General features: G+C 65.7%; 101 protein-coding genes, 2 pseudogenes and 1 riboswitch (2 of these 104 only partly in view). Of the genes and pseudogenes, 49 read left to right on the top strand and 54 right to left on the bottom strand.

The genetic code is table 11. The features are described 5' to 3' along the window. The 8 genes from AC1RKI_RS14650 to AC1RKI_RS14615 form a co-directional block, all read left to right on the top strand. Positions 1 to 989, top strand: the 3' portion of a protein-coding gene (locus AC1RKI_RS14650; protein ID WP_061959209.1) for an ABC transporter substrate-binding protein. 46 nt of this gene lie to the left of the window's left edge; the window shows 989 of its 1,035 coding nt (coding positions 47-1,035); its start codon lies off the left edge, out of view; its stop codon occupies positions 987 to 989. A 130-nt stretch (positions 990 to 1,119) separates the two neighbouring features. After that, positions 1,120 to 1,938: an ABC transporter permease gene (locus AC1RKI_RS14645; RefSeq protein WP_492795874.1), complete on the top strand. Its 819-nt coding sequence runs from the start codon at positions 1,120 to 1,122 to the stop codon at positions 1,936 to 1,938. Positions 1,939 to 1,948: 10 nt separating this feature from the next. After that, positions 1,949 to 2,845, top strand: coding sequence for an ABC transporter permease (locus AC1RKI_RS14640; RefSeq protein ID WP_492795872.1), 897 nt, complete (start codon positions 1,949 to 1,951; stop codon positions 2,843 to 2,845). Then, complete coding sequence (locus tag AC1RKI_RS14635; RefSeq protein ID WP_492795870.1) at positions 2,838 to 3,896, top strand: ABC transporter ATP-binding protein; 1,059 nt, start codon at positions 2,838 to 2,840, stop codon at positions 3,894 to 3,896. Before AC1RKI_RS14640 ends, AC1RKI_RS14635 begins: the two co-directional genes overlap by 8 nt. Then, complete coding sequence (locus tag AC1RKI_RS14630; protein ID WP_061959205.1) at positions 3,893 to 4,753, top strand: phosphodiesterase; 861 nt, start codon at positions 3,893 to 3,895, stop codon at positions 4,751 to 4,753. Before AC1RKI_RS14635 ends, AC1RKI_RS14630 begins: the two co-directional genes overlap by 4 nt. Positions 4,754 to 4,905: 152 nt before the next feature. Continuing rightward, a complete protein-coding gene (locus tag AC1RKI_RS14625; protein WP_061959204.1) occupies positions 4,906 to 5,793 on the top strand; it encodes a 2OG-Fe(II) oxygenase in 888 nt (295 codons plus the stop codon). 171 nt (positions 5,794 to 5,964) lie between these two features. After that, positions 5,965 to 6,519, top strand: coding sequence for a C40 family peptidase (locus AC1RKI_RS14620; protein WP_061959203.1), 555 nt, complete (start codon positions 5,965 to 5,967; stop codon positions 6,517 to 6,519). 75 nt (positions 6,520 to 6,594) lie between these two features. Then, complete coding sequence (locus AC1RKI_RS14615; protein WP_492795867.1) at positions 6,595 to 7,527, top strand: lytic transglycosylase domain-containing protein; 933 nt, start codon at positions 6,595 to 6,597, stop codon at positions 7,525 to 7,527. Positions 7,528 to 7,576: 49 nt separating this feature from the next. Here AC1RKI_RS14615 and AC1RKI_RS14610 read toward each other — a convergent pair whose 3' ends face one another. After that, positions 7,577 to 8,758 carry a chitinase gene (locus tag AC1RKI_RS14610; protein WP_341248936.1) on the bottom strand — a complete coding sequence of 394 codons (1,182 nt, stop codon included), beginning with the start codon at positions 8,756 to 8,758 and terminating at the stop codon, positions 7,577 to 7,579. A 116-nt stretch (positions 8,759 to 8,874) separates the two neighbouring features. Here AC1RKI_RS14610 and AC1RKI_RS14605 point away from each other — a divergent pair, with 116 nt between their 5' ends. Then, entirely contained in the window at positions 8,875 to 9,198 is a 324-nt protein-coding gene (locus AC1RKI_RS14605) for a hypothetical protein (RefSeq protein WP_492795913.1), read from the top strand. 334 nt (positions 9,199 to 9,532) lie between these two features. Here the strand turns inward: AC1RKI_RS14605 and AC1RKI_RS14600 are convergent. The 14 genes and pseudogenes from AC1RKI_RS14600 to AC1RKI_RS14535 all read right to left on the bottom strand — a co-directional run. Then, positions 9,533 to 9,742: pseudogene (locus AC1RKI_RS14600) on the bottom strand (carbohydrate-binding protein); the annotation flags it as partial. Between the two features lie 176 nt (positions 9,743 to 9,918). Next, a complete protein-coding gene (locus AC1RKI_RS14595) occupies positions 9,919 to 12,033 on the bottom strand; it encodes a glycosyl hydrolase family 18 protein (RefSeq protein ID WP_492857586.1) in 2,115 nt (704 codons plus the stop codon). A 92-nt stretch (positions 12,034 to 12,125) separates the two neighbouring features. After that, positions 12,126 to 12,596 (bottom strand): type II secretion system protein, encoded by a 471-nt coding sequence (locus AC1RKI_RS14590; RefSeq protein WP_244788055.1) that lies wholly within the window; start codon positions 12,594 to 12,596, stop codon positions 12,126 to 12,128. A gap of 19 nt (positions 12,597 to 12,615) precedes the next feature. Then, positions 12,616 to 12,993, bottom strand: coding sequence for a type II secretion system protein (locus tag AC1RKI_RS14585; protein ID WP_061959224.1), 378 nt, complete (start codon positions 12,991 to 12,993; stop codon positions 12,616 to 12,618). A 5-nt stretch (positions 12,994 to 12,998) separates the two neighbouring features. Continuing rightward, on the bottom strand, positions 12,999 to 13,469 hold the full coding sequence (locus AC1RKI_RS14580; RefSeq protein WP_061959201.1) for a type II secretion system protein: 471 nt from the start codon (positions 13,467 to 13,469) through the stop codon (positions 12,999 to 13,001). Beyond that, positions 13,466 to 15,346, bottom strand: coding sequence for a secretin GspD/PilQ domain-containing protein (locus tag AC1RKI_RS14575; protein ID WP_061959200.1), 1,881 nt, complete (start codon positions 15,344 to 15,346; stop codon positions 13,466 to 13,468). The genes AC1RKI_RS14580 and AC1RKI_RS14575 overlap by 4 nt, the downstream gene beginning before the upstream one ends. Next, positions 15,343 to 16,011, bottom strand: coding sequence for a hypothetical protein (locus AC1RKI_RS14570; RefSeq protein WP_492795863.1), 669 nt, complete (start codon positions 16,009 to 16,011; stop codon positions 15,343 to 15,345). The genes AC1RKI_RS14575 and AC1RKI_RS14570 overlap by 4 nt, the downstream gene beginning before the upstream one ends. A 26-nt stretch (positions 16,012 to 16,037) precedes the next feature. After that, on the bottom strand, positions 16,038 to 16,559 hold the full coding sequence (locus AC1RKI_RS14565; protein WP_061959198.1) for a hypothetical protein: 522 nt from the start codon (positions 16,557 to 16,559) through the stop codon (positions 16,038 to 16,040). Then, positions 16,556 to 17,128 carry a hypothetical protein gene (locus AC1RKI_RS14560; protein WP_061959197.1) on the bottom strand — a complete coding sequence of 191 codons (573 nt, stop codon included), beginning with the start codon at positions 17,126 to 17,128 and terminating at the stop codon, positions 16,556 to 16,558. Before AC1RKI_RS14560 ends, AC1RKI_RS14565 begins: the two co-directional genes overlap by 4 nt. Continuing rightward, positions 17,125 to 17,988: a hypothetical protein gene (locus AC1RKI_RS14555; RefSeq protein ID WP_492795861.1), complete on the bottom strand. Its 864-nt coding sequence runs from the start codon at positions 17,986 to 17,988 to the stop codon at positions 17,125 to 17,127. Before AC1RKI_RS14555 ends, AC1RKI_RS14560 begins: the two co-directional genes overlap by 4 nt. Positions 17,989 to 17,990: 2 nt before the next feature. Next, complete coding sequence (locus tag AC1RKI_RS14550; protein ID WP_222156749.1) at positions 17,991 to 19,592, bottom strand: GspE/PulE family protein; 1,602 nt, start codon at positions 19,590 to 19,592, stop codon at positions 17,991 to 17,993. A gap of 62 nt (positions 19,593 to 19,654) precedes the next feature. Continuing rightward, positions 19,655 to 20,857, bottom strand: coding sequence for a type II secretion system F family protein (locus AC1RKI_RS14545; protein ID WP_223506182.1), 1,203 nt, complete (start codon positions 20,855 to 20,857; stop codon positions 19,655 to 19,657). Further along, positions 20,854 to 21,273 (bottom strand): type II secretion system major pseudopilin GspG, encoded by a 420-nt coding sequence (gene gspG, locus AC1RKI_RS14540; RefSeq protein ID WP_157779685.1) that lies wholly within the window; start codon positions 21,271 to 21,273, stop codon positions 20,854 to 20,856. Before gspG ends, AC1RKI_RS14545 begins: the two co-directional genes overlap by 4 nt. 83 nt (positions 21,274 to 21,356) lie before the next feature. Then, the gene (locus AC1RKI_RS14535) at positions 21,357 to 23,669 is read right to left on the bottom strand and encodes a glycosyl hydrolase family 18 protein (RefSeq protein ID WP_492795859.1); all 2,313 of its coding nucleotides are present in this window, start codon (positions 23,667 to 23,669) and stop codon (positions 21,357 to 21,359) included. Between the two features lie 438 nt (positions 23,670 to 24,107). Between AC1RKI_RS14535 and AC1RKI_RS14530 the strand changes: the two genes are divergently transcribed. From AC1RKI_RS14530 to AC1RKI_RS14515, 4 genes are all read left to right on the top strand, one after another. Beyond that, a complete protein-coding gene (locus AC1RKI_RS14530) occupies positions 24,108 to 25,877 on the top strand; it encodes a glycoside hydrolase family 19 protein (RefSeq protein ID WP_492795858.1) in 1,770 nt (589 codons plus the stop codon). Positions 25,878 to 26,205: 328 nt separating this feature from the next. Further along, a complete protein-coding gene (locus AC1RKI_RS14525) occupies positions 26,206 to 26,838 on the top strand; it encodes a response regulator (protein ID WP_492795856.1) in 633 nt (210 codons plus the stop codon). A 12-nt stretch (positions 26,839 to 26,850) separates the two neighbouring features. Then, positions 26,851 to 28,665 (top strand): ATP-binding response regulator, encoded by a 1,815-nt coding sequence (locus tag AC1RKI_RS14520; protein WP_490714186.1) that lies wholly within the window; start codon positions 26,851 to 26,853, stop codon positions 28,663 to 28,665. 150 nt (positions 28,666 to 28,815) lie between these two features. After that, positions 28,816 to 30,267 carry an aldehyde dehydrogenase family protein gene (locus AC1RKI_RS14515; protein ID WP_061957035.1) on the top strand — a complete coding sequence of 484 codons (1,452 nt, stop codon included), beginning with the start codon at positions 28,816 to 28,818 and terminating at the stop codon, positions 30,265 to 30,267. Positions 30,268 to 30,757: 490 nt separating this feature from the next. Here AC1RKI_RS14515 and AC1RKI_RS14510 read toward each other — a convergent pair whose 3' ends face one another. From AC1RKI_RS14510 to AC1RKI_RS14470, 9 genes are all read right to left on the bottom strand, one after another. Further along, positions 30,758 to 31,873 carry an NADH:flavin oxidoreductase/NADH oxidase gene (locus AC1RKI_RS14510; protein ID WP_244788069.1) on the bottom strand — a complete coding sequence of 372 codons (1,116 nt, stop codon included), beginning with the start codon at positions 31,871 to 31,873 and terminating at the stop codon, positions 30,758 to 30,760. A gap of 175 nt (positions 31,874 to 32,048) precedes the next feature. Beyond that, on the bottom strand, positions 32,049 to 32,687 hold the full coding sequence (locus tag AC1RKI_RS14505; RefSeq protein WP_061957037.1) for a CDP-alcohol phosphatidyltransferase family protein: 639 nt from the start codon (positions 32,685 to 32,687) through the stop codon (positions 32,049 to 32,051). Positions 32,688 to 32,736: 49 nt separating this feature from the next. Continuing rightward, positions 32,737 to 33,027: an antibiotic biosynthesis monooxygenase family protein gene (locus tag AC1RKI_RS14500; protein ID WP_061957038.1), complete on the bottom strand. Its 291-nt coding sequence runs from the start codon at positions 33,025 to 33,027 to the stop codon at positions 32,737 to 32,739. 113 nt (positions 33,028 to 33,140) lie between these two features. Then, entirely contained in the window at positions 33,141 to 33,602 is a 462-nt protein-coding gene (locus tag AC1RKI_RS14495; protein ID WP_244788071.1) for a DUF2127 domain-containing protein, read from the bottom strand. Positions 33,603 to 33,652: 50 nt separating this feature from the next. Beyond that, positions 33,653 to 34,060, bottom strand: coding sequence for a hypothetical protein (locus AC1RKI_RS14490; protein WP_227460885.1), 408 nt, complete (start codon positions 34,058 to 34,060; stop codon positions 33,653 to 33,655). Between the two features lie 123 nt (positions 34,061 to 34,183). After that, positions 34,184 to 35,668, bottom strand: a complete 1,485-nt coding sequence (locus AC1RKI_RS14485) for an efflux transporter outer membrane subunit (protein WP_251164590.1) — start codon at positions 35,666 to 35,668, stop codon at positions 34,184 to 34,186. 11 nt (positions 35,669 to 35,679) lie between these two features. After that, entirely contained in the window at positions 35,680 to 38,871 is a 3,192-nt protein-coding gene (locus AC1RKI_RS14480) for an efflux RND transporter permease subunit (RefSeq protein WP_061957041.1), read from the bottom strand. Between the two features lie 102 nt (positions 38,872 to 38,973). Further along, positions 38,974 to 40,212: an efflux RND transporter periplasmic adaptor subunit gene (locus AC1RKI_RS14475; protein ID WP_061957042.1), complete on the bottom strand. Its 1,239-nt coding sequence runs from the start codon at positions 40,210 to 40,212 to the stop codon at positions 38,974 to 38,976. Between the two features lie 226 nt (positions 40,213 to 40,438). After that, positions 40,439 to 41,314 (bottom strand): alpha/beta hydrolase, encoded by an 876-nt coding sequence (locus AC1RKI_RS14470; protein ID WP_061957043.1) that lies wholly within the window; start codon positions 41,312 to 41,314, stop codon positions 40,439 to 40,441. Between the two features lie 370 nt (positions 41,315 to 41,684). Here AC1RKI_RS14470 and AC1RKI_RS14465 point away from each other — a divergent pair, with 370 nt between their 5' ends. Then, on the top strand, positions 41,685 to 42,611 hold the full coding sequence (locus AC1RKI_RS14465; RefSeq protein WP_061957044.1) for a LysR family transcriptional regulator: 927 nt from the start codon (positions 41,685 to 41,687) through the stop codon (positions 42,609 to 42,611). A gap of 114 nt (positions 42,612 to 42,725) precedes the next feature. On the opposite strand, the gene AC1RKI_RS14460 is transcribed toward AC1RKI_RS14465, so the two are convergent. Beyond that, positions 42,726 to 43,994 (bottom strand): M20/M25/M40 family metallo-hydrolase, encoded by a 1,269-nt coding sequence (locus AC1RKI_RS14460; protein ID WP_227460884.1) that lies wholly within the window; start codon positions 43,992 to 43,994, stop codon positions 42,726 to 42,728. A 95-nt stretch (positions 43,995 to 44,089) separates the two neighbouring features. On the opposite strand from AC1RKI_RS14460, the gene AC1RKI_RS14455 reads away from it, so the two are divergent. After that, complete coding sequence (locus tag AC1RKI_RS14455; protein ID WP_061957062.1) at positions 44,090 to 45,175, top strand: GlxA family transcriptional regulator; 1,086 nt, start codon at positions 44,090 to 44,092, stop codon at positions 45,173 to 45,175. 32 nt (positions 45,176 to 45,207) lie between these two features. Here AC1RKI_RS14455 and AC1RKI_RS14450 read toward each other — a convergent pair whose 3' ends face one another. The 3 genes from AC1RKI_RS14450 to AC1RKI_RS14440 form a co-directional block, all read right to left on the bottom strand. Then, positions 45,208 to 45,939, bottom strand: a complete 732-nt coding sequence (locus tag AC1RKI_RS14450; protein ID WP_061957046.1) for a BON domain-containing protein — start codon at positions 45,937 to 45,939, stop codon at positions 45,208 to 45,210. 553 nt (positions 45,940 to 46,492) lie between these two features. Further along, positions 46,493 to 47,479 carry a tripartite tricarboxylate transporter substrate binding protein gene (locus AC1RKI_RS14445; protein ID WP_244788082.1) on the bottom strand — a complete coding sequence of 329 codons (987 nt, stop codon included), beginning with the start codon at positions 47,477 to 47,479 and terminating at the stop codon, positions 46,493 to 46,495. A 41-nt stretch (positions 47,480 to 47,520) separates the two neighbouring features. Further along, positions 47,521 to 48,642: a muconate/chloromuconate family cycloisomerase gene (locus AC1RKI_RS14440; protein ID WP_150981442.1), complete on the bottom strand. Its 1,122-nt coding sequence runs from the start codon at positions 48,640 to 48,642 to the stop codon at positions 47,521 to 47,523. Positions 48,643 to 48,785: 143 nt separating this feature from the next. On the opposite strand from AC1RKI_RS14440, the gene AC1RKI_RS14435 reads away from it, so the two are divergent. Further along, complete coding sequence (locus AC1RKI_RS14435) at positions 48,786 to 49,670, top strand: LysR family transcriptional regulator (RefSeq protein ID WP_061957049.1); 885 nt, start codon at positions 48,786 to 48,788, stop codon at positions 49,668 to 49,670. A 24-nt stretch (positions 49,671 to 49,694) separates the two neighbouring features. Here the strand turns inward: AC1RKI_RS14435 and AC1RKI_RS14430 are convergent, their stop codons facing one another. The 4 genes from AC1RKI_RS14430 to AC1RKI_RS14415 all read right to left on the bottom strand — a co-directional run bounded on the left by AC1RKI_RS14430 (position 49,695) and on the right by AC1RKI_RS14415 (position 54,094). Next, positions 49,695 to 50,855: an OpgC domain-containing protein gene (locus AC1RKI_RS14430; protein ID WP_150981440.1), complete on the bottom strand. Its 1,161-nt coding sequence runs from the start codon at positions 50,853 to 50,855 to the stop codon at positions 49,695 to 49,697. Between the two features lie 145 nt (positions 50,856 to 51,000). Then, a complete protein-coding gene (locus tag AC1RKI_RS14425) occupies positions 51,001 to 51,573 on the bottom strand; it encodes a TetR/AcrR family transcriptional regulator (protein ID WP_490714193.1) in 573 nt (190 codons plus the stop codon). 190 nt (positions 51,574 to 51,763) lie between these two features. Beyond that, a complete protein-coding gene (locus AC1RKI_RS14420; RefSeq protein ID WP_061957052.1) occupies positions 51,764 to 53,170 on the bottom strand; it encodes a dihydrolipoyl dehydrogenase in 1,407 nt (468 codons plus the stop codon). Positions 53,171 to 53,362: 192 nt separating this feature from the next. Continuing rightward, the gene (locus AC1RKI_RS14415) at positions 53,363 to 54,094 is read right to left on the bottom strand and encodes a glutathione peroxidase (protein WP_150981438.1); all 732 of its coding nucleotides are present in this window, start codon (positions 54,092 to 54,094) and stop codon (positions 53,363 to 53,365) included. A gap of 237 nt (positions 54,095 to 54,331) precedes the next feature. Here AC1RKI_RS14415 and AC1RKI_RS14410 point away from each other — a divergent pair, with 237 nt between their 5' ends. Continuing rightward, on the top strand, positions 54,332 to 56,095 hold the full coding sequence (locus AC1RKI_RS14410; protein ID WP_492795847.1) for a dipeptidase: 1,764 nt from the start codon (positions 54,332 to 54,334) through the stop codon (positions 56,093 to 56,095). A 111-nt stretch (positions 56,096 to 56,206) separates the two neighbouring features. On the opposite strand, the gene AC1RKI_RS14405 is transcribed toward AC1RKI_RS14410, so the two are convergent. The 3 genes from AC1RKI_RS14405 to AC1RKI_RS14395 form a co-directional block, all read right to left on the bottom strand. Next, complete coding sequence (locus AC1RKI_RS14405) at positions 56,207 to 56,686, bottom strand: nuclear transport factor 2 family protein (RefSeq protein WP_150981436.1); 480 nt, start codon at positions 56,684 to 56,686, stop codon at positions 56,207 to 56,209. 203 nt (positions 56,687 to 56,889) lie between these two features. Then, positions 56,890 to 57,966: an alpha/beta fold hydrolase gene (locus tag AC1RKI_RS14400; RefSeq protein ID WP_227460875.1), complete on the bottom strand. Its 1,077-nt coding sequence runs from the start codon at positions 57,964 to 57,966 to the stop codon at positions 56,890 to 56,892. A gap of 298 nt (positions 57,967 to 58,264) precedes the next feature. After that, on the bottom strand, positions 58,265 to 58,519 hold the full coding sequence (locus AC1RKI_RS14395) for a hypothetical protein (RefSeq protein ID WP_061957057.1): 255 nt from the start codon (positions 58,517 to 58,519) through the stop codon (positions 58,265 to 58,267). Between the two features lie 459 nt (positions 58,520 to 58,978). Here AC1RKI_RS14395 and AC1RKI_RS14390 point away from each other — a divergent pair, with 459 nt between their 5' ends. Continuing rightward, positions 58,979 to 59,956 (top strand): hypothetical protein, encoded by a 978-nt coding sequence (locus AC1RKI_RS14390; protein WP_061957058.1) that lies wholly within the window; start codon positions 58,979 to 58,981, stop codon positions 59,954 to 59,956. 148 nt (positions 59,957 to 60,104) lie between these two features. On the opposite strand, the gene AC1RKI_RS14385 is transcribed toward AC1RKI_RS14390, so the two are convergent. Both AC1RKI_RS14385 and AC1RKI_RS14380 read right to left on the bottom strand, forming a co-directional pair. After that, positions 60,105 to 61,112: a tripartite tricarboxylate transporter substrate binding protein gene (locus tag AC1RKI_RS14385; protein ID WP_150981433.1), complete on the bottom strand. Its 1,008-nt coding sequence runs from the start codon at positions 61,110 to 61,112 to the stop codon at positions 60,105 to 60,107. A gap of 240 nt (positions 61,113 to 61,352) precedes the next feature. Continuing rightward, a complete protein-coding gene (locus tag AC1RKI_RS14380; protein WP_061957063.1) occupies positions 61,353 to 63,098 on the bottom strand; it encodes an FAD-dependent oxidoreductase in 1,746 nt (581 codons plus the stop codon). Positions 63,099 to 63,576: 478 nt separating this feature from the next. On the opposite strand from AC1RKI_RS14380, the gene scpC reads away from it, so the two are divergent. The 3 genes from scpC (at position 63,577) to AC1RKI_RS14365 (ending at position 66,674) form a co-directional block, all read left to right on the top strand. After that, complete coding sequence (gene scpC, locus AC1RKI_RS14375) at positions 63,577 to 65,103, top strand: succinyl-CoA:acetate CoA-transferase ScpC (RefSeq protein ID WP_061957060.1); 1,527 nt, start codon at positions 63,577 to 63,579, stop codon at positions 65,101 to 65,103. Between the two features lie 363 nt (positions 65,104 to 65,466). Then, positions 65,467 to 66,516, top strand: coding sequence for an alpha/beta fold hydrolase (locus tag AC1RKI_RS14370; RefSeq protein WP_492795843.1), 1,050 nt, complete (start codon positions 65,467 to 65,469; stop codon positions 66,514 to 66,516). Next, positions 66,513 to 66,674, top strand: a complete 162-nt coding sequence (locus AC1RKI_RS14365; RefSeq protein ID WP_251164585.1) for a hypothetical protein — start codon at positions 66,513 to 66,515, stop codon at positions 66,672 to 66,674. The genes AC1RKI_RS14370 and AC1RKI_RS14365 overlap by 4 nt, the downstream gene beginning before the upstream one ends. 13 nt (positions 66,675 to 66,687) lie before the next feature. Here AC1RKI_RS14365 and AC1RKI_RS14360 read toward each other — a convergent pair whose 3' ends face one another. Continuing rightward, positions 66,688 to 66,813, bottom strand: a complete 126-nt coding sequence (locus AC1RKI_RS14360; RefSeq protein ID WP_285846774.1) for a hypothetical protein — start codon at positions 66,811 to 66,813, stop codon at positions 66,688 to 66,690. A 41-nt stretch (positions 66,814 to 66,854) separates the two neighbouring features. Beyond that, positions 66,855 to 67,622: a sulfite exporter TauE/SafE family protein gene (locus tag AC1RKI_RS14355; RefSeq protein ID WP_150981430.1), complete on the bottom strand. Its 768-nt coding sequence runs from the start codon at positions 67,620 to 67,622 to the stop codon at positions 66,855 to 66,857. Positions 67,623 to 67,711: 89 nt separating this feature from the next. Here AC1RKI_RS14355 and AC1RKI_RS14350 point away from each other — a divergent pair, with 89 nt between their 5' ends. From AC1RKI_RS14350 to AC1RKI_RS14325, 6 genes are all read left to right on the top strand, one after another. Next, positions 67,712 to 68,602, top strand: coding sequence for a LysR substrate-binding domain-containing protein (locus AC1RKI_RS14350; RefSeq protein ID WP_492795840.1), 891 nt, complete (start codon positions 67,712 to 67,714; stop codon positions 68,600 to 68,602). A 158-nt stretch (positions 68,603 to 68,760) separates the two neighbouring features. After that, positions 68,761 to 68,976 (top strand): hypothetical protein, encoded by a 216-nt coding sequence (locus AC1RKI_RS14345; RefSeq protein WP_492795838.1) that lies wholly within the window; start codon positions 68,761 to 68,763, stop codon positions 68,974 to 68,976. A gap of 61 nt (positions 68,977 to 69,037) precedes the next feature. After that, on the top strand, positions 69,038 to 69,277 hold the full coding sequence (locus AC1RKI_RS14340) for a DUF2789 domain-containing protein (protein WP_061957068.1): 240 nt from the start codon (positions 69,038 to 69,040) through the stop codon (positions 69,275 to 69,277). A gap of 130 nt (positions 69,278 to 69,407) precedes the next feature. Next, positions 69,408 to 70,361 (top strand): patatin-like phospholipase family protein, encoded by a 954-nt coding sequence (locus AC1RKI_RS14335; RefSeq protein WP_061957069.1) that lies wholly within the window; start codon positions 69,408 to 69,410, stop codon positions 70,359 to 70,361. 266 nt (positions 70,362 to 70,627) lie between these two features. Further along, positions 70,628 to 70,999 carry a hypothetical protein gene (locus AC1RKI_RS14330; protein ID WP_227460871.1) on the top strand — a complete coding sequence of 124 codons (372 nt, stop codon included), beginning with the start codon at positions 70,628 to 70,630 and terminating at the stop codon, positions 70,997 to 70,999. A 290-nt stretch (positions 71,000 to 71,289) separates the two neighbouring features. Further along, complete coding sequence (locus AC1RKI_RS14325; protein ID WP_492795835.1) at positions 71,290 to 72,420, top strand: BON domain-containing protein; 1,131 nt, start codon at positions 71,290 to 71,292, stop codon at positions 72,418 to 72,420. A gap of 139 nt (positions 72,421 to 72,559) precedes the next feature. Here AC1RKI_RS14325 and AC1RKI_RS14320 read toward each other — a convergent pair whose 3' ends face one another. Beyond that, positions 72,560 to 74,470, bottom strand: coding sequence for a methyl-accepting chemotaxis protein (locus AC1RKI_RS14320; RefSeq protein ID WP_492795833.1), 1,911 nt, complete (start codon positions 74,468 to 74,470; stop codon positions 72,560 to 72,562). A gap of 225 nt (positions 74,471 to 74,695) precedes the next feature. Beyond that, a complete protein-coding gene (locus AC1RKI_RS14315; protein WP_227460869.1) occupies positions 74,696 to 75,460 on the bottom strand; it encodes an SDR family NAD(P)-dependent oxidoreductase in 765 nt (254 codons plus the stop codon). 165 nt (positions 75,461 to 75,625) lie between these two features. On the opposite strand from AC1RKI_RS14315, the gene AC1RKI_RS14310 reads away from it, so the two are divergent. Both AC1RKI_RS14310 and AC1RKI_RS14305 read left to right on the top strand, forming a co-directional pair. Further along, complete coding sequence (locus tag AC1RKI_RS14310; protein ID WP_227460868.1) at positions 75,626 to 76,285, top strand: TetR/AcrR family transcriptional regulator; 660 nt, start codon at positions 75,626 to 75,628, stop codon at positions 76,283 to 76,285. Positions 76,286 to 76,338: 53 nt separating this feature from the next. Next, entirely contained in the window at positions 76,339 to 77,658 is a 1,320-nt protein-coding gene (locus AC1RKI_RS14305; protein ID WP_492795831.1) for an MFS transporter, read from the top strand. Here the strand turns inward: AC1RKI_RS14305 and AC1RKI_RS14300 are convergent. Beyond that, positions 77,609 to 78,526 carry a LysR family transcriptional regulator gene (locus tag AC1RKI_RS14300; RefSeq protein ID WP_492795829.1) on the bottom strand — a complete coding sequence of 306 codons (918 nt, stop codon included), beginning with the start codon at positions 78,524 to 78,526 and terminating at the stop codon, positions 77,609 to 77,611. The two genes, AC1RKI_RS14305 and AC1RKI_RS14300, sit on opposite strands and share 50 nt — an antisense overlap. A 191-nt stretch (positions 78,527 to 78,717) precedes the next feature. Between AC1RKI_RS14300 and AC1RKI_RS14295 the strand changes: the two genes are divergently transcribed. From AC1RKI_RS14295 to AC1RKI_RS14280, 4 genes are all read left to right on the top strand, one after another. Next, on the top strand, positions 78,718 to 79,140 hold the full coding sequence (locus tag AC1RKI_RS14295) for a VOC family protein (RefSeq protein ID WP_061957076.1): 423 nt from the start codon (positions 78,718 to 78,720) through the stop codon (positions 79,138 to 79,140). A gap of 48 nt (positions 79,141 to 79,188) precedes the next feature. Then, complete coding sequence (locus AC1RKI_RS14290; RefSeq protein WP_251164577.1) at positions 79,189 to 79,884, top strand: fumarylacetoacetate hydrolase family protein; 696 nt, start codon at positions 79,189 to 79,191, stop codon at positions 79,882 to 79,884. Positions 79,885 to 80,304: 420 nt separating this feature from the next. Beyond that, entirely contained in the window at positions 80,305 to 80,766 is a 462-nt protein-coding gene (locus AC1RKI_RS14285; RefSeq protein ID WP_492795826.1) for a copper resistance protein CopQ, read from the top strand. 219 nt (positions 80,767 to 80,985) lie between these two features. Continuing rightward, a complete protein-coding gene (locus AC1RKI_RS14280) occupies positions 80,986 to 81,591 on the top strand; it encodes a TetR/AcrR family transcriptional regulator (RefSeq protein ID WP_061957079.1) in 606 nt (201 codons plus the stop codon). A 278-nt stretch (positions 81,592 to 81,869) separates the two neighbouring features. Here the strand turns inward: AC1RKI_RS14280 and xth are convergent. Beyond that, positions 81,870 to 82,649: pseudogene (xth, locus tag AC1RKI_RS14275) on the bottom strand (exodeoxyribonuclease III); the annotation flags it as partial. Positions 82,650 to 82,764: 115 nt separating this feature from the next. Between xth and AC1RKI_RS14270 the strand changes: the two are divergent. Both AC1RKI_RS14270 and AC1RKI_RS14265 read left to right on the top strand, forming a co-directional pair. Then, positions 82,765 to 85,104 carry an ATP-dependent DNA helicase gene (locus AC1RKI_RS14270; RefSeq protein ID WP_492795824.1) on the top strand — a complete coding sequence of 780 codons (2,340 nt, stop codon included), beginning with the start codon at positions 82,765 to 82,767 and terminating at the stop codon, positions 85,102 to 85,104. Positions 85,105 to 85,184: 80 nt separating this feature from the next. Further along, positions 85,185 to 85,511 carry a thioredoxin family protein gene (locus tag AC1RKI_RS14265; RefSeq protein ID WP_061957082.1) on the top strand — a complete coding sequence of 109 codons (327 nt, stop codon included), beginning with the start codon at positions 85,185 to 85,187 and terminating at the stop codon, positions 85,509 to 85,511. A gap of 98 nt (positions 85,512 to 85,609) precedes the next feature. On the opposite strand, the gene AC1RKI_RS14260 is transcribed toward AC1RKI_RS14265, so the two are convergent. Next, positions 85,610 to 86,083 carry an Lrp/AsnC family transcriptional regulator gene (locus tag AC1RKI_RS14260; RefSeq protein ID WP_061957083.1) on the bottom strand — a complete coding sequence of 158 codons (474 nt, stop codon included), beginning with the start codon at positions 86,081 to 86,083 and terminating at the stop codon, positions 85,610 to 85,612. 203 nt (positions 86,084 to 86,286) lie between these two features. On the opposite strand from AC1RKI_RS14260, the gene hppD reads away from it, so the two are divergent. From hppD to AC1RKI_RS14245, 3 genes are all read left to right on the top strand, one after another. Next, positions 86,287 to 87,360, top strand: a complete 1,074-nt coding sequence (gene hppD, locus AC1RKI_RS14255; RefSeq protein WP_061957105.1) for a 4-hydroxyphenylpyruvate dioxygenase — start codon at positions 86,287 to 86,289, stop codon at positions 87,358 to 87,360. A gap of 199 nt (positions 87,361 to 87,559) precedes the next feature. Beyond that, positions 87,560 to 88,948: an amino acid permease gene (locus AC1RKI_RS14250; RefSeq protein WP_244788110.1), complete on the top strand. Its 1,389-nt coding sequence runs from the start codon at positions 87,560 to 87,562 to the stop codon at positions 88,946 to 88,948. 98 nt (positions 88,949 to 89,046) lie between these two features. Further along, a complete protein-coding gene (locus tag AC1RKI_RS14245; RefSeq protein WP_061957085.1) occupies positions 89,047 to 90,243 on the top strand; it encodes an amino acid aminotransferase in 1,197 nt (398 codons plus the stop codon). Positions 90,244 to 90,435: 192 nt separating this feature from the next. Here the strand turns inward: AC1RKI_RS14245 and AC1RKI_RS14240 are convergent, their stop codons facing one another. Next, positions 90,436 to 91,221, bottom strand: coding sequence for an IclR family transcriptional regulator (locus AC1RKI_RS14240; protein WP_061957086.1), 786 nt, complete (start codon positions 91,219 to 91,221; stop codon positions 90,436 to 90,438). A 181-nt stretch (positions 91,222 to 91,402) separates the two neighbouring features. Here AC1RKI_RS14240 and AC1RKI_RS14235 point away from each other — a divergent pair, with 181 nt between their 5' ends. Both AC1RKI_RS14235 and AC1RKI_RS14230 read left to right on the top strand, forming a co-directional pair. Then, positions 91,403 to 92,692, top strand: a complete 1,290-nt coding sequence (locus AC1RKI_RS14235; RefSeq protein ID WP_150981448.1) for an MFS transporter — start codon at positions 91,403 to 91,405, stop codon at positions 92,690 to 92,692. A gap of 35 nt (positions 92,693 to 92,727) precedes the next feature. Further along, positions 92,728 to 93,192 (top strand): type II 3-dehydroquinate dehydratase, encoded by a 465-nt coding sequence (locus AC1RKI_RS14230; RefSeq protein ID WP_150981419.1) that lies wholly within the window; start codon positions 92,728 to 92,730, stop codon positions 93,190 to 93,192. Positions 93,193 to 93,311: 119 nt separating this feature from the next. On the opposite strand, the gene AC1RKI_RS14225 is transcribed toward AC1RKI_RS14230, so the two are convergent. From AC1RKI_RS14225 to AC1RKI_RS14215, 3 genes are all read right to left on the bottom strand, one after another. After that, a complete protein-coding gene (locus AC1RKI_RS14225; RefSeq protein ID WP_492795820.1) occupies positions 93,312 to 94,310 on the bottom strand; it encodes a Bug family tripartite tricarboxylate transporter substrate binding protein in 999 nt (332 codons plus the stop codon). A 191-nt stretch (positions 94,311 to 94,501) separates the two neighbouring features. Beyond that, positions 94,502 to 95,476 carry a tripartite tricarboxylate transporter substrate binding protein gene (locus AC1RKI_RS14220; RefSeq protein ID WP_492795818.1) on the bottom strand — a complete coding sequence of 325 codons (975 nt, stop codon included), beginning with the start codon at positions 95,474 to 95,476 and terminating at the stop codon, positions 94,502 to 94,504. A 45-nt stretch (positions 95,477 to 95,521) separates the two neighbouring features. After that, the gene (locus AC1RKI_RS14215) at positions 95,522 to 96,283 is read right to left on the bottom strand and encodes a GntR family transcriptional regulator (protein ID WP_492795816.1); all 762 of its coding nucleotides are present in this window, start codon (positions 96,281 to 96,283) and stop codon (positions 95,522 to 95,524) included. Positions 96,284 to 96,384: 101 nt separating this feature from the next. Here AC1RKI_RS14215 and AC1RKI_RS14210 point away from each other — a divergent pair, with 101 nt between their 5' ends. From AC1RKI_RS14210 to cobW, 3 genes are all read left to right on the top strand, one after another. Next, positions 96,385 to 97,221 carry an amidohydrolase family protein gene (locus AC1RKI_RS14210; protein ID WP_492795814.1) on the top strand — a complete coding sequence of 279 codons (837 nt, stop codon included), beginning with the start codon at positions 96,385 to 96,387 and terminating at the stop codon, positions 97,219 to 97,221. An 82-nt stretch (positions 97,222 to 97,303) separates the two neighbouring features. Continuing rightward, positions 97,304 to 97,543: riboswitch (cobalamin riboswitch) on the top strand. Between the two features lie 120 nt (positions 97,544 to 97,663). Further along, positions 97,664 to 99,790, top strand: coding sequence for a TonB-dependent receptor (locus AC1RKI_RS14205; RefSeq protein WP_492795812.1), 2,127 nt, complete (start codon positions 97,664 to 97,666; stop codon positions 99,788 to 99,790). Positions 99,791 to 99,854: 64 nt separating this feature from the next. Beyond that, positions 99,855 to 100,919 carry a cobalamin biosynthesis protein CobW gene (gene cobW, locus AC1RKI_RS14200; protein WP_061957092.1) on the top strand — a complete coding sequence of 355 codons (1,065 nt, stop codon included), beginning with the start codon at positions 99,855 to 99,857 and terminating at the stop codon, positions 100,917 to 100,919. A 19-nt stretch (positions 100,920 to 100,938) separates the two neighbouring features. Here the strand turns inward: cobW and AC1RKI_RS14195 are convergent, their stop codons facing one another. Beyond that, entirely contained in the window at positions 100,939 to 101,115 is a 177-nt protein-coding gene (locus tag AC1RKI_RS14195) for a hypothetical protein (protein ID WP_167585461.1), read from the bottom strand. Between the two features lie 276 nt (positions 101,116 to 101,391). On the opposite strand from AC1RKI_RS14195, the gene AC1RKI_RS14190 reads away from it, so the two are divergent. Continuing rightward, the gene (locus AC1RKI_RS14190; RefSeq protein WP_061957093.1) at positions 101,392 to 101,871 is read left to right on the top strand and encodes a VOC family protein; all 480 of its coding nucleotides are present in this window, start codon (positions 101,392 to 101,394) and stop codon (positions 101,869 to 101,871) included. Positions 101,872 to 101,948: 77 nt separating this feature from the next. Here the strand turns inward: AC1RKI_RS14190 and AC1RKI_RS14185 are convergent, their stop codons facing one another. Then, complete coding sequence (locus tag AC1RKI_RS14185) at positions 101,949 to 102,833, bottom strand: isocitrate lyase/PEP mutase family protein (protein ID WP_061957094.1); 885 nt, start codon at positions 102,831 to 102,833, stop codon at positions 101,949 to 101,951. A 175-nt stretch (positions 102,834 to 103,008) separates the two neighbouring features. On the opposite strand from AC1RKI_RS14185, the gene AC1RKI_RS14180 reads away from it, so the two are divergent. After that, positions 103,009 to 103,716 (top strand): glutathione S-transferase N-terminal domain-containing protein, encoded by a 708-nt coding sequence (locus AC1RKI_RS14180; RefSeq protein ID WP_227460854.1) that lies wholly within the window; start codon positions 103,009 to 103,011, stop codon positions 103,714 to 103,716. 38 nt (positions 103,717 to 103,754) lie between these two features. On the opposite strand, the gene AC1RKI_RS14175 is transcribed toward AC1RKI_RS14180, so the two are convergent. After that, positions 103,755 to 104,576: an IclR family transcriptional regulator gene (locus AC1RKI_RS14175; protein ID WP_150981412.1), complete on the bottom strand. Its 822-nt coding sequence runs from the start codon at positions 104,574 to 104,576 to the stop codon at positions 103,755 to 103,757. A gap of 101 nt (positions 104,577 to 104,677) precedes the next feature. On the opposite strand from AC1RKI_RS14175, the gene AC1RKI_RS14170 reads away from it, so the two are divergent. Both AC1RKI_RS14170 and AC1RKI_RS14165 read left to right on the top strand, forming a co-directional pair. Further along, complete coding sequence (locus tag AC1RKI_RS14170) at positions 104,678 to 105,658, top strand: Bug family tripartite tricarboxylate transporter substrate binding protein (protein WP_061957108.1); 981 nt, start codon at positions 104,678 to 104,680, stop codon at positions 105,656 to 105,658. Between the two features lie 68 nt (positions 105,659 to 105,726). Continuing rightward, a complete protein-coding gene (locus AC1RKI_RS14165; RefSeq protein WP_492795808.1) occupies positions 105,727 to 108,069 on the top strand; it encodes a cytochrome P450/oxidoreductase in 2,343 nt (780 codons plus the stop codon). Between the two features lie 55 nt (positions 108,070 to 108,124). Here AC1RKI_RS14165 and AC1RKI_RS14160 read toward each other — a convergent pair whose 3' ends face one another. Next, positions 108,125 to 109,084, bottom strand: coding sequence for a LysR family transcriptional regulator (locus AC1RKI_RS14160; protein ID WP_492795806.1), 960 nt, complete (start codon positions 109,082 to 109,084; stop codon positions 108,125 to 108,127). A gap of 111 nt (positions 109,085 to 109,195) precedes the next feature. Here AC1RKI_RS14160 and AC1RKI_RS14155 point away from each other — a divergent pair, with 111 nt between their 5' ends. Further along, positions 109,196 to 110,617, top strand: a complete 1,422-nt coding sequence (locus AC1RKI_RS14155) for an aldehyde dehydrogenase family protein (protein WP_492795804.1) — start codon at positions 109,196 to 109,198, stop codon at positions 110,615 to 110,617. 43 nt (positions 110,618 to 110,660) lie between these two features. Here the strand turns inward: AC1RKI_RS14155 and AC1RKI_RS14150 are convergent, their stop codons facing one another. Together AC1RKI_RS14150 and AC1RKI_RS14145 are read right to left on the bottom strand one after the other, a co-directional pair. After that, positions 110,661 to 111,887, bottom strand: coding sequence for a GGDEF domain-containing protein (locus tag AC1RKI_RS14150; protein WP_061957100.1), 1,227 nt, complete (start codon positions 111,885 to 111,887; stop codon positions 110,661 to 110,663). Between the two features lie 255 nt (positions 111,888 to 112,142). Continuing rightward, on the bottom strand, positions 112,143 to 112,949 hold the full coding sequence (locus AC1RKI_RS14145) for an IclR family transcriptional regulator (protein WP_492795802.1): 807 nt from the start codon (positions 112,947 to 112,949) through the stop codon (positions 112,143 to 112,145). 208 nt (positions 112,950 to 113,157) lie between these two features. Between AC1RKI_RS14145 and AC1RKI_RS14140 the strand changes: the two genes are divergently transcribed. Beyond that, positions 113,158 to 113,853, top strand: the 5' portion of a protein-coding gene (locus AC1RKI_RS14140) for an MFS transporter (protein ID WP_061957102.1). 531 nt of this gene lie beyond the right edge of the window; 696 of the gene's 1,227 nt are visible here — the first part of the coding sequence; the start codon lies at positions 113,158 to 113,160; its stop codon lies off the right edge, out of view.

Below are 113,853 nucleotides of genomic sequence, written 5' to 3'. Positions count from 1 at the left end.
TCGCCGCTGCCGCGGGCGCGTTTTCGGCCGCTTTCAGCCAGGGCGTGGCCGCGCAAACCGCCATCTGCTACAACTGCCCGCCCGAATGGGCCGACTGGGCCGCGCAAATCCGCGCCATCAAGGAAAAGACCGGCGTCACCGTGCCGCTGGACAACAAGAATTCCGGCCAATCGCTGGCGCAGTTGGTGGCCGAGAAAGCCGCTCCGGTGGCCGACGTCACCTACCTTGGCGTGACCTTCGGCATCCAGGCAAAAGCCGACGGCGTGACGCAGCCCTACAAGCCGGCCAACTGGAACGACATCCCGGACGGTCTCAAGGACCCGCAGGGCAACTGGTTTGCAATCCATTCCGGCACGCTGGGCTTCATGGTCAATGTCGATGCGCTGCGCGGCAAGCCCGTGCCGCAGTCGTGGGCCGATCTGCTCAAGCCCGAATACAAGGGCCTGATCGGCTATCTCGATCCGGCCAGCGCGTTCGTCGGCTATGTCGGCGCGGTGGCGGTGAACCAGGCCATGGGCGGCACGCTCGACAACTTTGCACCGGCCTTCAAGTACTTCCGCGAGCTGCAGAAGAACCAGCCGATCGTGCCCAAGCAGACCGCCTATGCGCGCGTGCTGTCCGGTGAAATTCCGATCCTGCTCGACTACGACTTCAACGCCTATCGCGCCAAATACAAGGACCACGCGAACGTGGCCTTCGTGATTCCGAAGGAAGGCACGCTGGTGGTGCCCTACGTGATGAGCCTCGTCAACAATGCACCCCACGCCAACGAGGGCCGCAAGGTGCTCGATTTCGTGCTGTCCGATCAGGGCCAAGCGTTGTGGGCCAACGCCTATCTGCGCCCGGTGCGTAACGTGCCGATGCCCAAGGAAGTGCAGTCGCGCTTTCTGCCGGCCACGGAATACACGCGCGCCAAACCGGTCGATTTCGGCAAGATGGCGCAGGTGCAGAAGAGCTTCAGCGATCAGTATCTGAAAGAAGTCCGCTAGCCGCGGTGCAGATCCGTCGCGCGCGCAAACAAGCACGGCGCGGCGGATTGCCGGCAACGATGGCCACGCACGCCTTCATCGCCGGCTGTCATTTATCCCATTTTTATCGACCCACGCATCCGTCACTGCCATGGCCAAGCGAGCCCCACCGCTGTTCCTGTTTGCCCTGCCCGCGCTGCTTGTGTTCCTGGCGTTCTTTTGCCTGCCGATGGCGCGGCTGATCGAAGTGAGCCTGACCGGCAAGGACGGCGCGGGCGTGTACTGGACGGTGCTGACCAGCGCGCGCTATCTGCACAGCCTGGCGGTGACCGTGCTGCTGTCGGCCGCAGTCACGCTCGCCACGCTGGTGATTGCCGGGATCGCGGGCACCTTCCTGCAGCGCCATGCGGTGCCCGGCAAGCCGGTGCTGGTGGCGATGCTGACCTTTCCGCTGGCATTTCCGGGGGTGGTGATCGGCTTCATGGTGATCATGCTGGGCGGACGCAACGGGCTGCTGGCAAACATCGGCGACGCGCTGGCGGGCGAGCGGTGGACCTTTGCCTATGGCCTGACCGGATTGTTCGTCGGCTATCTCTATTTCTCGATTCCGCGCGTGATCCTGACCGTGATGGCCGCGGTGGAAAAACTCGACGCCTCGCTGGAAGAAGCGGCGCGCTCGCTCGGCGCAAGCCCCTGGCGCGTGGTGCGCGACGTGATGTTGCCCGCGCTGATGCCGGCCATGCTGTCGAGCGGGGCGATCTGCTTTGCCACCAGCATGGGCGCGTTTGGCACCGCGTTCACGCTGGCCACGCAGCTCGATGTACTGCCGCTGACCATCTACAACGAATTCACCAACTACGCCAACTTCGGCATGGCCGCCGCGTTGTCGATCCTGCTTGGCGTGGTGACATGGGTATTGCTGGCGCTGGCGCGCTGGTATTCCGGCGACGCCGTCGCCGCCACGGCCTGAGGACTTTCGCATGAACGGATCCCAACCTCGCGCAGCGCTGCCCCGACGGACTGGCGGGTACTGGCTGCAACTGACGTTGACCCTGGCGGTATGCGTCTTCATGACCGTGCCTGTAGTGCTCTCCGTGCTGGCGGGACTGACCAACAACATCTTCGTCGGACTTTCGAGCGGCCTGACCACGCGCTGGCTTGTCGAAGTCTGGTCGCTCTATCGCAACACCATCTTCCTGTCGCTGGGCATTGCGCTGGCGTGCCTGGCCTGCACGCTGGTGCTGGGCGTGCCCGCCGCGTACTACATGGCCGTGCGTCGCAACCGGCTGACGCGGGTCATCGAGGAATTGCTGATGCTGCCCGTGGCGTTGCCGGGCCTGGCCACGGCGCTCGGTCTGATCCTGCTGTACGGCGGCTGGCAAGGCCTGCGCACGAGCTGGGTGTTCATCCTGATCGGGCACGTGCTGTTCACGCTGCCATTCATGGTGCGCGCGGTGCTGGCGATCCTGTCCGCCATCGACATCCACACGCTGGAAGACGCGGCGGCCAGCCTGGGCGCCACGCGCATGCAGCGCTTTTTCACCGTGGTGCTGCCCAACTGCCGCCAGGGCATCCTGGCCGGTGCGCTGATGGTGGTCACGCTGTCGGTGGGCGAATTCAACCTGACGTGGATGCTGCATACGCCCACCACGCAGACCTTGCCGGTAGGCCTGGCCGACAGTTATGCCTCGATGCGGCTCGAGATCGGCTCGGCCTACACCATCGTGTTCTTCGTGATGATCATCCCGCTGCTGGTATTCATGCAGGTGCTCAGCGCCCTCGGTGCGCGCACCCGGCGCCACGCGCCGCGCGCGCAAGCCGCGCATGACGACGCAACCGCAGCCCTGCCCCACTCCGCCGAAACCCGCCATGCATGAACCGACCCCGATCCGCCTGCGCCAGTGCGGCAAGACCTTTGCCGACGGCACCACAGCGCTGCAACCGCTCGACCTCGATATCGGCGCCGCCGAAACGGTAGTGCTGCTGGGCCCATCGGGCTGCGGCAAGACCACCACGCTGCGCATCATCGCCGGCCTGGAGCAACCGGACGACGGCGGCGAAGTATGGTTTGGCGACACGCGCGTGACCGCGCAGCCGATCGAGCAGCGCGGCGTTGGCATGGTGTTTCAGAACTACGCGCTGTTCCCCAATATGAGCGTGGCCGAAAACATCGCCTACGGGCTGCGCGTGCGCCGCATCGATAGCGCCACGCGCAAGCGGCGCGTCGACGAGATGCTGGAGATGATGCATCTGCAGCCATTCGCCGACCGCCGTATCGATCAGCTCTCCGGCGGCCAGCGGCAACGCGTGGCCCTGGCGCGCGCCATCGCGGTGCAGCCGCGCGTGCTTCTGCTGGATGAACCGCTGACCGCGCTCGATGCAAAGCTGCGCGACGCACTGCGCGCCGACATCAACCAGTTGCTGCGCAGCCTGCATATCACCGCGGTGTACGTCACGCACGACCAGGCCGAAGCGATGGCGCTGGGCGACCGCATCATCGTGATGGACAAGGGCCGCATTGCGCAGGCCGGCACGCCGCAGGACATCTATCGCGCGCCCGCCAACGCCTTCGTGGCGGACTTCATCGGCACCATGAATCATCTGCCGGGCACCGCCGAAGCGGGACGCTGGCGCGTGCCGGGCGGCACAGTGCCGATGGGGCCGCCCGCCGACGCGCCGGTCTCGCCGTCGGTGAGCCTGATGTTCCGGCCGGAGGACGTGGCGCTGGTGCACGCCGATCACGCCCACGTGGAAGGCACGATCGTCACCGCGCTGTTCCTGGGCAACCACACGCGCCTGCTGGTGGAAGTTGGCGCGGCGAGGCCGCTGATCGTCGACACCGCGCGACGCGATGCATGGCAGCCCGGCGAGCGCGTGGGCCTGCGCATCGATACCGATAACCTGATCACTCTGGTGGAAGCCGCATGAACGCCGCAACCTCCGCGCCCTATCTGGTGGCGCAACTGACCGACCTGCATATCAAGGCGGGCGGCAAGATGTCGTATCGCATGGTCGATACCGCAGGCGCATTGCACACCGTCATCGACACGCTGCTGGCCGCGCCGCAGTTGCCGGACATCGTGGTCGTGACCGGCGATCTGGTCGACTTTGGCGACGAGCACGAGTATCGCTTCTTGCGCGATATCCTCCAGCGCCTGCCGATGCCGATCCGGCTGCTGCCCGGCAACCACGACCATCGCGCGTCACTGCGCCGCGTGTTTGCCGATCATGACTATCTGTTCGCCTATGGCGACGGCGATGAGGACGCGCCCACCCACTACGCGATGGACGCGGGCCCGCTGCGGCTGGTGGGATTCGACTGCACGATGCCGGGCCGGCCTGGCGGACGCGCGGAGCCCGACGGGCTGGCATGGCTCGACGCCGCGCTTGCCGCCGCACCGGCACAGCCGACGCTGGTGATGCTGCATCATCCGCCGTTCCACACCGGCATTGGCCATATGGATGCGCAAGGGCTGGAAAACGCCGCCGCGCTGGAAGCCGTCATTGCGCGGCACCCACAAGTAGAACGCGTGATCTGCGGACACCTGCACCGCCATATCACGCGACGCTTTGGCGGCACCATCGCCATGACCGCTCCGGGCCCCGCGCACCAGGTGGCGCTGGACCTGAGCCCGCAGGCCGAGTCGCGCTTTCGCCTGGAACCGCCTGGCTACCTGCTGCACTGGTGGCATCCCGTGCACGGGCTGGTCACGCATCTGGCGGCCAGCGGCGACTACGGTGCCCTGCATCCGTTCTTCGATGCCCACGGCAAGCTGATCGACTGAATCGTCCCGCGCATCTTCGGCATTCGCATTGTCTGCCGTGTCATGCCAAAAGAAACTTTGAAATCCCGCGGCGAATATCCGCGGGATTTTTTTTATCTGCTTTCTCGATGCGAATCTATGCTTCATGGAATCCCATTACATGCCCGCCATCCATGAACGCCATCACCCTGCAAGGCCATCACACCTCGTCTCCCGAACTGGAACAATGGCTCGCCAGCCATATCGCCCTTGGCTTCCAGCCCGAATCGCTGGTGCAGACAATGCTGAAATCGGGGTACAACGAGATGTTCGCGCGCGGCATCGTCGCGGCGGCATTCCAGCACGCGGCAAGCGGCAACCATCCACCCGCAGTGCAGCGCGCCGTGGAAACCCACGCCGATTCGTCGGAGGCCGTGCAACTGTCCGACAACAACGTGTTCACGCATGAGGGACACGACATCTCGGTGCTGTTTTCACTTAAGGCGCCGCGCGTGGTGCTGCTGAAGAATCTGCTTGCGCCGCGCGAGTGCGATGCGCTGATCGCGCTGTCGCGCGACCGCCTGCGTCGCTCGCCCGTAGTGGACCCTGCCTCCGGATCGGAAAGCCTGGTGGACGCGCGCACCAGCATGGGCGCCATGTTCCAGTTGGGCGAACATGCGCTGCTCCAGCGCATCGAGGCGCGCATCGCCGCACTCACAGGCGTGCCGGCCGACCATGGCGAAGGGCTGCAGATTCTGCACTATCAGCCTGGCGGCGAGTACAAGCCGCACTTCGATTTTTTCTCCGCCACACAGGCAGGCGAAGCGCTGCAGTTGCGCACCGGCGGACAGCGCATCGCCACGCTGGTGATCTACCTGAACAATCCCGTGGCCGGCGGCGGCACCGGCTTTCCGCGCATCGGCCTGGAAATCGCACCGGTCAAGGGCAATGCGGTGCTGTTCAGTTACCTGCTGCCCGACGGCACGCTGGACGAGCGTACGCTGCATGCCGGGCTACCGGTGATCGAGGGAGAAAAGTGGATCGCCACCAAGTGGCTGCGCGAGCGCCCCTATTGCCCGTAACGGGGCGGGACGGGGAGCGCTTCACAACGCGCCGACGGCGCATTCTTTTAACTCGGGGATTTGCGATAACAACACCGCATGGCGGTTTCTACTCTGTGATGCAGACAAATAAGCTTGCCACGACGTGCCAGCCCTGTGGGGCGCCACCCGTCGTCGTCACCGAGTATGAAAATGAAGCCCCGTACCCTGTTCGGGACCCTGCGATTTGGCCTGCTGCTGGGCGCAATCGCAGTGGCCCTGCCCGCCGCCAGCCATACCAGACCGCTTACGCGGCAGCTCAGTGATTTCCGCGTGGAGAAACCGTCATGGTTTGGGACGGTGAATCGTCCGCGCGTCGCCCTGCCAACCAATGAGGTCGTATCGAACGCCATGGTGCTGATCGGCATTCCCTATCGCTGGGGCGGCAACACCCCCGAAAGCGGACTCGACTGCAGCGGCTTTGTGCGCTACGTCTACAACAGTACCCACGGCATCGAACTGCCGCGACGCGCCATCGACATGGTGCGCGCCGGCGAACTGGTCGCCGTAAATGATCTGCAGCCTGGCGATTTGGTGTTCTTCAAGACCAAGCCGCGCACCATTTCCCATGTCGGCATCTATATCGGCAACGACAGATTCGTGCACGCGCCTTCCACCGGACAATCCATCCGCGTGGACAGCATTCACGACACGTACTGGGGCCGCAAGTATGCGGGCGCCCGGCGCATCGACACCGCAACGGCCTGACGCGCGGACGGCCGCACCATGTTTCGCAACGCTGCGCGCACACCTCGGGCCGATGCGCCGCGACGGCCTCGGCCGATGAGCGCGCGCATCGCACTCGGGGTCGCTTGCGCAAGCCTGTTGGCCGCATCGCCGGCCGCCTGGGCAATGTTCAAATGTCACTGGCCGGACCAGACCAGCAACTACGCCACACAGCGGCAGCCAGGCGCGCGCTGCGAGCGCGCGGGCCTGGTCGATGCGCCGGCCCCTGTCGCAGCGCCCACGCCGGCCAAGGCTGCCGCGCCGCAAACGTCGGCGGCACCCGCTGGCCTCTCTACCACCGCAGTCGATGCATCGTCCCCACTCGCTGGCGCCCAGCCGTCGATCGACACCGGGTCCGCCCCGGCCACCGCAACGCAGGCGCCGCCGCGTAGCTATACGCGCACGCGCGAAGTGCGCGTGTACGCCTATGTCGTCGATGGCGTGCGGCACTTCAGCAATCGCAAGCCGGTGGGCGTGTCGGAGCGCATGCAGACGCTGAAGCTCACATACGTCGAGACCTGCTTTCTGTGCGGTCCGCGCGCCGTGCCCGGCGGCGGCATCGGCGCGCTGCGGCTCGATACGCAGGCATATCGTGCGGAGATCGATCTGGCATCGCGCGATTTCGGCGTGGAAGCGGCGCTGGTCCGCGCAGTCGTGCATGCCGAATCGGGCTATCGGTCAAACGTGATCTCGCGCGCCGGGGCACAGGGATTGATGCAGCTGATGCCCGCGACAGCCGAGCGCTTCAGCGTGAAGGATCCATTCGATGCGGCGCAGAACATTCGCGGCGGCGTGGCGTATCTGGCGTGGCTGCTCAAACGCTTCGACGGGAATGTGGATCTGGCGCTGGCGGGCTTCAATGCGGGCGAAGGCGCCGTGGCCCGGTACAGCGGCATTCCGCCTTACGCGGAAACGCAAACCTATGTGGCGCGCGTCAAGGCATTGGCGCAGCGGTACCGGGGCGTCCCCAGTACCGCTGCGCAGGAATAAAAAAGGCCGGCAAGCCCGGAGGAGACAGGCACGCCGGCCAAGCCGCCCCCTACTTGGTGTTATCGATTACCGTTTGACCGTTGAGCTCGACCTTGCCCCGGAAGAAGTAGTCGGTGCAACGCTTGAAATCGCCCGGCGTGACGAGCGAGAACGGCATCTGGTAATCGACGAGTTTGCACGCCACGGCCGGCTTGCCGTTGCGCCATCCCCAGTCCTTGTCGAGATACGCCTTGATGGCGCCCGCCGAACCCGGGGCAAAGCCGCGCATCGCTGCGCAGCCAAGCGGCTCGTCGTCCGGAATCGGCACGTTGAGCTCGCGCGCCATTTCGCGATACGCTGCGATGCGGTTCACCACCTGCTGCCTTTCGGATCCCCCGCCGCCGCACTCGATGCCACCGTTGATGATGTACACGGTGGCGCCAAAGCCGGGCTTCATGTTGTTGGCGATGTCGACCGAGTTGGGCTTGAATGTCCCGTCGACCACCCAGGTCATCGGCGGCTTCGGCGTTTGCGGCGTGACGGCGAACCACACCGCCGAGGCAAAGTTCAGCCAGGTGTCGGCAACGCGGCCGGGGTTATCCAGCAGTACGTTCACATCGCCATAGAGCGCCTCGGAGAACGGGCCGAAGTTGTAGTTCCATGAGAGCTGCTTGGAACCACGCCCGAAATAGTCGAGATAGCGTCCCGAAGAATTCTTGCCGCATGGATAGAAGATCCAGTTGGTGGCGTGCGATCCGGGCTGACATTGCTGATACGCACCGACCGCCGAACCTTCCTGATAGCCCGACTCACGCAGATACCACAGCGCCTGCTTGTAAGACGGAATCGCGGTGTTCTGCGACATCGACGCCAGTACCGGGTTGTTGTGCTCCGGATAGGCCTTCGCTTGTGCCGGCGTGAGCGACGGCCAGTTTGCGCCGGTCTCCTGCACGAAATGCGCGAACGAGGTGGCCAGCAGCTTGCGGCAGATTGCCTCCGCATTGCGGCCGTCGTTGTAGTCGCCGCAATAGGCTGGGAACTTGGCAATGCCGCGCAGCAGGTTGGTATAGGAATAGCTGGTGTGGCGGATCGGGAATAGCGCGTCGAACTTTGCTTCCGGCAGGATTGCCTCGACACGCCGCACGTTCGACGGATTGGCGGCGCGGCCAGGCACCACAGCTTCCACCTCCTGATCCGGCAGCACACGCAACGCCTCCCGGATCAACTCGATCTGACCGCGCGACTGCGCCACCAGCGAGGCCTCTTCCTGGCTAAGCGCCGCCGCACTCGGATAATCGGCGGGCTCCGGAATGTAGATCAGCTTCGGCTTGTACGCCGCAGGGGCGGGAGCGGGCGCGGGCGCAGGCGATGGCGCAGGCGCGGGTGCGGGCGCAGGCGCAGGCGCAGGCGCAGGCGCAGGCGCAGGTGCAGGTGCCGGTGCCGGTGCCGGTGCTGGTGCCGGTGCTGGTGCCGGTGCTGGTGCTGGTGCTGGTGCTGGCGCTGGTGCTGGTGCCGGTGCTGGCGCTGGTGCTGGCGCAGGAGACGGCGCGGGCGCTGGTGCTGGTGCCGGCGCTGGCGCTGGCGCAGGCGCTGGCGCTGGCGCTGGCGCGGGCGCAGGAGACGGCGCCGGTGTGGCGCCACTGCCATCGCATGGACCGATGTCTTCCCAGACGCCCCATTGGCCTGTGGTAGTGGGATCTTCGCCGCGCGTCCACCATTTGTTCCGATACATGCGATCGCCACGGGTTACCTGCATGCCGGCCTTGTCATAGGCCTGACTGGACGACCACGCCGGCGCGCACGCAGCTGCCGAGGGCGAAGGCGCCGGCACTGGTGCTGGTGCTGGCGTCGGTACTGGCACTGGTACAGGGGCCGGTGCTGGCGTGGGTGCTGGTGCTGGCGTGGGTGCTGGTGCCGGAGCGGGAGCGGGTGCAGGTGCAGGTGCCGGCTTTGGTGCCGGTGCCGGTGCCGGCGCCGGTGCGGGCGCGCCGCCATCGCACGCACCCTTGTCATCCCACGGGCCCCACTGTTCGGCGCCCGGCGTATTGTTCCGGGTCCACCATTTGTTCTGGTAGGTCCGGCCGTTGTAGCTGACCGCCTGTCCCGGCTGCGGATAGGTGGCGCCACTGTCCCATGCGGGCGGGCATGGCGCCGCAAGCGCGGCTTGCGACGCGAGCGATGCGGCGCATGCGGCGGCGGCCACCGCAATGCTATTCAATGAAAACAACGGACGCATATTCACACTCCAATTGATCGATCGGCAGGCGTTGCGCACAACGCCACCACACAAGGCTTCGCGGCGACGCTCGAAAAAGCGTTCGCGCGACGGCCTCCGTCATTGCTTGATCGGACAGAGATGGAGCGCCGACATGCGCGCCGGCAAATCGGCGCTCCATCCAGGGGCGCGACGGACTACTGCCGCATTTCACCCATCACCTTGAGCAGTTCCGCGTCGGGGCTGTCGCCGTCCAGTGCCCACGAGAACACGCCGCGCAGATTGTTTTGCTTGGCGTAGTTCACTTTCACGCGCACCACAGCGGGCGTGTCGTAGGACCAGAAAGTGCTGCCGTCATATTTCCAGGACTGCCTGGTGATCGGATGCTCGCGCACGGTGCCCGGCCGGCTCTTGAGCACCTTGTAGTCCTCGATGCCCAGCTCGTAGGTGCCCGGCGCCGGCTTGGTCGCGGTCTGATAGAGCCCGTCGCCTTTCGGTCCCGCTTGCACGCCGGTCCAGCCGCGTCCGTAGAACGGAATGCCCACCACGATCTTCGAAGCCGGCACACCCTTGGCCAGCAGCGTCTTCACCGCGGTGTCGACGTTGTAGCTCCGGCCGACGTCCGTCTTCGCATTGGGGCTGTCCGGGTCCGGGTACAGGTGGGACTGGAAGTCCGTCGGGCCGGTCGGCTCCCAGCCGCCGTGGAAGTCGTAGGTCATGACGTTGATCCAGTCGAGCGACTTGCTGTACTCGGCCGGATCCGTGTTGGCGATCTTGTCGCCGCCCGATCCGATGGCCGCTGTCAGCGCGTAGCGCTTGCCGGTTTGCGCGCCGTAGGCATCGAGCTGCCTGCGGAATTCCTGCAGCAGCAGCGTGTAGTTGGCCTTGTCATTGGCATCCACGTTGTTGTACGGCTGGCCGCCGCCACCGGGGAATTCCCAGTCGATGTCGATGCCATCGAACACGCCCGCGCCCGAGCCTTCGCCACCCGCGTTGCCGGCGGAATCAAACGGCAGATTGCCCTTGATGTAGAGGTTGATACAGGACGCCACCAGTTGCTTGCGCAGTGCATCTGTCGCCGCGGCTTTGCTGAACCACTTGGACCACGTCCAGCCGCCCAGCGAGATATACGCCTTCAGGTTCGGATGCTTGGCCTTGAGCTTCTTGAGCTGATTGAAGTTGCCCTTGAGCGGCCCAACCTTGCCGTTGCGCGGATCGTTCCAGGCCATCGATCCGGACCAGGTGTCGCCCACGCCATCGACCGAATCGGAGCTCTCGAAGCCCTTGGCGAAGTCAGCCCAGGCATCGCCGCCGTCTCCGGCGCCCGGGGCGTTTGGATCCGTCGCGCCGACTTCGAGCTGGTTGATGATGTCGCATTCATAGCCGCCGTTCCGCTGGTAGATGTTGCCGAAGGCGTAGTTGATGAACGTGAGCCGCTGCGCGCTGCCCGACCTGTCGACATCCTTGACCTTGTAGTTGCGCCCGTAGATGCCCCACGCCGCGAAATATGCGCCGACTTCCTTGCCGCCCGCCGACGGGCTCGGCGCCGGTGAAGGCGCGGGAGCGGGAGCCGGCGTCGGTGTCGGTGCCGGTGCCGGTGCCGGTGTCGGTGCTGGTGCCGGTGTCGGTGCCGGTGTCGGTGCTGGTGCCGGTGTCGGTGTAGGTGCTGGTGTCGGAGCCGGTGTCGGTGCCGGTGCAGGTGCGGGTGCAGGCGCAGGAGCAGGTGCAGGTGCAGGTGCCGGAGCGGGAGCGGGAGCGGGAGCCGGAGCGGGAGCGGGCGTGGGCGCGGCACTGCTATCGCACGCGCCGATATCCTCCCACACGCCCCATTGGCCGGAGGCTGTGGGATCGTCGCCGGAGGTCCACCACTTGTTGCGGTAGATGTGCCCGTTGCGCGCCACCTGCGTGCCGGTCTTGGCATAGACCGTGCCGGACGACCATTCGGCCGGGCATGCGCCCGCCGCCGGGCTTGGCGCCGGAGATGGCGATGGCGATGGCGATGGCGTCGGAACTGGTGACGGTGACGGTGACGGCGATGGTGATGGCGCGGGCGAAGGCGTCCCTCCGCTCTCGCAAGCGCCCTTGTCCTCCCACGGTCCCCATTGCTCCGCGCCTGGCGTATTGTTCCGGGTCCACCATTTGTTCTGGTACACCCGTCCGTTGTAGCTGACGGAGCTACCAGTTTGTGCATATACAGCGTTGCTGTCCCATGGCACGGGACACGGCGCGGCCATCGCGGATTGCGTCGCCATCGAAGCGACGCAGGCTGCGGCGGCCACCGCAAGGGTGTTCAAGGAAACTAACGGACGCATACGACACTCCCTTCTTGATCAGATCAAAGGCGCCAAGCAAAACGCCTTCGCACGAAAAATGCGCCAATGCCCTTTCCGGGCGTTACGCGCCTCTATCTCCTCGTCATGCCGCTTTCTGGGAAGAACACGAATTTCCACTCTTCATAGGTGGTTGCCAACGCAAAACTGCTGTACCGATCCGGGAATTCATCCTTCTTCAAGGGCGTGCCCGGTGCATTGCTGTAGACGCCAAACAGCTCCCGCGCCGGCCCGTTGATGACCTGCCATGGACCACCCGTCATCGGGTCGGAATACGCATCTCGCAGATGCCGCCGCACAAACGACGCGCGTGGATCGCGCACCAGATCGCGTATTTCCATGGGATACGCGCCGCTCGTGTCGGCCCGCACATAGCTCTCGATGCCGCGCCGGATCGCATTGCCCTTGCGCAGCAGATCGATCTCCTTGTTCCGCTGCGTAATCGTCGTCCACATCTGTCCCACACTTGCCAGATAGATCCCGAGCAGCGCCACGCACACCAGCACGCCGATGATGCCGACGCCGTGCGCCCGCCTGCCACGCATTGCGTGGCGCCGTTGCGCGCTACCACGATGCATAGTCGCTCCCGTCCGCGCCCTTGCCTGGCGCACCGCTTCTGACGTCGTACACGCCCGGCTTGCCGTCCGGCGAGGGCGAGGTCTTCCACGTCGAGCGGCTTCGCGTCACGGGGTCCAGCGGCACCTCGCGCAGGTATTTCTTTTCCACCAGTTCCTCCAGCGTCTGCGGATACTTGCCCTGGTCCGCGCGAAAACGGTCGATCGAATCGCGCATCGAGCTCAGGTTTTCCCGCAACACGGTCTCCCTGGCCTTGTCCGTCTGACCGAAGAACTGCGGCACTACCAGCGTCAGGAGCGTGGCGATGATGGCCAGCACCACGAGCAGTTCGATCAGCGTGAATCCACGTAGCATCCGTTTCGGCATGGCCTTCACCACCTGCGATAGGGAATGCCGTTCAGCCCTTCTTCCTCGGACAGCGAATACACGTCGTACACGTCGTCTCCTTCGCTGGGCGATTCGGCAGAGCTTGCATAGCTGCGTTTTCCCCACGTCTGCCCGTCGCTCTTGCTCGGGCAATTGCACATCGGGTCCCGCGGAATGCGCCGCAGAAAATAAAGGTTGGCCTTGCTCGGGCTGGTTTTGTCCAGCACGCCTTCGACCAGCACATCGAGGTTGGGCGGATAGCCGCTGTCGCCCACGGCGCGATCGATCTTTCCGTCCTCGGCCGCCTTCTTGTAGGCATCGAGCGCATCGCGGATCTGCCACAGCGCGCGCGTCAGCTGCTCTTCGCGATCGCGTTGCACCACCATGTGCTGCAACGGCAGCGCCACGCTGGCCAACGCCGCCAGGATGGCCAGCGTCACCAGCATCTCGATGAGGGTGAAGCCGCGCGTCTTCATTTCGAACGCGCCTTGTCGGTCTTCGTCGCGCCGGGCAGTTGCAGCGGCGGCGGCGGAATCTGCACACCCTTGGGCGGCACGACCACGTCCTCGTTGGTGGGGAACAGATCGCGCTCGGTGGTGACGCGCGCTTCCGTACCGGAATCGAAGGACACCACGTTGCCCGCCGGCATAGCCTGGTTGCGCACCACGCGCGGCGTCAGCATCAGAATCAGCTCGGTCTGCCGGCCGTCGTTGGTCTTGGTGCCGAAAATGCGATCGAACCCCGGGATGCGGCTCAGGCCCGGCAGCCCGGATCCGGCATCGCGCTGGTTACGCTGCAGCAGCCCCGCCAGCACCTGCGTCTCGTTGTTGCGCACGCTCATCACCGTTTCCGCCGTGCGTGTGCCGATCTGGTAGGCCACCAGCCCGGTGCTGGTCTCGATCGTGTCGGTGACGTTGGAAACTTCCATGCGCAGCTTTACCTGCACCTCGTTGTCGCCGACGATCACGGGCGCCACCTCGAGCGTCAGGCCCACGTCCTGATAGTTCACGCTCTCCGAGCTGAAGTTGCTGGACAGCGTGGTGGTCACCACCGGCAGGCGGTCGCCGATCAGCACCTTGGCCTTTTCGCGGTTGCGCACGCGAATGCGCGGCGTGGCCAGTGTCTTGGTCTTGCCCTGGCTCTGCAGGAAGTCGACGCCAAGCGGCCCGATCTGCACCAGCACGTTGCCGCCGTTGATGCGGCGCAGCTCGTCCATCGTGATGTAGCCGGGCACGCGCTGCTGACCGTCGTCACCGGAGGACTGCAGCGAGAACTGCGCACTGGTTGGATACTTGATGCCGAGCTGCAGCAGATCAGACGTCGACACCTCGAGCACCTGCGCCTCGATCACCACCTCGGCCGGCGCAACGTCGAGCGCCGCGATCAAACGCTCGGCCACGCGGATGGTCTCCGGCGCGTCGCGCATGATGATTGCGTTGGTGCGCTCGTCGAGCACCACGTCGCGCGTCTTGACCATCTGCTTGAGCATGGCCAGCACCTGCTGCGCCTGCGCGTTCTGCAGATAGAACGTGCGCACGGTCAGGTCGCGGTATTCGGCTTCCTTGTCCTGGCGCTTCGGATAGATCAGCACCGAATTGCCGCTGACGATCTTGCTGGCCAGTTGGTTGGCCTGCAGCACCATCGACAGCACCTGCCGCACGGGCGTGTTGTTGGCGAAGATGGTGGTCGGCGCGCTGGCCGGCACATCTTTGTCGAATGTGAAGTTGAGCCCGGTGATGTTGGAAACCAGCTCGAAGATGCTGATCAGCGGTTGATCGCGAAACTGCACCGAGATCGGCTTGTTGAGATCGCGGCCGAGCGTGGCGGTCAACTCCGGCGTGCGCGCCGCCAGGATCTCGTCGCGCAGCTTGCTGGCGCGGGTATTGCCCGGCTGCTTCTCCAGCACATCGTGCAACGCGGTCAGCGCTTCGTCGGCGCGCGTAATGCGGATCGACGCCGCATAGTTGATCGCGGCATCGATCGGTCCTTGCCGCTCGATCCACTCGATCATGGCGCGCGGACCGTCGTCGCCAGGCGCCGCCTGTTGCGCCTTGCGCGCCCATTCCAGCGCCTGCTCGGAGTCGCCGCCTTCGTAGGCCACCGACGCCTTGCCGATATACGCGTCGACGATCTGCCGGCGCATTTGCAGATACCGGCTGCGCAGATCGAGATCGTCGGGCTGGTCCTGGGACTTCTGTGCGAGCAATTCCAGCGCGGCGTCCGGCGAGAGCGTGTTCAGTTGCTCGTCGAGCTCGCGCTGACGCAGCTCGCTGGCGCATCCGCCCAGAAGCGGTACCAGCAACCAGACGGCCAGAACGCGGCGTTTGCCCTGCTTGCCCCTGAGTCGGCTCATTTGGCTCCTCCCAATGACAACTTCTGTTGGCGCTTCAACGGCAGAAACTGCAGGCGAAGTTCGCGGCGATTGATTTCTTCGATCCGGTACGTTTCCATCAGGACATCGCCCTTGCGCAGGAAACCGCGCCGCTTGCATCCCACGCATACCGGAAATTCGCGACCCGATGCGTTGAGCACCACGTAGAACGTGCCATCCGCGTCGAGCCACAGCGAGCGCACCGTGAAAGGCAAAGCCGGCGGCTGCGGCGGCGCCGCGGGCGCAGCGATCGCGGCGGGATCGGGTGGCGGCGGTGGCGGCGGGTCCCATCGCTGGCTCGGGAAGATGTCCACCGGCGCGCTTGGCGTCGCCGCAAGCGTGGCAGTGGGCTGCTGCGAAGCCTGCGGCTCAGCGCCGTGCGCCGCAGTGGAACCTGCTGCTGCGGCAGAATCGGAAGCGGCAACGGCGCCGGGCGCGATGGAGGCGGGATCGTGTGGTGCGCCATCGCCCTTGCCGGGCGCCGCTGTCGGGGCAGCCGCGGTTTTCGCGGCGGCCGCATTGTTTGCGCCGGTCGACTTGGGGGGCGCCGGTTGTGCATCCGGGGCGGGCTTATCCGCATCATGCAGATAAGCCAGTACAACCAGCCCGATCGCCAACAGCAGCGCGGCCAGTAACGGGCGCGACACGTTGGGCCTGCGAGGCGCGTGCCGGGTCACGATTGCACCTCCACGACGTACTGGCATTGCAGTTTCACTTCGAGCTGCGTTGCCGCGATGGCTTGTCTTGAAATGGTCACGCGTTCGCAGCGCACGCCGGGTACGCGCCGCAATTCCCCCAGGAAGCTGCGCATCTGCAAGTACGTGCATACGAAAGTGGTTTCCAGTAAATAGCGTTTGATGGTCTTGACGTCCTTCGTCTCAACCGCCTGGTACGAGATCTGCGGGATCGACAGCGCAGCGTTTTCCGCCGCCGAATGGAATCCGTGCAGGAATTCGAAGAAGCGGCGGTCGGCGCTGACCTCCGTCGGCGCCTCGTCGGCCGATGGCGCGGGAGGGTCCTGCAGCTTCGCGATGCGTGCGTCGAGCGCTGTGCGGCGCGCGGCAATGTCACGGCTCAACGGCCAGATCTCCAGCAGCGTCAGCAGCAGCACGGCCAGCACCAGCACCGCGGCCAGCGTGCCGAACATGCCCAGGCGCCACCGCGCGCGCTGCAGTTCCCACATCCACCGTGTCATTTTTTGCCTCCGGATGCGTTGTCGGAATGCAGCGGCCGATTGGCGGCAACGCCGCCGAACGGGCGCCACGTAATCTGCAACGTGGTTTCGACCGCTTTCACCGCGCCGTCGGGCTTTTCCAACTGCCGTCTCACCGCGACGCTTTCCGTGCCGGGCTCACGTTCCAGCCAGTCCGCAAAGGACAGCGCCTCTTGCGCGGTTCGCGTTTCCATCACCAGGTCGATCTGGCGCGACGCGGTGATGATGTCGAGCGACAGAAACGCCATGCCGGGATTCCAGCCGCGCTCGACCAGATCACGCGCGGGCTCCGCCGCAAAGCGCTGCATCGCCATCAGCGCCGACGCCGTATCGCTGGCGCCCTTGCGATGCGCGTTGCTGATCGCCGCGAATCTGGCTTCGTTGCGCGCGACGTCGGATTCGCGCGCGTCGAGCTCCGCGCCCTGCTCCTTCATGTCGCCCATGCTCTGCACGGCAACGATCAGCAGTGCCACGGCGAGCAGCACCGCGAGCAGTCCTGCCGAGCGCTTCGGCTGGTTGGGGCGATTGGCGTCCAGTCGCTCGATTTTCATGCCGCGATATCCCAGGGCGCCTGCAACCATTCGGTGCCGTGCGTGCCCGACACCATGTTCCACCCGGCCTGCGACGCGATCACGTACACGCGCTCGGGATGCGATGTCGCGCACAGCACGCTGGCGTCGCGCATCACGTCGGCGAACGGTCCCAGCACCGGCAGCGCGGTAAAGCCGGTCCAGCTGCCCTCCTGACGAAAGCCGATATGCGCGACCGCCACGTCGGCGGCCACCGGCTCGAGTTCCACCACGGCGATCGCGCCATCGCGCACACGGCTGGCCTGCGTGGAAAGGCCGAGCATGAATGCCGGTTCGATCGCGGTCAGTTGCATGCCGCGCGATTTGCACAGGCGCGCCACGCCGCCGCACAAGGCTTCCGGCACGGCTGCAGCGAGGCGGCTTTGCCCCCACGAGCCGTCCGGCACCACGAAGCGCCACGCTTCCACACCGCTCAGGCCCGCCTGCATGAACTGACGCCGCGCCAGCGTGACCCAGTCGCCGGGACGCGGCAGCGCCTGCCAGGGCAATACCAGGTAGCGTGCGAACGGTGCGCCAAGCACTACGCACAAGCCATGCATTCCACGCACGCGGGGCCGGGCGACCACGGCTTCCATCGCCGTGAGCGCGGCCGGCACGTCGGCCACGTTCGGCAGTTCGAGGCGATGCAGCACCTTGCCAGACGGCCCCAACAGCGCGGCGTGATGGCCGTCGACCCAGAGCGTCGACTGGCTCCAGAACGGCACGCCCGAGCGCGGCGCGCTGGCAACGGTGCGATGCGCCGCGCCCGCGCGCGGCACACGCGACGGCCCTGCCAGACGCTGCCGTACCTGATCCCACCACTTCACCAATGCATGCGCCATGATTACTCCACGATGGTGACGCGGTTGACTTCGGCAAGCGTGGTGCGGCCGTCGGCAACGGCCCGCAGCGCGACATGCCGCAGCGGAATGAAGCCGCTCTCGCGGGCCACCTGCTTGAGTTCGACGATCGGGCGACGCTCGAGGAAACACTGCTTGATGCGGTCGTTCAGACGCAGCACCTCGGCAATCGGCTGGCGTCCCAGATAGCCGGTGTGGCGGCACGCGTCGCACCCGGCGCCGCGGCGGAAGTGCCAGCCGGCAACCGCATCGCGTGTCAGCGCCGAGATCCGCAGCATGGAATCGTCGGGCGCCACGTCGTCACAGATGCAATGCGGACAGTTCTTGCGCATCAGTCGCTGCGCGACCGCGCCAAGCAGTGCGTCGACAAAGCTGTGCATGTCGACGCCCATGTGCAGGAACCGGTCCAGCACCGAGAAGACGTTGTTGGCATGCACCGAGGTGAGCACGAGGTGGCCGGTCAGCGCGGCTTGCACTGCAATGCCGGCGGTTTCGCCGTCGCGGATCTCGCCGACCAGGATCTTGTCCGGGTCGTGCCGCAGGATCGAACGCAACCCGCGCGCGAAGGTAAGGCCTTTCTTGTCGTTGATCGGAATCTGCAGCACGCCGTTCAGCTCGTACTCCACCGGGTCTTCGATGGTGATGATCTTTTCCTCGCCGGTATTGATTTCGGTAAGCGTGGCGTACAGCGTGGTGGATTTGCCCGAGCCGGTCGGGCCGGTCACCAGGATCAGGCCATAGGGTTCATGCGCGACGGCGCGGATCGCCTCGACGATGTCGGGCTCGTGACCGATCGAATCGAGCCGCAATTCTCCGGCACCCTGTTCGCCGCGCTGCTTGTCAAGGACGCGCAGCACGGCGTCCTCTCCATGGATCGACGGCATGATCGACACGCGAAAATCGATCTCGCGCCGATTGATGAACGCCTTGAAACGGCCGTCCTGCGGCACGCGCCTTTCGCCGATATCGAGCTCGGCCATCACCTTCATGCGCGACAGCACCTGCTCGGCCATATCCAGCCCGGACGCCGTGGCGGTGGTCTGCAGCACCCCGTCGATGCGGTACTTGATGATCAGGCCAGTGGCAGTGCTTTCGATATGGATGTCCGAGGCGCGCGCCTTGAGCGCGTCATAGAGCGACGAATTGACCAGCCGGATCACCGGATTGACGTCGCTCGCCAGCGTCGCCAGCGTGATCTCGATGCCGGTGTCGGCCACCGCGGCCTGCCCCTCGCCGACATTGACGGGATTGAGCGCCTGCTGGCTGCCTTCATGGACGGCCATGTACGCGGAAAGATCTGACGGCACGCAGCATGCGAAGGCGAACACACGCTTGATGCGCTGCATCGCCCAGACGCGCACGTTGCCGTCGAACGGATCGGCCAGCACCAGCAGCAGGCGCGCGTTTTCGTCGCGCATCAGCACGCAGTGGCGTGACACCGCCTCCGCATACGGCAACAGGTCGAACTGGGGCGCAAGCTGCGCCAGTGTGTGCGCATCGATGCCGCGCAGGCCGATCATCGCGGTCACGCGCCGCAGATACTCGCGGGCGTCCTCGCCCGCTTCGTCCCATATCCTGGCCTGCATCGGCCGGTTGTCGACCGGCTCGGCGGCTTCGGCCTGCACTGCGTCTTCCGTATTCACGATGGTCACCCCACACTGCCAGCCAGTTGAAAGATCGGCATGTAGAGCAGGAAAATCACCGTGCCGACAATGCCGCCAACCACCAACATCAACACCGGTTCCACTACGCGCATCAACGTATCGATCGCGCGATCCAGTTCTTCGTCGCAAAATTCGGCGGAGCGCGTGATCATGGCCGCCACCTCGCCGCTCTGCTCGCCCACGCGAATCAGTCGTTCGGCGACCGGCGTGGTCAGATCGGCGGCCCGTAGCGAATTCGACAGCGCCTTGCCGCCGCGGATGTCCGTCAATGCGCGCAACAGCGCGTCCTGCATGGCGCGCGGCAGCAATTGCGCCGATATCTCGATGGACGCCACCACCGACATGCCGCCGGCCAGCAGCAGGCCGAGCGTGCGATAAAAGCGCGTCAGCGCAAACAGACGCTGGTAAGTGGCCAGCGCGGGAAAGCGCATCAGCCCGCCGATCAACCATGCACGCACCCGCGCGTTCTTCAATGCCATGACGATCGCCGCAATGCTTGCCACCATGCCGGCCAGCAGCATCGTGCCGTGCCGTTCCACGAGTTCTCCCCACCAGAGCATCACCTGGGCGGAGAACGGAATGTTCTTCATCGATGCAAACACCTGGCTGAACTTCGGGATCACGTAGAACGCCAGGAACAGAATGATCAATGCCCCCGTGGCAATGACGATCGACGGGTACACCATCGACGACACCACCTTCTTTCTCACCGTCGCCATGCGGGCGTCGTAGTGGTGGTAGCGCTTGAGCGCTTCGGCAAGATGTCCGGTCTTCTCGGCCGACGCAACGGTCGCCACGTAAAGCGGCGGAAATTCGTCGGGCAGCCGCTCCAGCGCCTTCGACAGCGGCTGTCCTTCATATAGCGCGCTCACGATGCGCTGGAACACCGTGCGGTTGATGCCCTCCTTGCTTTTGTCGCGCAGCGTCTCGATCGTTTCCACCAGGCTTAGCCCGGCTTCCAGCAGCGCGATCAGTTCCTGCGTGAACAGCGAGCGTTCGAATACCTGCTTGCGCAGGCGGATGCGCAGCGCATGCTTGACCGGCGTGGCCTCGACGATCTGCAGGCCCATCTCGGCGACGATGGTGCGCAAGTGGTCCTCGTCGTCCGCGACAACTTCCACCTGCTGCTCTCCCCCTTCGCCATCGACCCTCACGCGATATCGCACCACCATGGCTCCCGAGGTCATTGCGCAACGACATCCTGGTCTTCGCCCGTGCCGCCGGGCTTGCCGTCGGCGCCCAGGGTCCGCAGGTCATAGTCCTTGCCGTTTTCGCCCGGCACGCGGTACACGTACGGCCTGCCCCACGGGTCCGGCGGGATTTCGTTGGTCATGTAGGGACCATCCCATCCCGGCGCGTTCCCTTCGTTGACCATCAACGCCTTGAGACCGGCCTCGGCGCTCGGGTACTTGCCCGTGTCGAGCCGATACCGGTCCAGTGCGCTCGAAATGCTCTTCATCTGCGAGGCCGCCGTCTTGGTACGGGCCTTGCCCACTTCACCGAACAGCTTGGGGCCCACATAGCCCGCCAGCAGCGCGATGATCAACAGCACCACCAGCAGCTCCAGCAACGTGAAGCCGCCCCGATGCAGCGGGTAAGACATGAACCTGCCTGACATGCCGTGACGCCCTGGCGCCCTGGTGTTGCGTGCTGACATAGCGGCCTCGCATGAAGAGTCGTGACGGACTACTTGCGCATTTCACCCATGACGTTGATCAGCTCACCATCGGCGGTGTCGCCGTCCAGTTCCCAGCCGAATACGCCCCGCAGGTTGTTCTGCCGTGCGTAGTCCACCTTGGCGCGCACCGTGGTGGGCGTGTCGTAGGACCAGAAATTGGTGCCGTCATATTTCCAGGACTGCTTGGTGACCGGATGCTCGCGTACCGTGCCCGGCCGGCTCTTGAGCACCTTGTAGTCCTCGATGCCCGCCTCGTACGTGCCCAGCGCCGGTTTCGCCGCGCTCTGGTAGAGCCCGTCGCCGTTCGGTCCCGGTGGCACGCCGGTCCAGCCGCGTCCGTAGAACGGAATGCCCACCACGATCTTCGAAGGCGGCACGCCCCTGGCCAGCAGCGTCTTCACGGCAGCGTCCACGTTGTAGGTGCGGCTGTTTTCCGTCTTCGCGTTGGGGCTGTCCGGGTTCAGGTACAGGTTGGACTGGAAGTCCGTCGGACCGGACGGCTCCCAGCCGCCGTGGAAGTCGTAGGACATGATGTTGATCCAGTCGAGCGGCTTGCTGTACTCAGCCGGATCCGTGTTGGCGATCTTGTCGCCGCCCGATCCGATGGCCACCGTCAGTCCGTAGTGCTTGCCGGTCTGCGCACCGTAGGCATCGAGCTGCCTGCGGAATTCCTGCAGCAGCAGCGTGTAGTTGGCCTTGTCGTTCGGCTCTACGACGTTGTACGGCTGGCCACCGCCACCGGGGAATTCCCAGTCGATGTCGATACCGTCGAACACACCGGCCGCCGTGCCTTCACCGCCTGCATTGGCACTCGAGTCGAACGGCAGATTGCCCTTGATGTAGAGGTCGATGCAGGACGCTACCAGCTGCCTGCGCAGTGCGTCGGTCGAGGCGGCCTTGCCGAACCACTTGGACCACGTCCAGCCGCCCAGCGAGATGTACGCCTTCAGGTGCGGATGCTTGGCCTTGAGCTTCTTGAGCTGGTTGAAGTTGCCCTTGAGCGGCCCGACCTTGCCGGTGCGCGGATCATCCCAGGACATGGAGCCCGACCAGCTGTCGCCAACACCGTCCACCGATTCTGCGGCCGTGAAGCCCTTGCCGTAATCCGCGAAGGAGTCCCCGCCCTCGCCTGCATCAGGCGCGTTGGGATCCGCAGCACCGGGTTCCAGCTTGTTGACCATGCCGCATTCATAGCCGCCGTTCTTCTGGTAGATGTTGCCGAACGCATAGTTGATGAACGTGAGCTGCTGCGCGCTGCCCGACCTGTCGACATCCTTGAGCTTGTAGTTGCGCCCATAGATGCCCCACTGCGCGAAATACGCGCCGACTTCCTTGCCGCCCGCCGACGGGCTCGGCGCCGGTGAAGGTGCGGGAGCGGGAGCTGGTGCCGGAGCTGGTGCCGGAGCTGGTGCCGGTGCAGGAGCCGGTGCCGGAGCCGGAGCCGGAGCCGGAGCTGGTGCTGGTGCCGGTGCTGGTGCTGGTGCTGGTGCCGGTGCTGGTGCAGGGGCCGGTGCAGGAGCCGGTGCGGGGGCCGGAGCGGGCGCTGGTGCAGCACCACCGTCGCACGCGCCAATATCCTCCCACACGCCCCATTGGCCGGTGGACGAGGGATCGTCACCCGAGGTCCACCACTTGTTACGGTAGACGCGCCCACTGCGCGCCACCTGCGTGCCGCTCGTGGCATAGACGGTGGCGGACGACCATTCGGGAGGGCATGTGCCAGCCGATGGGCCTGGCGCCGGAGATGGCGATGGCGTGGGACTTGGTGCCGGTGCCGGTGCTGGTGCAGGTGCAGGTGCAGGTGCAGGTGCCGGAGCCGGTGCCGGTGCCGGGGCCGGGGCCGGTGCGGGCGAAGGCGACGCTCCGCCTTCGCAAGCCCCCTTGTCCTCCCACGGTCCCCATTGTTCAGCGCCCGGTGTATTGCCCTTGGTCCACCAATTGTTGCGGTAGTTGTGGCCGTTGTAGCTGACCACGGCGCCCGGCGCTTGATAGGCCATCTCGCTAGACCATTCGACGGCGCAATCGGGCGCAGGGGCGGCAGCCCGCGTGGCGACGTCTCCAGGCAGCCTGACGGTGGAAACCATCGCAGCGGCCGGGCCGGTATCGCGCCACAGTGTTGGCGACGCTGCCGGATTCCATCCGGCTCCCGCTGCCGCCGTATGGCTCTGGATCGCCTGGTAGTTGCGCCCCTGGTAGGTCACCGTCGTGCCTGCCGTGTAGGACGCGCCGTCCTGCCAGTCAGCAGCCGATGCGCAGACTGCGTATGCCGCCAGTACGATGGCTGTCGCCGCGAAAAGTCGGCCTCTTCGATAATATCGCATGAATTCACCTCGTGTTTTCTATTACGCGAAAGCCTGATTCCTTGATAATTACAGGAACAAACTTTTCAATTTGGCGCCAACACATTTGAGCCGGCGCTATACAAGTAGGCCAGATAACAAAGTGAGGCAAGCTAATTATTTCCGCCGCACGGGGCATTTGAAGCTGTCAGAAACGGATGCCTCAATCCGCCGGAAACCAAGCATCATGGCCGTTTTCCAACGAAATTAAATATTTAACCGCGCAGTCACGCACGGCCCACACGGTGATTTATTTATTAAAAATCTGACTGCGATATTGACGGCGCTTTTCAAATAGTTGAAGGCGCATCGTAAAAACATGCATGATCGCCAGATCGAATATCCGGGCCAATCCATATTAAATTCATACCCGTAATGACCGCGTCGATCAGCGAACAAATACTGCAAGGAGGAAACAGCGTGCGACCACCGATTTCCCTGAATGCCATTGCCGGCGTCACTGCCGGCTGCGTGCTGTCGGTGCTGGCCTCGCCTGCAGCGGCCGCACCATGCCCGACAGCGTGGAGCGCGTCGGCCACCTACCCCACGCCAGGGAACCTGGTGGGCTACAACGGGCGCGTCTATCAGAACAAGTGGTGGACGAAGAACAACGTGCCGGGCACCGAACAATGGGGTCCGTGGGAGGACAAGGGCGAGTGCGCCAGCGTCCCAACGCCGGCGCCTACGCCTACGCCTACGCCATCGCCATCGCCATCGCCATCGCCATCGCCATCGCCATCGCCAGCACCGACGCCAGCGCCTTCGCCTTCGCCCACGCCAGCACCGGCGCCTACACCGGCCCCCGCACCCGCACCCGCACCAGCGCCAGCGCCTTCACCGGCCGCCGGCAAGCCGGGCTGCTATCCGTCCTGGAACCGGACCACGATCTACACGGAGAACAACGTCGCCTCGTACCAGGCGAAGAACTACCGCGCCAAGTGGTGGACGCAAGGCAGTTCGAACAACACGACGCCGCTCGATGGCGGCCCGTGGGAGGCTAGCGGCGACTGCGATCCGCAGAAGGCGCCCGAGCCGATGCCGACGCCCGCACCGACACCCACGCCTACCCCGCCGCCGCCGACCGTGCCGGCGCCCACGCGCGCCGAGGCGGAAGCGGTGGAAAAGACGCTGACCAATACGCCGCAGCTCGAAGCCATCAAGGAATCGATCCGCACCGCCAGCAACGCCGTGGTGGAAGCCACGAGCGCAGGCGCGTCGTCGAATCCGCCCAACGTCAAGCGCGTGGAAAAGATCGTCACCGAGGAGAAATGGAATTTCCTGTTCCCGCGGCGCGATCCGGCCTACACCTATCGCGCTTTCCTGCAGGCCATCGCCAAGTTCCCGGCGGTGTGCGCCGACTACACTGACGGCCGCAACGCCGATGCGATCTGCCGCAAGACGCTGGCCACGATGTTCGCCCACTTCGCGCAGGAAACTGGCGAGCACGACATCCATTCCGACATCCCGGAATTCCGGCAGGCGTTGCACTGGGTGCGCGAGATGGGCTGCAGCGAGACGGGTGCCGGATGCGGCTATAACGCCGAATGCAAACCCGACATCTGGCAGGGCCAGCTTTACGCCTGCGGCAAGAACGCCGACGGATCGTTCAAGAAGTATTACGGGCGCGGCGCCAAGCAGCTTTCGTACAACTACAACTACGGCAGCTTCTCGCAGGTGATGTACGGCGACACCTCAGTGCTGCTCAACGATCCGGACCGCGTGGCCACCAGTTGGCTGAACCTGGCCTCGGCCGTGTTCTTCTTCATGTATCCGCAGCCGCCCAAGCCGTCGATGCAGAGCGTGCTCGATGGCAGCTGGCAACCGAATTCGGTCGACAAGCAAAGCAAGCTGGTGCCCGGGTTCGGCGTGACAACCATGATCATCAACGGCGGCGTGGAATGCGGCGGCTCATCGGAAATCGCGCAATCGCAAAATCGGATCAAGTACTACAAGGCGTTCGCCCAGGAGCTTGGCGTGACGGTGCCGCCGGACGAAGTACTGGGGTGCGCGGGCATGAAGCAGTTCTCCGATCGCGGCAGCGCGGCGGTGGACACCACCTGGGTGAAGGACTGGCACGAGGGCAAGGAATATCGCTGCATGCTGGTCAACTATCAGGAGAAGTTCAGCGCGCTGATCCCCGGCGATTACGTCAAGTGCGTGGAGACCGAATGGAACGTGAAACTGAAATAGCGCCGCAAGGCGGACTGGTTTGATGGGGTGGGTAGCATGGCGCCGGCCCGGGGTGGAATCACTGGACATGGCCTGCCCCGGGCCACCAGCGCCACCGGCTTGCCGCCGGTGTCAAAAAAATACCCGCAGCCGGGAGGGAGCGGGTAGATAAAGTGGTATGGACAAGTCGCGGAAATTGCCCACGGATCGATGCTGGCATCCGGGTGCTACGCCGCCAATAATCTTTCCGGACTACTCGCGAAACCGTAGGGCGGGCAGGCATGGACAAGCGGGCGGGAATCCAGTCCAATCCTGACCTATGCCGCCCCCCGCACATTGCCCGCCTCCCATGTCTGCCCGCGCCAGATTGCTGCTGATCGACGACCACACCCTGTTCCGCACCGGACTCAAGCTGCTGCTGGCCGACAGCCCCAGCGTCGGATCGATCCTCGAGGCCGGGTCGGTGATGCAGGCCACGCACGAGCACGGCCAGCAAACGGTCGATATCGTGCTGCTCGATATCCAGATGCCCGGGCTCAATGGCATCGAAGGCATCAAGGTATTGCGCCGCCACTTTCCCACCGCGCGCATCGTGATCGTGTCGGGCACTTCGGGCATCGACGGCATTGCGCCCGACGCGCGGCGCGAGATCGCCGGTTTTCTTTCCAAATCCGCCGATGCGCGCGAGATCGAGCAGGCGATAGCCAGTTGTCTGGCCGGCGGCACGCACTTTGCCGCGGAGCCGGCCGCCCCATTGCGCGCCGACGCCTATCAGCCCAGCCACCTCACGCCGCGCCAGCTCGAAGTGCTAGGCCAGCTCAACCTGGGACGCTCCAACAAGGTGATCGCTTATCACCTTGGCCTGTCCGAGAACACCGTGCGCGTGCATGTGGCGGCGATTCTCGACCATCTTGGCGTGGTCAGCCGCGTCGAGGCCATTCTCGAAGCGCAGCGCCGCGGGTTGGTGCAGGCGCAGCGCTGAGTGCAGCCGATCATGGCGCTGCCACCGCTCGCTGGCCGCTTCCTGCACGGACTGGCTGCGCTGCTGCCGCGCTACGACGAACCGCGCCTGCTGTCCGCGCAGATGGAGCTGATCGACCAAAGTTTCGGCATGGCGATGCTCGGCTGTTCGCTCGCGGCGATCATCCTCGGCGCGGGGCTGGCGTTGACCGGCGGTCATCCTGGCGCGCTGCCGTGGGCCGCGGCGATGGCCGTGCTGTGCGCGCTGGCGCATATCGGCAGACTCGCGGTGTTCGATCGCCTGACCGAGGCGCGCTGCGGCGCCTATGCGCGCACCATGACTGCCGTGCTGGTGCTGATCGGCAGCCTGTGGGGGTTGGCGGGCTGGCTGTATCTGGACATCCGTTCGCCTGCGGAGGTGATCTGCGTGCTGTCGCTGATCGCCGGGATGAGCGCCGCCGCGCTGGCGGTGTTCTCGGCCTGCCTGCCTGTCGCGGTGGGCTTCTTCCTTCCGGCCATCCTGCCGGTGTGGGCCGTGTTCCTGCTCACGCGCGACGTCGCCTATCTGCCGATGTTCCTGGGCACCCCGCTTTATCTGTTCGTGCTGATCGTGTTTGCGCGCAACTATGCGCGCGTGGCGCGGCATTCGATCGCGTTGCGATTCGAAAACGTCGAGCTGATCTCGCAGTTGCGCGATCAAACCGCGCGCGCGGGCCGCGCCCAGCGCGAGGCCGAGGAAGCCAACCGTGCGAAATCGGTCTTCCTGGCGTCGGCCAGCCATGACCTGCGCCAGCCGCTGCACGCGCTGGGGCTGTTTCTGGTGTCGCTGGGCCGCACGCCGCTGGATGCGCACCAGCGCCAGTTGCTGGACCACATCGAGGCGTCGTCCGATGCGGCGCGTGAAATGCTTAACACGCTGCTCGATTTTTCCAAGCTCGAAGCCGGCGTGGTGACATCGCGCCCGCGGCCGTTCCGGCTGCAGCCGTTGCTGCACAAGCTGGAAAACGAATTCGCGCCGCAGGCCAACGCGCGTGGACTGGTCTATCGCACGCGCGACACCACGGCCACGCTGTATGCCGATCCGACGCTGGTCGAGCTGATTCTGCGCAACCTGATTGCCAACGCGATCCGCTACACCACCTCGGGCGGCGTGCTGGTGGCATGCCGGCGCTGGCGGATGCAGGCGCGCGTGGAAGTCTGGGATACCGGCATCGGCATCCCCGCCGCACAGCACCAGGCGATCTTTCGCGAATTCCACCAGCTCGGCAATCCCGAACGCGACCAGCGCAAGGGCCTGGGCCTGGGGCTGGCCATCGTCGATGGGCTGGCGCGCACGATGCAGACGCAGGTGACGCTGGCTTCCGTGCCCGAGCGCGGCTCGGTGTTCCGGCTGCGCCTGCCGCTGGCGTGGCAGCAGCCCGAAGAGATCGCGCAGGCTGGCACGCCGATCCGCATGGACGGCTGGCGCGTCTTGGTGATCGACGACGATGCGGCGATCCGCGAAGCGATGGCCGAGCTTTTGGCGGTGTGGAATTGCGTATGCCGCGTGGCCGAGTCCGAGGATGATGCGCTGGCGATGCTGGACCACGGCTTCACGCCAGACCTGATCCTGGCCGACTATCGGCTGCGCGGGCACCGCACCGGCCATGCGGCGATCGAGGCGATCCGCCGGCGCCTGGGGCAGCCGGTGCCCGCCATCGTCATCACCGGCGACACCGCCGCAGACCGCCTGCGTCATGCCCATGCCGCTGGCACCGCGCTGCTGCACAAGCCGGTCGTCCCGGCCGACCTGCGCGCCGCGATCAGCCATCTGATGCGCAACAGCGAATGGCACGCCGCCGAACAATAAGGCCAACCGCTATTCATGCAGAAATTGTATGAATGGATCATTCCTATTAATTGGACTTAGGTAGACACCGCCACCACACTGCAAGACAAAGCGAGCCAATCCTGCACGGCCAACACGCACGTCTTTCAGACCCAGGCGAGGAGCCTTCCCATGTCCGCATCCCCATCAGACTTGCCGAAGCACGATCTGCTGATCGACGGCCAGCGCGTGCCGCCCGGCACCGGCGCCTATACCACCGACATCAATCCGGCGACCGAAGCGCCGCTCGCGCTGGTAGCGCAGGGCAGCGAGGCCGACGTGGATACCGCGGTGCGCGCGGCGCGCGCCGCGCTCAAGGGCTGGGCCGGAATGCGCGCGGCCGATCGCGCGCGCATCCTGAACCGCTTTGCGGATCTGCTGGAGGATCACGCGGAAGAGCTGGTGACGCTGGAAAGCCAGGATGCCGGCAAGCCGCTGGCCGCCGTGCGCCGGCAGGACTTGCCAGCCGTGATCGACACGGTGCGCTACTACGCCGGCTGGTGCGACAAGATCCACGGCAGCGTGATTCCCGCCCGTCCCGATGCGCTGACCTATACGGTGCGCGAGCCGGTGGGCGTGGTCGGCGCCATCGTGCCGTGGAATTTCCCGTTGATGATCGGCATGTGGAAGATCGCGCCGGCGCTGGCCTGCGGCTGCACGCTGATCGTCAAGCCCGCCGAGATCACGCCGCTGTCGGCGCTGCGCGTGGCCGAGCTGGCATTGCAGGCTGGCGTGCCGCCCGGCGTATTCAATGTGGTGACCGGCAAGGGGAGCGTGGTGGGCAACGCCATCGTCGCGCATCCGGGCATCGACAAGGTCACCTTCACCGGATCGCCCGGCGTGGGGCGCGGCATCATGCAAGGCGCCGCGGCCAATTTCAAACGGGTGACGCTGGAGCTGGGCGGCAAATCGGCCAACGTGATCTTTGCCGATGCAAATATCGACGCCGCCACGCGCGCGGCGGCGTCAGGCATCTTCTTCAATGCGGGACAGGTGTGCTCGGCCGGATCGCGCATCCTTGCGCAACGGCAGGTGTACGACGAAGTCGTGGAGCGCCTGGCGGCGCGCGCCCGCGCGATTCGCGTGGGCGACCCGGCGGCCCCGGACACCACCATGGGTCCGCTCGTATCGGCCGCGCAAATGAAGACCGTGCTCGACTATGTCGATATCGGCAACAAGGAAGGCGCCAGCGCCGTGACGGGCGGCAAGCGCATCGGCGAGCGCGGCTTCTTCGTGGAGCCCACGGTGTTCGCCAACGTCGAACACGAGATGCGGATTTCGCAGGAAGAGATCTTCGGACCGGTGGCCAGCGTGATTCCGTTCGACGACGAGGCCGATGCGGTGCGCATTGCCAACGGCACCGCATTCAGCCTGGCGGCCGGTGTGTGGAGCGCGGACATCGCGCGCGTGCACAAGGTGGCCGGTGAATTGCGCGCCGGCACCGTGTGGATCAACACCTATGGCTATACCGATGTGCGCCTGCCGTGGGGCGGCGCGGGAGATTCGGGCCTGGGCCGCGAGCACGGCGACGCCGCGATCGAGAACTTCACAGAGCCGAAGGCGATCTGGCTGTCGCTGCGCTGACGCGGCGCGCGACAGCGCACGCAACCGCTCGCGTATCGCGCGCGAGCGGATTTTTTGCGCGCCGCGCGGATGGCGCGCGGCTCAGCCGATCATGCGCATCGGCAGCAGCGCATAGATCAGCGCCAGCGCGCCGACCACGGCGGGCGACACGTATTTCAGCGCAAGGCTTTGCGACTGCACGCCCAGGTATGCGTACATGCACACCAATATCATTGCGCAACCGAAAACGAGGCCGTCATAGACTTGCATGGATGTCTCCCAGAGTGCGTTCTTCGACTACTTCTGTGATGACGGGCGGACTGGTTTGGGGCGCCCGAGGTACTGCCCACTGCAATCTATTGCGGCGATGGTCGCGCCATCAACGGGACGCGACAATCATGGTAATCCCTTCGTTTTCAGCGGCTGCTTCAATGCTGCGTTGCGATATCGCCGTCGCGGCGGCACCGCCGCGCGCGAACGGTCGTGTCAAGGAGAGTTTTGCCCGATGCGATCAGCGCTGCCCGAAATGCGCATCGCGAAACAGGTGTTCGAGCCCGCGCGGCTGCGAGCGCCAGTACTGCTTCGGCGCATCGACCTGTGCGCCGAGCTTGGCGGCGGCGTGCCAGGGCCAGCGCGGGTCGTACAGCATCGCACGCGCAATCGAAATCACGTCGGCCTCGTTGTTGCTGATGATGGCCTCGGCCTGCTCGGCTTCGGTGATCAGCCCGACCGCCAGCGTCGGCAGCCCCACTTCGGCCTTGACGCGCTGCGCGTAAGGCACCTGGTAACCGGGACCGATCTTGATGGCCTGCTGCGGCGAGACGCCACCCGTGCTGACATGCACGGCGGCGCAACCGCGCGCCTTCAATGCATGCGACAACGCGAGCGTGCCGTCGATGTCCCAGCCGTTGGGCACCCAGTCAGTGGCCGACACGCGCATCCACACCGGCCGCTCCGCGGGAAACGCCTCGCGCACCGCATCGAACACTTCGAGCGGAAAACGCATGCGGTTTTCCAGGCTGCCGCCGTATTCGTCGGTGCGATGATTGGCAATCGGCGAAAGAAATTGATGAAGCAGATAGCCGTGCGCGCCATGCACTTCGATGCCTTCGATACCGAGACGCGCCGCACGCCTGGCCGCCGCGGCAAAGTCATCGCGAATCTTCTTCATACCCGCCTTGTCCAGCGCGATGGGCGGGGCTTCGCCAGGTGCATGTGGCACGTCGGACGGCGCCACGGTTTGCCAACCGGACGGCTGGTCGGGACGAATCTGCGCGCCGCCTTCCCACGGCGCCTGGCTCGATGCCTTGCGTCCCGCATGCCCGAGCTGCATCGCCACGGCGATCGGCGAATACCTGCGCACCGCATCGAGCACGCGCCCCAGCGCGGCTTCGTTGGCGTCGTTGTACAGCCCGAGGTCGGCGGCCGTGATGCGCCCTTCCGGCGATACGGCCGTCGCTTCGATGATCAGCAGGCCAGCGCCGGACAGCGCCATATGGCCCAGATGGATCATGTGCCAATCGGTAGCCGAGCCCTCTTGCGCCGAGTACTGGCACATCGGCGCGATGGCGATGCGATTGGCTAGCTCGAGGTTGCCGATCCGGTATGGATCGAAGAGATGAGGCATGGGGATATTCCTTCTGTCGCTTGTGGGGTTTCAATGACCCGCACCGCCCGCTGGGCGCCGCGGCGGCCGGCCGAATATGGGTCAGTCGATTGTAGTCGCGGCTGGCAAACCGCGCTGACCCTGCCCCTGGTGTGGAATATCCCGCCGATGGCGCGCGGCGATGCGCGCCAGGCGCTCAGAATTTCGGAATCCGCAGCGTCTTTGAAATCATCAGCGAGCCGCTCAGCACGAACAGCAGCGCCAGCGGATGCAATATCGCGGGGCCAATCTCGAGTACACCGCCGGGCAGTGCATCGCCAATGCGCCCATGCGACGCGCACCATGCCAGCACGCCGGTCAGCACGACACTGGTGGGAATCGGCGTGCCCTCGAAATACTTGACCTTGCCGGACGCGGAATCGCCAGCCAGGCTTTCTGCCGTGACGTTGAAGCGCGCCAGGCGGCTCACGCCGCAGCAGACGAAATAGATCAGCGCGGCCAGATCCCAGCCGCCGCGCATGCCGGCCGCGAAGGCCAGCGTGGCCGGTCCGACGCCGAACGAGATGATGTCGGACAGCGAATCGAGTTCGCGTCCCAGTGCGGAATGCTGGTGACGCCAGCGCGCGATACGCCCGTCCAGCACATCGAAGATGAATGCGGCGGGCGCCAGTGCCGCGGCAATGTAGAAAAGCTTGAGCGAAGGGTCCGCCACGAAGTACATCGCGTAGAACACCGAACCCATGCCGCACGCCGCATTGGCCAGCGTGAAGAAATCCGCCAGTTGCAGATCGCGCAGCATCGAGAAATGGCGGGGGCGCGGGTGGGGCGTGGACATGCCTCAGGCTCCTTGTGCCTGGGCGCCCGCAGCGGGGCGCCCGCGTTAATCAAAGCACCGTGTTGACGTGATGCACGGCCGGCGCGGCAGCAAAGCAGTCGCTGACCAGCTTGCGCCATTCCTGGAATTCATCCGATTCACGGAAGTGAACCATATGGTCTTCCACGGTTTCCCAGGCCACCACCAGCGTGTACTGCGACGGCTGTTCGATCGAGCGCTGCAGGTTCACCCCGTGACAGCCGCGCGAACGCAGGAACAGCGGCTTGGCCTGGGTCACGCCAGCCTCGAACTGCGCCTCCATGCCGGGCTTGATCGTGATCTGTGCAATTTCGTGAATCATGATGGGTCTCTATGGCGGTTGATATCGGTGCCTGTCTGACAAAGCGGCGCACCACCGTGCGCGCCGCGACGCGTTCTACCTTAGCAGATTTGACCAGCTCGGAAATGCGGGGACTAGTTCACCTTGTGCCGCGCCAGGCTTTGCACGAGGTACAGCACCACCAGCGCGTTGGCGATCGCCAACCCGATATGGATGGCGGTGGGATGCCGCACGGCTTCGTACAGTTCCACCGGAATATAGATGCCACCCGACCACACGCCGAGCCAGTTGCCCCACGCGCGGCCCCGCCATAGGCCATACGCTTCGGCAAAGCGCATCAGCGCATAGACCGCGGCCGACCCGCCGATCGCCCACAGGCGGCCGTCGGAAGGATGCGCGAACAGCGCCAGGAATACCTTCGGATAGTGGCTAGCCGGATTCAGGTGAAAGCGCCCGACGATGGCTTCGGCAAACGCCTGCGCATCGCTGTGCAGCAGTGCCATCAAACCGAGCCCGGCAAGAATCACGAGCACGCCCTTGGCGGCTTCGAACAGGGCAATACTCTTGAGGCCCAGTGGCGAACTGGCATGAGCCATGGCGGAATCGAAGAACTCGAGGTAGTCGACGAAGCCGCCATTGTGCTACATCAGCGTGCCTGGCGCTCCACCATCGGGCCGCTTGCGTCGATGCCGCCGGCCGCTTCGAGCGGGCCGTTGACAGTCAATGGCCCCTCGACATGCAGATCGCCGTGCACCACCATCGATCCTTGCACGGTCAGCGGGCCGTGAAACACCTTGAGCAGCGAGCGTTCGGGCGGCGGCGGATAACCGCGCCCCGGCGTGCCAAACCATGCCGCGGTAATCGGGCCATTGGCATAGACGTGGCCACCGACGCTCAGCGCACCATTCACGGTCAACGGTCCGTTCACGCGTGTGGAGCCGCCCACGGCGATCGAGCCGACGGTACTTGGCTGCGCCACCGAAGTTGGGGGCAACACGGCGCCGAGGACGGCGAGCAAGGTCGCCGCAACGCCCATCGCGGATCTCGTGCGCATGTCAGCCCCCCAAAATGAAACTGGCGCGATGCATCCAGTGTAGGTCTCTGGAAGCAACGCGCCAGGGGAGTTTGGCGGCTCGCCGTGCAGGCGCGTGAGCGACGCGCCTGCGTGAGGGGGACGTCAGTTCTTTGCCACGTTCTCCGGCAGCGGACCCCAGCCGCCGCCCAGGCTGCGCACCAGCGAGACGGTAGCCGCCGCACGCAGCCCGGCCACCGCATTGGCGTCGCGCTGCGATTGCAGCACCGTGCGGTCGGCGTCGATCACGGTCAGGTAATCGACCGCGCCGGCGTCGTAGCGGCTGCGCGAGATGCGCTGGGCGCGTCGGGCGCCGGCCAGCGCACTGTCGAGCGCCGCGCCCTGCTGGCTGAGCCAGCGCACATCGGCCAGGCTGTCCTCGACTTCGCGGAACGCCACCAGCACGGTCTGCTGGTAGCGCGCCACGGTTTCCTCGTGCGCGGCGCGCGCGCCTGCCAGGTTCGAGCTGTTGCGCCCACCGTCGAACACGGTCTGCGCAATCGTGGTGCCAACCAGCGGCCCCAGCATCCACGTGCGCGAAGACCACTTGAACAGGTTCGACAGGTCCGCCGATTCAAAGCCGAACAGCGCCGTCAGCGAAATGCGCGGGAAGAACGCCGCCTTGGCCACGCCAATGCGCGCATTGGCAGCGGCCATCTGGCGCTCGGCCGCGGCGATATCGGGGCGACGCTCCAGCAGTTCGGACGGCAGCCCGGCCGGCACCGCCACCGGCGCGGTGTCGAACGGCCTGGCCGCCAGCGTGAACTGCGACGGCGCCACGCCGGTGAGTACCGCCAGCGCATGTTCCTGATTGGCGCGACGCCGCTCGATGCCCGCCAGATCGGCGCGCGCGGTGCCGAGCTCCGCTTCGGCACGGGCCGGATCGAGATCGGTGGTCTCGCCCGCGTCGTAGCGCTTGCGCAGCAGCGACAGCGCGTCCTCGCGCAGCTTGATCGTGGCGTTGAGCAGTTCGCGGTCGCTATCGAGCGTGCGCAGCGCGAAATACGCCTGTGCGGTGTCCGCCTGCAGCGCAAGCTGCACCGAGCGATACAGGTCCTCGGCGCCCTTCTCTTCGGCGCGCGCCGCGTTGACGTTGCTGGCCACGCGCCCGAACAGGTCGAGCTCGTAGCTGGCAAACGCGCGCGCCTTCAGCACGGTCTGCGCCGGCACGCGCGAGCCGTCGGGCAGGCCCTGCGATGCGGCCGAAGGCTGGGTGCGCGTCGGGTCCAGGCCCACGCTCAGTTGCGGATAGAGGTCGGCCTCGGTGGCGCCGGTGAACGCGCGCGCCTGCTTCAGCCGCGCCGCGGCGGCGGCGAGGTCCTGGTTATGCGCGTTGGCCGCTTCGATCAGGCGGTCCAGATCGGCATCGCCGAACACCTTCCACCAGTCGCCGCGATGCTGGCCCTCGGCCGGCGTGGCGGTCTTCCATTGCGCGCCCTCGGCAGCGGCGGCGTCGGCTTCCTTGAAGGTCGATGCGGTGGGCGTGTCGGGCACCTTGTAGGTCGGCGCCAGCGAGCAGCCCGCCAGCACCAGCGCGGCAGCCAACGTTGCAAGCCTGGGCAGATATTGCTTCATCACGTTGTTATTCATGTCTTTCACCATCATTCTGCGGACGGCACGGCGTGCGTGGTCGATGCGTCGCCGGACAACACCTCGCGGCGCTGCTTGCGCGTGGCCAGCAGGCGCAGCGCGACGTAGAACACCGGCGTCAGGAACAGGCCGAAGAACGTCACGCCCAGCATCCCGGCAAACACCGCCACGCCCATCGCATGACGCATCTCGGCGCCGGCGCCCGTGGACACCACCAGCGGCACCACACCCATGATGAACGCGAACGACGTCATCAGGATCGGGCGCAGACGCAGGCGGCTGGCTTCGATCGCGGCCTGCACCACGGTGCGCCCGTGATGTTCCAGCTCGCGCGCAAATTCCACGATCAGGATCGCGTTCTTCGCGGACAACCCGACCAGCACGATGAAGCCGATCTGCGTGAAGATGTTGTTGTCGCCGCGCGTCAGCCACACGCCGGTCATCGCGGCCAGCAGGCTCAGCGGCACGATCAGGATCACGGCCAGCGGCAGCGTCAGGCTCTCGTACTGGGCGGCCAGCACCAGGAACACCAGCAGCACGCACAGCGGGAAGATCCACACACCCGCATTACCGGCCAGGATGTCCTGATAGGTCAGCTCGGTCCATTCGAAGCCGATGCCCTTGGGCAGCGTCTCGGCAGCGATCCGTTCGGCAGCGGCCTGCGCCTGTCCCGACGAGAAGCCGGGCGCCGGGCCGCCGTTCATGTCCGCGGCGGTAAAGCCGTTGTAGCGGATCACGCTGTCCGGACCGAAGCTTTGCTTGACCCGCACCAGCGACGACAGCGGCACCATTTCGCCACTGGCGCTGCGCGCCTTCAGCTGCAGGATGTCTTCCGCGTGCTGACGGAACTGCGCATCGGCCTGCACCTTCACCTGATACGTACGGCCGAACTTGTTGAAGTCGTTCACATAGGCCGAGCCGAGGTACGTCTGCAGCGTCTCGAACACGTCGGTCACCGGCACGCCAAGCTGCTTGGCCTTGGTGCGATCGAGCTGCACGTCGAGCTGCGGCACGTTGACCTGGTAGTTGCTGAAGATGCCAGCCAGTTCGGGCGTGGCGCGCGCCTTGGTCATGAATGCGTTGGTCGCATCGAACAGCGCGTCGTAGCCCAGTGCGGCACGGTCCTCGATCATCATCTTGAACCCGCCGATGGTGCCCAGGCCCTGGACAGGCGGCGGCGGGAACACGGCGATGAACGCGTCCTGGATCGACGCATACTGCTTGTTCAGGTCCGCGGCGATCGCATTGCCCGACAGCTCCTTGCTCTTGCGCTCGTCGAACGGCTTGAGCGTGGCGAACACGATGCCGGCGCTCGGGCTGTTGGTGAAACCGTTGATCGACAGGCCCGGGAACGCCACGGCCGATTCCACGCCCGGATGCTTGAGGGCGATCTCGGACATGCGGCGGATCACGTCCTCGGTGCGGTCCAGCGTGGCACCGTCAGGCAGCTTGGCAAAGCTCACCAGGTACTGCTTGTCCTGCGCCGGCACAAAGCCCTTGGGCACCATCTGGAACACGCCCCAGGTGGCCACCAGCATCACAGCGTAGACGCCGAACACCGAGCCCTTGCGACGGATCACGCCCGTCACGCCACGGCCATAGCTTTCGGAGCTGCGGCCGAAGAAACGGTTGAAACGCGCGAAAAACTTGCCGAACACGCGATCCATGCCGCGCGTGAGCCAGTCCTTCGGTGCATCGTGGCCCTTGAGCAGCAGCGCGGACAGTGCCGGCGACAGCGTCAGCGAGTTGAACGCCGAGATGATCGTCGAGATCGAGATGGTCAGCGCAAACTGCTTGTAGAACTGGCCGGTCAGGCCCGTCATGAACGCCAGCGGCACGAACACGGCGATCAGCGTCAGCGCGATAGCGATGATCGGACCGCTCACTTCGCGCATCGCCTTGTAGGTGGCTTCCTTCGGCGAGAGCCCTTCCTCGATGTTGCGCTCGACGTTTTCGACCACCACGATCGCGTCGTCCACCACGATACCGATTGCCAGCACCAGCCCGAACAGGCTCAGCGCATTGATCGAGAAGCCGAACGCATGCATCAGGCCGAACGTGCCGACGATCGACACCGGCACGGCCAGCAGCGGGATGATCGACGCGCGCCAGGTCTGCAGGAACAGGATCACCACCAGCACCACCAGCGCGATGGCCTCGAACAGCGTATGCGTCACCGCCTCGATGCTGTGGCGCACGAACTGCGTCGGGTCATAGACGATGCTGTAGTCCACGCCTTCGGGCATGTTCTGCTTGAGCTCGGCCATGGTCTTGCGCACGTCGTCCGAGATCTGGATCGCGTTTGAACCCGGCGCCTGGAAAATCGGCAGCGCCACGGCGGACTTGTTGTCCAGCAGCGAACGCAGTGCGTATTCCGATGCGCCCAGCTCGATGCGCGCGATGTCCTTCAGGTACGTCACCACGCCATCGGGCGAAGTCTTGACGATGATGTCGCCAAACTCCTCGACGCTCTGCAGGCGGCCCTGCGCATTGACCGACAGTTGCAGGTCGGTGCCCGGCAGCGACGGCGACTGGCCGATCACGCCGGCCGCCACCTGAACGTTCTGCTCGCGGATTGCCCGCACCACGTCGGAGGCCGCCAGCTGGCGTTCGGCGATCTTGTCCGGATTGAGCCACACGCGCATCGAGTAATCGCCCGAGCCGAACATCTGCACCTGGCCCACGCCCTGGATACGCGCGAGGCGATCCTTCACGTTGATCAGCGCATAGTTGCGCAGATACGTCATGTCATAGCGATTGTTCGGCGAGACCAGGTGGACCACCATGGTCAGGTCCGGCGAGCTCTTGACCGTGGTGATGCCCAGGCGGCGCACGTCTTCGGGCAGGCGCGGCTCGGCCTGCGAGACGCGGTTCTGCACCAGCTGCTGCGCCTTGTCAGGGTCCGTGCCCAGCTTGAAGGTCACCGTCAGCGTCAGCGTGCCGTCGCTGTTGGCCTGCGAGTTCATGTACAGCATGTCCTCGACGCCGTTGATCTGCTCCTCCAGCGGCGTGGCCACGGTCTCGGCGATCACCTTCGGGTTGGCGCCCGGAAACTGCGCGCGCACCACCACCGACGGCGGTACCACTTCCGGGTACTCCGAGATCGGTAACTTGAACATCGAGATGGCGCCGATCAGGAAGATCAGCACCGACAGCACGCCCGCGAAAATGGGGCGATCGATAAAGAATTTCGAGAGATTCATCTTGGTCTCGGCGAAAGCGCTCCCCCTGGCGGTCCGCCGAAGCGGACGCCATAGGCAAATGCAGGGGGAAGGATGGCTGTTCTGTCTGTGAGGGCGCGGCGCTTAGCTGACCTTGGCCTTGTCGGCTTTCACGTCGTCCGCGGCCTGCTTGCGGTCCGGCGTGTTGCCGCGTGGCTCAAGTTCGCTGCGATATGCCATCGACACGGGCTTCGGTGCAACGGTATCGCCGGGGCGTACGCGCATCAGGCCATTCACGACGATGTTCTCGCCCGGCTGCAGACCCTTGCGGATCACGCGCAGGCCATCGTACGTCGGCCCGAGTTCGACTTCGCGATAGCCGAGCTTGTTGGCCTTGTCCACCACCAGCACGTACTTCTTGCCCTGGTCGGTGCCGATGGCGCGATCGTTGATCAGCACCGCCGGGTGCGGCGATCCGCCGCCGAGCTTGACCTTGGCGTACAGCCCTGGCAGCAGGCGCCCGTCCTCGTTGTCGAACACCGCGCGCACGCGGATCGTGCCGCTGCGCGTATCGAGCCGGTTGTCGATCGAATGGATCTTGCCCTTGTGCGGATTGCCGTCCTCGTTGGCCAGTCCCAGGAACACCGGCAAGTCGTTCTTGCCGCCGCCCGCGCCCGGCGCCGTGTAGCGCAGATAGCTTTGTTCGTCGACGTCGAAGCTGGCGTACACCGGCGAGACCGATACCACGGTGGTCAGCGGCGGCGACGCCGCGCCCGCTGCCACCAGGTTGCCCACGGTGATTTCGGCGCGCGACACCTTGCCCGAGACCGGCGCGACGATGCGCGTGTAGCCCAGGTTCAGCTTGGCCACTTCCAGCGCGGCCTGCGCGCCGCGCACGTCGGCCACGGTCTCGCTGGCGGTGTTGATCCGCTCGTCGAATTCGCGACGCGAAATCGCGTTGTCGTCGAGCAGCCGCTGCGCCCGCGCCTTTTCGGACTGGGCGTGCGATGCGCGCACCTGCGCGGCCGCCAGCGCCGCCTCGGCGCGCGCCACTTCGGCCGCGTACGGACGCGGATCGATGGTGAACAGCGGATCGCCCTTCTTCACGATCGATCCTTCGCGGAAATGCACGGTTTCGATCGTGCCGGAAACGCGCGGCCGGATTTCCACGCGATCCACCGCTTCGATGCGGCCCGAGAATTCATCCCATTCGGTGATGGTCTGGCCCACTGCCGATGCCACTTCCACGGCCGCGGCCGGCGGCGGCGTGGTGGCCTGCGCTTCCCCGCCGTGCCAGGGGCGCAATACCGAGGTTGCCACGCCCGCCCCAAGGATTGCCACGATGGCAAAGGCGATCAGCGTGCGTCGAGACTTGTCGTTCATCTTTCTTCACTCCGTGTTTTCGTCGGGTTTCTTCAACTGGAAAAGCAAAATTCCGGGCCGAACGCTTCCCGCCGGCGCAAAAGGCCGGAAAACGGGGAAATGCAAGGGTTCGTCCCGTCCGGGATGGACGGGGCTATGCCACTACAGCGGCCAGCCTCAAAGGGCGCTGGCTGGAGAATCCGTTACCGTCAATGCATGCCCGGTAGCGGCCGGCGTTCGGACCGGATTACGAGGCGTCGTCGGTGTTCGCGAAACTTTCGCGCAGGAACCGCGCGCCCTCTTTGACCCATGCCTGACACATCTCATGGGACTGTTCCACCCCGTCGCCGCAGGCGCCGGGCATGATCAGGGTCTTCGACGGGATGCCCGCCTTGACCAGTTTTGCAGCAAAGGCTTCGCCCTCGGCGCGCAGCGCGTCGCGTTCGGCCACCTGCACCAGCGTGGGCGGCAGGCCCGCCAGCCGCGAGGCCAAAGCCGGCGCCGCATACGGATGCACGCTCGCTGCCGGCGTCGGCAGATAGTCGCGATAGTTGCACGCCAGGCGTTGCAACATTTCCATCGGCACCTGGCCCGTGGTGGACGCATGCTGCAGGCACGGATCGGTCACCGGCCGAATCAGCCACTGCCCCGCGGGCTGCGGCAAACCGCGGTCGCGCAACATCTGCGCGGTGGCGATCGCCAGATTGCCGCCGGCTTCTTCGCCGACCAGCGCAAAGCGCAGTTTCTCGATCTTCAGCTTCTTGGCCTGCTTCAACGCCCACACCACGGTATTGACCGCATCTTCGGGCGCCGCCGGGAACGGGTTTTCCGGGGCCAGCGAGTAGCCCGGGGTCACCACCACGGCCGGGACCGACTCCGCCAGATCCCGCGCCAGCTCCTTGGCCGCTTCCACGCCGCCATCGACAAAACCGCCCGCATGCAGATAGACCAGCCACGGCAACAATGGCGTACCAGCGGCAACCGGCCAATAACCTGCGGGGTAACACACGCACACCTTGATTTCGCGCTCGCCGCTTTGCACCACGTGCTGCACCACGTACGCTTCGCCCTGTTCTGCGGCCGACGGTGCGGCGGAACTACGGGGATTCGTGGTCTTTGTCATGGTCTCGGGGCGACCGTCAAGGCCGTCTATGATGTATTGCGATGCAGCGAATTATGGTGATTGACAACGGTGGGATAAAGCGAGCTATTGCCAACGCACTGTTTCTGGGTTGGAATAATCGGCGAAGTGAAACCACACCGCTTGAAATGGATAGCGGAAATGTGATTCACTCCGGTCCTTCGGCATCTGCGCACTTGGGGAAACAGCGCAAACGCCGGCGCCCCCACACTCCACCCGTCCCCGCTCCGGCCGCCACTGGCGGACCGCCGGCAGCAAAGCCAGGCCGCGCACTTGACATGCAGCGGACCCAGTCCCGCCAGACAATCCTTCGGAACGTAGCCCCGGTCTTACTCCTTTCGAAAGCAACATCATGGATCGTCTTGTCTCAATGCAGGCATTCACTCGGGTGGTGGATGTCGGCAGTTTTGCGCGCGCCGCGGAGTCCCTGGACCTGCCCAAGGCCACGCTCACCCGTTTGATCCAGAATCTGGAAACGCACCTGGGCGTCAAGCTGCTGCACCGGACCACGCGGCGCATCAGCGTGACCACGGACGGCGCCGCCTATTACGAGCGCTGCGTGCGCATTCTTGCGGACGTGGAGGAGGCGGAGCAATCGCTCACGCGCCACAACAACTCGCCGCGCGGCACGCTGGCGGTCGACACCACGAGCGGGCTGGCGCAGCTCGTGTTGTTGCCGCAGCTGCATGACTTCGTCAACGCCTATCCCGAACTGAAACTCGAGCTGACCATCAACGGCAAGCCGATCGATCTGCTCAAGGAAGGTGTCGATGTGGTGCTGCGCGTGGGCGCGCTCGATGAATCGATGGTGGCGCGGCGCATCGGCCAGGTGCGCCTGGCGTTCTATGCATCGCCGATCTACCTGCGGCGCTTCGGCACGCCCAACGACCTGACGGAGCTGGCCCAGCACAAGGCCATCAACTTCCTGTCCAACCGTACCGGACGCGAAACGCCGTGGCCGCTGATCCGCGGCGGCGAGCGCACGGAAGTGCTGCTGCCATCGGTGATTTCCACCAACGACGCCGATGTCTATCTAGGTTGCGCACTGGAAGGCCATGGCATCGCCCGCATCTCGCGCGCAATGGCCGAGCCCTACATCCATAGCGGCCGGCTGGTGGAAGTCATGACCGACTGGCAAACCGAAGAACTGCCGATCTCGGCGATGTATCCGCAGAATCGGCATTTGTCGGCCAAGGTGCGCGTGTTCGTGAACTGGGCCGCGGAGATCTTTTCGCGGCATCCGCATTTCGGCACCGCGCCGCAGCAACTGGCGGCCTGACTGTCAGCACGCGCAAGGACAGCGGAACCAGAGCCGAAAGCGCTGCGCAAAAAATTGCGGAAAACGCCGGACCGGAGGCCGCCTGCCGTTGCAGCAGACGGCCTCCGCGCCCGCTCACTGCTTGCCGATGTCCTGCAGCAGGCGCGTCATCAAGTACAGGCGCGGCACGATCGAATCGAGTTCGACATATTCGTCGCGCGCGTGATAGCCGAAGCCGGACAGGCCGAAGCTTTCCAGCACCACCGCCTTGCCCGATTGCCCCGCATAGCCCGCATCGGTGCCGCCGCCGGTGCCCGGAATCAGGATCAGCGAACGATTGTCGAGTTCCGCGTAGATCTGCTGCGCACGCGCCGCCAGTTGCTTGGAGCGCGCGTCGGCCACATAGGCCGGACGCCCTTCTTCCATCGCCACCGAGGTCTGCGTATCGGGAATCAGATGGCCTGAGGCGACCTTTTCCTGCAGCGCGGCCTGCAGCTTCTGCGCGGCGCCCGGCGCCGTCACGCGGACATCGCCGACGGCGCTCGCGCTTTCCGGGATCTGATTCAACGGACCGGTGGTCTTGGCCTGCGTCCAGTTCATTTGCGCGCCCGGCACGGTGCTGGCCACGTCGCGCGTCTGCTGCATCTGGTAGGCCAGTTCCAGCAACGCATTGCGGCCGAGTTCCGGCGCGGCGCCCGCGTGCGACGCGCGGCCCTTCACCTGCATGGTCGCCGTGGCCGTGCCGGCCGCGGCCAGCAGCAGCGATTCCGACTTCGCCACCGACTTGGCCACGTTGGGCTCGCATGACAGCACCACATCGTGCTGCGCGGCCAGCGCGGCGATGGTATCGCCCGACCCACCCGAGCCGATTTCCTCATCGGGGTTCAACAGCACCGTGATCTGCGCATAGTCCTTCCAGCCCTGCGCCTTGAGGATCTCCAGCGAGTGGAGGATCACCGCGAGCCCGCCCTTGTCGTCCGCGATGCCCGGGCCGTACAGCCGGTTGCCGTCCTCGCGCAGCGGCTGCGTAGCGAGAATGCCTGCCGGATAGACCGTGTCCATATGGCCGATCAGCATGATCTTGCGCTTGCCGGTGCCGGTCAGCGTCGCCTTGACCATCGGCGCCGCGCTGGTCTTCATCGGCAGGCGCTCCACTTTCGCGCCCAGCGCCTGCAGGCGGCGCGACGTGTAGTCGGCCATGCGCGTCAGCCCTTCGATGTTGGCGCTGCCCGATTCGATCGACACCATGTCCTTGAGCGATTGCACGACCGCCGGCTGGGCGGCGCGCGCGGCGTCCAGCAGCGCGGCATCGGGCGCGCCGGGGGCGGCAGCCAGGGCGGCATGGCCAGCCAGCGTGAGCGCGGCGGCGGCGGCGAGGGCAAGGCGGCGAAGGGGGTGCGGCATGTTGTCTCCTGATCTTGTAAGGCCCTCCAATGTATCGCTTGCGGTATATCGCGTGGAGGTTCAATATCGCCAATCCAAATGCCAATCCCGCCACCATGTCCGCCATGTCCGCACCGGCGTCGCCGCTTCACGTCAGATTGCTGTGGCTGCCCAACGCCATGCCCGGCCCGCTATTTGGCGCCGTCGATGTGCTGCGCACCGCGGCGGGCGTGGCCCGGTTGCAGCGGCCCGATGCACCGGCCCGCCTGACCTGGGAGATCGTCGGCGCCAACGGGCGCAGGCTGCCCACGCCGCTGCCGGGACTGATGCCGGCCGGACCGCGGCGTGCGGTTGCGCGCGATGCGCAGGTGCTGATGGTGGTGCCCGCGCTGATGGCGACGAGCGCGCCGCACCTGGGCGAGATTGCCGCCGCCGAGACAGCGGCGCAGCGGCTGATGATGCGCCACGCGGAATCCGGCGGCTGGATTGCATCGACCTATACGGGCATGGTGTTTCCGCTGATGCTGGGACTTCTCGACGGTGCGCGCTGCGGCGCGCCGTGGATGTTGCAGAGCTGGTTCGCCCAGCGCTTTCCCGCATGCGATCTTTCCTCGGACGAACCGATCGGCGTGCACGGGCGCGTGTTTCACTGCGTGGCGCCGGCATTGCAGACCGAATTCATGCTGCGCGTGCTGGGCCATCTGCACGATCCCGATCTGGCGCAAACCGTGGCGCGACTGCTGCTGCATCAGCACGAACGGCAGCAATGGATGCCGGAACTGGTGTCGCAACGCTGGCTGGGCAAAACCGCGGACAGCCCGGTGTATCGCGCCATCGGCTGGCTGCAGGCTCATGTGGGTGAGCCCTATCGCCTGCGCGCGGTGGCCGAGGCGGCGGCCGTCAGCGAACGCACGCTGCTGCGTCATTTCCGCCAGGTGACGGGCCGCACACCGCTCGACTACCTGCACATGCTGCGCGTGGAACGCGCGCGCATGCTGCTGGAAGTCACGCTGCATGGCACGCAGTCGATTGCCGAAGCGTGCGGCTACAGCGATGCCGCCGCTTTCCGTCGGCTGTTCGCGCGGGCCATGCAGATGTCGATGTCGGAATACCGTCAGCGGTTCGCGTTGCGCACGCGCCGCCGCTACTGGCGCATGGAAGACCACGCCGCGCGCGCAGCGGACGCCCGGGACGGCGTCTAGCCGCCGCGCACGGCGGTGGTGTTTGCGCGCCGCTAGCTGCTCAACGCGATGTGGTTGATGACGTTTTCCACGCCGAGCACGTACCACACGTCGCGTTCGACCTGTCGGCGCGCGCCGTCGCTCGATGCGTAGCCATCGAGCGTGACCACGCGCCCTTCGGTACGCACGCGGATGCGCGCGTGATCGACGAACGGATCGGTTTCCAGCACCAGCCGGATCGCCTCGTTCAATTCGTCGTCGCTGTCGGCCTCGGCGGGCGCCACCACGATGTCGTTCACCACGCAGCGACAGCCGCGCGACCACCATGCCAGCACACCGGCCAGCCGCATATGCGACAGGCTGATCACCTGCCCGCTGAGCATCACGGTGCCGTCATGAACGGCCACCTCGATCCATCCGCTGCGTTCGCCCACCGCCTCGCGCACCGCCTCGAGCTGCCCTTTCACCTTTGCACAGAGTTTGCAGTTGCGGAAATCGATCGCATTGAGCAGACGCTCGCACACCGCCGCGCGCAGATCGCCGTCGCCCACGGCGGGGCCGCCATTGGAAATTCGCAGATGATCGATCACGGTGCTCACGCCTTCCACGCGGCGCAGTTGGGCCACCGCGCGCGTCTTGTCGACAATATCGGCGACATCGCCTTCCAGAATCAGTGCGCCGTCGGATAGCCTCAGGTGAATCGTGGGATGCAGTGCGTGGCCCTGATATGGCACACGTGCCAACGCGGCACGCGCCTGCGTCAGGACCGCTTCGTTACTCAGCATGATGTGGTCTCCCCATTTGACGTGGAGATGAGTGGAAGCGCGCCTCTGCCCGCAGGCACGCATGGCGCGGCGTGGCGCTGCCATACCGCCTAGGCATTATAGGAATGCGCGTGCCGATAGCCACCGGCAGGGCCGGAATGGCGTCGGGCCGTGTTGCCGAACGCGCGTTTGGCGCCGTCGCATCCGTGCCTCATTGATTTGCGCACCCCCCGAACGGGTGATGCGTAGGCCCTACCGATAGAGGGTGTCAGCCGCATCCGTTGCCAACGATACTGACCGGCCAGCGGCCAACAGAGCCGGAACAACCGAGGTCAGCACAATGATTACAGTTTCCTTAGTCGGGTATTTCCTCGTATTTCTTGCTGTCGTCATCATGGCCGCACGTTGGACCTACCTGAACCATCCCGCGCTGCGAGACGCCGATCACGCCTCGTGCGTGCGCGACGGGGCTTGCCCGCCCGGCAGCCCCGTGCCGCGCGACTGACCGCGCGCCAGCGCGGCATCGCGCGAGGGGGCGACGTGCAGCGCCGCCCCGCACAGCGATTCACGCGGATCAGTCGGCGTGGATGCCGCGCTCGCGGATCAGTGCGCCCCACTTGGCGGTTTCGCGCGCCAGGTGCTCTTTCAGTTGCGCGGGTGTGCTGCCGATCGGTTCGGCGCCGATGCCCGCCAGCCGCTGCTGCACTGCGGGCTTTTTCAGCGCCTCGACCATCGCCTTGTTGAGCGTGTCGACCACGGGTTGCGGCGTCCTGGCCGGCACGAAGGCCGCAAACCACGGCGACAACTCGTAACCGGGCACACCGGCTTCGGCCATGGTCGGCACATTGGGCAGCGCCGAGGACCGCTTGCTGGTCGTCACCGCGATCGGCGTCAGCTTGCCGCTGTCGATATGCGGCTTAGCCGACGTGATGCTGTCGAACATGTAATCGACCTGTCCGCCCAGCAGGTCGGTCATGGCCGGGCCCGACCCCTTGTACGGGATATGCAGCAGATCCACATGGGCCATCGACGTGAACAGTTCGCCGGCCAGATGGATCGATGTGCCGTTGCCCGCCGACGCATACGTGTACTTGCCCGGCTTGGCCTTGGCCGCGGCGATCACGTCGGCCACGGTCCGCGCCGGGTTCTTGGCCTTGTTGGCCACCAGCACGTTGGGAACTACGGCCAACAGCGAGACCGGCGCGAAATCCTTGACCGGGTCGTAGCTGAGCTTGCCGTACAGCGCCGGATTCACGGCCATGCCGTTGGCCACGATGATCAGCGTGTAACCGTCGGCCGGCGCGCGCGCGACCATTTCTGCGCCGATGTTGCCGCCCGCGCCGGGACGGTTTTCCACCACGATGGCCTGTCCCAGCGTCCGTGACATCTCTTCGCCGAGCGTGCGCGCGATATTGTCCATCGCACCGCCCGCGGGGAACGGCACCACCCAGCGGATCGGATGATCGGGATACGCGGCGTGGGCCGGCGCAGCGGCGAACAGCAGCGATGCGGACAACGCGAGGGCAGCCGGCACACGCGCCGACCATTGCAGCAAGGACATCTTTGTCTCCATTCCTGTTTTTTACGAATTCGGTGCGAGTGTCAGGCGGCGCGGCGGTAGTGCGCGAGCTTGTCTTCGTCGATGGCCAGCCCCAGCCCGGGGCCTTGCGGCAGATGCAACGCGAAATCCTTGTACGTGGGCCGCGCGACGACGATGTCGTCCTTCACCAGCAGCGGGCCGAACAGTTCGGTGCCCCAGGCCAGTTGCGGCAGCGTGCAGAAGCCGTGCGCGGCGGCAATCGTGCCCACCGCGCCCTCGAGCATCGTGCCGCCATACAGCGCGATTCCGGCGGCATCGCCGACGGCCGCAGTGCGCAGCATGCCGAAAATGCCGCCCGACTTGGCGATCTTCAGCGCAAACACGTCGGCCGCGCCCAGGCGCGCCAGTTCCATCGCGTCTTCCGGGCCGGTCACCGCTTCGTCGGCCATGATCGGCACCACGAACCGCGCGGCCAGGCGCGCCAGCGCGGCGCGGTGCTCGCGCGGCGTGGGCTGCTCGATCAGGTCGATGCCGGCGGCTTCGAGCATAGCGATACCCGTGGCGGCCTCGGCCTCGTTCCATGCCTGATTGACATCGACGGTCACGCGCGCGCGATCGCCGAGCGCGCGCTTGATGGCCGACACGTGCGCCACGTCGTCGCGCACGGCGCGGCGGCCGATCTTGAGCTTGAACGTGTTGTGGCGGCGTTCCGCAAGAAAGCGCTCCGCCTCTTCGATATCGCGCCCGGTGTCGCCACTGGCAAGCGTCCACAACACGGGCAGCGTGTCGCGCACGGCGCCGCCCAGCAGTGTCGCCAGCGGTACGTTGAGCCGCTTGCCCTGCGCATCGAGCATGGCCGATTCCAGCGCGGACTTGGCGAAGCGATTGCCGCGCGCCACCTTGTTCAGGCGCGCCATCGCCCCGTGCACGTTGGTCGCGTCCTGCCCCACCAGCGCCGGCGCCAGATAGGTGTCGATGGTCAGCTTGATGCCTTCGGGGCTTTCGTCGCCGTACGACAACCCGCCGATCGTCGTGGCCTCGCCGATGCCCTCCACGCCGTCGCTGCAGCGCAGCCGCACGATCACCAGCGTCTGCTGCTGCATCGTGGCCATGGCCAGCTGGTGGGCCCGGATCGTCGGCAGATCGACCAGGATGGCCTCGATGGCCGAAATCGTTGCTGTCATACCTTTTCCATGCAAAGACATATCGTGGAACGAGTATGTACCTTGACTAGACGTGCGTCCAAGACCGAAGATGTCTGAATTCATACCCGTTGGGTATGCCTGGATCGTCGCCACGCTTTTTCGCACACTGCTGAAAACCCGCCATGGAACTCCGCCACCTTCGCTACTTCCAGACCGTCGCCCAGGAACTCAATGTGACGCGCGCGGCAGAAAAGCTGCATATGGCACAGCCGCCGCTGTCGCGCCAGATCCGCCAGTTCGAAGACGAAGTGGGCGTGGCGCTGTTCGATCGCGTCGGACGCGGGCTGAAGCTGACGGAGGCAGGCCGGTTCCTGCTGGAACAGTCGTTGCAGCTGACCCAGCGGCTCGAAGAAACGCTTGAGGGCACCCGTCGCATCGGGCGGAACGAAAAGCGCTGGTTCGGCATCGGATTCGTGCCGTCGGTGCTGTATGGCGTGTTGCCGGAGCTGATTCGCGAATTGCGCGGCGACGACAGCCAGGTGGAAGTGGGCCTTACGGAAATGATCACCGTGCAGCAACTGGAGGCGCTGAAATCGGGCCGCATCGACCTCGCGTTTGGCCGACTCGCGTTCCACGATCCGGCGATCGTGCAGCAGGTGGTGATGGCCGAGACGCTGGTGGCCGCAATACCGGCCGCGACGCCCGTGCCCGGCGCGCCGCTCGACGCCGCTGCGTTGGCGCGCCAGCCGCTGATCCTGTACCCGGCGCGGCCGCGTCCCAGCTACGCCGATCATGTGCTGTCGCTGTTCCGCGCGCAGGGCCTGCAGCCGCGTGTGGTGCAGGAGGCCAATGAATTGCAGACCGCCTTGGGGCTTGTGGCAGCGGGGCTCGGCATCACGCTGGTGCCGGCATCGGTGCAGCGGCTGCACCGCGACGATGTGCGCTACGTGCCGATCGACGCCCCTGGCTTCGGATCGCCGGTGATCATGAGCTATCGCGCCGGGGACACGTCCGCGCACTTGAAGCGCGCCATCGCCTGGGTCAGGGCGCGCGGCGCGCAGGGCTGACGCATCGGCCGCCCTAATGCCGCCCTACGCCGCCTGCGCCGACGCCGGCCTCGATTTGGCAGCGATCCGGCGCGCTTCCTTGCGGCGGCCGTACCAGCCGCCCACCACCAGCAGCAGCGCCACCGCGACAATGTCGCCGCCAAGCGCCACGGGCCGCGCGGGCCGTCCGCCGGCGAAGCCGTAGGTCAACCCTTCGATGCCAACCGACACCACGGCGCCGAGCACAAAGCAGAACAGGCTGTGGCGTCCGATCTGGACCACCGGCCCCATGAAGCGCGCCAGCCATTCGACCCACCCCGCGCGGATCGCCAGATAGACCAGCCACGCCAGCCCCAGGAAGCTGACCACGCGCAGCGCGGCCAAACTCTGCTTGGGCAGCGGAAACACCATCGACGGCAGCCATGCCGGCAGCCACGCCTCGTACAGATGCGGGCGCATCCACAGATAGGCCGCCGCCATGCACAGCAACGCCACCACCAGCGCTCCGATGGTGAACGCGCGGCGCACGATGGCCTGCTGGGGCAGCACGAAATCGGGCCGCAGGCGCGCCAGCAGACCCATGCCGAACATCAACTGCCAGGCGAACGGATTGAAGCTCCAGCCGCGCGGTTCGCTGCTGGGCAGCAACGGCAGCAGCGTGGGCGACATGATCCACAACGCCACGCTCGCGCACGCGAAGGCCAATGGCTGTGCGCGCGCCCAGCGGATCGACAGCGGGGCCAGGCCGATAAACACCGCGTACATCGGCAACACGTCGGAGACGAACGGCTGACGCACCAGGCCGATCACCTGCAGCAGCGTGGCCAGCGGCTGCGCCATGAAGTCGGGCGCTTCGGTGGCGCGCACGGCCGGCGCGGGCACCTTGCATAACGCCAGCACCAGACCGAACAGCAGCATCAGCACGCCAGTCAGCACGAAGGCCTGGTAGATCTCCCAGCTGCGGCGGCGCAGACGTTTGCGCGCGGCGCTGGCGCCGTCGCGCGCTTCCATCGCCAGATAGGCCGCGCCGGCCGAATAGCCGGCCAGAAACACGAACACCTCGGCGGCGTCGAACAGTTGGAAATTGCGGATCGTGTAGTCGGCCAACACACTGCCGTTGACGTGATCGACCACGATGAAAAGCAGCGCGATGCCGCGAATCAGATCGACCTCGGTGCGCCGCTGGTTATTGTTCACTGCGTTCACTGGCGTACATCCCAAACGGTGCCCGCGGCGAGACAGCCGCGCGGCAACTCAATGGGGACGAATTTTACCGTGCTATCAGGGTTTACCTTGTATGGCTATGTGTCAGTGCGTTACAGGCGCGTGAAGCGACCTAGCGGTTGCGGTATCAAGTGCTGTACGCCTCATGCACCAGCGACAGCATGCGGCGTCCGGCCGCCACCACCGACTTGTCGTGCGTGGTCTGCGAGCGCACGATCATGCCCTCGACGCAGATCAGCGCCTGAGCGGCCACGGCCTGCGGATCGGCCAGGCCCAGCTCGCGGGCGATCGCCGCGATGAAATCATGCAGCGACGCCTTGTGCGCCACCGCCTGCTCCAGCAGACGCGGATCCTCGCCCGCGCCCCCGCCGGTTTCGGCCACCATGTTGATAAATGAGCAGCCCCGAAAATCGTCGCTGCCGAACCACTCGCCAAGCGTATCCGCCAGCACATCGAGGTTGCGCCGCCGCGTCAGCCGGGCGCGCACGCCGGCCTCGAACCAGTTCATCCAGAATTCGTGGCGGCGCTGCAGATACTCGAAGATCAGGTCGTTCTTGGACGCGAAATGCCGGTACAGCGACATTTTGGCCACGCCGGACTCCGCAATGATCCGGTCGATCCCCGTGGCGCGATAGCCGTCGCGATAGAACAAGCGGGCGGCGGTATCGAGAATGCGGTCGCGAGCGGAAAGCGTGGGCATGGCGGGACAAGCGGGTTGGCACATTGACCCGGCCATTATAGTAGACAGATCTGTCTTACCCGCAGAATCCCCGCCGTGTGCCGATGCGCGCAGTCGAGTGCGTCGGCCCGAAAAAAGGCCGGGAGCGATGGGTTCGCGCCCGGCCTTTTTCGATAGAAGCGGCTTGGGCCTTGCTGGCGCAAGGCTCGCGTCAGGCCGCAGCCTGCAACTGCGTCAACTGCGCCTCGGCGTCGCGCAAGGCGGTGCGCAAGCCCTCCTCGACCACCGGGTGGTAGAACGGCATAGCCAACATCTGCGCGATGGTCAGGCCCTGCTGATACGACCACGCCAGCAGATGCGCGATATTTTCGGCGCGTGGGCCCATCCATTCGGCGCCGAGGAAGCGCCCCGTGGCGGCATCGGCATAGACGTGCATCAGCCCGCGATTCTTCAGCATCACGCGGCTGCGGCCCTGGTCTTCGAAGCTAACCTCGCCGGTGACGAAACTGCCCGGCGACAGATCCGCGAAGCGCTTGCCGACCATCGCGATCTGCGGATCCGAAAACACCACGCCAAGCGGCGCGCGGCGGGCCAGCGGGCGCACATCGGGCCAGTTCGCAGCGTTCTCGCCAGCGATGCGGCCTTCGTCGGCGGCTTCGTGCAGCAGCGGCAGCACATCGTTGGCATCGCCGGCGATAAAGACAGGCGCGTCGCCACACTGCAACGTCGCGGCATCGAACACCGGCACACCGCTGGCATCGCGTTGCAGCGCGGTATTCTCAAGCCCCAGCCGATCGACGTTCGGGCGGCGCCCCGTCGCGGCCAGCACGTATTCGAAGCGCTCGGTCACGGGCTGCCCCGCGGCATCCTTGAACGTGATCACGGCTTCGTCACCGTCGCGCTGCATGCCGGTGACTTCCGCATCGGGCATCAACGCGAATTCGCGATTGAACGCCGCGGCGGCATAGGCGCGAATCGCCGGATCGCTGAGCGGCCCCACGCCGCCGCGTACGCCGAATACGCGCACCCGCACGCCCAGCCGCGACAGCGCCTGCCCCAGTTCCAGACCGATCACGCCAGGCCCGAACACCGCCACGCTCTTCGGCAGGTCATCCCACGCAAACACGTCGTCGTTGACGATCAGGCGGTCGCCAAACACTTCGAACGCGGCCGGAATCGCGGGACGCGACCCGGTGGCGATCACCACGCGCGCCGCGCGCACCACGGTGTCATCGCCCACCTGCAGCACGGTGTTGTCGATGAATTGGGCAAACCCGCGCAGACGGTCCGCATCGGGAATGTTTTCCACGCCACGCACCACGAAGCCGACGAAGCGGTCGCGCTCGCTGCGCACGCGCTGCATCACCTCGCGGCCATCGATGCGGATATTGCCGTCGACATGCACACCGAATGCCGATGTGTGGCGCGCCTCGTGGGCAGCTTCCGCGGCGGCGATCAACAGCTTCGACGGCATGCAGCCGACGCGCGCGCAGGTGGTGCCATACGCGCCGCCTTCGATGATCACGGCGCGCTTGCCGGCTGCAATCGCCGCGCGGTACGCAGCCAGCCCGGCGGTACCGGCGCCAATCACTGCCACATCGGTCTGAATCGTCTTCATGTGCGTTTCCTGTTCAACTTCTGGATCAATTCAATCAACGGACGGGATGGCACCGCGCTGCAAACCATCGCGCAGGACGGTGCCATCGGATCCGGCGACTGCCGGGTGCTTCGCCGCGCCGCGGCGCGGGGAGATGCGGGGGAATCGGGTGCCCAGGACACCGGCCGGGGGAGCCGGGCCCGGGCGGGGGAATCAGCGCGCCAGGTATTGTTCGAGCGCTTCGGCGCCGCCAATCAGCTTGCCGTTGATGAACACCTGCGGGGCGGTCATGTTGCCCGACACCGCGCCCAGCACCTTGCCGCGGATCTTGTGTTCCAGCGGCACGTCGATGTATTCGAAGCCGTTGTCCGACAGCAGTTGCTTGGCCTTGGCGCAGAACGAACAGCCAACCTTCGAGAACACCACCACCTGGTCGGGCTTCCTGGCGTTCGGCGCGATGTAGTTGAGCATCGTGTCAGCGTCCGACACCTTGAACGGGTCGCCCGGCTCTTCCGGCTCGATGAACATCTTGTCGACCACGCCGTCCTTCACCAGCATCGAATAGCGCCAGCTGCGCTTGCCGAAGCCGAGGTCGGTCTTGTCGACCAGCATGCCCATGCCGTCGGTGAATTCGCCGTTGCCGTCCGGAATCATGACGATGTTCTCGGATTCCTGATCCTTGGCCCATTCGTTCATCACGAACGTGTCGTTGACCGACACGCAGACGATCGCGTCGACACCATGCTTGGCAAACACGGGCGCCAGTTCGTTGTAGCGCGGCAGGTGGGTCGACGAGCAGGTGGGCGTGAAGGCGCCCGGCAGCGAGAACAGCGCGACGGTCTTGCCATCGAACAGTTCCGCCGTCGTCACATTCTTCCACTCATTGTTTTCACGCACACGGAACGTGACGTTGGGGACGCGCTGACCTTCACGGGATTGCAACATGGGTAAGACTCCTTGGGGTGAGTGAGGCGCCACGTGTTGTGGCGATGGAGTGCATTCTCCCGGTCTCAATGTGATTCGTAAAATTCATTGTTTCAACCGACGCGATTGAGAATTACTATTATCAGGTGGCGTGTTTCGATTGATAAATCCTATCAAGTCGACAATGCGTCGCTTCCACCGCAAGGGCGTCAATCGCTATCATGCGGGCACACAAAAACCATCGAGGGACAACACCCCATGACCCGCCTGCCCGTACGATTTTCAGCACGACTCCCAGTGGCGACCCTGCTGGCCACCGCGCTGTTTGCCGTCCAATTTATCGCCCCGCTCGCCTCGGCGTCTCACGCTGCGACCATCGCCAAGCCCGAGCTCGACCAGCTCGTGGCCAGCGCCACGGCCCACCCGCCTGCCAGCTTCCAGTCGTTCCTTGACGCCGCCGTAAAGGCCGATCCGCGCCTGGCCGCATCCGTGCGCGCATACCGCGCCAAAAAACCGCTGCAAGGCGACGACCTCACCAACATCGGCCGGCTGCTGGGCATCTACAACCGCGTGCACAACCATCAGGCGGTGCTCGACAGCATCGGCGAAATGGTGGCGCTGCGCACGGTGCGCGACGACAAGGTGCCGCAGCACGAAAACCCGGCCATCGTCGACTTCGGCAAGCTCGTGGAACGCATGGCGCGCGATTTCGGCCTGCAGTTCCGCAACGTGGACAACCGGGTGTTCGAAGTAACGCTGCCCGGCCAGGGCAAGGAAACCTTCGGCATCCTGACGCACGCCGATGTGGTGCCCGTGGTGGCCGACGAATGGGTGCTCGACGACGGCACGAAACTCGATCCGTTCAAGGTCACGCGCGTGGGCGACTACCTGTATGGCCGTGGCACCATCGACGACAAGGGATCGATCGCGGCGGCGCTCTATGCGATGAAGACCGTGCGTGAAAGCGGCGTGCCGCTGGCGCGCACGATCCGCCTGATGATCGAGACCACCGAGGAAACCGGCGGCGACGGCATGAAGTACTACCGCGAAAAAACCGCGCTGCCCGAATACAACATCGTGCTCGACAGCAAGTATCCGGCCGTCGTGGCCGAGAAGGGATCGGGCGCGCTGACGGTGCGCTTCGCGAACCAGGCGGTCGACGGCAAGCAGCCGGCCATCGTGGCGATGAGCGGTGCCGCATCGGCCAACGCGATCCCCCAGACCGCCACCGCGCGCATTGCCGGCGGCGATCCCGATGCGGTCGCGGCCGCGCTGGACAAGGCACGCGCCGGCTTTATCGCCCAGCACGCCGCGCAGGGCCGCTTCACCATCGCCATTGCGCGCAATGGCGATGCGGTCGACGTCAAGGTCAATGGATCGTCGGCACATGGCTCGCGTCCCGAGGAAGGCGTGAATCCGCTGCCGCGGCTGGCCATGTTCCTGCAGGCGTCGGGCGTGACGTTTGCCGACAACCAGTACGCCCGCGCCACGCGCTACCTGACCGACCTGTACGGCACCGGCTACCTCGGTGAACGACTCGAGGTCGGCTATCGCGATGACTTCATGGGCCCGTTGACGATCTCGCCGACGCTGATCCGCGAGCGGGACGGCAAGCTTGAAGTCACGGCCAACGTGCGCATGCCGCGCGGATCCACGCCGGACGCCCTGCGAGCAAGCATCGCCAAGCGCATCCAGGCGTGGGCCGCATCGACCCACACCGCGCTGGAAATCGACCATGTTCAGGGCGACTGGATGGCACGCGATCCCAAGGGTGCGTGGCTGGCAACACTGCTCAGCGTGTACGGCGACACCACGGGCCTGGAGGCCAAGCCGGTGCCGACCGCCGGCAGCACCACAGCCAAGCTGATGCCCAACGCGATCAACTTCGGGCCAGCGATGCCGGGCAAAAAGTACACCGCGCACAACGCCCGCGAATACAAGGAAGTTGCCGACCTGAACCTGGACATGCAGATGTTCACCGAGATGCTGGTGCGCGTGGGCAATCTGAAATCCATGCAGTAACGGCGCCCGGCGCGTCCCTGCGCCGTCGCCTTCCGGAACCTTCCGCAGCCCCGACATGCCGCACGCATGCGGGCCTGCCTGGCCTGCGCAGCAAGCTGAGGACGCGCCGCGTCACAGGCCCAGATCGCTCAGGCCAGGGTGATCGTCGGGGCGGCGTCCCAGTGGCCAGTGATATTTGCGATCGGCCTCTCGGATCGGCGCGTCATTGATGCAGGCAAAGCGGCGACGCATCAGCCCGTTCTCATCGAATTCCCAATTCTCGTTGCCGTACGACCGGAACCAGTTACCCGAGTCGTCGTGCCATTCATAGGCGAAGCGCACCGCGATGCGGTTGCCGTCATGCGCCCATAGTTCCTTGATCAAGCGGTAATCGAGTTCCTTCTGCCATTTGCGCGTCAGGAAGGCGACGATCTCGTCGCGGCCGTTGACGAACTCGGCGCGATTACGCCACGCGCTGTCCGGCGTATAGGCCAGCGAAACGCGCTGCGGGTCACGCGTATTCCAGCCATCCTCGGCCGCGCGCACTTTGGCGGCGGCGGTCTCGCGCGTGAACGGGGGCAACGGCGGACGAACTTCGGCTTGGGTCGACATCGGGACGGCTCCTTGCGGGATGAAAAGACGAGTCAATGTTGGGATCCGATCCGGCCGCATCGCCCAATCACACCAGAGAAAGACATCATGGGCCGCGCAGGTAGACAGATCTGTCTCATAGTGTTGGGTAGACAGATCTGTATGTCAAGAAAAACGTGTCGTGGCGCGCCGAGCGCCGCGGGCAACGCGGCCCATCGAATCCCTCAAAGGCGCTGGCGATCGAAGCCCGATTCGCGCGCCAGCACGATCGCCTGGGAGCGGTTCTCGACTTCGAGCTTCGAGAAAATACTGGTGATGTGATTGCGCACGGTCTTTTCGCAGAGGCCCAGGTGCGCCGCGATCTGCGCGTTGTCGCGGCCCTGTGCGATCAGCACGACGATGTCGCGCTCGCGTCGCGTCAGCGTGCCGAACGCGGGGTCGCTCTGCGGCTCGGGCGCGGGCAGAAACGCGCGCACTTCGTCGATCCAGCGCTGCCACGCCGGTTCGGTTTCCAGCAGCAAATGATTGCCGCTGTCGAGCGGCACAAAGCGCGCATTGGGAATCATGCTGGCGATCAGACGCCCTTCGTCGAACGGCACGCGCGCATCGCGTTCGGCATGCAGCACCAGCGTCGGGCAGGTGACCTGCGGCAACAGCTCCACCACGTCGATATCGTTGAAGATGCGCATGAAGCGCGCCGCGTTCGCTGGCGACGTGGACACGCGCTCGAGTTCGTTGAACCAGCGATGTTGCTCGGCCGTGCCGCCGGGGATGAACTGCGTGGTGAAGAACTGCCGGAACGCAGGGTTTTCCTGGCCCCAGCCGATTTCGGCCAGCCGGATCATCAGTTCGGCCTCTTCGCGCTTGTCGGGCCCCGGATCGCGCTTCAGGCGCCCGCGCGCATAGCCGCCGTGCAGGATCAGATGACTGACGCGCTGCGGATGCGCCACCGCATACGCCACGGCAATCGAGGCGCCCTGCGAGATGCCGAGCAGCGCGAAGCTGTCGACGCCCATCGCGTCGACGATGGTTTCGAGATCGCGCAGCCAGGCGTCGAACGACAGGTCGTCGACGTGGCGGTCCGACAGGCCGCAGCCGCGTTCGTCGTAGCGGATCAGCGTATGCCCGTCCGACAGCGCGCACAGCATGTGGCTCCAGACCGGGCTGCCAACGTCGAACTCCAGATGACTCATCCAGTTCGCGGCCTTGACCAGAGGCGGTCCGCTGCCCGTGATCGCATACGCCAGGCGCACGCGGTCCAGGCTGGTGCATAGACGGATCTGCTGCTTGAGCATCGGCATGGGTGGGTCGTGCACGGGGCAGGATACGAGTGCCGCAGTGTGCCGCTGGTCTGCGTCAGGCAGAGGCTCACCGCGTGCAGTCGTGCCGGGCGACTCACCTATCTTAGACAACGTTCCCCACCGGGCGGACATCGACGCTGCGAGTCCGTGCCGCAAAGTGCGGAACGCCAGACGCGGCGCATGAGGGACGCGCCGGATGCGGTACACCACGATGGCGCCTCGCAAGAATGCATGGCGGCCGTTGCGCCGCACGTCGTGCAAAACGCAACGGCCGCTTCGTCACTGCGATGGATCGATATCAGGCTGCGCGCAATGCGCATTCGCCTGCGCTGCCAACGTTACGCGCGCCGTCGGCGTAGGGATCGCGCGGGCCGATCCGGCCACCGCCGTCGCTATACGGATCGCGCGGTCCCATTCGCGCGCCGTCGGTGTACGGATCGAAGGCGCCCTGCCTGCACGCTGACTTGCTCGCGTGCTGCGCCGATCCGTTGGATGGAATGAACACTTCGCTCCATGCCCCGGCTTGCGCAGCCTGCGTGAGGCCAAAGGTCATTGTGGAAGCAATAAAAAGGGTCCTGGCAAGATTCGTACACATCTCGAAAACTCCAACATGAACTCCAATCGAAAACAAAAACGGACGGCAGTGCCGATCCGTGGAGTCATTGTCGGCAGCAATGCGCGATGTGGCCTGAGGCGGACGTCCCGGTTCGCCAGGTATGCGGGCAAGAAAGTCCCATGCACATAGGACGACGGTCCCGTGCAGCGAAAAACGACCGGCGCGCGCGGCGTGTCCGCGTGGCGCATTGCAGGCGGGGAACGGTTGCCGATCGCCATGTCAGCGTAGCGCCGCGCGTAAACCCTCGCCAAGGACGCATGTCCCGCCTGTCGGGCATCGCCGGCAAAGAAAACGATTGCATTCGGGACACTGGTCTCACGCATCGATGGCGTGATCGGCCCAGTATCGGGCCCACGTCCTCCCTGGGACGTCTTTCACGTATCGAGGAGTTTCGCAATGCAAGCTGTATCCCTTTCTGCCGACACACAACGCTATGCCCGTTGCATCGCCGCATCCCGCCGCATCCGCTGGGACATCGACCAGGATGTGATCCGTGGCCGCACGCTCGACCTGGCGCACAAATTCCTGCCCGACGGTCTTTCGCTGGTGGACGAACTACCGTTCCTGAGCGCATCCGAACAGCGCTTCCTGAGCCAGGTGCAGGGCCGCACCTACGCCAACATGTTCGGTCTGGTGGAACGCTTCGTCAGCGCCAAGGTGCTGGACCTGACGCGCCAGCATGCGCTGGGCGATCAGGTTGCGCTGGAGGCATTGATCCGCTTTTCCGATGAGGAACTGAAGCATCAGGAACTGTTCCGCCGCATCGAACGGCTGGCTGCGCAGGACATGCCCGCGGGCTACCGCTTCGAGGCGCAGCCCAACGATGTGGCCGGCTTTGTGCTGGGCAAACGCACATGGGCCGTGCTGGCCGTGATCTGCCAGCTGGAACTGTTTTCGCAGGCGCACTATCGCGCCAGCATTGGCATCGCACCCGATTTGTCGGCACTGTTCAAGGACGTGTTCCTGTATCACTGGCGCGAGGAATCGCAGCACGCAATTCTCGACGAACTCGAATGGATCAGCGAAAACGCGCGCGTCAGCCACGCCGAGCGCGACGCCGCGGTCGACGACATGATTGCCATCGTGGGTGGATTCGATGCGGTGGTGCAGGCGCAGGCGCGCGCCGACACCGAGTACTTCATGCGCGTGATCCGCGGGACGCAGGACGCGCCGCGTGCGGTCGAGGTGGAGGCTGTGGTGCTGAAGGCGTATCGCTGGACGTACATCGTGTCCGGCATGTTCGAGCCGCGCTTCTGCCAGCTGCTGGATGCGATGACCGACGATGCGCAGAAGGCCAGGCTGCAAACGGCGATGTCACCGTTGATGTACGCGGTGCCCGCCAGCGGCGCGCCGCAACCGGCGATGGCGGCATAGCGCGATTGGGAACACGGGAACCGACCGGCGGCGCGTGGCACGTCCATGCGCCGTCATCGAACGATGGCCCGCGCCATACGTCACCGACGCCCGCGGCCCGCGCCGATGACCGATCCAATCGCCGCTCAATGCCGCCATGTCACGCCGGCTACTCCGGCGTGATGCCGGCCTGCTTGATCTGCGCAGCCCAGCGCACCATTTCCTTGCGCAGCATCGCGTCGGCCTGCGCCGGGCTCATCGTCAGCGGCTCAAAGCCTTCCTTGATCAGGCGCGCCTTCAGCTCGGGCTGCGCCAGCGCCGCGTTGAGCGTCTGATTCAGCCGGGCCAGCACATCCTTGGGCGTGCCAGCCGGCGCGCTGACGATAAACCACGTCTCGAACACGTAATTGGGCAGACCCGCTTCGGCCATCGTCGGCACATCGGGCATCAGCGGCGAGCGCCGCGGTCCCGTCACTGCCAGCGCGCGCAGCTTGCCGGCCTGCACCTGGGGCAGCGCCGCCGAGAGCACCGGAAAACTCATCTGCACCTGGCCGGCCATCGTGTCGACCAGCGCCGGACCGCCGCCCTTGTACGGCACGTGCATGATGTCCGCGCCCGATTCGCTCTTGAACAGTTCGGCGGCCATATGGAACGTGCTGCCAGACCCGGCCGAGCCGAAGCTGAGCTTGCCCGGCTGCGCCTTGGCCAGCGCAATCAGTTCCTTGACGTTCTTGGCCGGCAACGCGTTGTTGACCACCAGCACATGTTGCGACGTGCCCATCGTGCCGACCGATGCGAAGTCCCTGGCGGTATCGAAAGGCAACTTGGCGAACAGCGCCGGATTCACGGCCAGCGCCACGTTGTTGATTGCCAGCGTATAGCCGTCCGGTTTGGCCTTGGCCAGTTGATCCATGCCGATATTGCCGGACGCGCCCGCGCGGTTGTCGGCCACCATCGGCTGGCCCAGTTGCCGGCCCCAGGCGTCCGTGATCAGCCGGCCCGCGATGTCGACGCTGCCGCCGGGCGCAAACGGCACGATCAGGCGGATCGGGCGATTGGGAAACGCCGCGGCATCCGCGCCGGAGGCGGCGCTGGCAACCGGTGCGGCGAGCGCGGCGGACATGGCGGCGATGACAATGCCGACACGCTGCGCCAGACGGGCGAAAGGAATGTTCATGGGTTGTCTCCTGGCGGGCGCGCCGGGCTCGGGCCCGGTCGAATGCCGTGTGGTTGGAAGTTGCGCGGCCAGTGTACCCATGAGGCAAAGCGCAAGGATGTCGCGCTTTGCACGACATTGATGCCGTCAAGTCACGAATCGCCGCATCTCACGAGCGGCGTCATGCGCGGCGCCGCCCGTCGCGCCGGGCTCTGTCGCCATGCCGCGCGCGCACGATTCACCGCGCCGCCAGCGGCCCCGTCACGCCCGCGCCGCTGAGAGACTCGCCAGATAGCTGTGGATCTGCGCCACCACGGCCGCGCCTTCGCCCACTGCGGCGGCCACGCGCTTGGTCGATCCCGAGCGCACATCGCCAATGGCGAACACGCCCGGCACGCTGGTTTCCAGCGTGTAATCGGCGCGCTCCGTGCACGATTGATGCGCGTCGTAGCCGGTCCGGATAAAGCCCTTGTTGTCGGTTTCCACGTTGCACGAGCGCAGCCATTCGGTGTTTGGCGCGGCGCCGATGAACAGAAAGACGTGGCGCATCGGCACCGCCACGCATTGATCGCCAAGCTCGCGCTCCTTGTAGCGCACCGTGGATAGCCAGCCCTCGCCTTCCATCGCGGTGATCTGCGCGTGCGTGTGCAGCCGCACGTTGGGCAGGCTGCGCAGCCGGTCGATCAGATAGCGCGACATGGTGGCCTCCAGCCCCGCGCCGCGCACCAGGATGTGCACCTCGGCCGCGTGCGAGGCCAGGAACACCGCCGCCTGCCCCGCCGAATTGCCGCCGCCCACCAGCATCGCGTGTTCGTCCTTGCACAGCTTGGCTTCCACCGGCGACGCCCAGTAGTACACGCCGCGGCCTTCGTACTTGTCGAGCGATTCGATGTCGGCGCGGCGGTATTGGGCGCCGCTGGCGATCACCACCGTGCGCGTGGGCACCTTGCGTCCGTCCGAAAGCTCGATCTCGATCGGATCGTTGCCGCAATGCAGCGCGCGCGCCTCGAGCGGGATCGCCAGGTGCGCGCCAAACTTGAGCGCCTGCACATAGGCACGCCCGGCCAGCGCCTGCCCGGAAATACCGGTGGGAAAGCCCAGGTAGTTCTCGATGCGCGCGCTGGCGCCGGCTTGTCCGCCCGGAGACCGGCAATCGATCACCGCCACCGAGAGCCCCTCCGATGCCGCATACACGGCGGTAGCCAGCCCGGCCGGCCCGGCGCCCACCACGATCACGTCGTACACGTGATCGCGCGCGAATTCCGGCACCAGGCCCAGGCAGCTGGCAAGCTGCCCTTCGTCGGGCGCGCGCAGCACGCTGCCGTCCGGACAGATCACCATCGGAAAATCGCTTTGCGGCGCGTGGCTGATATCGAGCAGACAGGAGCAATCGGGTTCGGCGTCGATGTCGATCACGCGGTACGGATGCCCGTTGCGGCGCAGAAACGCCTGCAGCGCCAGCAGCAGCGGCTGCGTGCCCTTGCCCACCAGGATGGGACCGCCGCCGCGCTCGATCAGGCCAACGCGCCGCAGGATCAGCGCGCGCATGATGCGCTCGCCCAGATCCGCCTCGGCCACCAGCAGCGCGCGCAGGCTGGCCGGCGGAATCACCAGCACCGTGCAGTCCTCCAGCGCCAGCGCATCGACCAGCGCCGGCTTGCCCGTCAACTGGCCCACCTCGGCCAGGAACTGGCCCGGGCCTTCCTCGGTGATGGCGGAGGAATGGCCAAGGCCATCGCGCTGGTCCACCCTGGCGCGGCCGGACAGGATCACGTGCATGCCGCGTCCCGCATCGCCGATGCGGAACAGGAATTCGCCCGCCTTCCATGTGTGGATCGCGCCGAAGCGGCGGATGCGGTCGATCTCGGCCGGCGTCAGCGTGGGAAACATCTGATGACTGCGCGATTCGAGCATCGAGTACGGCGCGTCCAGGCCGGCAACGGGCTCCGGTGGCTGCGTCTGCGAAGTTTCAGGATGGGCGTCGAGTTCCGACGTCGCCTGCGTCATCTCCATGCGTTTTCCCCCGCTGCGGTAAAAGTGCCGGCCCATCTGGGCCGGACATGGCCGGTCCCTGCCATGGTGCATCGATCGGTGCGAAGCGCGCGCGCCATCGTCATGCGCCGCGCGTGTGCGCTCGAAAAGGATAGTCGCCGCACCCGCGCCGCCACAACATCAAGTTGCCTGCACAGCGTCGCCGGGCGGTGGTCGTCCTCCAAAGATCGCCCCGTGGCACTTGTGCAGAGGGCTTGCGCGACATCATCGAGTCGGCGCGGGTCTGCCGGTATGGTGCTGGCCTCGACTTGCGCGGCGCTGGCCGCAGTGGCGCCACGCTCATGAAAAAACCGACTGTTATCGAGAGCTTTAAATCATGGTGAGAATATTAAGCGGTAGCTACACTGTGCTTCGCGCCGTCAAGACGCGCAGTCCGTCATCGACCGACATGGCCCCTGGCGGCAGACCAGACAGCCCCCAGCAAGGAGACTAGATGTACCCCGATCGCATCCGCCTGGCCGCACTCCAGGACAAGATCATGTCGGCCGACGCCGCAGCCGCGCTGATTCAGGACGGCATGACCGTAGGCATGAGCGGCTTCACGCGCGCCGGCGACTGCAAGGCCGTGCCGCTGGCGCTGGCGCGCCGCGCCGCCGCCGATCCGCTGCAGATCACGCTGATCACGGGCGCCTCGCTGGGCAACGACACCGACAAGATCCTCTCCGAAAGCAATGTGCTGGCGCGGCGCCTGCCGTTCCAGTCGGACGCCACGCTGCGTCGCAAGATCAACGACGGCGAAGTGATGTTCATCGACCAGCATCTCGGCGAAACGGTCGAGTTGCTGCGCAGCGGCCAGCTCGCGCCCGTCGACATCGCCGTGATCGAGGCGGCGGCGATCACCGAGACCGGCGGCATCGTGCCCACCACCTCGGTCGGCAATTCGGCCAGCTTCGCGATGATGGCCAAACAGGTCATCGTCGAGCTGAACCTCAATATGCCCATCGGCCTGGAAGGGCTGCACGATATTGCCTTCCCGGTGCAGCGGCCGTATCGCCAGCCGATCCCGTTGATCGCCGTGGAGCAGCGCATCGGCCTGCCCTACATTCCCGTCGATCCGTCGCGCATTGCCGCCATCGTGATCACGCAGCGCGACGACAGCCCGTCCAACGCGCTGCCGCCCGACGACGAAACGCGCCAGATCGCCGGTCATCTGAACGCGCTGCTGGCGCGCGAAGTGCGCGCCGGACGCCTGTCGCCTTCGCTGCAGCCGCTGCAGGCCGGCATCGGCACCATTGCCAACGCCGTGCTGCACGGGCTCGCCGAATCGGACTTCCACGACCTGACGATGTATTCGGAGGTGCTGCAGGACAGCACCATCGCGCTGATCGACGCCGGCAAGCTGCGCTTTGCGTCGGCATCGTCGATGACGTTGTCCGCGCCCGTGTACCGCCGCGTGCTGGACGATATCGAGCACTACAAGCACAAGCTGATCCTGCGCCCGCAGGAAATCAGCAATCATCCCGAAGTACTGCGCCGGCTGGGCCTCATCACCATCAACACGGCGCTGGAGTGCGACATCTACGGCAACGTCAATTCCACGCATGTCGGCGGCACACACATGATGAACGGCATCGGCGGCTCGGGCGATTTCGCGCGCAACGCGTACCTGTCGGTGTTCGTCACGAAGTCGGTCGCCAAGGACGGCAAGATATCGAGCATCGTGCCGATGGTGTCGCACGTCGACAATAGCGAACACGACGTCGACATCCTGGTGACCGAACACGGCCTGGCCGACCTGCGCGGCCTGGCGCCGCGCGAGCGTGCGCTGCAGGTGATCCACAACTGCGCGGACCCGGCGTATCGTGACGGCCTGCTCGATTACTTCCGTCGTGCCTGCGTGCGCGGCGGGCAGACCCCACATCTTCTGGAAGAAGCGTTTGCGTGGCACGTGAACTACCGCGAGCACGGCACCATGCAACCGGCCACGCACGCGGCCGCCAACGAGGCACTGGCCGCCTGACATGCGGGTCTGGGCCATCGGCGGCCCGGCGGGCTGGCTGATGGGCTGACGGGCCCGCCCCCTGGCGGCACGCCGCTTCCGTCCAACGCCGCCACCCCCGCCCCGCGCACCGGCTCGTCTCCCGCCGAGCGCGCCATTCCCTTCCTCCCCCTTCCAGCGCTCCCCGGATCGGCCCCGCTCGGCCGGGTTGAGCCCATCGTTTTGTATCGCTCTGTCTAACGCGCCGCCCGTCGCTACACAACGATACAAAAACCGTGCTTTCCGACACATGGCGCTCCAGAGGCGCTTCTAGACTCCTGTCAACCGCGGTTCCGCCGCACCTACGCAGTCAAATTCACGCACCCGGATACGACAGGAGAAACCATGAGCAACAAGATCGATCTGCCCCGCCGCAGTTTCCTTGGCACCGCCAGCCTGGCACTGGCCGCCGCGCAGTTTGGCGCGCTGACTTCCGCCCACGCGCAGAGCGTGGCCAAGGCCGCGCCGCTGGCCACGGTCAAGCCCGGCACCCATTCATCGTTCGGCACGATCAAGCAGGTCCGGGCCGGCGTGCTCGACGTGGGATACGCCGAACTGGGTCCCGCCGATGGTCCGGTGGCGCTGCTGCTGCACGGCTGGCCCTACGATATCCACGCGTTCGTCGACGTGGCGCCGCTGCTGGCGCAGCGCGGCTACCGCGTCATCGTCCCGCATCTGCGCGGCTACGGCACCACCACGTTCCTGTCGCCCGATACGATGCGCAACGGCCAGCCTTCGGCCATCGCCGTGGACATGATCGCGCTGATGGACGCGCTGAACATCCGCAATGCCGTGGTGGCCGGCTTCGACTGGGGCGCGCGCACCGCCGACATCATGGCCGTACTGTGGCCCGATCGCTGCCGTGGCCTGGTGTCCGTCAGCGGCTACCTGATCGGCAGCCAGGCTGCGGGCAAGCTGCCGCTGCCGCCCGAGGCCGAACTGCAATGGTGGTATCAGTTCTACTTTGCGACCGACCGCGGCGCCGCCGGCTACAAGAAGTACACGCACGACTTCGCCAAGCTGATCTGGAAGCTGGCGTCGCCGCAGTGGAAGTTTGACGATGCCACGTTTGCCCGCAGCGCCGCATCGCTCGACAACGCCGATCATGTCGCCATCACGGTGCACAACTACCGCTGGCGCCAGGATCTGGTGGCGGGCGAAGCGCGCTTCGACGACATCGAAAAGAAGCTGGCCACCGCCCCGACCATCAGCGTGCCGACCATCACCATGGAAGGCGACGCCAACGGTGCGCCGCATCCGGCGCCGAGCGCCTACAAGAGCAAGTTCACCGGCAAGTACGAACACCGCGATATCGGCGGCGGTATCGGCCACAACCTGCCGCAGGAAGCGCCCACGGCGTTTGCGCAGGCCGTGCTCGACATCGACAAGCCATGATCCAGCGCTTGATGGTATTGGCCGCGCTGGCGCTGTCCGCGCTGGCGTGCGAGCTGGGCGGCGGCCGCTGCGCGTGGAAGGGCGCGCCGGCGCGCTATCGCGTCGAGGATGCCGTCGGTCCGGACGCTGCAGGACGGCAGCCGCGCGACCGGCGCTGATAGCGCGTGCGCCTCATCGCGGCACTGCCGGGCCGCGATGCGGCGCGGCATTTTCAGGCGCGTGGCGCACCGTCAGATGGGTTGCGATGCTTGCCAGAATCGCGAGTGCGCCAAGCGTGGCGAGCAGGGTCGAGAGCATGAACGTCTCCGTCGATAGATACCACGACGTGCCCGCACCGCTCAGCGGTGCAGCCACATCGGCGCGTAGGTCTTCACAAAAAACGCCAGCGTGATGCCCGACGTCGCCAGCAGCGTGATGGCGCGAATGATCGCCGGCGACGTGCGCCGCCCGACATGCGCGCCGCCATAGCCGCCGATCACGGCGCCCGCCAGCATCGCCAGCGTTTCGGGCCAGCGCACCGCGCCGGCAGCGATAAAGGCGAGCACGGCCACCGAGTTGGCAGCACTGACCAGCAACGTGCGCGGCGCGTTCAGATGCTTGAGATCGCGGCGATCGAGCAGGCCCCACATCGCGATCATCATGATCCCCACCGCGCCGCCAAAATAACCGCCGTAGATGCCAAGCGCGAACTGGATCGCCAGTACCGCCCGGGCATCGACGCGCCAGCGCGAACGCAAGGCCTCGCCAAGCCGCCGTCCGAAGGCCAGCGCCAGCGACGCGATCAGCAACAGCCATGGCAGGACAAACGAGAACGCCGCCGACGAGGTGCGCAACAGCAGCACCGCGCCGACCAGACCGCCGCACAGCGTGGCGATCAGCAGCGCGCGCAGCGACACCGCGCCAACCGGCCCGAGTCCGTCGCGATAGGCCCACGCGCTGGCCAGCCCGCCCGGATAGAGCGCCACGGTGCTCGACGTATTCGCCAGAACCGGTGGCACACCGGCAGCAATCAGGGCCGGCAGGCTGACAAACGAGCCGCCGCCAGCCAGCGCATTCATCGCGCCAGCCAGCAAACCCGCTGAAAAAACGAGAGAAATCGGTTCCATGGACGAAATGCTAGTCACGCGCCTGGCGTTTCACAATCTGGCATTTCCGGTGCTAGAGTTCGGGACAACCGAAACCAGAGAGCCCTGCCGTGCGCTTCGACCTGACCGACTTGCGACTGTTTCTGAGCGTGGTGGAATGCGGCAGCCTGACGCACGGCGCGCGGGCGATGCACCTTGCGCTGGCATCGGTCAGCGAACGGATCGCCGGCATGGAGTCGGCGCTTGGTGCGCCCTTGCTCGAACGGAACCGGCGCGGCGTGCGCACCACCGCCGCCGGCGATGCGCTGGTAAGACATGCGCGCGCCATCCTTGGACAGGTGGAGCAGATGCGCGGCGAGCTGCGCTCGTACGCCACCGGTCTGCGCGGACGCATCCGGCTACTGTCGAACACGGCATCGATGGCCGCATTCGTGCCACCGCAGTTGTGCCGATTTCTGGCCAGCCACGCCGATTTGTCGGTCGATCTCGAAGAACGGCCCAGCAGCGAGATCGTGCAGGCGCTGGTCAGCCGGCGCGCGGACCTGGGCATCGTGGCCGACATCACCGATCTGGGCAGCCTGCAGACGCATCTGATCGCGCAGGACCAGCTGGTGGTGGTCGCCAGCCGCGCGCACCGCATTGCCGCGCTGGAGTCGGTGTCGTTTGCCGACATCCTCGACGAGCCGATCGTCGGCATGGCCGACACGGCGCTGGAAACGCACCTGGCCGAGCGCGCGTCGCGGCTGGGCCGCCAGTTGAACTACCGCGTGCAGTTTCGCAGCGTCGAACATGTGGCGATGCTGGTCGAGGCTGGCATCGGCATCTCGATCCTGTCTCATGCCATGGGCCATTCGCTGCGCCGCGACCTGGCCATCGTGCCGCTGGCGGAGCCCTGGGCGGCACGCCGGCTCTACCTGTGCGCGCGCGATTTCTCCGCACTGACGCCCCACGCCGATTTGCTCGCGCGTCAACTGATGGCTGGCGACATGGCCGACCTCTGACGTTTGCGCCAAGGCGAGGGGTGGGATCCAATATTCAAATATTTTGAATATTAATGTCAGCAGTGACGCACTTTCACGGCACCGGGGGGCGATATATTTCTGGCCATCCAAGGCGCAGCGAGAAAAGACCAGCGCGCCCATCGCCCCGGAACATCAAAATGATTGAATCGCTATCCCGCCGCCCACGCCTCACCCCGCGCCGCGCGCACTTCCAGTCCGCCGCCTTCGCATTTGTCAGCGGCTTTTCCGCCCACGCCCATACTTCGTCATCGCTGGGGCTGCTGGCCGGCACGCTGGCCGTCTGCGTGCTGGTGGCACGCTCGACGACCAAGCGTCGCGACATCCCGGCGATGACCGCGGCTGCTATGGTGTAAAGGCCGGCCGCGGCCCGCCCGATGCCGCGCCACCGATTGTTTCGATTCCGGAGATTGCCAGATGGACAACCCTTTTCACCCATTTTCCGACCTGTTCGCCCAGCTTGGCCTGCCGTCGGACGAGTCCGCCATCCGCGCGTTTATCGGCAAGCATTCGCCGCTACCCCAGGATGTGGAATTGTGGGAAGCGCCATTCTGGACGCCCGCCCAGGCCCAATTGCTGCGCGACGAATTCATCGAGGACGCCGACTGGGCCGAGGCAGTGGACCAGTTGAACCTGGCGTTGCGCGCGCCGGCTTAAGGTCGCCACAGGGCCACGACAGGGCACGACAGCGGCTCGCTCCCCCTTTTTGCGGGGCCGGAAGTGGCCTATGCTCTCTCGCACCACTACTGATCGATGATCGGGCGGGCGAGCGCCCTGTGACGAAACCATGGAAAAGACCGCATTCGTATTTGCCGGCGGCGGCAGTCTGGGCGCCATCGAGGTCGGCATGCTCCGCGAGCTGGTGAGTTGGGGCCTCAAGCCCGATATGGTGATCGGCGCGTCTGCCGGCGCCATCAATGGCGCCTACTTTGCCTGTCATCCAGACCCCGAAGGTACGGCCAAGCTGGAATCGCTGTGGCGCAGCATCACGCGCGCCGAAGTGCTGCCATGGTCGTGGCGCAGCATGCTGGGCATGATCACCGGCAATCGCGGCCATCTGGTGGAATCGCTCGGGCTCAAGCGGCTGCTGAACCGCCATTTCGGCGAATCGCGCGTCGAGGATGCATCGATCCCCTTGCACGTAGTGGCCACCGACATGCACACCGGCGAAGAAGTGGTGCTGTCGTCGGGCAATATCGTCAGCGCGGTGCTGGCCAGCGCGGCCATTCCGGGCGTCTTTCCGCCGGTGGAAATGGATGGCCGCAAGCTGATCGACGGCGGCGTGGCCAATAACACACCGGTTTCCACAGCCGTGCGCATGGGTGCCACGCGCATCATCGTGCTGCCCGCCGGTTTCGCCTGCGCCGAGCGTCGGCCGCCACGCGGCGCGATGGAGCACGCTTTCAACGCGCTGTCGCTGCTGGTGGCGCGGCAACTGGTGCACGATCTGGAGCGCTGGCAGGATCATGCGCATATCGCGGTGGTGCCGCCGCTGTGTCCGCTCGATATCTCGCCCTACGACTACAGCCGCTGCGGCGAACTGATCGATCGCGCGGCGGCGGCGACGGTAGCGTGGCTGCGTGCTGACGGCCTATCCAGCCGCCGCGTGCCCGGTGCACTGGAACCGCACGATCACGATGCCGAGCATCCGGCCTGCAGCGCCGATATCGCGCTGCCGCAGACAGGCGCCGCGCACACGCATCCGGGCCACGACCACGGCGCACACAGCGGCATGCGCTGAACGTTCGACTTCGCGCATCGGCCGGCGCGGTCCTCGCCGATCGCCATCGTCCCTGCCTGTTGGCCGGGACCCAACCACTCGCCGGCCGGTGTTGGCCCCGACCGGCGCCACCCGCCGTTTTCCGCTCCGGAAGTGACCGTCGCCGCGCGCCGGCCGCCATTTCTGCCGTGGCATGTTCTCTGCAAATAGACGCATCGAGCGCGGCGCCGCGATGCTCGTCTTGATACCCGAAGCCAACCTTCCCGGCTTCATCCCGGAGAACTGCCATGTTGATCCCGCCCCAATTGCGGCCGGGCGTCGTTGCGCCGCCGTGTCCCTCGCAAACCCGCGTCATCCGCCACCGCATTCGCGGTTTTGTGCTGCTGTTGCGCGTGCTGTTGCTCTGTTTTCATACCGCGGCGCACGCCGACAAGGCACTGCCCCAGCCCCCCGATGCGCAGCGCCCTGCGCCCAGCTTTTTGGAAACCGCCGCAACGGACTTTGCCAACAGCCATCCGTTTCACGCCGTCGAGGGCATTGCACCGCTGCGCGAAGCGCGCGCCATGCGTCCCGCGCCCGAGCCGGCCCGGCCAGCACCCGCATCGGTGGGCGCCGGCGCGCCAGTGCAGGCGACCATCCGCCGCGTGAACGCGCCGTGACATGACGGCCAGCCGTCTGTCGATGCCGGCCGACGTGCCGGACGCGCCGCCCGCGCCGGCTTGAGCGCGATGCAGTCTTTACATGCAGCCGCGCAACGCTTGCATGGCGTCGGCGCGCCGGAATCCCCCGCAGTCGCCGTCTGGCAAGGGATTGCGCCCACGGTATGGAATTTGCGCTGACTTTGAACTTGCCGGCATTTGCGTGCATGGCGCTATCGAACTGCCGATATCGCCGCATTCCGCGCGTCTGGCAAATCTTCAACCTCAGCAGCAAGCATCAGGAGCGCAACATGGGTGACTACCACAGCGAGCGCTATCGCCGGGACACTCCCTGGCGGGCCGATGAGAGCCGGCGCAATGACGATCTTGGCGATCCATGGGATGACGACCGTGGGTCGCGTTGGCTAGATTCGGACGATTGGCAACCCGAATCGTATGGCGACGAATGGGACGATGCCCAGCGCCGCCAGCGCCTGACCCCGGGACAGTTGAGCGAGGGCGGTCCCGCACCGGGCGGCTATCGCCGCGAGCACGATGACGATCGCGGAAACGGCTGGCAGCGGAGTCGACGCGAGCAGCGCACGGGCAGCGACCTGCGCTACGGCCTGAACGGCGGCGACGACGCATCGCCCGAGCGTGACGAGGACTGGCGCGTGCGCGAGCAATATCGCAGCCGCCAGTACGCGAGCGAGTATGGAGACTATGGCGATCTGGGCGGTTATCGCCGCGGCGCGCAGCAATCGCGCAACGCGGGCCGCGACGGCGGCCAAGGCTTCGGCAATGCCGATCAGGCATGGTTGCGCAGCGCCGCGCAGCGCGAGCCGCGCCACAGCGGCCACAACGCCTACTTCAACGACCTGCGCAGCGACACACGTTACTGGACCGAGCCGCGCGACGAATGGGGCGAATCTCGTCCGCACTATGCGCAGAGCTATGGCCGCGACTATCTGGGCGGGCGCGGATACGACGAAGAACTGGGTTATTCGCCTCGCTATGGACAATCGGCGCGCACCGAACGCTGGCGCGACGACCGCGACGATCGCGATGAAGATCACGGCATGCTGTACAACATCGGCCACCGTATCGGCCAGGCTATGAGCGAATGGTTCGGTTCGGACTCGGACTCGCACGAAAGACGCAGCGGTCCGCGCGGCTATACGCGCACCGACGAACGCATACGCGACGAAATCTGCGAGCGCCTGACCTTTACCTCCGGCGTCGATGTGCGCGACGTCACGGTCGAGGTCGAAAAGGGCAAGGTCACGCTGGGCGGCACCGTGCGCATGCGCAGCCAGAAGTACGACATCGAGGACATGGTCGACAACACCTTTGGCGTGACCGACGTGGAAAACAACATCCGCGTCCAGCGCCAGGACGTCGATGCCGCGACCAAGGACGCGGGCGGCTTCAACGGCTGGTAACCGCCCGCCATCGACTTGACGCTTCAGTCTCGCCGGTCATCGCACGATGACCGTGCGGCGGTGGCTGGCAAAAACTCCATCCCTCGACGAGCGCCCCGGGTCCTGCGGACCCGTGGGCGCTTGCCATTTCATGCTTCGATCATGCGGCCACGCGGTACACGCTGACCGTCTGCTCCATGCGCTCGGCCTGCTCCTGCAGCGCCTGTGCCGCGGCCGCGGCCTGCTCCACCAGCGCGGCGTTCTGCTGTGTCACCTGATCCATCTGCGTCACGGCCTGATTGACCTGCGCGATGCCGCCGCTTTGCTCGTGCGATGCGCGGCTGATGTCCTCCATCATCGACGTGACGCGCTGTACCGCGTTCACCAGGCTATCCATCGTCAACGCGGCCTCGGATGCCAGCGCCGCGCCACTGGTCACGCGGCCGGCCGACTGCGAAATCAGCACGCGAATCTCCTTGGCCGAGTTGGCCGCGCGCTGCGCCAGCGTGCGCACTTCTCCGGCTACTACCGCAAAGCCACGGCCCAGTTCGCCGGCGCGCGCGGCCTCCACGGCCGCATTGAGCGCGAGGATGTTGGTCTGAAACGCGATGCTGTCGATCACGGCGATGATATCGACGATACGGCGCGAATCGGCTTCGATCTCGCTCATCGTCTCGCGCATGCGCACCACCGACTGGCCGCCGGCCACCGCAATCGAGGCGGCCTCCCCGGCTAGCGTGCTGGCCTGGCTGGCGTTGCCAGCGTTCTGCTGCACGATCGCCGTCAGTTGCTCCATGCTCGCCGCGGTCTGCTCCAGCGATGACGCCTGCTCCTCGGTGCGCTGCGACAGGTCGACATTGCCCTGCGCAATCTGTCCGGCTGCCACCAGCACGCTTTGCGCGCTATCGCGCGTGTTGCCGATCACGTCGCGCCATGCCTGCACCATCGACATCAGGTGACGCTTGATGTCGGCCAGTTCGTCCCGGCCGCGAGCCTCGATCTGGACGCTCAGATCGCCGTCATTGATGCGCGCCACCAGTTGCGCCACGTCGTGCACGTCTTCGCGCATGCCGCGGCTGAAGCCCGCGAACAGGTACAGCGCCCCGCCGACCATCAGCAGCGCAACGACCGCCAGCGCCAGCAGCTTGTGCTCCTCGCGCGTGACACGCTCATCGAGCATCAGGCGCGCCATATCGGTGAACTCGCGGCTGACCGTGGACACCGCCTCGATTGCCGCGGTGCCTTCGGCAAAATAGGACTTGGCGTCGATCGTGATGCCACTCGAACCGAGCATGCTGACCTTGAGCGTGCGATAAAAATTGTCGATGGCGCCCAGTTGCCTGGCGGCAGCCTGCAAGCGGTCGCGCTGGGCAGGTGTACTGTGCGCAACGCGCGCGATGTCGCGGCGCACCGTTTCCAGCCCATCCTGGATCTGCTCGGCCAGCGCCGCCAGCTCCGCCTGTTGCGCCGCGTCGGAGAATCCGCCCTGGGCAATGATGCCGGCGCCGCGTCCGCGCGCCAGCGCGCTGACTTCCGCAAGTTTCGGCATCGGCCCGACCATCAGGCTGACCAGATAGTACGAGCCCGCTTCGGGATCGAGCGCCAGCGACGAACGGTCGGCCACATCGCCAATGAACAGCCGCGTCTGCTTGACCAATGCCGTATGGCGGTCGAACAGCGGGGCAGCCGGCGTATCGAGGCCGAGCTTGCGGATCTGCTGCCACGCATCGTCGAGCTTGCGCGCGTCGGGTGCGACGTCGAACGTGGTCACCGCGGACGCTTCGGCAAGCAACGCGCCCAGATGCTGCGCGGCCTTGCCGTCGGCCGCATCGAAGGTCGGACGAAACGCCGCGTTGCCGAGCAGCACGCCATTGGCGGCGCCGCGGCGCACCTGCGTTTCCCGCATGAAATCGAGCGCGCGGCTGACCAACGTCAGACCGCGTTCTTCATCGCGGGTGTCACGGATCGACTGCACCGACTGGTTGAAGACGGCGTAAAGCGCGCCGCACAACGGGACCAGGAACAGCACGGACAACAGCAACAGCTTGCGCGTGATGGTCAGGCGAGCCATCAGTCGGACTGCGGGATTCAACAATGCGGCCACGATATTCCTTTGTTTCAGGGAGTCTCAATGCCCGCTGTAACGGCGTCGATTCCGCGAAATGAAGCCGTTTTCCCCGCTATTTCCCGCTATTTTTTCTTGCGCACAAACGCGGTGCGCAAGTTGCACAGCACCGGTGCGCAGCGCACAGCGATCGCGCGCGCAATGCACCTTTGCGCGCGCGTCGCAAGCCCCTCATGCAGTGGCGCCGCCATCGACGCCGATCGTCTGGCCAGAGATGTAGCGCCCCGCCTGCGACGCGAGCAACACCGCGACGCCGGCCACGTCCACGGCTTCGGCGATGCGTCGCATTGGAATGCCGGCGGCCAGCGCCTTTTCGCGTTCCGGATCGCCCCACAGTGCGTCGCGAGAGAAATCGGTGCGCACCGGCCCAGGGTTGATGCTGTTCACGTTGATGTTGTACGGGCCCAGCGTCTGCGCGAGATTGCGCATTGCCAGATCGGTCGCGCCCTTCGAAATGCTGTAGAGCGCCAGCCGCGCCGAGCCACGTCGCGCGGCAATGCTCGACATGAAGATGATGGAGCCATCCTGACGTTCGATCATTTGCGGCGCCAGCGCGTTGACCAGCACCAGATTGCCGCGCACGTTGCCCGCCATGACGTCGTCGAACACCTCGGGCCCCTGCTCCAGCATCGAACCGGCCACGCCGCTGCCCGCGGCATTCAGCACCAGCGCATCGACACGCCCGAACTTCTCCAGCACCTGCGCGGCAAACGCGCGCACGCTCTCCGTGCTGGCGATGTCGCAGGCAATGCCGGTGGCGTCGATGTCGGCGTCGCGCAGCTTGGCGGCGACGGATTCGGACACCGCAGCGTCGCGCCCGGACACCACCACGCGCGCGCCCGCCTGGCCAAGCGCACGCGCCATTTCCAGGCCCATGCCTTTGGTGGAGCCGGTTACCACGGCCACGCGGCCGGACAGATCGAAGAGTTGAAACATGACAGGTTCTCCATCGAGATTGGGATAGCAGCGGAACATCGGGCAACGGAGGCGGCCCATGATGCGGCCTGTTTTTATATGACAGACAACATCTATTGAATAAAGTATGGATGTCATCTAAACTCCGGTCAAGGACGAATCACCAGATCAGCAGGAGAAATCGGAATGGCGCGCGCATCACGGGCAGTTGCCGAGCAGCACAGGACGGCCATCGAGGAAGCGTCGGCGCGGCTGTTCCGGCAGCATGGGCTGCATGGCGTGTCGGTGGCCCAGATCATGGCCGATGCGGGACTGACCCACGGCGGTTTCTATGGGCACTTCGCATCCAAGGACGACCTGGCAGCGGTGGCGTGCGCGCGGGCGTTTTCCAGTTCGAATGCGCGCTGGCAGCATCTGGTGGCGAAGGCCGATGGCGACCCGCACGCCGCGCGACGCAATCTGGTCGATCTGTATCTGAACGAAGCGCATCGCGACGCCGCGGGACATGGCTGCCCGGCGTCGGCGCTGGTCGCCGATATCGCGCGCGAACCTGCCGGCAAGCCGGTGCGGCAAGCCTATCTGGACGGTGTCAAGCAGTTGCTGTCGACCTGGAAAACCACCGCGGCCGAAGGCCCAAGCGACGAAACCGACCGCGCCGCATTGCTGGAGATGGCGACGCTGGTCGGCGCCATCACGCTGGCGCGCGCCACGGCTGGCGATGCGATTTCCGACGACATTCTCGCTGTCGCGCGCGGCTGGCTGCTGGAGCGCGACGGGCGCGAGGGCGACCGCGCCACCGACGGCACCACGGACAGCCGCGCCGTCACCCCATCCGCACCCGCCTGATCGACCGAAAATCGGGCCCTCACAAACCTCTGACCACTTCCACCACAAGCCCCATGTTTGCCCAAGCCCTCTCGAGCCGGCTCGACCGGCGCGGCGTCCATTACGCGTGGATCGTCGCAGCCATCACGTTCTGCGTGATGCTGACCACCGCGGCCGCGCTCGGCCTGCCCGGCGCGTTCCTCAAGCCAATGACCACAGAAATGGGCTGGAGCACCGATCAGGTGTCGTCGATCCTGGCGTTCCGTTTTGCGCTGTTCGGCCTGATGGCGCCGTTCTCGGCGATCCTGATGGAGCGCTTCGGCGTGCGCCATGTCGTGTGCGCGGCGCTGGCGCTGATTGCGGGCGGCATGGCGCTGGCCACCGTGTCCACGCAGCTCTGGCAGTTGTTCATCGCGTGGGGACTAATGCTTGGCGTCGGCTCGGGCCTGACCGCGCTGGTGCTGGCCGCAGTGGTCGCCAATCGGTGGTTCACCGCGCGTCGCGGTCTGGTGATCGGGCTACTGACCGCCAGTTCCGCTACGGGACAACTGGCCTTCCTACCGGTGGCCGCGTGGCTGATCGAACATATGGGGTGGCGCGTGGCCGTGCTGCCGGTGCTTGCCGCGTGTGGCGCATTGGCGCTGGTGGTGCTGGGGTGGATGCGCAACCGGCCGTCCGACGTGGGCCTGGCGCCGTTTGGCGAGTTGCCGCCGCTGGCATCGGCCCCGCAGCCGCCGGCTGCCGCGCCAGCGCCGCTGTCCTGGCGCGGCCCGTTCGTGGTGTTGCGCGATGCCGCGCGCACGCAGACGTTCTGGATTCTGGCGGGCACCTTCTTCATCTGCGGGCTCTCTACCAACGGCCTGATCCAGACGCACTTCATATCGCTGTGCGCCGATTTCGGCATGTCGGCCGTACCGGCTGCGTCGGCGCTGGCGAGGATGGGCGCGTTCGACTTCATCGGCACCATCCTGTCGGGCTGGCTGTCGGACCGCTACGACAGCCGCAAGCTGCTGTTCTGGTACTACGCGCTGCGCGGGCTTTCGCTGTTCTGGCTGCCGCACTCGGAGTTCACGCTTTACGGCCTGTCGTTGTTCGCGATGTTCTATGGACTGGACTGGATCGCCACCGTGCCGCCAACGATCAAGCTGGCGGGCAGCACCTTCGGACGCGAGCGCGCGCCAATGGTGTTTGGCTGGATCTTCGCCGCACACCAGATCGGCGCGGCGACTGCGGCGTTTGGCGCGGGGCTTTCGCGCACGTTCTGGCTGACCTATTCGCCCGCGCTGTACGTGGCCGGCGCCGCGTGCCTGGTGGCCGCACTGCTGGCGCTGATGGTGCGCCGCGTCAGCCCGGCGGGGGCGCCGCAAGGTCCGCAGCCGAAGCCGCAGGCATGATCCACTGGCGTTCCCGGCTTTCCGCCAGGAATGCCTCGATCAGTGCGGCGGTCGGCGCCCGCTTGAGCGCCGACTGCCGCACCAGCGCGCCAATCTCTCGATAGAGCGGCGCGCCGGGCATCGGCACCTCCTGGATATTGGTCGTCTGCCGCAACGGCACCAGCGCCGATGGAATGATCGCGCAGCCCAATCCCTCGCCAACCATTTGCAGGATCACCGCGGGCTCGTCCAGTTCCATGCCCTCGCGCACCCACAAGCGGTGCCGGCGCAGGTAGCGATCGACCAGTTGGCCGCCGGTGGAATGGCGGTTGTAGCGGATAAACGGCACGCTCTGCAGCAGCGTTTTCAGGTCGGACGGCGCGCCTGTCGGTGCCACCGCCACAAAGCGCTCCTGAAGCAGCGGCACCCACTTCAGGTCGGTTGGGATGCCCAGGCGCGGCTTCACCAGAACCGCGATGTCCAGCTCGCGTGCGTCCACCTGGGTCAGCAATTGCGTCGACATGCCCGGAACGATATTGACGTGCGTATCGGGATACGCGACGCGAAAGCGCTGCATCGCGCGCGGCAGCAGGCTGGCCTGCACCGTCGACACCGCGCCCAGGTCCAGCGGCGCCGTATCCCGCTCGCGCGATCCCTTCATTGCTTCGTAGATCGACACGATGCGCGTGGCGTCGGCCAGCATCTGGCGGCCCTCTTCGCTCAGCGTTACCGATTTGCCGGAGCGCTCGAACAGCGTGCAACCCAGATCGTCCTCGAGCCGGCGAATCTGCGTGCTGACGGCGGACTGGGTCAGCCCCAGCCGCGCACCGGCGGCAGAAAACGAGCTGGTCTCGGCGGCAATCAGAAAAGTCTTGAAATAGCGGATCACGGTAGGGGCAAGGGACGGGTCGCGGCGCCAGAAGGGTGTCCCCCGGCTCCGCGCCAAGCGCCAAGCGCCAGAGGCGCAAGCATCGAAATTTTCGATGCTCAGTCAAAAAATGATTCGTTTCATATTACGAGTTCTGCTGATTACAATCAACGACACCGTGTTTGACTGCTTTCACGAGAGACTCTGAAGCCATGAGCGCCACCCCACTGTTCCACCTCGCCTTCCCCGTTCACGATCTTGCCGCCGCGCGCCAGTTCTACGGCGACCTGCTGGGCTGTCCCGAGGGCCGCAGTTCCGACGCCTGGGTCGATTTCGACTTCTACGGCCATCAGGTCGTGGCGCATCTGTCGCCGGACGAGTGCGGCCATCGCGCCACCAGTGCGGTGGACGGTGACAACGTGCCGGTGCGGCATTTCGGCGCGATCCTGTCGATGGCCGAATGGGAACGTCTGGCCGACAAGCTGCGCGCCGCCGGCACGCAATTCGTGATCGAACCGCATGTGCGTTTCAAGGGCCAGGTAGGCGAGCAGGCCACCATGTTCTTTCTCGACCCATCGGGCAACGCCCTCGAATTCAAGGCGTTTGGCGACCTGAGCCAGGTCTTCGCCAAATAATCCGCAGGTTTCACCGCCCCACCGTTCCACTGAAAACCAGAGCAAGCCATGACCGATTTCGTGATCGACCCGCCCGCGCAGCCCAGCGTCGCCGTTGCCGGCAGCACCGCCCGCTTTCCGATTCGCCGCGTATTCTGCGTCGGACGCAACTACGCCGCGCATGCGCGCGAGATGGGCAAGGACCCGGATCGCGAGCCGCCGTTCTTTTTCACCAAGCCCGCCGATGCGGTGGTGCCGGCCGAGGGCACGGTGCCCTACCCCCCGCTTACGGAAAACCTCCATCACGAGATCGAACTGGTGGTGGCCATCGGCAAGGGCGGCGCCAATGTCAGCGCGGCACAGGCGCTGGATCTGGTGTGGGGCTATGGCGTCGGGGTGGACCTGACGCGCCGTGACCTGCAGGACGTGGCCAAGAAAATGAGCCGCCCCTGGGACTGGTCGAAGTCGTTCGACGCTTCGGGCCCATGCGGACCGCTGCAGCCGGTGTCGGCGGTCGGCCATCCGTCGAAGGGCGCGATCTGGCTGAACGTGAACGGTGAAACGCGCCAGAAGGGCGATCTCGACGAGCTGATCTGGCCCGTGGCCGATGTCATCGCCTACATCTCCGAAGCCATGACCTTGCAGCCGGGCGATCTGATCTTCACGGGCACGCCGGCCGGAGTGGGCGCGTTGAATCCGGGAGACACCGTGTCAGGCGGCGTTGAAGGTGTCGGAGAGATCACCTTCACGATCGGCAAGCGCTAGATTCCGACTTTTACGGCAGCCGCGTATCCCTAAAAAGCGCTGCGCGCCCCTGTCGGGGCCAGCGCTTTTTTTCAATAAATTCATAAACTTGCGAGGGATCTGAGGCGCGCGTAGCACCTTGCTCCACCCTTGCACATCGAAATTTCTCCAAATTTCCCTTGCCTATCTATCTAGTAGTAGATAATATTCAGGCCATGGACAGCGACATGCAGCAAACAGCAAGACGCGGCAGACGTTGATCCACGCAACAGAACCATGCAATACAAGTTGTTTGTCAGTACCGGTAGGCGGTCTTTTTTTTAGCCCCGACTATCTATCTAGCAGTAGATAGCAGCATCGGAAAGACGCCTGAAACGCAGCACAGACATCGGCCCCGCGATCCATACAGAACCGAGTCGCCAGGCCCATAAGGAGAGCATCATGAACGCCAAGAACATCCTCACCGCCGCCGCCCTCGCCGCCGCTTTCGTGACGGGCGCCGCCCAAGCCGCTCCCGCCGCCCAGAAGTCCGGCGAAGTCTACGGCTACAGCTACCGCGTGAATGACCAGCGCAACGCCTTCACCGACGGCGCACGCCAAGGCAAGTTCGACGCCTTCAGCGAAGGGGCACGCGTCGGCAAGGCCGATCCGTACAGCGATGGCGCGAAGGTCGGCAAGTTCGATCCGTACACCGACGGCGCCCGCATCGTGGCCGGTCTGGACCGCACCGGCGTGTCGGCAGAACCGTCGCGGAAGTTCGATCCGTACACCGACGGCGCGAAGGTCGGCAAGGCTGACCCTTACACCGACGGCGCCCGCATCGTGGCCGGCATGGACCGCACCGGCGTGTCGGCAGAACCGTCGCGCAAGTTCGATCCGTACACCGACGGCGCCAACGCCTGAGGCCGACAGGTTGCGACCCATTGCATACGGGCCGCAACCCCAACGACACCTGGAGTTTCATCATGACCTTGCGTGACAGTGCCCTGATACTGGGCGGCTGGCTCGTGCTCTGCCTGACTAGCGGGGCAGTGCTCTCGCTCGTTGCGCAGTCGTCGTCCCTGTAAGGGGCGTACGGCCAAAAACCGGAGGATCTCCGCCACAAGGCGAGAGATAGTTGCCATGAAAACGCATACCGTACGCGATCAACTGCTTGAGCACGCCTCCGTGCTGATTCGACAACGTGGTTACAACGGCTTCAGCTACCGCGATCTGGCGGAGCTGGTGGGCGTGAAGACCTCGAGCATTCACTACTACTTCCCGGCCAAGGACGATTTGGTGCTGGAAGTGGTGCGTCTGTACCGCGAACGCGCGCAGACGCGCCTCGCTGCCATCGACACCAGCCTGCCGCTGGTCGAACAGGCGCATCGGTATGTCGATCCGCTGCGCAACGGCATCGAGCTGAACCAGATCTGTCTGGCCGGCATGCTGTCCGCCGAAGTGCTGGCCTTGCCCGATTCGATCCGCAGCCTGCTGCAGGGGCACTTCCAGATGAATGAAGTGTGGATCGCCGGACTGCTGCACCGTGCCGAAATCGCGCGTGGGCAGCCGTATCCGGTGCCGCCGCCGGCGCTGGCCAAGGTGCTGTACGGCGCGATCCAGAACGGCATCATCACCGCGCGCATGTCTGGATCGACTGACCGTCTCGACGCAGCTGCGGACATGCTGGTGGGCGCGGTAAGCGGCAAATATTGCCTGAGCCGCGAAAGCGAAGCCGTGGCAGCCTGAAGATTTTTGCGGCGCCCCGGTTCAGGCGCCCGACGTCCGTCGTACCGCTCTCGCGGCGGACGTCCCTGATTTCTCCGACGCCGGGATCATTCCCGGCGCTTTTTTTGCCCGGATCATGTGGCGGCGGATTTCCTGGCAGAGACTTTTTTGGCCGCGGTTTTCTTCGCTGCGGTTTTCTTCGCTGCGGTTTTCTTTGCTGCGGGTCTTCTCGATGTCGCTGTTTTCGTCGGCGCTTTCGTCGCCGCTTTCCGCCCCGCTTCGCCCTGCCCCGCGCCTGAGGCGTCCACCTCGATGCGGACCCACGCCGGCGCGTGATCGCTGGCTCGTTCCTCGCCGCGCACCCATTTGTCGACGCCGGCATCGATCAGGCGCACCTGCGGCCCCAGCAGCAAATGGTCGATGCGCAGTCCCGAATTGGTCTGCCAATGCTGGCGAAAATAATCCCAGAACGTGTAGATGCGCTCGTCCGGATAGCGCGCGCGCAACGCGTCCGTCCAGCCCTGCGCCAGCAGACGCCGATAACATTCGCGGCTTTCGGGCTGCAGCAGCGCATCCTTGAGCCACGATCGCGTGTTGTAGATGTCGTCGTCGGTCGGCACCACATTGAAATCGCCCGCGATCACCACCGGATGGCCGCTATCGCGCAGCGTCGCCGCATGGGCGATCAAGCGCTCGAACCACGCCAGCTTGTAGTCGAACTTGGGGCCCGGCTGGGGATTGCCATTGGGCAGGTACAGGCAGGCCACCAGCACGCCTTCGACCGCCGCCTCCAGATAGCGGCTCTGCGAATCGTCGTCGGCGCCCGGCAGGCCGCGCCGAACTTCCACTGGGTCGGCGCCCTTGGCCAGAATCGCCACGCCATTCCACGACTTCTGGCCGTGCCAGATGGCGCCGTAACCGGCCGCACGGATCTCGTCGATCGGAAAGCCTTCGTCCACCGCCTTCAACTCCTGAAGACACGCGACGTCGGGCGATTCGCGCGCCAGCCACGTCAGCAGTGCCTGCAAGCGCGTGCGCACACCATTGATATTGAATGTGGCGATCTTCAGTGACTGCATGGCATGGCTCCGGGGTCGCGTCGGTATCCATCTTAAATATCTGCGCGGGGATTTCCTGTCGGTGTCCGATCACTGTATATTTATACAGTTCCGCCGCTCCCTCCATTTTTGCGACTTGTCCGCCACCTCCGTCTCCCTTCCCACGCCGCGCTACACGGTTGCCGTGCGAACGCTTTGCGAATTCACCGCCAAGGCGGGGGATCTCGACCTGCGTTTCACGCCGTCGCCGACCGGCCAGGAAGGCGTGGCCGGGCACGGCGTGGTCACCAGCCGGCGCGGTCCGGGCTACGAGGCGGAGGTTGCGTTGAGCGGCGATTTCAATGGCTTGCGCGTACGCGGCCGCGCCGACGGCTACAACCCCGTGACCAACCGGCTAGAGGAAATCAAGACCGTGCGCGGCGAGAAGGTGGCGGTGCCGGCCAACCATCAGGCGCTGCACTGGGCGCAGGCAAAGATCTACGGCTGGCTGCTGTGCGATGCCCGCGGCCTCGCGCAGATCGACATCGCCGTGGTGTATTTCGATATCGTCAGCCAGCGCGAGCGCGTGCTCAAGGAGCGCTTCGACGCGCCGGCGCTGCGCGCGTTCTTCGAGGACAGTTGCCAACGCTTCATGCAATGGGCCGAACGCGAACTCGCGCATCGCACCGGCCGCGACGCGGCGCTGCAGACGCTGGCGTTTCCGCATGCCACGTTTCGCGACGGACAGCGCCTGCTGGCCGAATCGGTCTACAAGGCCAACGCGTCGGCGCGCACCTTGCTGGCGCAGGCGCCCACCGGCATCGGGAAATCGATCGGCACCGTGTTTCCGGCGCTCAAGGCCATGCCGGCGCAACGCATCGACAAGCTGTTCTTTCTCTCGGCGCGCTCGACCGGCCGCGCCGTCGCCCTGCATGCCACCGCGCAATTGCGCGGCGATGCCGCGCGCACGCCGCTGCGCGTGATCGAGCTGATCGCCCGCGACAAGGCGTGCGAACACCCGGACCTTGCCTGCCATGGCGAATCGTGTCCGCTGGCGCGCGGCTTCTACGACCGCCTGCCCGCCGCGCGCGATGCGGCCAGCGCCGCGCCACTGCTGGACCGCGGCACGCTGCGCGAGATCGCCGCCGCGCACCAGATCTGCCCCTATTACCTGGCACAGGAAATGATCCGCTGGAGCGATCTGGTGGTGGCCGACTACAACTACTATTTCGATCGTAGTGCGATGCTGTTTGCGCTGACGGCCATGAACGAATGGCGCGTCAGCGTGCTGGTCGACGAAGCGCACAACCTGGTCGAGCGGGGACGCGCGATGTACACGGTCACGCTCGATCACGCCGCGTTTCGGGACGTGCGGCGCGGCGCGCCCGCTGCGCTCAAGCGGCCCATGGACAAGCTCTACCGCCAGTGGAACGCGCTGGCCAAGGCGAGCGACGACGCCTACGAAACGCGCTACGAAGAGCCGCCCGCCTTTGTCGAGACGCTTACGCAGCTGTGCAGCGCCATCGTCGATGACATGAGCGAACATCCGCAACGGCATGACGCCGCGCTGGAGCGCTTCTATTTCGACGCCATGCATTTTCTGCGGCTCGCCGAACAACTGACCGAATACGGCGGCAAGCACTCGATCTTCGACATCACGCGCACGCCGCGTACGCGCGCGGGCGTCGATGCGGCGCTGTGCGTGCGCAACCTGCTGCCCGCGCCGTATCTCGCGCCGCGCTTCGCGGGCGCGCATTCGACCACACTGTTTTCCGCCACGCTGCATCCCACCGACTACTACCGCAACCTGCTCGGGCTGCCCGCCAACACGGTGTGGATTGAAGTGCCATCGCCGTTCCGCGCCGATCAGCTCGACGTGCATGTGGCGCGCCATATTTCCACGCGCTACGGCCAGCGGCAACGTTCGCTGCCGGCGCTGGTGGGACTGATGGCCGAACAGTACGCGCGCCGGCCTGGCAACTACCTAGCGTTCTTCAGCAGCCACGACTACCTGCAACAGGCGGCGGCGCAGCTGGCGGCGCATCGACCCGACATCCCGCTATGGTTTCAGGCGCGCGGCATGACCGAAGCGGGGCAGGCGGCGTTTCTCGACGCGTTCGCACCGGGTGGACGCGGCATCGGTTTTGCGGTGCTGGGCGGCGTGTTCTCCGAAGGCGTCGACCTGCCGGGCGATCGCCTGATCGGCGCGTTCGTGGCCACGTTGGGGCTACCGCAGATCAATCCGGTCAACGAACGGCTGCGCGAGCGCATGGAGGCCGTGTTCGGCCAGGGCTACGACTATGCATATCTGTATCCGGGGCTGCGCAAGGTGGTGCAGGCGGCCGGCCGCGTGATCCGCACGCAGCAGGATCGCGGCGTGGTGTGGCTGATCGACGACCGCTACGCGCGCGCCGAGGTTCAGGCGCTTTTGCCGGCATGGTGGGAAATTTCTGCCATGCCGCCGCGCCACGCCAATCCGCTGGCACTGGCAGAATGACGCCTCGGGCCGCTGGCACGGCATTCGCGTGCCAGCCCATCAGACATCCGCGCATCCCATATCGACGGAGCCGCCAAGCCATGAGCATGACCCATACCTTTGCCGCAACCGAACCCACGCGCAGCGAGATCGATAGCCTGCGTGGCGCCACCGTGCTGGAATTCGGGACGCCGTGGTGCGGCTTTTGCCAGCGCGCGCAGCCATTGATCGAAACGGCGTTTGCCGAGCATCCCGAGATCGATCACATCAAGGTCGAGGACGGCAGCGGCCGGCCGCTGGGACGGTCGTTCCGCGTGAAGCTCTGGCCTACGCTGATTTTCCTGCGCGATGGCCAGGAAGTAGCGCGCGTGGTTCGCCCAAACGACAGCCGCGAAATCGTCGACGCGATGCAAGGCATCGCCGCCTGAGCGCCGGCGCAGCGCCATGGCGCGCTGCCGGTTACGTAATCCACGCGATTCGCTCCGGCCCGCGCCGATGGTGGATGCAAGCGACCAAGGCTGCGCCCTCACGGCTCCAGCGGCATCGCGCTGGTGCACTTGATTTCGTCGAGGCAGACGCTCGATTTCACGCCGCTCACGCCCGGGATGCGCATCAGAGTGTCGAGCAGGAAGTCCGATAGCGACTTCAAGTCCTTCGCCACCACCTTCAGCACGTAATCGATATCGCCGGTCACCGAGAAGCATTCCTGGATCTGCGCCAGTTCGGCCACCAGGCTCTTGAATTTGGACAGGTCGCGGATGTGGCCGCGCTCCATCGTCACGTGAATGAAGGCCGTCACCCCAAACCCCAGTGCAGTGCTGTCGAGCCGCGCCTCGTAGCGCTTGATGATGCCGCCCTCCTCCAGGCGCCGGTGCCGCCGCAGCGTCTGCGCCGGCGACAGGTTGATCGCCTCGGCCAGCTCCAGATTGGACGCACGGCCATGTTCCTGCAGCACGCCCAGCAAGCGGCGGTCCGTACGGTCCAGCTCGGTTTGATGCATCCTGATTTCCTTGAATAGCGATTCTGCGAAATTTTATCTCATATCCAAGGGTTTCCCTGCGTGCCTTACGAAATCCTATTTAGCGGCGCGGGTTCTACAATTTCCCCACGATGAGCCGCGGCACAAGCGTCTACCTCGCCACATCCGCCCCGGCCCCGCCGAAATATTATTTCTATTGCTACTCGCCCCCGCGCGCACTGACCATGGCCGATCTGTTTGAAAACCCGATGCAATTGATGGGCTTCGAATTTGTGGAATTCGCTTCGCCCACGCCCAACGTTCTCGAGCCGCTGTTCGAAAAAATGGGCTTCTCGCTGGTGGCACGCCATCGTTCAAAGGACGTGGTGCTGTATCGCCAGGGTGACATCAACTTCATCGTGAACAACGAGCCGCACAGCGAAGCCGCTTATTTCGCCGCCGAACACGGCCCCAGCGCCTGCGGCATGGCTTTCCGCGTCAAGGATTCGCACAAGGCCTACAACCGCGCGCTGATGCTGGGCGCCCAGCCGATCGAGATTGCAACCGGTCCGATGGAACTGCGCCTGCCTGCGATCAAGGGCATCGGCGGTGCGCCGCTGTATCTGATCGACCGCTTCGAAGACGGCAAGTCGATCTATGACATCGATTTCGAATTCGTCGAAGGCGCGGACCGCCGTCCGAAGGGCCACGGCTTGAAGGTGATCGACCACCTGACGCACAACGTCTACCGTGGCCGCATGGCGTACTGGGCCAACTTCTACGAACGCCTGTTCAATTTCCGTGAAATCCGCTACTTCGACATCCAGGGCGAGTACACGGGCCTGACCTCGAAGGCGATGACCGCGCCGGACGGCAAGATCCGCATTCCGCTGAACGAGGAGTCGTCCAAGGGCGCGGGTCAGATCGAGGAATTCCTGATGGCCTTCAACGGGGAAGGCATTCAGCACATTGCCTTCCTGGTCGACAACCTGATCGAAGTCATCGACAACCTGCAGATGGCGGGCGTCGAGCTGATGACCGCGCCGAACGACTACTACTACCAGGCGCTGGACACCCGCCTGCCCGGCCACGGCCAGCCGGTGGACCAACTGAAGTCGCGCGGCATCCTGCTCGACGGCACCACCGAGAACGGCAAGCCCCGCCTGTTGCTGCAGATTTTCTCGAAGGGCGTGCTCGGCCCGGTGTTCTTCGAATTCATCCAGCGCGCCGGCGACGATGGCTTTGGCGAAGGCAACTTCAAGGCGCTGTTCGAATCACTCGAACGCGACCAAATCGAGCGCGGCACGCTAAAGGTATGACCGCAACGGCCTGAAATTTTCCTCAGGCCAGCAGATTCTTCCGCTTTCCCCTGGTTGAGCCGGTATCCTTTCGGGTTGCCGGCGCAAACCCCTGCTGCCGGCGCTACCCGCGCTGGCGCATTTTCAAAGCGCCCACCCTGCAGAGGCTGTAGAGGCGCGTAGCCATTCCACGAGAATGGGTAGAGGACAGACACACTCCATGCATACTTCCGACCATACAGGCACGCTTCAGCGTGGCCTCAAGAATCGTCACATCCAGCTGATTGCGCTCGGCGGCGCCATCGGCACCGGGCTGTTCCTGGGCATCGCCCAAACCATCAAGCTTGCGGGTCCTGCCGTGCTGCTCGGCTACGCGGTGGCCGGCATCTTCGCGTTCTTCATCATGCGGCAACTGGGCGAGATGGTGGTGGACGAACCGGTAGCCGGATCGTTCAGCTACTTCGCCGACAAATACTGCGGCCACTTCGCCGGCTTCATGTCCGGCTGGAACTACTGGGTGCTCTACATCCTGGTCAGCATGGCCGAGCTGTCGGCCGTCGGCCTGTACGTCCAGTACTGGTGGCCCAACATCCCGACGTGGATGTCGGCGCTGGCCTTCTTTGTGATCATCAACGGCATCAACCTGGCCAGCGTGAAGTCGTTTGGCGAGATGGAATTCTGGTTCTCGATCATCAAGGTGGCGGCGATCGTCGGCATGATCGCCTTTGGCGGCTATCTGCTGGCGTCCGGGTCGGCCGGGCCGCAGGCCAGCATCGCCAACCTGTGGCAGCACGGCGGCTTCTTCCCGAACGGGTTCGGCGGCCTGGTGATGGCGATGGCGGTGATCATGTTCTCGTTCGGCGGGCTCGAACTGGTGGGCATCACCGCGGCGGAAGCCGACAACCCGGGCAAGAGCATCCCCAAGGCTACCAATCAGGTGATCTACCGCATCCTGATTTTCTATGTCGGCGCGCTGGCCGTGCTGCTGTCGCTGTATCCGTGGCAGAACGTCGTGACCGGCGGCAGCCCGTTCGTGCTGATCTTCCACGCGATGAACAGCGACGTGGTGGCGACTGTGCTGAACATCGTGGTGTTGACCGCCGCGCTGTCGGTGTACAACAGCGGCGTCTACTGCAACAGCCGCATGCTGCTGGGCCTGGCCCAGCAAGGCAACGCCCCGCGCGCGCTGATGCATGTGAACCGCCGCGGCATTCCGCTGACCGCGCTGGGCGTATCGGCCCTGGCCACTGGCATCTGCGTGCTGGTCAACTATTTCATGCCCGGCGAAGCGTTCGAATTGCTGATGGGCCTGGTGGTATCGGCGCTGATCATCAACTGGGCGATGATCAGCATCATCCACCTGATGTTCCGCCGCGCCAAGCGCGCCGCGGGCCAGACCACGGCATTCCGCAGCCTCGGCTATCCGCTGACCAACTACCTGACGCTGGCCTTCCTGGCGGGCATTTTGGTGGTGATGTTCCTGACACCGGGACTGCGCGTTTCGGTCTACCTGATTCCGGTCTGGCTGGCGGTACTTGGCGTAAGCTACGGCCTGCGGCAGAAAAACGCCGGTGCGGCGCAGCCGGCCGCCAGCGTGCAGGCGCGGTAAGCGTCGCTCGCATCGGCCAATCCTGCGCCTCTGCACAGCGCGGCCCGCCTGCATGACGGGCCGCCGCCCCCTTGAACTCTCGAAGCCCCCACGCACTCATGTTCGAACACATCGAAGCCTTCCCCGGTGACCCGATCCTCTCGCTGAACGAGGACTTCCAGCAAGATCCGCGTACCAACAAGGTCAACCTCAGCATCGGCATCTACTTTGACGACGAAGGCCGCCTGCCGGTGATGCAGGCCGTGGCCGAAGCCGAGGCCGCGCTGCTGTCCGACATGGGCCCGCGCCCCTATCTGCCGATGGCCGGCATCGCCGCCTATCGCCAGGCCGTGCAGGCGCTGGTGTTCGGCGAGGACTGCGCCGCGCGCGCCGAAGGCCGCATCGCCACGCTGCAGACGCTGGGCGGATCGGGCGCGCTGCGCGTGGGCGCCGACTTCCTCAAGCGCTATTTCCCCCGCGCCGAAATGTGGATTAGCGACCCAAGCTGGGAAAACCATCGCGTGGTGTTCGAACGTGCCGGGTTCAAGGTCAACACCTATCCGTACTACGACGCCGCCACCGGCGGACTCAAGTTCGACGCGATGCTCGCAGCGATCGAAGCCATTCCGCAAGGTGACGTCGTGCTATTGCACGCCTGCTGCCACAACCCGACCGGCGTGGACCTGAACGAGGACCAGTGGCGCCAGGTGATTGGCGTGCTCAAGGCACGCAAGCTGCTGCCTTTCGTCGACATGGCCTACCAGGGCTTCGGCACGGGCCTGGACGATGACGCCTTTGCCGTGCGCGAACTGGCGCGCCAGAACGTGCCGTGCCTGGTGGCCAATTCGTTCTCAAAGAATTTTTCGCTGTACGGTGAACGCTGCGGCGGTCTGAGCGTGGTGTGCCAGAGCGCCGATGAAGCCGGCCGCGTGCTGGGCCAGTTGACCGGTGCCGTACGCGCCAACTACAGCAACCCGCCCACGCACGGCGCGCGTGTGGTGGCCCGCGTGCTGACCACGCCGGCGCTGCGCAAGAGCTGGGAAGAAGAACTGGCCGCGATGTGCCAGCGCATCGCCCGCATGCGCCACGCCATCCACGACCAACTGCGCGCGCACGTCAGCGGCGAAAAGCTGTCGCGCTACATCACGCAGCGCGGCATGTTCACGTACACCGGACTGTCGGCCGATCAGGTCGATCGCCTCAGGAACGAACACGGCGTGTACGTGCTGCGCTCGGGCCGCATGTGCGTGGCCGGACTGAACGAGCGCAACGTAGGCGTGGTAGCCAATGCGATCGGCCAGGTATTGAAAGCCTGATTCCGCCCCGACGGATCCGCACGCGAAGAACCGCCCCACCGGGGCGGTTTTTTGTTGCCTGGGGAAAGTCGCGTCAACGCGCGGGACGTGCCTCGGGCTGGCTCACGGACGTTGCGCCCCTCTGCCGGCATCCGCGGTACGTCACTTTGATTCCGATGCGCTTCGACACGCCTTGGATAGCGTGAGCCTGCTTCACGCCTTGCCCAATGGCGGCCGCGACAGGTAGCCCGCCATATTGCACAGCTTGCCAAGTTCATCGGCCGCCTCGCACAACAGAGCCGAATATTCGTGGACTTTCGCGGCGGTCAGGCGCGTGCGCGGGCCCGCCAGGCTGATCACGCCGACACATCGGCTGCCGCGTCTGACCGGCACCGCCACGGCTGCCATGCGCGCTGCAAACACCTCGTCGATCATGGCGTAGCCGCGCACACGCGCTGCGTGCAGAAAACCAAGCAACGCCTTCAACGAGGTCGGCGCGTTGGGGCCGTACTCGTTTGGCTGGCCGAAACCCTGTTTCATCACCAGCGCCACGGCTTCCTCGTCCGACATCGTCATCAGCCACGCATGCCCCGTGGACGTACACGAAAGCCGCGCCGCAAGTCCCATGTCGGGGTCGTAGCGAAAGCCGGTGCGCTGTCCATCGGCTTTCGCCACCCAGATGATCGCGTCGCCATCCACCAGCGCCAGCCGCGCCAGCTCACCGGTCTGCGCGGCAATCCTTTCGATGATGGGCTGGGCGATGTCGGCAATACCGGTCAGGCTCAGGAATTCCAGCCCGTTCGATGTCATGCGCATGGTGAGGATGTAGCGGCTGTGATCGGGAATCTGCCGCACGTAGCCGCTCTCCGCGAGTTCGCCCAGCACCCGGTGGCAGGTGCTGCGCGGGACCTCCAGCGCGTCGGCAATGACCGCAAGCGCGGCGCCCTCGCCTTGGGACGCCAGGAAATCGAGAATCTTCAATCCGGTCTTCAACGACATATTTCACAATATGGAATGTTATTCCGGTCTGGAACGCCGCTTCGCGAGCGGTCGAACAATAGCAGTGCACGTAACCCGGAGCAATCGGGAACGATATCCACAAAAGAAAGGGGGAGACACCATGTCAGTCATTACTGACTCCAACATCGCTACGGCCGATGCGGCCGATCCGCGGCACGCCATGGCCCGGCGCGCCGTTGCCGGGGCCACCATCGGCACTGCGCTGGAGTGGTTCGATTTCGCGCTGTACGGCGTGGTCGCCGCGACGATCTTTCCGAAACTGTTCTTTCCGACGCTCGATCCGACCGCATCGCTGCTGGCCTCGCTGGCAAGCTTCTGGGCCGGCCTGGCCGCGCGCCCGCTGGGTGCCATCGTGTGCGGCATTCTGGGCGACCGGTGGGGACGCCGCAACCTGATGCTGATTACGGTGTCGGTGATGGGCGTGTCGTCGTTCCTGATGGGCCTGCTGCCCACCTATCAGCAGGTGGGCATCGTCGCGCCGATCCTGCTGGTCAGCCTGCGCATCGTCCAGGGCTTTGCGCTCGGCGGCGAATCCACGGGCGCGCAGTTGATGGCCGTCGAACACGCGTCGCCCGCGCGCCGCGGCATTTATTCCGGCCTGCTCGGCATCTGTTCGCCGCTCAGCCAGATCCTGGCCAATATGGCGCTGTTCGCGCTGGCCGCCATGCTGTCGGCAGAGGACTTCGAAACCTACGGCTGGAGAATTCCATTCCTGGCCAGCTTCCTGCTGGTTATCCTTGGCATCTACATCCGCATGCGGGTCAGCGAAACGCCTGCGTTCGAAGCGCTGCGCAAGCAGGCGCGCCAGCAGGGCCAGCGCGTGCGCGGCGGCAATCCGCTGGGCGTGGTGCTGCGCCACCACTGGAAGACCGCGCTGCGGCTCACGCTGTTCTTCTGCGGCCCGGCGGCGTTGTTCTACCTGATCGTGGTGTTCTCGCTGAGCTACCTGACCAAGAACCTCGGCGTGCCCAAGCAGACCGGCTTCATGCTGTTGATGGTGGCCAATGCGTGCGCCATCGTCGGCGCACTGGCCGGCGGCTATCTCAGCGACCGCATCGGACGCAAGCGCGCGCTGCTGGTCGGATCGTTCTGCACGCTGGTCTGCTGCCTGATCTATTTCCCCGTGCTGAACCAGGGATCGCTGGGGATGACCATGGCCGTGATGGGCGCGTTCCTCGGCTTCACGCAGTTCCAGAGCGGCATCCAGCCGGTGTGGTTTGCCGAGTCGTTTCCCACCGAGGCACGCTACACAGGATCGGCGCTGTCCTATTCGGGCGCCAACCTGCTGACCGGCGGCCCGATGCCGATCGTCGCGGTGGCCTTGCTGCAGGCATTTCACGGCTCGCCGTGGGCCATCGTGGCAGTGTGCGGGTCGCTCAATCTGCTGTCGTTCGTCATGATCGCCACCTCCCGCGAGACCCGCGGCACCAGCCTGGAAAGCAGCCACTAAACGGCAGGCGCCGCCACCGTCACCAAGTCCTCTCCATGAAGCGAAAACTCTACATCCTCAATGGTTCGAACCTGAACATGCTCGGTATCCGCGAGCCGCACATCTACGGCAGCACCACGCTCGGCGATATCGAGCGGCAATGCATGGCGATGGCCGACACGTTCAAGTTCGACTGCGTGTTCCGGCAGACCAACAGCGAAAGTGAGCTGATCGGCTGGATCCAGGAAGCGTATTTCGAGGATGCCGCGCTGATCATCAATCCGGCGGGCTTTTCTTTCGGACGCATTCCCGTGCTCGACGCGGTCAAGCTGATCCGCCGCCCGGTGGTCGAGGTGCACATCAGCAATATCCACCGGCGCTCGGAGGAATATCGCCACTCGACGATCTCCGTGGCGGCCACCGCCGTGATCTGCGGCGCGGGCGCCCATGGCTATCTGCTGAGCATCCGCGCGATCGACGACCTGTGGGCCGCAGCCGAACGGACGCAGCAGGCTGAATAGTCACCGCAGGAACCGAGGGCGCACGGCTCTCGCACTCGCCGCGTCACTGTTTCCCGTTCGGGCCTGCGCGCTGAGCTGGCCCGTCAGTGGCACGGCGACCCGTTGCAGCGTCGCGGCGTCTAGTCCGGCTTGATGCCGGCGCGCGCCACGATCGGCTTCCAGCGCTGCTGTTCCGCGACGATGAAGCGCGCGAATTCTTCCGGCGTGCTGCCCACCACAAGCGCCGCGTCCGCACTGAGGCGCTCGACCGACGCGGGACTCTTTACCGCCTTGACGGTGGCCTCCGCCAGTTTCGCGGCGGCCGGCTGCGGCAGCGATGCCGGCGCCAGCAGGCCGTACCACTGCGTCATCTCGAAGCCCGGATAACCCTGCTCCGCCACCGTCGGCACATCCGGCAGTTGCGCGATGCGTTGCGCGGTGCCTGTGGCGATGCAGCGCACCTTGCCCGTCCTGATGAACTGCAGGATGGCGGGCGCGCCGATTGCGGCGGCATCGAGCCGGCCGGACAGCAGGTCGGTAATCTGCGGGCCGCTGCCGCGATACGGCACATGGGTGATGAAGGTGCCGGTGCTCGCCTTCAGGTATTCGAAGGCCAGATGCCCGGCGCTGCCGTTTCCGGCCGACCCGTAGTTGAGCTTGCCCGGCTTGCTCTTGGCCAGCGCCACGAATTCCTTGAGATTCTTTGCCGGCACGTCCGGGTGCACCACATACAGGCTCGGCACCTTGGAAAGCAGCGAGATCGGCCGGAAATCCTTGTTCGGATCGTATGGCAGTTTCGGAAAGATGTACGGGTTGACTGCCAGCGTGCCGATGTGGCCAAGGATCAGCGTGTGGTTGTCGTCAGCGCGCGCCACTTCGCCCATGGCGATATTGCCCGCGCCGCCCGGCTTGTTTTCCACGAACACCGATACGCCCAGCAGCCTGGTCAATTCCGCCGCGGTGGACCGCGCCACGATTTCGGAACTGCCGCCCGGTGCGAACGGCACCACCAGCCGGATAGTCTTGGACGGCCAGGCCTGCGCACGCGCCAGCGTGGGGACAAGCGCCCCGCCGCCGAGCGCGGCCATCATGCCCAGCAGGTGGCGGCGATGGGTGTCATGGGGTCGATCTGTGGACATGGGTCTCCTCTCTGGTTCGAATGCTCCGCGCGCGCCAGTTCGGTGCGCGCAGACGTTGTGTTTTTCGATGCCGTGCTTGCGAAATTGCGGTCGATGGCGGGGTTCGGTGTTGCCACGTCCAGTGGTGCGCCTTGGCGGGATGCCTGCGGCAGCCGCTCACCTGCCGACGCGGTGATCGGCCCCGGTCTCACCTATTCCGGCTTGACGTTGCCGTCCTTGATCACCTTGGCCCACAGCCGCGTCTGGGTGTCGATAAAGCGCGCGGCTTCGGCCGGCGGGGCGGCCACCACTTCGCCGCCCAGTTCGGCCACACGCTGGCGGATTTCCGCGCTGGCCATCACCTTCTGCAGGGCGTCCGACAGCCGCGTCACCACCGCTTCCGGCGTGGCGGCGGGCAGAAACGCGGCGTTCCACTCATAGACTTCGTAGCCCGCCACGCCCGCCTCCTGCATGGTCGGCACATTGGGCAGCGCCGATGTGCGCGTATGGCTGGTCACCGCCAGCGGCCGCAGCTTGCCCGCCTTGATGTGCTGCAGGCTGGACGCGACGTTGGCGAAGAACAGCGGCACCTGTCCGGCGATCACATCGGTCATGGCCGGGCCGCCGCCCTTGTAAGGCACGTGGAGCAGATCGACATGGGCGCGCTGCTCGAACAGCACGCCGGAAAGATGCTGCGCCGACCCGTTGCCCGACGACGCGAATGCCACCGTACCCGGCTTCTGCCGCGCCAGCGCCAGCACGTCCTGGACGTTGGCCACCGGGAAGCCGGGATTGGCCACCAGCACATTGGGATAGCGCGCCAGCACGCCGACCGCGCGAAACGCCTTGGCGGGGTCGTAGGGCAGGCGCGGATAAAGGCTCGGATTCACCGCGTAGGACGACGCATCGACCATCAGCGTGTAACCATCGGGCGCGGCCTTGGCCACGTACGACGCGCCGATCTGTCCGCCCGCGCCGGGCCGGTTTTCCACGATCACGGTCTGGCCGAGTTCGCGGCCCAGGCCCGGCGCGATCAGGCGCGCCATCAGGTCGGCGCCGCCCCCGGGCGGATAGGTGACGACGATCGTCACCGGGCGCGTGGGCCAGGGCTGCGCCGCGTCGGCGGCGTGCAGCGCGGCCGGCTGCGCGGCCACGGCAGCCAGGGTGAGGGAAATCAGGTAGCGCATCGAAAAAGTCTCCGTCGAATCGAATTCTGTTGGGGCGGGCAAAGATCAGCGGATCTCGGCCGTGTAGCGGAAGGCATAGGCATCGCCCCGGGTCAGCCGGTATTCGACGCAATGGCCCTGGATATCGAACGCCTGGCGCGTGACCATTGCACAGGGGTGAGAGGCCGGCAGCGCCAGCAGGTCGGCCTCGTCGGCATCGAGCAGCCGGAAGGTCACCTCGTCCATCGCACGGTGCACCGTGATGCCGCAACGCTGGCTCAACAGCGGATAGAGCAGTGCGCCCCACTCGGCCGACGGCGTGTCCTGCAGAGCGGCACAACGCGGCAGCGGCAGCCAGATCGATTCGAGCAGACGCGGGGTGTCCGCCACCCAGCGACGCCGGCTGATGGCGAGACCGCGTGCGCCTGCTTCAAGCCCGAAGCGCGCTGCCATCGCCTTGTCCAGGCGCACGCTGCGGCACGACAGGATCTCCGAGCGCGGCACCGCCGTGGGCGCAGCGTCGGCATCGGCCTCGGAACGGAAGCGGAAAAAACGCATCATGCTGGCGCCCGAGAGCCCGGTGCGCACGAACGTGCCCTTGCCCTGCACCCGTTCCAGCAGACCCTGCCGCACCAGCACCGCAATCGCCTGCCGGATCGTGCCAAGCGCGATACCGAACTCTGCCGCCAGCGTGCTTTCGGCCGGAATGGCGCTGCCCGGCGACCATTCGCCGATGACGATCTTGTGCTGCAATTGCGCGGCAATCTGCCCGTAGCGGCTCATGCCTGCCGCGGCGGCGACCGATTGGGCGATGGCATTGTCTGGCATCTCGTGTCCGTGTTAGATTGCACTCCTATAGAGGACTAGAGTACCCGGACACGCACGGGCCGCCATATCGGGGCTAACCCGCACACAGGAGAATCGTGTCGATGACGACAACCGAGACGCTGGTGGATTGCCACTTTCATGTGTTCGATGCCGGCGTTGCCGTGGCGTCGGCGCGTTATCGCCCGCCGTACGACGCGCCGCTGGAGGGCTGGCTGTCGATGGCCGGCACGGTGCGCGGCCCGGCGGCCGATCCCTATGGCGTGGTGGTGCAGACCAGCTTTCTTGGCACCGACAACTCGGCGATGCTGGCCGCGCTGCGGCGCATGCCGGAGCGGCTGCGCGGCGTGGCGGTGGTCGATCCATCGGCGCCGCCCGCCGAACTGGCCGCGCTCGATGCCGCCGGCGTGCGCGGCATCCGCCTGAACCTCTTCGGCAACGCCGGCTGGCGCCGTATCGACACCGCGCCGTGGCGCACGCTGTTTCAGCGCATCGCCACGTTGGGCTGGCATGTCGAGATCCATACCAACGACGGCGATGGTGCAAGCGTACTAGCCGTTCTCGATGGCGCGCTGGGCAGCACGCCCGTGCCGGTCGTGCTCGATCATTTCGGCCGCCCTGGCCCGCTGGGCGTCGATGACCCGATCTTCGACACGGCCCGCGCCGTGGGCGCGCGACGCCCGCTGTGGGTCAAGATCAGCGCGCCATACCGCCTGGCCAGCCCGGCCCAGTGGCCAGCACTGACGTTGCAGTGGGCGCAGGTGGCCGGCACCGATCATCTGCTCTGGGGCAGCGACTGGCCGTGGACCAACCACGAAGGCGCGGCGCGCGCCGACGAATGCCGCGCGGCGATGGCGTGGCTGGCGCAACAACCGGAACTCGATGAAGCCGTGCGCTGGCGCAATGCCGCCACACTCTACGGATTTGCGATCTCGGGCTGAGCCGCGGGCACGGCAAGCCCCGGCGGCAAATCGCCGGATCGTTTTGTGTGCGGGTAGAATGCGCAGCGCGGCGCGCCCTGGCGCGCCAACCGTGATTGCAGGTGCCGGCGACTATCGCCGGTTAAACGGGAAACAGGTGCGCCGCCCGACGGCAATGCCTGTGCTGCCCCCGCAACGGTAAGCAGGTTGGAACTGTCATGCCGGTCCATCGGACCGGCGGCCACTGCGCCCGCAGCATCGGCGTGGGAAGGCGACAACGTTCCCGAAAGCCCTCGTGCTTCAGCCTGCCAGCCCGGATACCGGCCTGTTGTCATCATCGCCACTTCATGCCCGGGCGGGGTCGTCCGGCTTCACGATGAAACACAACTCGTCTGCGCATTCCACTGGCCGCCCGCGCCCGGCCAACCCATCGACGCGCGCCGCGCGCGCACGCCGACCGCGCATGTTTGCCGCATCGCTCGGCACCGTCGCCAGTCTCAATGCACCTTGCGCGATTGCGGAGGAACTCTCCGAATCGAAAAACAAAGCGCTGCCGCCCGTGGTGGTCAGCGAAACAGCCAGCGCGCCGGGCCTGGCGCTTTCCACGCCGGCGTTCACCGGCAGCCGGCTGGGCCTGACGCCGCTGGAAACGCCAGCCAGCGTGGAAGTGCTGGACGGCGAGACGATTCGCGCGCGTGGCGATCAAAGCGTGCGCGAAGCGGTGACGCGCGCCACCGGCATCACTGGCAATCCGGCGCCAGGCAATGGCGGCACTTCGCTGACCGCACGCGGTTTCTCGGGCCAGGGATCGGTCATGCAATTGCTCGACGGCACGCGCATGTACGTGGCTTCGGGCACCCTCACGTTCCCGTTCGACACCTGGTCGGTGGACCGCATAGAGGTGCTGCGCGGGCCCGCATCGGTGATGTACGGCGAAGGCGCAATCGGCGGCGTGGTCAACGTCGTGCAGAAGAAGCCGATCCGCGGCCCGATCGAGAACGAACTGCAGATCACTGGCGGCACCGAGAAGACCGCGCGCGTGGCGTTCGACAGCGGCGGCAAGGTCAACGACAACCTGTCGTATCGATTTGCCACCGCCTACAACCGCTCGGCCGGTTGGGTCGATCGGGGCGATTCGAACAACCTGATGGTGTCGGCGTCGGTGCGGCTCGATGTCAATCGTGATTTCAACCTGACGCTGTCGTATGACGATGGCACGCAGCATCCGCAGCAGTACCTGGGCACGCCGCTGGTCAATGGCAGCCTGGACACGTCGCTGCGCAAGAAGAACTACAACGTCGGCGATGCGCAGATCAGCTACCGCGACCGCTGGACGCGCCTGAACGCCGAATGGACGCCCAACGAGCGCGTCACGGTGCGCAACCAGTTTTACTACCTGACCAGCCATCGGCACTGGCGCGACAGCGAAACCTATACCTTTCTGCCGGCGACATCGCAGGTGCGCCGCACCGACTATCTGGAAATCCTGCACGACCAGGAACAGGTCGGCAATCGCGCCGACATGACGGTCAAGAGCAGGTTGTTCGGCATGGACAACGCCACGACAGTCGGTTTCGACATCAACAAGATCAACTTCACGCATTCGAACAACTCGCCGTATGGCGGGTCGTCCACGGTCAATGCGTACGACTTCGACCCGGGCCTGTTCTTCAGCCCGCCGGGCGTCGTCACGTCGCCGCGCCTGCGCACCAACACCACGCAGTACGCGCTGTTCGGCGAGCATCGCATCGCCTTTACACCGCAGTGGTCGGTGATCGGCGGCGTGCGCTTCGACCACGCGGTGCTGTATCGGACCGACCTGGTGGCCAACACGGGCTGGGAGAAGACCTTCGCCAACACCACGTGGCGCTTGGGCACGGTGTACCAGTTCACGCCGAACCTGTCGGTCTACGCGCAGTACGCGACGGCCACCGATCCGCTGGGCGCGCTGGTCACGACGTCGGACGCGCAACGCGGCTTCGATCTCGCCACGGGCAAGCAGTTGGAAGTGGGCGTCAAGCAGGCATTCTGGGGCAAGCGCGGCGAATGGACGTTGGCGGCCTACGAGATCCGCAAGAACGATCTGCTGTCGCGTGATCCAGTGAATCCCACCATCACGCAGCAGGTTGGCCAGCAATCGTCGCGCGGGCTGGAGGCATCGGCCAGCGTCGAGATACTGCGGGGACTGCGCGTCGACGTGAATGGCACCGTGCTGCGCGCCCGCTATGACGACTTCACCGAATCGGTCGGCGGCGCTGCGGTGTCGCGCGCCGGCAATGTGCCGACCAGCGTGCCGCAGCAGGCCGCCAACGCGTGGCTGAGCTGGAACTTCATGCCGCAGTGGACCTTCGCCGCGGGCCTGCGCTACGTGGGCGGCCGCTATGCCGACACCGCCAACAAGGTGCGCGTGCCGAGCTATACGACCGTCGATACCGCGCTGTCGTGGCGCGTATCGAAGCAGACGGCGCTGACGCTGCGCGTGTACAACCTGTTCAACCGCGACTACGCCGAATCGGTCTCCAACGGCGGCCAGCAATGGCTGCTGGGCAGACCGCGTGCCGCGGAGCTGTCGGCGAACCTATACTTCTGAAGCCGCATTGCCGGGCCGACGCTTGTCGCCCCACTATCCTCCATTCCTCGAAAAAGACGATTCCATGCAAACCGCAAAGATCCCAGCGACCATCGTTACCGGCTTTCTCGGCAGCGGCAAGACCACCCTGCTGCGCCATATTCTCGACAATGCCAATGGGCGTCGCATTGCGGTCATCGTCAATGAATTTGGCGAGCTTGGCATCGATGGCGAGATTCTCAAGGGTTGCGGCATCGGCTGCGATGACCAGGGCGAGCCCACCGGACAACTGTACGAGCTGGCCAATGGATGCCTGTGCTGCACGGTGCAGGAAGAGTTTTTCCCGGTGATGGAGCAACTGCTCGAACGCCGCGACCAGATCGATCACGTGCTGATCGAGACCTCCGGCTTGGCGCTACCCAAGCCGCTGGTGCAGGCGTTTCACTGGCCCAGCATCCGCAATGCGTTCACCGTCGATGCCGTGGTGACCGTGGTCGACGGCCCCGCCGCTGCTGCCGGACAGTTCGCCGCCAATCCGCTGGCCGTCGATGCGCAGCGCCGCGCGGATCCGAACCTCGATCACGAATCGCCCCTGCATGAACTGTTCGAGGATCAACTGGCCAGCGCGGACCTGGTGATCCTGAACAAGACCGACCTGATGGACACCGCGCAGATCGCAGCGGTGGAAGCCCTGGTGCGGCCTGAGATCCCGGCCGAAGTGAAGATCGTCCCGGCGCGGGCCGGCTCGCTCGATGTCAACAGCCTGTTGGGCCTTAACCGCGCATCGGAAGAGACGATTCACCTGCGCGTCGATCATCATGGCAGCGCCGACGACCCGGACCACGCCGATCACCATCACGACGAATTCGATTCGGTGGTGGTACAGGCGGGCACGGTCGAGCGCGACACGTTGATCGCCGCGCTGCAGGCGCTGGTGGCACAGCACACGATCTATCGCGTGAAGGGTTTTGCCGAGCTGCCGGGCAAGCCGATGCGGCTGGTGCTGCACGGTGTGGGCCAGCGCTTCGACAGCTATTTTGACCGCGCCTGGCGCGCCGACGAAGCGCGCGGCACGCGCGTGGTGCTGATCGGTCAGGATCTCGATGGCGCGTTGCTGCAGGCTGCGCTGGAGCAGGCGCTGCGCGGTTGATCCGCAGCGACCCGGCGCGCTATCTGTCGCGCGTGACGCTGACGCCGGCATCGACCGTGCCGTAGACGGTCACGCTCGATTCCCGGCCGTCCGGGCCGGGCGCCGTGGCGCATCCGGCAACGGCGCCCAGCACAAGAAAAGCGACGCCGACGAGTGCGGCTTTTCCCACCACCGCTCGCCGTGTGGCATGACGCATGACCCTACACATCGCATTACGCATAACATTCCCTGACGTTTCCTGATTGCGCTTGGAGCCGCGGCCGGCGCGTTAGTTGCATGATTGGCGACAACCAACGCCCGCCCATACGCGCAGCATCGATATCGATCCGCCGCTGCCGCGAAGCTTCGCTATATTTGTCGGAGCCGGATCGTATTTGCGGTTCTGGCTTATCTAACGATGTCCCGCAATGTGGACAGCAGCGTCGCCGGTACTGCGATGCATGCCGCGTGAGCAACTTTTCAGGAGACAGGAATGACCAGCAAGAACACGATCTGCCTGTGGTTTGAGCGAAACGCCCTGGACGCCGCGAATTTCTACGCCAAGACATTTCCGGACAGTTCGGTCGGCGCCGTGCATCGCGCGCCCGGCGATTATCCCGACGGCAAGGAAGGCGATGTGTTGACGGTGGAATTCACGGTCGTCGGCATTCCGTGCGTCGGACTGAACGGCGGCCCGCATTTCAAGCACAGCGAGGCGTTCTCGTTCCAGATCGCCACCGACGACCAGGCCGAAACGGACCGTTTGTGGGATGCCATCGTCAGCAACGGCGGCCAGGAGAACGCTTGCGGATGGTGCAAGGACCGCTGGGGACTGTCATGGCAGATTACGCCGCGCGCGCTGACCGACGCCGTGATGGGTCCGGACCCCGCGGCCGCCAAACGCGCGTTCAACGCGATGATGACGATGAAGAAGATCGACATTGCCACCATCGAGGCCGCGGTGCGGGGCTGACGCCAGCCGCTTGTCCGCATGACGGCGCGCCGCCGCGTGGCACGCGCCAGGCCATGCGCACGGCGGTGATCGGCGCCTCAGTCGTCGCTGCGGTAGCGCGCGTCGAGTTCGTCGTATTTCGGTTTGCCGACCAGCCGCTGACGCTCACCAAATGGCGCGACGATTGCGGGATCCTCGTCCATCTGGCCATTTGCCTGCAGCAGGTCCAGCGCCGTCTGCATGCCACGCACCGCGCCTTGCAGTGCGGCGTTGGCATAGAGCACCAGGCCATAGCCCAGTTGCTCGAGCGCATCGCGGTTCTGTACCGGCGTCTTGCCGCCGATCACGATATTGATCAGCAACGGCGCATTAAACAGGTTGGGCAGCCGCTCGATATCGGCCACATCCTCGATCGCTTCAAGGAACAGGATATCGGCGCCCGCCTCGGCAAATCGGTAGCCGCGTTCGATCGCGTCCTCGATACCATGCACGGCCGCCGCATCGGTGCGCGCGATGATCTGGAAATTGGCGTCCTCGCGCGCGTCGGTGGCCGCGTGGATCTTGCCGACCATCTCGCCGGCGCTCACCACCTGCTTGCCCGAAAAATGGCCGCATTTTTTCGGCATCACCTGATCTTCGAGCTGAATCGCGTCGGCGCCCGCGCGTTCCAGCGTGCGCACCGCGTGATGCACATTCAAGGCATTGCCGAAGCCCGTATCGGCGTCGACGATCAAAGGCAGCGTCACGGCGTCGCGCACGCGCGCCGTATGCTCGGCCATGTCGCTCAGGCCGACAAAGCCCAGATCGGGCAGTCCGAACGACATGTTGGTGACGCCCGCGCCGGTCAGATACACCGCTTGAAAACCCAGGTCCTCGATCACGCGCGCGCTCATCGCATTAAACGCGCCGGGCACCAGCAGCGCCTGCTTCGCGGCAATCCGCTGCCGAAACGCCTGACGGCGGGAAGATGCAAGGGAAGTCATGGGGGCTCCTGTACGGCGGAATTCGCGGCGAGTTTGCGTGGAAGATCCCGCCCGGCGGCGGCGTGCCGTCGTCGAAGAGTACACCCGATCCGCGCCCTCGACGTGACAACGCCAAGCACGATGACGACGGATTCATTAACATGAGCGCTTTCGCCACAAGAGACCGACGAACCCCATGAGCGCCCTGTCCTCGTTTCCGATCACCCGCAAATGGCCGGCACAGCATCCGGACCGCCTGCAGTTGTACTCGCTGAACACGCCCAACGGCATCAAGGTGTCGCTGATGCTGGAAGAAACCGGTCTGCCGTACGAGCCGCACCTGGTCAGATTCGACCGGAACGACCAGACCTCGCCGGAATTCCTGTCGCTGAATCCGACCAACAAGATTCCCGCGATCATCGATCCCAACGGCCCGGGCGGCAAGCCGCTGGCGCTGTGGGAATCGGGCGCGATTCTGATCTATCTGGCCGAAAAGACCGGCAAATTCATGTCCGCCGATCCCGCCTTGCGTTACGAGACGATCCAGTGGGTCATGTTCCAGATGGGCAGCATCGGCCCGATGTTTGGCCAGGTGGGCTTCTTCCACAAGTTCGCCGGCAAGGACTACGAGGACAAGCGTCCGCGCGACCGCTACGTCGCCGAAGCCAAACGCCTGCTGAAGGTGCTGAACGAGCGGCTCAAGGGCCGCCAGTGGATCATGGGTGACGACTACACCATCGCCGATATCGCGACCCTCCCGTGGGTGCGCAATCTGCTGGGCTTCTATGATGCCGGCGATCTGGTGGGCATCGACAACTTCCCCGAGGTGCAGCGTGTGCTCGCCGCATTCGTAGCGCGCCCGGCCGTGCAACGCGCGGTGGATATTCCCAAGCGGCCCGAGTAAGCCGCCGGTCCGCATTTTCCAGCTGCAATACCACGCATCTATGCGGAGAAGCCGAGCAGCGCGCTGATGGTGCCGGCTTCGTCGCGTACCGCGTTGGCAATCGGGCCGTCCAGCGCGGCATCGAAGCCGCCCGTGGCGCCCAGCGCGGTCAGCACGGCGCAAACGCGCCCCGTGTAATCGCGCACCGGCGCGGCTACCGCGCTGATGCCCTTCAAATTGGTATCGCGCACCGCGGCGCAGCCGTGCGCACGCACCACGTCGCGCAGCTTGCCCAGCGGATCGTCGCGATCGAGGCCGGTGCGCTGCTCCGGCGTCAGCGCATCGAGTTCCGCCTGAGCCAGCGCCTGCACTGTCGAATCGTCTAGCAAGCCCAGAAAGACGCGTCCCGTGGCCGACCACAGCAGCGGCATCACCGATCCCACGCGCGCATTCACGATCACCGGCAAACCCGGTTCCTCGATCCGCACGATGGTGGGGCCCTTGTTGCCCATCACCGCAATAAAACAGGTCACTTCCAGGCGCTCGCGCAGCCGCACCAGCGACGCTTCCGCCAGCCGGATCGGGTCGGCCTGCCGCATCGCCGCCAGACCGATCTGCAAGGCCTCGATGCCCAGGTGGTACTGCTGCGTGCCGGCCTCCTGCGCGACAAATCCCGCTTCGATCAGGCTGACCAGATAGCGATGCATCTTTGCCGGGCTTTCATCGATCTGCGCGGCGATGGCGGTCAGGCTGGCGCGGCCGCCCAGGCGCGCCAGCGCCTTGAGCACGGACATGCCGGTTTCGGCGGCCTGCACGCGTTGACGTCGTTCGCGCGGACGCGCAAGGCCGGGGGCGTCGGCCGGGTCGGATGGAGTCGTCATGGGCGCTGAGGTTAACCCTCATTCAACGATTACGCAATGCGTATATGATTTACGCAAAACGCGCCAAACACCATCCGGCCAAATACCAAGGAGACAATCCAATGCCCCGCTTCCAGCCCGCCGCGCTGCTGGCCGTGTCGTTTGCCATGGCGCTGAGCGCCGCCACGGCACATGCCGCCGACGCCTATCCATCGAAACCGATCCGCTGGATCGTGCCGTATGCGGCCGGCGGCGGATCGGACTTTCTGGCGCGCACGATCGGCCAGGGGCTGTCGAGCCGCGTCGGCCAGCCGGTGGTGGTCGACAACAAGCCGGGCGGCAACACCGCGATTGGCGCGTCGGAAACCGCTCGCGCGAGCGCCGATGGCTACACCGTGCTGTCGGCCGACAACGGCACACTGGTGTTCAATCCCGCGCTGTACAAGTCGCTTTCGTACAACCCGACGCGCGATCTGGCGCCCGTGACATTGCTGGGCCGCTTTCCGATGATCCTGGTGGTGGGCCCGGGCACGCAGGCCAAGACCGCGCAGGAATTCATCGCGCAAGTGAAGGCCACGCCGGGCGGCGTCAATTACGGTTCGGCCGGCGCGGGCAGCCCGCACCATCTGGCCATGGAACTGCTCAAGGTGGAAGCCCACCTGACCATGACGCACGCGCCGTACCGCGGCGCGGCGCCGGCGTTGTCCGATGTGGCGGCGGGCCAGATCCCGGCCATGATGGTCGACTACGCCGCGGGCGCGGGCTTCATCAAGGGCGGCAAGGTGCGTCCACTGGCCGTGGCCAACGCCACGCGCCTGCCGCAGTTGCCCGATGTGCCGACCTTCGCCGAACTTGGCTACAAGAACGTGCAGGCGGCCGCGCTGGTCGGCATGGTGGCGCCCGCCGCGACGCCGCCCGACGTGATCGACACGCTGAACCGGCAGGTGGTGGCATCGCTGAAGGATCCCGCCATCAACAAGAAGCTGGTCGACTTCGGCGTGGAACCGGTTGGCAACTCGCCGGCGCAGTTCAGCGAACTGCTGCGCGCGGAAACGGCACGCTGGACCCGGCTGATTGCCGACCTGAAGATTTCGCTCGACTGACATGACATGCCGCGCGCGGCGCCGCCCTGCTGCCGCGCCGCTTTGCCGTTCCGCTGTTGGAGTTCCGTATGTCCCAAGCTTTCCCTCCTGCGCAGCGCGCGGGCTGTCCCGTCGACCACTCGGGCCTGCGCGCGCCCAATGGCTGTCCGGTCAGCCACAATGCGGCGGCGTTCGATCCATTCGAGGACGGCTACCAGCAGGATCCGCCCGATTACGTGCGCTGGTCGCGCGAGCAGGAGCCCGTGTTCTACAGCCCGAAGCTCGGCTATTGGGTGGTCACGCGCTACGACGACATCAAGGCGATCTTTCGCGACAACATCACGTTCAGCCCCGCCATCGCACTCGAAAAAATCACCCCGACCGGTGAAGAGGCCAATGCGGTGCTGGCGTCGTACGGCTACGCGATGAACCGCACGCTGGTCAACGAGGACGAACCGGCGCACATGCCGCGCCGCCGCGCGTTGATGGAACCGTTCACCCCTGCCGAACTGGCGCATCACGAACCGATGGTGCGGCGCCTGACGCGCGAATACGTGAACCGCTTTATCGACGATGGTCGCGCCGATCTGGTGGATCAGTTGCTTTGGGAAGTGCCGCTGACCGTGGCGCTGCATTTTCTTGGCGTGCCCGAAGAAGACATGGATCTGCTGCGCCAGTATTCCATCGCGCATACGGTGAACACCTGGGGCCGCCCGAAACCCGAGGAACAGGTGGCCGTGGCGCACGCGGTCGGCAATTTCTGGCAACTGGCGGGGCGCATTCTCGACAAGATGCGCGAGGACCCTTCCGGGCCTGGCTGGATGCAGTACGGCCTGCGCAAGCAGCGCGAACTGCCCGAGGTGGTGACCGACTCGTACCTGCATTCGATGATGATGGCTGGCATCGTGGCCGCGCACGAAACCACTGCCAATGCATCGGCCAACGCGATCAAGCTACTACTGCAACATCCCGACGTGTGGCGCGAGATCTGCGAGGATCCCGCGCTGATCCCCAACGCGGTGGAGGAATGCCTGCGCCACAACGGCTCTGTGGCCGCCTGGCGACGCGTCGTCACGCGCGACACCACTGTCGGCGGCATTGCGCTGACGGCGGGCAGCAAGCTGCTGATCGTGACCTCGTCGGCCAACCATGACGAGCGCCATTTCGCCGATGCGGACCTGTTCGATATCCACCGCGACAACGCCAGCGATCAGCTCACCTTTGGCTACGGCGCGCACCAGTGCATGGGCAAGAACCTCGCGCGCATGGAAATGCAGATTTTCCTTGAGGAGCTGACCAGCCGGCTGCCGCATCTGCGGCTGGCCGAACAGCGCTTCACCTATGTGCCCAACACATCGTTCCGCGGTCCCGAGCATCTCTGGGTCGAATGGGATCCGGCGCAGAATCCGGAGCGCGTAAATACCGCCGTCCTGGCGCCGCGCGACGCGGTGCGCATCGGCGAACCGTCCGGCGCGTCGATGGGCCGCACGCTGGTCGTGCAGGCGCTGGAGCGCGCAGCCGACGATGTGCTGAAGATCCGGCTCGCCGCGCCGGATGGCCGCGCGCTGCCGCGCTGGAGCGCCGGGTCGCATATCGATGTCGAATGCGGCAATAGCGGCATCTCGCGGCAATATTCGCTATGCGGCAATCCTGACGATCTCGGCGTATTCGAGATCGCCGTGCTGCGCGAAGCGCAAAGCCGCGGCGGGTCCGCGTGGATTCACGGCAACCTGCGCGTGGGCGATCGCGTCAAGGTGCGGGGCCCGCGCAACCACTTCCGGCTCGACGAGACCTGCCGCAAGGCGATCTTCATTGCCGGAGGCATCGGCATCACGCCGGTCAGCGCCATGGCGCGGCGCGCGAAAGCGCTCGGCATCGATTACGTGATTCATTACTGCGGCCGCTCGCGCACGGCGATGGCGCTGCTCGACGAACTCGCCGCGCTGCACGGTGCGCGCTTGCGGGCGCATGTACGCGACGAAGGCCAGCGCGCCGACTTCGCGCAAATCCTCGGCACGCCTAACGGCGACACGCAGATCTATGCATGCGGCCCGGCGCGCATGATCGACGCGCTTCAGGCGTGCTGTGCGCACTGGCCCGAAGACAGCTTGCGCGTCGAGCACTTCAGCTCGACGCTGGGCGCGCTCGATCCCGACCGCGAACAGCCATTTACGGTGGAACTGAAGGATTCGGGCCTGACGCTGGATGTCCCTGCCACGCAGACACTACTGCAGGCGCTGCGCTGCGCGAATATCGACGTGCAAAGCGACTGCGAGGAAGGGCTGTGCGGGTCGTGCGAGGTGCGCGTCCTGGCCGGCGACGTTGATCATCGCGACGTGGTACTGACGCGCGCCGAGCGCGACGCCAACGACCGCATGATGTCGTGCTGCTCGCGCGCGATGCGCGGCGGCAAGATCGTGCTGGCGCTCTAGCAAGCGCGGCGGCAAGCGGCGAGGCGCCTCGCCGCCGCACAGACAGCGCAACGCCTCACGATTTGCGCGCCTTGCTTGCGCGCTTGCGAATTGCGGGAACCGCGCGCACCGGGCGTTTGCGTTGTGCATCGGCAAATTCGCGGATCAGTTCCACCAGCGCGCGCATCCCGGCCGAAGCATGGCGACGGCTGGGATAGTAGAGACACAGCCCGTCCAGCGGCGGTGTCCAGTCCTCCAGCACGCGCACGAGCGTGCCGGCCCGCACATCGGCGTCAACGTTCCATTCGGTCAGATAGGCCAGCCCAAGGCTGGCGCGCACCGCTTTCAACATCAGGCCTGCATCGTCCAGCGTCAGCGCGCCATCGCCGTCAAAGCGCATGACCTCCCCATGCCGTTCGAATTCCCAGTGGTAGATCGCGCCGCTCGGCATGCGGCTGCGGATGCAGCGATGCGCCTTGAGATCGGCCGGCGTGCGCGGCTTGCGATGGTCCGCAAAATATGCCGGGCTGCCGACCACGGCAAAGCGCTGGCGATCGCCAAACGGCACCGCGATCATGTCCTGCGGCACGGTGCCTGCCAGGCGGATGCCGGCATCGAATCCTTCCACGACGATATCGACCAGCTTGTTTTCGGTAACGATGTCCAGCTTCATGTCGGGATAGCGTTGCAGGAACGCCGCGAACACCGGCATCACCTGATGCGCGGCGCCTAGCGACGTATTGATGCGCAGCGTGCCCGACGGCGTATCGCGAAAGTCGCCGGCCTGCGCCATGGCCTCGCGGATCGAGGCCAGCGCGGGCGCCACGCTGCCCACAAACGCACTGCCGGCTTCCGTGAGCGCCACGCTGCGCGTGGTGCGATGGAACAGCCGCACGCCAAGACGCGCTTCCAGCGCGGCCACGGCATGGCTGAGCGCCGAGGTGGACACGCTCAGTTCATTCGCCGCCGCCCGAAAACTGCGATGGCGCGCCACCGCCAGCACCGATTCAAGTTCAGCCAGACCCGAGGTTTTCATTGTCCGATATTGCTCAATAGAACGTCCCGAATTGTACGTCTAGTCAACGCAATCGGCGCGGCCTATCTTGTCATCGAGACCACCAGATACCGGCGCATCGCCGGGCACATCATGCAAATCATCGACAAGATCTACCTCGACGGCGCCTTTGTCGAACCGCACGGCACCGAATGGTTCGACCTGTTCAATCCGGCCACCGAGCAGGTGACAGGCCGCGTGCGACTGGCCGACGCCCTGGACGCGGCGCGCGCCGTGGACGCTGCCCGGCGCGCTTTCACGACGTTTTCCCGCAGTTCCCGCCAGGACCGTCTGGACATGCTGCAGCGCATGCACCGCGCGCTGGCGGCCAGGGAAGCGGACCTGATCGAGGCGATCGTCGAGGAATATGGCGCGCCCGCATCACGCGCGCGATGGATGGCGCGGCACGCCAGCGACGTGCTGCTGGACGCTGCCAACGTGCTGCAGGACTATCCGTTCACGCGGCGCGCCGGCAGTGCGGAAGTCATCATGCAGCCGCTCGGCGTGGCGGGGCTGATCACGCCGTGGAACAACGATGCGGGTTTCATCGCAGGCAAGCTGGCGGTGGCGCTGGCCGCAGGCTGCACCGCCGTGATCAAGCCCAGCGAGATGAGCGCCATGCAGACGCGCATCGTCACGGAGGCGCTGCACGCGGCGGAACCACCGGCCGGCGTGTTCAATATCGTCACGGGCCGCGGCGAAACCGTGGGCGCCGCCATCGCCACGCATCCCGACGTCGCCAAGCTGTCTTTCACGGGCTCCACCGCGGTGGGCAAATCGATCCTGCGCGGCGCAGCCGAAACCTTGAAGCGCACCACGCTGGAGCTGGGCGGCAAGTCACCAGTCATCGTGCTCGACGATGCAAATTTCGACGAGGCCGTGCCGCTGGCGCTGCACGCCGGCTTCATGAACAGCGGACAGGCCTGCATTGCCGGCACGCGCATCCTGGTGCCCGCGGCGTCGCTGCGCGCTTTCGAAGCGCACGTGGTGAAAGCCGTCGCCGAGTTTCGTTCGGGGGATCCGCGTGATGCGGCAACCAGCATCGGCCCGATGGTCAGCCAGAAACAATGGGATCGCGTGCAGCGCTATATCCGCATCGGGCTGGAAGAAGGCGCGCGTCTGATCGCTGGCGGCGTGGGACGCCCCGACGGCATCGATGCAGGATGGTTCGTGCGGCCGACCGTGTTCAGCGACGTCACCAACGACATGGCCATCGCACGCGAGGAAATCTTTGGCCCGGTGCTGTCGATCATCGCCTATCACGACACGGAGGACGCGATACGGATGGCCAACGACACTGCCTATGGCCTGCAGGCCTATGTGTTGTCGTCGAACACCGCGCGGGCGCGCGAGGTGGCATTGCAGATCGAAGCCGGGCGCGTGCTGGTCAACACGCTGCGTCATGAACCCGCGGCACCGTTCGGCGGATTCAAGCAATCGGGCATCGGCCGCGAATACGGCACCTTCGGCCTGGAGGCGTTCATGGAGCCGAAGTCGTTGCTCGGCGTGGCCTGAGACGGCCGGGCGCGGCGGCGGTGCGTTGCGCGCGTGGGCGCCGCTAGACCGCGCCGACGCAGTCGATCTGTGCCTGCAACTCGTCCGTCTCGACCGCTTCGGCCATGCTGGAGCCGAGCACGAATTGGTCGCGACCGCGCTGCTTGGCCAGGTAGAGCGCGCGGTCGGCATCGGCGAACAGGTTGCGCCAAAGCCCTTCGCGGCTGGGCGGGCCGCCATGCAACTGCGCGATGCCGATGCTGACGCTGGCGTGGCCGCCCCCGCCCGGCAACTGGATGGCGCGCACCTTGCGCAGGATGCGGTTGGCCAGTGCGGTCGCCTGGTGCTCGTCGGTATGAGGGCAGAGAATGCAGAACTCCTCGCCGCCGTAGCGGGCGGCGATATCGGACGCCCGCCGCGAATTATCGAGCGCGGTGGCAATTTCGCGCAGCACGCTGTCGCCAGCGTGATGGCCGTGGCGGTCGTTCACCAGCTTGAAATGATCGACGTCGATCACCAGGCACGACAGCGCGTCACCGTCGCGCTGCCAGCGCGCCACCATCGCCACCGCCGTCATGTCCAGCGCGCCACGATTGAGCAGGCCGGTCAGCGCATCCAGGCGCGCACCGTTTTCGTTCTGCGCGATGATCTGCTCCATCGCCATCAGGCTGAAGCCGAACAGGCCCAGCAACACGGCCACCATTGGCGCCAGCGGCCAGATGCTGGAGCTGGTCTGCAGGAAGAACGGCGTGATGGCAATGCCCTTGAACGCCGCTCCATAACTGAGCGCGGCCACCTGCGAGCCAAGCAGCACGAGATGCGACGCCAGCACCAGCGGTCCGCCGATGCTGGTGCGCCCGCGCTTGCTGCCCAGCATGGTGACGATGGTGGCAAACGAGATCATCGCCAGCATGCCGTAGGCCACGCCGTGCACCAGCAGCCGGCCATCGGACACGCCCGCCATCAGCACCATCAGCACGAACGCCACAATACCGATGCCGCGCAGCAGCGCGGCACGATCGGGCAGACCGTAGTAGGCGCGCACGCCGCGATAGATCGTCAGGCGGCCGATCAGATAGAAACCGGCCCCCAGCGCGGCAAGCTGCAGCGATCCGTCGGCGGCGCCGGCGGCCACCACCAGACCGGCGCCGGACGCCACCACATGGCCGGTGGCCCACAGGCGACCCGCGTCGCTTGCGCGCAGCGCAAGGACCAGCCCCGCGGCCATGACCAGGGTGCTGGAGAAAACCACCATCATGACGACCAGAATGGTCTGCTGAGCCAGGTGCACGGGAATTGAAATCCTCTAAAGCTACCGGAGGCGGCTGCCGTTATCCACGTTAACCCTTAACGGGCGACCCAACGGGGCAACGGCTGTTTGATCGGCGCGAAAGCTCGCATCATAGCCCGCGTCCGGGGGTGCGGGCACCCCCGACAAGCCGGGTACACACGCGCCGTAACAGATTGAAATAGAAGGAAAAGCGCGGCGGCGACAAAAAGCGCGGCGGGCATCGCACGGCGGACGCCGCTGGCCGCCGCTACCAGCTCAGTCGTCGTGCGGCAGCGCGAGCGGCTGGGCAGAATCGCGCGTGGCGTCGTGCGTTGCGCGAGCCCCGGCCGGCGCGGGCGCCACGTCGGGAAAGCTGCCGCCCAACTCAAGCGTGAGCGCGCGCGCGGCGTCGAGCACCTGCTGGCGAAATGCCGGGGAAAAACGCGGCGTGGGACACGTCAGCGTCAGCGCCCCCTTCAGTTCGCCGCCGGGGCCGAACACCGGCGACGACACGCCGGCGATGTCCGGACTGCGATCGCCGACCAGCGCAATCACGCCTTCATCGCGGATGCGCTGGTAGATCTCTCCGCGCGCGCCTGCAAAAGCGCGCAGCACGCGGCCGCCCGCGCCGCGGTTGCGCGGCAGCAGGTCGCCGGCGCGGATATGGTCGCGCACCGGCTGCGGCGAATCCACGCGATACAGGCACAGCCGATGTTCGCCCTGTTCGACATGAAACGCCGCCGATTCGCGCGTGACGCGCACCAGTTCGCGCAGCGCCGGCATCACCACCTGCTCCAGCGAAAACGCCGCCGCGTACACCGCGTTCAGCCGCGCAATCTCGGAGCCCAACGCATAGCGTCCGTCGGGCAGGCGCTGGATCAGCCGCGCATGTTCCAGCGATGCCAGCAGCCGCAGCAGCGTGCTCTTGTACAGGCCGCTGCGCTGTGCCAGTTCGGCCAGGCCCAGCGCGGCATCGCCGATCCGGAACACCGACAGCACGAACAGCGCCCGATCGACGGCGACGGCGCCCCCTTCTGCGGCGTGCTTGTCGGCTTCGGAGATCTGGGCGGCTTTGCGGGGCATCGAGACATGGCCGCAAATCGGCGGCAGTTGGGCAATCGGGAACGGGCACTCACCGTATAGAACGGCCTGGGGGTTGTCAATGGAACGGCAACGGCACGCCCGGCACACGCGCCGCGGACATTGCCGGTATGATGTCGCCTTCCGGGTTTTCCCTAGGTTTTCATTCCTGAATGCGAAAGCCCGGCCACTTGCGCGCCCCCAAATCACGATGTCTTCCCCAAGCCTTTCCCCGGCGTCGCCGCCGCATGGCGAATCCGCCACTGATAATGTGACCCGCCGTATCCTTGCCGTGGTCGCCTTCAACTTCATCGCGTATCTCGCGGTGGGTCTGCCGCTGGCGGTGGTGCCCGGCTTCGTGCACGGCGATCTCGGCTACAGCGCGGTGCTGGCCGGACTTGCCGTCAGCATCCAGTATCTGGCCACGCTGCTGAGCCGCCCGTGGGCCGGCACGCTGTGCGATACGCAGGGGCCCAAGCGGTCCGTGCTCACCGGCCTGATGCTATGCACCGGCAGCGGCGTGCTGACGCTGATCGCCGCGTTGTTTGCCGGCAGCCACTGGCTGGGACTGACGTGGCTGCTGGCGGCGCGGCTGATGCTGGGCGCCGGCGAAAGCCTGGTCACCACCGGCACGATCGCGTGGGGCATCAGCAGCGCCGGGGCGCGGCACACCGCCAAGGTGATCTCGTGGAACGGCATCACCACCTATGGCGCGCTGGCCGTGGGTGCGCCGGTGGGTGTGGTGCTGGCCGGATTCGGCGGGCTCGGCACGATTGGCGTGGTGACGGCCGTGATCGCTGGCGTGGCGTTGCTGCTGGCGCGGCGCCGCCCGCCCGTGCCGATCCTCAAGGGCGAGCGCCTGCCGTTTCGCCGCGTGTTTCGCGCCATGACCCCGTTCGGGCTTTGC

This window comes from Cupriavidus sp. GW822-FHT06G04 (genome assembly GCF_058799075.1).
This window is presented reverse-complemented; position numbering and strand designations above follow the sequence as displayed.

Coding starts and splice junctions, on each gene's coding strand:
- AC1RKI_RS14645 (WP_492795874.1), top strand. CDS start 1,120: ATGGCCAAGCGAGCCCCACCGCTGTTCCTGTTTGCCCTGCCCGCGCTG.
- AC1RKI_RS14640 (WP_492795872.1), top strand. CDS start 1,949: ATGAACGGATCCCAACCTCGCGCAGCGCTGCCCCGACGGACTGGCGGG.
- AC1RKI_RS14635 (WP_492795870.1), top strand. CDS start 2,838: ATGCATGAACCGACCCCGATCCGCCTGCGCCAGTGCGGCAAGACCTTT.
- AC1RKI_RS14630 (WP_061959205.1), top strand. CDS start 3,893: ATGAACGCCGCAACCTCCGCGCCCTATCTGGTGGCGCAACTGACCGAC.
- AC1RKI_RS14625 (WP_061959204.1), top strand. CDS start 4,906: ATGAACGCCATCACCCTGCAAGGCCATCACACCTCGTCTCCCGAACTG.
- AC1RKI_RS14620 (WP_061959203.1), top strand. CDS start 5,965: ATGAAGCCCCGTACCCTGTTCGGGACCCTGCGATTTGGCCTGCTGCTG.
- AC1RKI_RS14615 (WP_492795867.1), top strand. CDS start 6,595: ATGAGCGCGCGCATCGCACTCGGGGTCGCTTGCGCAAGCCTGTTGGCC.
- AC1RKI_RS14605 (WP_492795913.1), top strand. CDS start 8,875: ATGGCGCAGGCGCGGGTGCGGGCGCAGGCGCAGGCGCAGGCGCAGGCG.
- AC1RKI_RS14595 (WP_492857586.1), bottom strand. CDS start 12,033: ATGCGTCCGTTAGTTTCCTTGAACACCCTTGCGGTGGCCGCCGCAGCC.
- AC1RKI_RS14590 (WP_244788055.1), bottom strand. CDS start 12,596: ATGCGTGGCAGGCGGGCGCACGGCGTCGGCATCATCGGCGTGCTGGTG.
- AC1RKI_RS14585 (WP_061959224.1), bottom strand. CDS start 12,993: ATGCCGAAACGGATGCTACGTGGATTCACGCTGATCGAACTGCTCGTG.
- AC1RKI_RS14580 (WP_061959201.1), bottom strand. CDS start 13,469: ATGAAGACGCGCGGCTTCACCCTCATCGAGATGCTGGTGACGCTGGCC.
- AC1RKI_RS14575 (WP_061959200.1), bottom strand. CDS start 15,346: ATGAGCCGACTCAGGGGCAAGCAGGGCAAACGCCGCGTTCTGGCCGTC.
- AC1RKI_RS14565 (WP_061959198.1), bottom strand. CDS start 16,559: ATGACACGGTGGATGTGGGAACTGCAGCGCGCGCGGTGGCGCCTGGGC.
- AC1RKI_RS14560 (WP_061959197.1), bottom strand. CDS start 17,128: ATGAAAATCGAGCGACTGGACGCCAATCGCCCCAACCAGCCGAAGCGC.
- AC1RKI_RS14555 (WP_492795861.1), bottom strand. CDS start 17,988: ATGGCGCATGCATTGGTGAAGTGGTGGGATCAGGTACGGCAGCGTCTG.
- AC1RKI_RS14550 (WP_222156749.1), bottom strand. CDS start 19,592: ATGCAGGCCAGGATATGGGACGAAGCGGGCGAGGACGCCCGCGAGTAT.
- AC1RKI_RS14545 (WP_223506182.1), bottom strand. CDS start 20,857: ATGACCTCGGGAGCCATGGTGGTGCGATATCGCGTGAGGGTCGATGGC.
- gspG (WP_157779685.1), bottom strand. CDS start 21,273: ATGTCTTACCCGCTGCATCGGGGCGGCTTCACGTTGCTGGAGCTGCTG.
- AC1RKI_RS14535 (WP_492795859.1), bottom strand. CDS start 23,669: ATGCGATATTATCGAAGAGGCCGACTTTTCGCGGCGACAGCCATCGTA.
- AC1RKI_RS14525 (WP_492795856.1), top strand. CDS start 26,206: ATGTCTGCCCGCGCCAGATTGCTGCTGATCGACGACCACACCCTGTTC.
- AC1RKI_RS14520 (WP_490714186.1), top strand. CDS start 26,851: ATGGCGCTGCCACCGCTCGCTGGCCGCTTCCTGCACGGACTGGCTGCG.
- AC1RKI_RS14515 (WP_061957035.1), top strand. CDS start 28,816: ATGTCCGCATCCCCATCAGACTTGCCGAAGCACGATCTGCTGATCGAC.
- AC1RKI_RS14510 (WP_244788069.1), bottom strand. CDS start 31,873: ATGCCTCATCTCTTCGATCCATACCGGATCGGCAACCTCGAGCTAGCC.
- AC1RKI_RS14505 (WP_061957037.1), bottom strand. CDS start 32,687: ATGTCCACGCCCCACCCGCGCCCCCGCCATTTCTCGATGCTGCGCGAT.
- AC1RKI_RS14500 (WP_061957038.1), bottom strand. CDS start 33,027: ATGATTCACGAAATTGCACAGATCACGATCAAGCCCGGCATGGAGGCG.
- AC1RKI_RS14495 (WP_244788071.1), bottom strand. CDS start 33,602: ATGGCTCATGCCAGTTCGCCACTGGGCCTCAAGAGTATTGCCCTGTTC.
- AC1RKI_RS14490 (WP_227460885.1), bottom strand. CDS start 34,060: ATGCGCACGAGATCCGCGATGGGCGTTGCGGCGACCTTGCTCGCCGTC.
- AC1RKI_RS14485 (WP_251164590.1), bottom strand. CDS start 35,668: ATGAATAACAACGTGATGAAGCAATATCTGCCCAGGCTTGCAACGTTG.
- AC1RKI_RS14480 (WP_061957041.1), bottom strand. CDS start 38,871: ATGAATCTCTCGAAATTCTTTATCGATCGCCCCATTTTCGCGGGCGTG.
- AC1RKI_RS14475 (WP_061957042.1), bottom strand. CDS start 40,212: ATGAACGACAAGTCTCGACGCACGCTGATCGCCTTTGCCATCGTGGCA.
- AC1RKI_RS14470 (WP_061957043.1), bottom strand. CDS start 41,314: ATGACAAAGACCACGAATCCCCGTAGTTCCGCCGCACCGTCGGCCGCA.
- AC1RKI_RS14465 (WP_061957044.1), top strand. CDS start 41,685: ATGGATCGTCTTGTCTCAATGCAGGCATTCACTCGGGTGGTGGATGTC.
- AC1RKI_RS14460 (WP_227460884.1), bottom strand. CDS start 43,994: ATGCCGCACCCCCTTCGCCGCCTTGCCCTCGCCGCCGCCGCCGCGCTC.
- AC1RKI_RS14455 (WP_061957062.1), top strand. CDS start 44,090: ATGTCCGCCATGTCCGCACCGGCGTCGCCGCTTCACGTCAGATTGCTG.
- AC1RKI_RS14450 (WP_061957046.1), bottom strand. CDS start 45,939: ATGCTGAGTAACGAAGCGGTCCTGACGCAGGCGCGTGCCGCGTTGGCA.
- AC1RKI_RS14445 (WP_244788082.1), bottom strand. CDS start 47,479: ATGTCCTTGCTGCAATGGTCGGCGCGTGTGCCGGCTGCCCTCGCGTTG.
- AC1RKI_RS14440 (WP_150981442.1), bottom strand. CDS start 48,642: ATGACAGCAACGATTTCGGCCATCGAGGCCATCCTGGTCGATCTGCCG.
- AC1RKI_RS14435 (WP_061957049.1), top strand. CDS start 48,786: ATGGAACTCCGCCACCTTCGCTACTTCCAGACCGTCGCCCAGGAACTC.
- AC1RKI_RS14425 (WP_490714193.1), bottom strand. CDS start 51,573: ATGCCCACGCTTTCCGCTCGCGACCGCATTCTCGATACCGCCGCCCGC.
- AC1RKI_RS14420 (WP_061957052.1), bottom strand. CDS start 53,170: ATGAAGACGATTCAGACCGATGTGGCAGTGATTGGCGCCGGTACCGCC.
- AC1RKI_RS14415 (WP_150981438.1), bottom strand. CDS start 54,094: ATGTTGCAATCCCGTGAAGGTCAGCGCGTCCCCAACGTCACGTTCCGT.
- AC1RKI_RS14410 (WP_492795847.1), top strand. CDS start 54,332: ATGACCCGCCTGCCCGTACGATTTTCAGCACGACTCCCAGTGGCGACC.
- AC1RKI_RS14405 (WP_150981436.1), bottom strand. CDS start 56,686: ATGTCGACCCAAGCCGAAGTTCGTCCGCCGTTGCCCCCGTTCACGCGC.
- AC1RKI_RS14400 (WP_227460875.1), bottom strand. CDS start 57,966: ATGCCGATGCTCAAGCAGCAGATCCGTCTATGCACCAGCCTGGACCGC.
- AC1RKI_RS14395 (WP_061957057.1), bottom strand. CDS start 58,519: ATGACCTTTGGCCTCACGCAGGCTGCGCAAGCCGGGGCATGGAGCGAA.
- AC1RKI_RS14390 (WP_061957058.1), top strand. CDS start 58,979: ATGCAAGCTGTATCCCTTTCTGCCGACACACAACGCTATGCCCGTTGC.
- AC1RKI_RS14385 (WP_150981433.1), bottom strand. CDS start 61,112: ATGAACATTCCTTTCGCCCGTCTGGCGCAGCGTGTCGGCATTGTCATC.
- AC1RKI_RS14380 (WP_061957063.1), bottom strand. CDS start 63,098: ATGACGCAGGCGACGTCGGAACTCGACGCCCATCCTGAAACTTCGCAG.
- scpC (WP_061957060.1), top strand. CDS start 63,577: ATGTACCCCGATCGCATCCGCCTGGCCGCACTCCAGGACAAGATCATG.
- AC1RKI_RS14370 (WP_492795843.1), top strand. CDS start 65,467: ATGAGCAACAAGATCGATCTGCCCCGCCGCAGTTTCCTTGGCACCGCC.
- AC1RKI_RS14365 (WP_251164585.1), top strand. CDS start 66,513: ATGATCCAGCGCTTGATGGTATTGGCCGCGCTGGCGCTGTCCGCGCTG.
- AC1RKI_RS14360 (WP_285846774.1), bottom strand. CDS start 66,813: ATGCTCTCGACCCTGCTCGCCACGCTTGGCGCACTCGCGATTCTGGCA.
- AC1RKI_RS14355 (WP_150981430.1), bottom strand. CDS start 67,622: ATGGAACCGATTTCTCTCGTTTTTTCAGCGGGTTTGCTGGCTGGCGCG.
- AC1RKI_RS14345 (WP_492795838.1), top strand. CDS start 68,761: ATGATTGAATCGCTATCCCGCCGCCCACGCCTCACCCCGCGCCGCGCG.
- AC1RKI_RS14340 (WP_061957068.1), top strand. CDS start 69,038: ATGGACAACCCTTTTCACCCATTTTCCGACCTGTTCGCCCAGCTTGGC.
- AC1RKI_RS14335 (WP_061957069.1), top strand. CDS start 69,408: ATGGAAAAGACCGCATTCGTATTTGCCGGCGGCGGCAGTCTGGGCGCC.
- AC1RKI_RS14330 (WP_227460871.1), top strand. CDS start 70,628: ATGTTGATCCCGCCCCAATTGCGGCCGGGCGTCGTTGCGCCGCCGTGT.
- AC1RKI_RS14325 (WP_492795835.1), top strand. CDS start 71,290: ATGGGTGACTACCACAGCGAGCGCTATCGCCGGGACACTCCCTGGCGG.
- AC1RKI_RS14320 (WP_492795833.1), bottom strand. CDS start 74,470: ATGGCTCGCCTGACCATCACGCGCAAGCTGTTGCTGTTGTCCGTGCTG.
- AC1RKI_RS14315 (WP_227460869.1), bottom strand. CDS start 75,460: ATGTTTCAACTCTTCGATCTGTCCGGCCGCGTGGCCGTGGTAACCGGC.
- AC1RKI_RS14310 (WP_227460868.1), top strand. CDS start 75,626: ATGGCGCGCGCATCACGGGCAGTTGCCGAGCAGCACAGGACGGCCATC.
- AC1RKI_RS14305 (WP_492795831.1), top strand. CDS start 76,339: ATGTTTGCCCAAGCCCTCTCGAGCCGGCTCGACCGGCGCGGCGTCCAT.
- AC1RKI_RS14295 (WP_061957076.1), top strand. CDS start 78,718: ATGAGCGCCACCCCACTGTTCCACCTCGCCTTCCCCGTTCACGATCTT.
- AC1RKI_RS14290 (WP_251164577.1), top strand. CDS start 79,189: ATGACCGATTTCGTGATCGACCCGCCCGCGCAGCCCAGCGTCGCCGTT.
- AC1RKI_RS14285 (WP_492795826.1), top strand. CDS start 80,305: ATGAACGCCAAGAACATCCTCACCGCCGCCGCCCTCGCCGCCGCTTTC.
- AC1RKI_RS14280 (WP_061957079.1), top strand. CDS start 80,986: ATGAAAACGCATACCGTACGCGATCAACTGCTTGAGCACGCCTCCGTG.
- AC1RKI_RS14265 (WP_061957082.1), top strand. CDS start 85,185: ATGAGCATGACCCATACCTTTGCCGCAACCGAACCCACGCGCAGCGAG.
- AC1RKI_RS14260 (WP_061957083.1), bottom strand. CDS start 86,083: ATGCATCAAACCGAGCTGGACCGTACGGACCGCCGCTTGCTGGGCGTG.
- hppD (WP_061957105.1), top strand. CDS start 86,287: ATGGCCGATCTGTTTGAAAACCCGATGCAATTGATGGGCTTCGAATTT.
- AC1RKI_RS14250 (WP_244788110.1), top strand. CDS start 87,560: ATGCATACTTCCGACCATACAGGCACGCTTCAGCGTGGCCTCAAGAAT.
- AC1RKI_RS14245 (WP_061957085.1), top strand. CDS start 89,047: ATGTTCGAACACATCGAAGCCTTCCCCGGTGACCCGATCCTCTCGCTG.
- AC1RKI_RS14240 (WP_061957086.1), bottom strand. CDS start 91,221: ATGTCGTTGAAGACCGGATTGAAGATTCTCGATTTCCTGGCGTCCCAA.
- AC1RKI_RS14235 (WP_150981448.1), top strand. CDS start 91,403: ATGGCCCGGCGCGCCGTTGCCGGGGCCACCATCGGCACTGCGCTGGAG.
- AC1RKI_RS14230 (WP_150981419.1), top strand. CDS start 92,728: ATGAAGCGAAAACTCTACATCCTCAATGGTTCGAACCTGAACATGCTC.
- AC1RKI_RS14225 (WP_492795820.1), bottom strand. CDS start 94,310: ATGTCCACAGATCGACCCCATGACACCCATCGCCGCCACCTGCTGGGC.
- AC1RKI_RS14220 (WP_492795818.1), bottom strand. CDS start 95,476: ATGCGCTACCTGATTTCCCTCACCCTGGCTGCCGTGGCCGCGCAGCCG.
- AC1RKI_RS14215 (WP_492795816.1), bottom strand. CDS start 96,283: ATGCCAGACAATGCCATCGCCCAATCGGTCGCCGCCGCGGCAGGCATG.
- AC1RKI_RS14210 (WP_492795814.1), top strand. CDS start 96,385: ATGACGACAACCGAGACGCTGGTGGATTGCCACTTTCATGTGTTCGAT.
- AC1RKI_RS14205 (WP_492795812.1), top strand. CDS start 97,664: ATGTTTGCCGCATCGCTCGGCACCGTCGCCAGTCTCAATGCACCTTGC.
- cobW (WP_061957092.1), top strand. CDS start 99,855: ATGCAAACCGCAAAGATCCCAGCGACCATCGTTACCGGCTTTCTCGGC.
- AC1RKI_RS14195 (WP_167585461.1), bottom strand. CDS start 101,115: ATGCGTCATGCCACACGGCGAGCGGTGGTGGGAAAAGCCGCACTCGTC.
- AC1RKI_RS14190 (WP_061957093.1), top strand. CDS start 101,392: ATGACCAGCAAGAACACGATCTGCCTGTGGTTTGAGCGAAACGCCCTG.
- AC1RKI_RS14185 (WP_061957094.1), bottom strand. CDS start 102,833: ATGACTTCCCTTGCATCTTCCCGCCGTCAGGCGTTTCGGCAGCGGATT.
- AC1RKI_RS14180 (WP_227460854.1), top strand. CDS start 103,009: ATGAGCGCCCTGTCCTCGTTTCCGATCACCCGCAAATGGCCGGCACAG.
- AC1RKI_RS14175 (WP_150981412.1), bottom strand. CDS start 104,576: ATGACGACTCCATCCGACCCGGCCGACGCCCCCGGCCTTGCGCGTCCG.
- AC1RKI_RS14170 (WP_061957108.1), top strand. CDS start 104,678: ATGCCCCGCTTCCAGCCCGCCGCGCTGCTGGCCGTGTCGTTTGCCATG.
- AC1RKI_RS14165 (WP_492795808.1), top strand. CDS start 105,727: ATGTCCCAAGCTTTCCCTCCTGCGCAGCGCGCGGGCTGTCCCGTCGAC.
- AC1RKI_RS14160 (WP_492795806.1), bottom strand. CDS start 109,084: ATGAAAACCTCGGGTCTGGCTGAACTTGAATCGGTGCTGGCGGTGGCG.
- AC1RKI_RS14155 (WP_492795804.1), top strand. CDS start 109,196: ATGCAAATCATCGACAAGATCTACCTCGACGGCGCCTTTGTCGAACCG.
- AC1RKI_RS14145 (WP_492795802.1), bottom strand. CDS start 112,949: ATGCCCCGCAAAGCCGCCCAGATCTCCGAAGCCGACAAGCACGCCGCA.